The organism is Salinisphaera sp. C84B14, assembly GCF_040361435.1.
In the GTDB taxonomy this organism is placed as follows: Bacteria; Pseudomonadota; Gammaproteobacteria; order Nevskiales; family Salinisphaeraceae; genus Salinisphaera.
In genome coordinates this window covers 1-115,343 of the sequence record NZ_APNL01000003.1, presented here as the reverse complement: position 1 = coordinate 115,343, position 115,343 = coordinate 1, and the positions used below count along the sequence as shown (strand labels likewise).

Annotated in this window: 106 protein-coding genes and 3 tRNA genes (1 of these 109 running past the window's edge); 69 read left to right on the top strand and 40 right to left on the bottom strand. The window is 63.7% G+C overall.

All coding sequences use genetic code 11. The features are described 5' to 3' along the window. A protein-coding gene (gene epmA / locus C84B14_RS03425; protein ID WP_353221858.1) for an EF-P lysine aminoacylase EpmA crosses the window boundary here: on the top strand, positions 1–39 show its 3' portion. It extends 906 nt beyond the left edge of the window; 39 of the gene's 945 nt are visible here — the last part of the coding sequence; the start codon falls outside the window, past its left edge; the stop codon is at positions 37–39. Positions 40–201: 162 nt separating this feature from the next. Here epmA and asd read toward each other — a convergent pair whose 3' ends face one another. Further along, a complete protein-coding gene (gene asd, locus C84B14_RS03420; RefSeq protein ID WP_353221857.1) occupies positions 202–1,098 on the bottom strand; it encodes an archaetidylserine decarboxylase in 897 nt (298 codons plus the stop codon). A 380-nt stretch (positions 1,099–1,478) separates the two neighbouring features. On the opposite strand from asd, the gene prmB reads away from it, so the two are divergent. The 3 genes from prmB (at position 1,479) to C84B14_RS03405 (ending at position 5,083) form a co-directional block, all read left to right on the top strand. Beyond that, entirely contained in the window at positions 1,479–2,414 is a 936-nt protein-coding gene (gene prmB, locus C84B14_RS03415) for a 50S ribosomal protein L3 N(5)-glutamine methyltransferase (RefSeq protein ID WP_348767385.1), read from the top strand. A 21-nt stretch (positions 2,415–2,435) separates the two neighbouring features. After that, positions 2,436–3,536: a chorismate synthase gene (gene aroC / locus C84B14_RS03410; RefSeq protein WP_348767384.1), complete on the top strand. Its 1,101-nt coding sequence runs from the start codon at positions 2,436–2,438 to the stop codon at positions 3,534–3,536. Between the two features lie 80 nt (positions 3,537–3,616). Then, complete coding sequence (locus C84B14_RS03405) at positions 3,617–5,083, top strand: nuclear transport factor 2 family protein (RefSeq protein ID WP_353221856.1); 1,467 nt, start codon at positions 3,617–3,619, stop codon at positions 5,081–5,083. A gap of 288 nt (positions 5,084–5,371) precedes the next feature. Here C84B14_RS03405 and C84B14_RS03400 read toward each other — a convergent pair whose 3' ends face one another. Next, complete coding sequence (locus C84B14_RS03400; RefSeq protein ID WP_353221855.1) at positions 5,372–6,259, bottom strand: LysR family transcriptional regulator; 888 nt, start codon at positions 6,257–6,259, stop codon at positions 5,372–5,374. A gap of 106 nt (positions 6,260–6,365) precedes the next feature. Here C84B14_RS03400 and leuC point away from each other — a divergent pair, with 106 nt between their 5' ends. The 17 genes from leuC to C84B14_RS03315 all read left to right on the top strand — a co-directional run bounded on the left by leuC (position 6,366) and on the right by C84B14_RS03315 (position 25,566). Further along, positions 6,366–7,775 (top strand): 3-isopropylmalate dehydratase large subunit, encoded by a 1,410-nt coding sequence (gene leuC, locus C84B14_RS03395; protein WP_353221854.1) that lies wholly within the window; start codon positions 6,366–6,368, stop codon positions 7,773–7,775. Beyond that, positions 7,772–8,572: a class I SAM-dependent methyltransferase gene (locus C84B14_RS03390; protein ID WP_353221853.1), complete on the top strand. Its 801-nt coding sequence runs from the start codon at positions 7,772–7,774 to the stop codon at positions 8,570–8,572. Before leuC ends, C84B14_RS03390 begins: the two co-directional genes overlap by 4 nt. Positions 8,573–8,618: 46 nt before the next feature. Next, positions 8,619–9,263: a 3-isopropylmalate dehydratase small subunit gene (leuD, locus tag C84B14_RS03385; RefSeq protein WP_353221852.1), complete on the top strand. Its 645-nt coding sequence runs from the start codon at positions 8,619–8,621 to the stop codon at positions 9,261–9,263. 51 nt (positions 9,264–9,314) lie between these two features. Continuing rightward, positions 9,315–10,391 carry a 3-isopropylmalate dehydrogenase gene (gene leuB / locus C84B14_RS03380; protein WP_353221851.1) on the top strand — a complete coding sequence of 359 codons (1,077 nt, stop codon included), beginning with the start codon at positions 9,315–9,317 and terminating at the stop codon, positions 10,389–10,391. Positions 10,392–10,435: 44 nt separating this feature from the next. Continuing rightward, a complete protein-coding gene (locus C84B14_RS03375; RefSeq protein ID WP_353221850.1) occupies positions 10,436–11,461 on the top strand; it encodes an aspartate-semialdehyde dehydrogenase in 1,026 nt (341 codons plus the stop codon). Positions 11,462–11,561: 100 nt separating this feature from the next. After that, the gene (locus tag C84B14_RS03370) at positions 11,562–14,141 is read left to right on the top strand and encodes a motility hub landmark protein FimV (protein WP_502949884.1); all 2,580 of its coding nucleotides are present in this window, start codon (positions 11,562–11,564) and stop codon (positions 14,139–14,141) included. A 377-nt stretch (positions 14,142–14,518) separates the two neighbouring features. Then, entirely contained in the window at positions 14,519–15,298 is a 780-nt protein-coding gene (gene truA, locus C84B14_RS03365) for a tRNA pseudouridine(38-40) synthase TruA (RefSeq protein WP_353222052.1), read from the top strand. Between the two features lie 45 nt (positions 15,299–15,343). Next, on the top strand, positions 15,344–16,015 hold the full coding sequence (locus tag C84B14_RS03360) for a phosphoribosylanthranilate isomerase (RefSeq protein ID WP_348767324.1): 672 nt from the start codon (positions 15,344–15,346) through the stop codon (positions 16,013–16,015). Between the two features lie 67 nt (positions 16,016–16,082). Further along, positions 16,083–17,330 (top strand): tryptophan synthase subunit beta, encoded by a 1,248-nt coding sequence (gene trpB / locus C84B14_RS03355; RefSeq protein ID WP_491731474.1) that lies wholly within the window; start codon positions 16,083–16,085, stop codon positions 17,328–17,330. Then, on the top strand, positions 17,327–18,163 hold the full coding sequence (trpA, locus tag C84B14_RS03350) for a tryptophan synthase subunit alpha (RefSeq protein ID WP_348767325.1): 837 nt from the start codon (positions 17,327–17,329) through the stop codon (positions 18,161–18,163). The genes trpB and trpA overlap by 4 nt, the downstream gene beginning before the upstream one ends. Beyond that, positions 18,160–19,047, top strand: a complete 888-nt coding sequence (gene accD, locus C84B14_RS03345; RefSeq protein WP_348767326.1) for an acetyl-CoA carboxylase, carboxyltransferase subunit beta — start codon at positions 18,160–18,162, stop codon at positions 19,045–19,047. Before trpA ends, accD begins: the two co-directional genes overlap by 4 nt. Next, the gene (gene folC / locus C84B14_RS03340; protein WP_353221848.1) at positions 19,044–20,300 is read left to right on the top strand and encodes a bifunctional tetrahydrofolate synthase/dihydrofolate synthase; all 1,257 of its coding nucleotides are present in this window, start codon (positions 19,044–19,046) and stop codon (positions 20,298–20,300) included. Before accD ends, folC begins: the two co-directional genes overlap by 4 nt. Before the next feature lie 8 nt (positions 20,301–20,308). Beyond that, complete coding sequence (locus C84B14_RS03335; protein ID WP_353221847.1) at positions 20,309–20,983, top strand: SPOR domain-containing protein; 675 nt, start codon at positions 20,309–20,311, stop codon at positions 20,981–20,983. A 67-nt stretch (positions 20,984–21,050) separates the two neighbouring features. Continuing rightward, the gene (locus tag C84B14_RS03330) at positions 21,051–21,581 is read left to right on the top strand and encodes a CvpA family protein (protein ID WP_348767329.1); all 531 of its coding nucleotides are present in this window, start codon (positions 21,051–21,053) and stop codon (positions 21,579–21,581) included. A 12-nt stretch (positions 21,582–21,593) separates the two neighbouring features. Then, entirely contained in the window at positions 21,594–23,105 is a 1,512-nt protein-coding gene (gene purF / locus C84B14_RS03325) for an amidophosphoribosyltransferase (RefSeq protein WP_353221846.1), read from the top strand. Between the two features lie 482 nt (positions 23,106–23,587). Then, the gene (locus C84B14_RS03320) at positions 23,588–24,775 is read left to right on the top strand and encodes an O-succinylhomoserine sulfhydrylase (protein WP_353221845.1); all 1,188 of its coding nucleotides are present in this window, start codon (positions 23,588–23,590) and stop codon (positions 24,773–24,775) included. After that, the gene (locus tag C84B14_RS03315; RefSeq protein WP_353222050.1) at positions 24,772–25,566 is read left to right on the top strand and encodes a ferritin-like domain-containing protein; all 795 of its coding nucleotides are present in this window, start codon (positions 24,772–24,774) and stop codon (positions 25,564–25,566) included. The genes C84B14_RS03320 and C84B14_RS03315 overlap by 4 nt, the downstream gene beginning before the upstream one ends. A gap of 6 nt (positions 25,567–25,572) precedes the next feature. Here the strand turns inward: C84B14_RS03315 and C84B14_RS03310 are convergent, their stop codons facing one another. The 4 genes from C84B14_RS03310 to dusA all read right to left on the bottom strand — a co-directional run bounded on the left by C84B14_RS03310 (position 25,573) and on the right by dusA (position 28,740). Beyond that, a complete protein-coding gene (locus C84B14_RS03310; protein WP_353221844.1) occupies positions 25,573–26,334 on the bottom strand; it encodes an SDR family NAD(P)-dependent oxidoreductase in 762 nt (253 codons plus the stop codon). A gap of 70 nt (positions 26,335–26,404) precedes the next feature. Then, the gene (locus C84B14_RS03305) at positions 26,405–27,127 is read right to left on the bottom strand and encodes a UDP-2,3-diacylglucosamine diphosphatase (protein ID WP_353221843.1); all 723 of its coding nucleotides are present in this window, start codon (positions 27,125–27,127) and stop codon (positions 26,405–26,407) included. A 6-nt stretch (positions 27,128–27,133) separates the two neighbouring features. Then, the gene (locus C84B14_RS03300; protein ID WP_348767334.1) at positions 27,134–27,625 is read right to left on the bottom strand and encodes a peptidylprolyl isomerase; all 492 of its coding nucleotides are present in this window, start codon (positions 27,623–27,625) and stop codon (positions 27,134–27,136) included. Between the two features lie 86 nt (positions 27,626–27,711). Continuing rightward, entirely contained in the window at positions 27,712–28,740 is a 1,029-nt protein-coding gene (gene dusA / locus C84B14_RS03295; protein WP_353221842.1) for a tRNA dihydrouridine(20/20a) synthase DusA, read from the bottom strand. Between the two features lie 164 nt (positions 28,741–28,904). Between dusA and C84B14_RS03290 the strand changes: the two genes are divergently transcribed. Beyond that, the gene (locus tag C84B14_RS03290) at positions 28,905–29,987 is read left to right on the top strand and encodes a quinone-dependent dihydroorotate dehydrogenase (RefSeq protein ID WP_353221841.1); all 1,083 of its coding nucleotides are present in this window, start codon (positions 28,905–28,907) and stop codon (positions 29,985–29,987) included. On the opposite strand, the gene C84B14_RS03285 is transcribed toward C84B14_RS03290, so the two are convergent. Next, positions 29,950–30,465, bottom strand: a complete 516-nt coding sequence (locus C84B14_RS03285) for a YqiA/YcfP family alpha/beta fold hydrolase (RefSeq protein ID WP_353221840.1) — start codon at positions 30,463–30,465, stop codon at positions 29,950–29,952. The genes C84B14_RS03290 and C84B14_RS03285 overlap by 38 nt on opposite strands. A 137-nt stretch (positions 30,466–30,602) precedes the next feature. Here C84B14_RS03285 and C84B14_RS03280 point away from each other — a divergent pair, with 137 nt between their 5' ends. The 18 genes from C84B14_RS03280 to C84B14_RS03195 all read left to right on the top strand — a co-directional run bounded on the left by C84B14_RS03280 (position 30,603) and on the right by C84B14_RS03195 (position 53,671). Further along, positions 30,603–30,848: a hypothetical protein gene (locus C84B14_RS03280; RefSeq protein WP_353221839.1), complete on the top strand. Its 246-nt coding sequence runs from the start codon at positions 30,603–30,605 to the stop codon at positions 30,846–30,848. Positions 30,849–31,003: 155 nt separating this feature from the next. Then, complete coding sequence (locus C84B14_RS03275; protein WP_353221838.1) at positions 31,004–32,449, top strand: hypothetical protein; 1,446 nt, start codon at positions 31,004–31,006, stop codon at positions 32,447–32,449. A gap of 79 nt (positions 32,450–32,528) precedes the next feature. Beyond that, positions 32,529–33,650: a beta-ketoacyl-ACP synthase III gene (locus tag C84B14_RS03270; protein ID WP_348767967.1), complete on the top strand. Its 1,122-nt coding sequence runs from the start codon at positions 32,529–32,531 to the stop codon at positions 33,648–33,650. 63 nt (positions 33,651–33,713) lie between these two features. Further along, entirely contained in the window at positions 33,714–36,329 is a 2,616-nt protein-coding gene (pepN, locus tag C84B14_RS03265) for an aminopeptidase N (protein WP_353221837.1), read from the top strand. A gap of 87 nt (positions 36,330–36,416) precedes the next feature. Then, entirely contained in the window at positions 36,417–37,112 is a 696-nt protein-coding gene (gene phoB, locus C84B14_RS03260; RefSeq protein WP_348767944.1) for a phosphate regulon transcriptional regulator PhoB, read from the top strand. Between the two features lie 260 nt (positions 37,113–37,372). Then, positions 37,373–38,701, top strand: a complete 1,329-nt coding sequence (gene phoR / locus C84B14_RS03255; RefSeq protein ID WP_353221836.1) for a phosphate regulon sensor histidine kinase PhoR — start codon at positions 37,373–37,375, stop codon at positions 38,699–38,701. Positions 38,702–38,980: 279 nt separating this feature from the next. Then, the gene (locus C84B14_RS03250) at positions 38,981–40,246 is read left to right on the top strand and encodes a porin (RefSeq protein WP_348766870.1); all 1,266 of its coding nucleotides are present in this window, start codon (positions 38,981–38,983) and stop codon (positions 40,244–40,246) included. A 104-nt stretch (positions 40,247–40,350) separates the two neighbouring features. Then, positions 40,351–42,009: a choice-of-anchor I family protein gene (locus tag C84B14_RS03245; protein WP_353221835.1), complete on the top strand. Its 1,659-nt coding sequence runs from the start codon at positions 40,351–40,353 to the stop codon at positions 42,007–42,009. Positions 42,010–42,140: 131 nt separating this feature from the next. Further along, positions 42,141–43,166, top strand: a complete 1,026-nt coding sequence (locus C84B14_RS03240; protein ID WP_348766872.1) for a PstS family phosphate ABC transporter substrate-binding protein — start codon at positions 42,141–42,143, stop codon at positions 43,164–43,166. 107 nt (positions 43,167–43,273) lie between these two features. Next, positions 43,274–44,503: a phosphate ABC transporter permease subunit PstC gene (pstC, locus tag C84B14_RS03235; RefSeq protein WP_348766873.1), complete on the top strand. Its 1,230-nt coding sequence runs from the start codon at positions 43,274–43,276 to the stop codon at positions 44,501–44,503. A gap of 19 nt (positions 44,504–44,522) precedes the next feature. Next, a complete protein-coding gene (pstA, locus tag C84B14_RS03230) occupies positions 44,523–45,692 on the top strand; it encodes a phosphate ABC transporter permease PstA (RefSeq protein WP_353221834.1) in 1,170 nt (389 codons plus the stop codon). A 57-nt stretch (positions 45,693–45,749) separates the two neighbouring features. Beyond that, a complete protein-coding gene (gene pstB, locus C84B14_RS03225) occupies positions 45,750–46,583 on the top strand; it encodes a phosphate ABC transporter ATP-binding protein PstB (RefSeq protein WP_502949883.1) in 834 nt (277 codons plus the stop codon). A gap of 23 nt (positions 46,584–46,606) precedes the next feature. Further along, positions 46,607–47,344, top strand: coding sequence for a phosphate signaling complex protein PhoU (gene phoU / locus C84B14_RS03220; protein ID WP_353221833.1), 738 nt, complete (start codon positions 46,607–46,609; stop codon positions 47,342–47,344). A gap of 102 nt (positions 47,345–47,446) precedes the next feature. Further along, a complete protein-coding gene (gene mrcB, locus C84B14_RS03215; RefSeq protein WP_353221832.1) occupies positions 47,447–49,876 on the top strand; it encodes a penicillin-binding protein 1B in 2,430 nt (809 codons plus the stop codon). Positions 49,877–49,968: 92 nt separating this feature from the next. Continuing rightward, entirely contained in the window at positions 49,969–50,511 is a 543-nt protein-coding gene (locus tag C84B14_RS03210) for a tetratricopeptide repeat protein (protein ID WP_353221831.1), read from the top strand. Next, positions 50,508–52,415: a DNA repair helicase YoaA gene (yoaA, locus tag C84B14_RS03205; protein WP_353221830.1), complete on the top strand. Its 1,908-nt coding sequence runs from the start codon at positions 50,508–50,510 to the stop codon at positions 52,413–52,415. The genes C84B14_RS03210 and yoaA overlap by 4 nt, the downstream gene beginning before the upstream one ends. Then, positions 52,412–53,101: a tRNA (adenosine(37)-N6)-threonylcarbamoyltransferase complex dimerization subunit type 1 TsaB gene (tsaB, locus tag C84B14_RS03200; RefSeq protein ID WP_353221829.1), complete on the top strand. Its 690-nt coding sequence runs from the start codon at positions 52,412–52,414 to the stop codon at positions 53,099–53,101. Before yoaA ends, tsaB begins: the two co-directional genes overlap by 4 nt. A 45-nt stretch (positions 53,102–53,146) precedes the next feature. After that, complete coding sequence (locus tag C84B14_RS03195; protein WP_353221828.1) at positions 53,147–53,671, top strand: gamma carbonic anhydrase family protein; 525 nt, start codon at positions 53,147–53,149, stop codon at positions 53,669–53,671. Positions 53,672–53,686: 15 nt separating this feature from the next. On the opposite strand, the gene C84B14_RS03190 is transcribed toward C84B14_RS03195, so the two are convergent. Continuing rightward, the gene (locus C84B14_RS03190; protein WP_353221827.1) at positions 53,687–54,436 is read right to left on the bottom strand and encodes a class I SAM-dependent methyltransferase; all 750 of its coding nucleotides are present in this window, start codon (positions 54,434–54,436) and stop codon (positions 53,687–53,689) included. 98 nt (positions 54,437–54,534) lie between these two features. Here C84B14_RS03190 and C84B14_RS03185 point away from each other — a divergent pair, with 98 nt between their 5' ends. After that, positions 54,535–55,485 (top strand): transaldolase, encoded by a 951-nt coding sequence (locus C84B14_RS03185; protein ID WP_353221826.1) that lies wholly within the window; start codon positions 54,535–54,537, stop codon positions 55,483–55,485. 27 nt (positions 55,486–55,512) lie between these two features. Here C84B14_RS03185 and C84B14_RS03180 read toward each other — a convergent pair whose 3' ends face one another. Next, complete coding sequence (locus C84B14_RS03180; RefSeq protein WP_293623679.1) at positions 55,513–55,773, bottom strand: hypothetical protein; 261 nt, start codon at positions 55,771–55,773, stop codon at positions 55,513–55,515. A gap of 158 nt (positions 55,774–55,931) precedes the next feature. Here C84B14_RS03180 and C84B14_RS03175 point away from each other — a divergent pair, with 158 nt between their 5' ends. From C84B14_RS03175 to C84B14_RS03165, 3 genes are read left to right on the top strand one after another with little or no spacing between them, the layout of a single operon-like run. Beyond that, positions 55,932–56,291: a type 1 pili tip component gene (locus tag C84B14_RS03175; protein ID WP_348766883.1), complete on the top strand. Its 360-nt coding sequence runs from the start codon at positions 55,932–55,934 to the stop codon at positions 56,289–56,291. Between the two features lie 4 nt (positions 56,292–56,295). Next, the gene (locus C84B14_RS03170; protein WP_353221825.1) at positions 56,296–56,970 is read left to right on the top strand and encodes a CoA pyrophosphatase; all 675 of its coding nucleotides are present in this window, start codon (positions 56,296–56,298) and stop codon (positions 56,968–56,970) included. After that, positions 56,960–57,697 (top strand): polyphosphate kinase 2 family protein, encoded by a 738-nt coding sequence (locus tag C84B14_RS03165; protein ID WP_353221824.1) that lies wholly within the window; start codon positions 56,960–56,962, stop codon positions 57,695–57,697. The genes C84B14_RS03170 and C84B14_RS03165 overlap by 11 nt, the downstream gene beginning before the upstream one ends. Positions 57,698–57,713: 16 nt before the next feature. Here the strand turns inward: C84B14_RS03165 and C84B14_RS03160 are convergent, their stop codons facing one another. The 6 genes from C84B14_RS03160 to typA form a co-directional block, all read right to left on the bottom strand. Next, positions 57,714–58,484 (bottom strand): slipin family protein, encoded by a 771-nt coding sequence (locus C84B14_RS03160; protein WP_348766886.1) that lies wholly within the window; start codon positions 58,482–58,484, stop codon positions 57,714–57,716. A gap of 2 nt (positions 58,485–58,486) precedes the next feature. Then, positions 58,487–59,935, bottom strand: coding sequence for an NfeD family protein (locus C84B14_RS03155; RefSeq protein ID WP_353221823.1), 1,449 nt, complete (start codon positions 59,933–59,935; stop codon positions 58,487–58,489). Positions 59,936–59,993: 58 nt separating this feature from the next. Beyond that, positions 59,994–60,758: a ParA family protein gene (locus C84B14_RS03150; RefSeq protein ID WP_353221822.1), complete on the bottom strand. Its 765-nt coding sequence runs from the start codon at positions 60,756–60,758 to the stop codon at positions 59,994–59,996. A gap of 95 nt (positions 60,759–60,853) precedes the next feature. Continuing rightward, positions 60,854–61,618: an SIR2 family NAD-dependent protein deacylase gene (locus C84B14_RS03145; protein ID WP_353221821.1), complete on the bottom strand. Its 765-nt coding sequence runs from the start codon at positions 61,616–61,618 to the stop codon at positions 60,854–60,856. 344 nt (positions 61,619–61,962) lie between these two features. Further along, a complete protein-coding gene (locus C84B14_RS03140) occupies positions 61,963–63,546 on the bottom strand; it encodes a GNAT family N-acetyltransferase (RefSeq protein WP_353221820.1) in 1,584 nt (527 codons plus the stop codon). Positions 63,547–63,655: 109 nt separating this feature from the next. Then, positions 63,656–65,485, bottom strand: a complete 1,830-nt coding sequence (gene typA, locus C84B14_RS03135; protein WP_353221819.1) for a translational GTPase TypA — start codon at positions 65,483–65,485, stop codon at positions 63,656–63,658. Positions 65,486–65,812: 327 nt separating this feature from the next. Between typA and C84B14_RS03130 the strand changes: the two genes are divergently transcribed. Then, positions 65,813–67,036, top strand: coding sequence for an MFS transporter (locus tag C84B14_RS03130; protein ID WP_353221818.1), 1,224 nt, complete (start codon positions 65,813–65,815; stop codon positions 67,034–67,036). A gap of 326 nt (positions 67,037–67,362) precedes the next feature. Here the strand turns inward: C84B14_RS03130 and C84B14_RS03125 are convergent, their stop codons facing one another. Continuing rightward, positions 67,363–68,655, bottom strand: a complete 1,293-nt coding sequence (locus C84B14_RS03125; protein WP_353221817.1) for an Nramp family divalent metal transporter — start codon at positions 68,653–68,655, stop codon at positions 67,363–67,365. Between the two features lie 151 nt (positions 68,656–68,806). On the opposite strand from C84B14_RS03125, the gene C84B14_RS03120 reads away from it, so the two are divergent. Both C84B14_RS03120 and C84B14_RS03115 read left to right on the top strand, forming a co-directional pair. After that, positions 68,807–70,753, top strand: coding sequence for a metallophosphoesterase family protein (locus tag C84B14_RS03120; RefSeq protein ID WP_353221816.1), 1,947 nt, complete (start codon positions 68,807–68,809; stop codon positions 70,751–70,753). 65 nt (positions 70,754–70,818) lie between these two features. Further along, the gene (locus tag C84B14_RS03115) at positions 70,819–71,262 is read left to right on the top strand and encodes an EF-hand domain-containing protein (protein WP_353221815.1); all 444 of its coding nucleotides are present in this window, start codon (positions 70,819–70,821) and stop codon (positions 71,260–71,262) included. A 561-nt stretch (positions 71,263–71,823) separates the two neighbouring features. Here the strand turns inward: C84B14_RS03115 and C84B14_RS03110 are convergent. Next, positions 71,824–72,882: an alpha/beta hydrolase gene (locus C84B14_RS03110; RefSeq protein WP_353221814.1), complete on the bottom strand. Its 1,059-nt coding sequence runs from the start codon at positions 72,880–72,882 to the stop codon at positions 71,824–71,826. Positions 72,883–73,260: 378 nt separating this feature from the next. Here C84B14_RS03110 and C84B14_RS03105 point away from each other — a divergent pair, with 378 nt between their 5' ends. Beyond that, entirely contained in the window at positions 73,261–74,229 is a 969-nt protein-coding gene (locus C84B14_RS03105) for a diguanylate cyclase (protein ID WP_353221813.1), read from the top strand. Positions 74,230–74,520: 291 nt separating this feature from the next. On the opposite strand, the gene pip is transcribed toward C84B14_RS03105, so the two are convergent. The 8 genes from pip to C84B14_RS03065 all read right to left on the bottom strand — a co-directional run bounded on the left by pip (position 74,521) and on the right by C84B14_RS03065 (position 83,443). Continuing rightward, entirely contained in the window at positions 74,521–75,489 is a 969-nt protein-coding gene (gene pip / locus C84B14_RS03100; RefSeq protein WP_353221812.1) for a prolyl aminopeptidase, read from the bottom strand. A 46-nt stretch (positions 75,490–75,535) separates the two neighbouring features. Beyond that, on the bottom strand, positions 75,536–76,855 hold the full coding sequence (locus tag C84B14_RS03095) for a hypothetical protein (RefSeq protein ID WP_353221811.1): 1,320 nt from the start codon (positions 76,853–76,855) through the stop codon (positions 75,536–75,538). 55 nt (positions 76,856–76,910) lie between these two features. Beyond that, the gene (locus C84B14_RS03090) at positions 76,911–77,552 is read right to left on the bottom strand and encodes a 3-oxoacid CoA-transferase subunit B (RefSeq protein ID WP_353221810.1); all 642 of its coding nucleotides are present in this window, start codon (positions 77,550–77,552) and stop codon (positions 76,911–76,913) included. Continuing rightward, positions 77,549–78,220, bottom strand: coding sequence for a 3-oxoacid CoA-transferase subunit A (locus tag C84B14_RS03085; RefSeq protein WP_348767262.1), 672 nt, complete (start codon positions 78,218–78,220; stop codon positions 77,549–77,551). The genes C84B14_RS03090 and C84B14_RS03085 overlap by 4 nt, the downstream gene beginning before the upstream one ends. Before the next feature lie 13 nt (positions 78,221–78,233). Next, positions 78,234–80,237 carry a TRAP transporter permease gene (locus C84B14_RS03080; RefSeq protein WP_348767263.1) on the bottom strand — a complete coding sequence of 668 codons (2,004 nt, stop codon included), beginning with the start codon at positions 80,235–80,237 and terminating at the stop codon, positions 78,234–78,236. An 87-nt stretch (positions 80,238–80,324) separates the two neighbouring features. Continuing rightward, positions 80,325–81,482, bottom strand: a complete 1,158-nt coding sequence (locus C84B14_RS03075) for a TAXI family TRAP transporter solute-binding subunit (RefSeq protein WP_353221809.1) — start codon at positions 81,480–81,482, stop codon at positions 80,325–80,327. Between the two features lie 791 nt (positions 81,483–82,273). Then, positions 82,274–83,041, bottom strand: coding sequence for a 3-hydroxyacyl-CoA dehydrogenase (locus tag C84B14_RS03070; protein WP_353221808.1), 768 nt, complete (start codon positions 83,039–83,041; stop codon positions 82,274–82,276). A 66-nt stretch (positions 83,042–83,107) separates the two neighbouring features. Continuing rightward, complete coding sequence (locus tag C84B14_RS03065) at positions 83,108–83,443, bottom strand: MGMT family protein (RefSeq protein WP_348767266.1); 336 nt, start codon at positions 83,441–83,443, stop codon at positions 83,108–83,110. An 84-nt stretch (positions 83,444–83,527) separates the two neighbouring features. On the opposite strand from C84B14_RS03065, the gene C84B14_RS03060 reads away from it, so the two are divergent. The 5 genes from C84B14_RS03060 (at position 83,528) to nirK (ending at position 88,631) form a co-directional block, all read left to right on the top strand. Then, positions 83,528–84,706 (top strand): acetyl-CoA C-acetyltransferase, encoded by a 1,179-nt coding sequence (locus C84B14_RS03060; protein ID WP_353221807.1) that lies wholly within the window; start codon positions 83,528–83,530, stop codon positions 84,704–84,706. A 182-nt stretch (positions 84,707–84,888) separates the two neighbouring features. Then, positions 84,889–86,079 carry an NnrS family protein gene (locus tag C84B14_RS03055; protein WP_353221806.1) on the top strand — a complete coding sequence of 397 codons (1,191 nt, stop codon included), beginning with the start codon at positions 84,889–84,891 and terminating at the stop codon, positions 86,077–86,079. An 18-nt stretch (positions 86,080–86,097) separates the two neighbouring features. After that, the gene (locus C84B14_RS03050; RefSeq protein ID WP_353221805.1) at positions 86,098–86,487 is read left to right on the top strand and encodes a SirB2 family protein; all 390 of its coding nucleotides are present in this window, start codon (positions 86,098–86,100) and stop codon (positions 86,485–86,487) included. Between the two features lie 425 nt (positions 86,488–86,912). Further along, positions 86,913–87,188 (top strand): hypothetical protein, encoded by a 276-nt coding sequence (locus C84B14_RS03045; RefSeq protein ID WP_353221804.1) that lies wholly within the window; start codon positions 86,913–86,915, stop codon positions 87,186–87,188. Positions 87,189–87,257: 69 nt separating this feature from the next. Continuing rightward, the gene (nirK, locus tag C84B14_RS03040; RefSeq protein ID WP_353221803.1) at positions 87,258–88,631 is read left to right on the top strand and encodes a copper-containing nitrite reductase; all 1,374 of its coding nucleotides are present in this window, start codon (positions 87,258–87,260) and stop codon (positions 88,629–88,631) included. A gap of 67 nt (positions 88,632–88,698) precedes the next feature. Here nirK and C84B14_RS03035 read toward each other — a convergent pair whose 3' ends face one another. From C84B14_RS03035 to C84B14_RS02975, 13 genes are all read right to left on the bottom strand, one after another. Next, positions 88,699–89,160 (bottom strand): DUF3565 domain-containing protein, encoded by a 462-nt coding sequence (locus tag C84B14_RS03035; RefSeq protein ID WP_353221802.1) that lies wholly within the window; start codon positions 89,158–89,160, stop codon positions 88,699–88,701. 66 nt (positions 89,161–89,226) lie between these two features. Continuing rightward, positions 89,227–89,688 (bottom strand): azurin, encoded by a 462-nt coding sequence (gene azu, locus C84B14_RS03030; protein ID WP_353221801.1) that lies wholly within the window; start codon positions 89,686–89,688, stop codon positions 89,227–89,229. 63 nt (positions 89,689–89,751) lie between these two features. Then, a complete protein-coding gene (locus tag C84B14_RS03025; RefSeq protein WP_353221800.1) occupies positions 89,752–90,486 on the bottom strand; it encodes a sulfite exporter TauE/SafE family protein in 735 nt (244 codons plus the stop codon). Next, complete coding sequence (ccoS, locus tag C84B14_RS03020) at positions 90,483–90,734, bottom strand: cbb3-type cytochrome oxidase assembly protein CcoS (protein ID WP_353221799.1); 252 nt, start codon at positions 90,732–90,734, stop codon at positions 90,483–90,485. Before ccoS ends, C84B14_RS03025 begins: the two co-directional genes overlap by 4 nt. Next, positions 90,731–93,193: a heavy metal translocating P-type ATPase gene (locus tag C84B14_RS03015; RefSeq protein WP_353221798.1), complete on the bottom strand. Its 2,463-nt coding sequence runs from the start codon at positions 93,191–93,193 to the stop codon at positions 90,731–90,733. The genes ccoS and C84B14_RS03015 overlap by 4 nt, the downstream gene beginning before the upstream one ends. After that, a complete protein-coding gene (locus tag C84B14_RS03010) occupies positions 93,190–93,702 on the bottom strand; it encodes a FixH family protein (protein WP_353221797.1) in 513 nt (170 codons plus the stop codon). Before C84B14_RS03010 ends, C84B14_RS03015 begins: the two co-directional genes overlap by 4 nt. A gap of 5 nt (positions 93,703–93,707) precedes the next feature. Further along, the gene (gene ccoG / locus C84B14_RS03005; protein ID WP_353221796.1) at positions 93,708–95,138 is read right to left on the bottom strand and encodes a cytochrome c oxidase accessory protein CcoG; all 1,431 of its coding nucleotides are present in this window, start codon (positions 95,136–95,138) and stop codon (positions 93,708–93,710) included. After that, complete coding sequence (locus C84B14_RS03000; protein ID WP_353221795.1) at positions 95,135–95,434, bottom strand: hypothetical protein; 300 nt, start codon at positions 95,432–95,434, stop codon at positions 95,135–95,137. Before C84B14_RS03000 ends, ccoG begins: the two co-directional genes overlap by 4 nt. 7 nt (positions 95,435–95,441) lie before the next feature. Next, entirely contained in the window at positions 95,442–96,368 is a 927-nt protein-coding gene (ccoP, locus tag C84B14_RS02995; protein ID WP_353221794.1) for a cytochrome-c oxidase, cbb3-type subunit III, read from the bottom strand. Beyond that, positions 96,365–96,535 carry a cbb3-type cytochrome oxidase subunit 3 gene (locus C84B14_RS02990; RefSeq protein WP_353221793.1) on the bottom strand — a complete coding sequence of 57 codons (171 nt, stop codon included), beginning with the start codon at positions 96,533–96,535 and terminating at the stop codon, positions 96,365–96,367. Before C84B14_RS02990 ends, ccoP begins: the two co-directional genes overlap by 4 nt. Position 96,536: 1 nt before the next feature. Then, positions 96,537–97,154, bottom strand: coding sequence for a cytochrome-c oxidase, cbb3-type subunit II (gene ccoO, locus C84B14_RS02985; protein ID WP_353221792.1), 618 nt, complete (start codon positions 97,152–97,154; stop codon positions 96,537–96,539). A 17-nt stretch (positions 97,155–97,171) separates the two neighbouring features. Further along, positions 97,172–98,593, bottom strand: coding sequence for a cytochrome-c oxidase, cbb3-type subunit I (ccoN, locus tag C84B14_RS02980; protein ID WP_353221791.1), 1,422 nt, complete (start codon positions 98,591–98,593; stop codon positions 97,172–97,174). A 388-nt stretch (positions 98,594–98,981) separates the two neighbouring features. Further along, positions 98,982–99,057: transfer RNA gene (locus C84B14_RS02975), tRNA-Asn, on the bottom strand. A 225-nt stretch (positions 99,058–99,282) separates the two neighbouring features. On the opposite strand from C84B14_RS02975, the gene uvrB reads away from it, so the two are divergent. The 12 genes from uvrB to C84B14_RS02915 all read left to right on the top strand — a co-directional run bounded on the left by uvrB (position 99,283) and on the right by C84B14_RS02915 (position 110,358). Continuing rightward, complete coding sequence (gene uvrB, locus C84B14_RS02970; RefSeq protein ID WP_353221790.1) at positions 99,283–101,304, top strand: excinuclease ABC subunit UvrB; 2,022 nt, start codon at positions 99,283–99,285, stop codon at positions 101,302–101,304. Positions 101,305–101,343: 39 nt separating this feature from the next. After that, positions 101,344–101,862, top strand: a complete 519-nt coding sequence (locus C84B14_RS02965; RefSeq protein WP_353221789.1) for an AAA family ATPase — start codon at positions 101,344–101,346, stop codon at positions 101,860–101,862. 81 nt (positions 101,863–101,943) lie between these two features. Further along, positions 101,944–102,020 (top strand) — tRNA-Val (locus C84B14_RS02960). 649 nt (positions 102,021–102,669) lie between these two features. Further along, positions 102,670–104,577, top strand: coding sequence for a threonine--tRNA ligase (thrS, locus tag C84B14_RS02955; RefSeq protein WP_353221788.1), 1,908 nt, complete (start codon positions 102,670–102,672; stop codon positions 104,575–104,577). A gap of 110 nt (positions 104,578–104,687) precedes the next feature. Then, on the top strand, positions 104,688–105,227 hold the full coding sequence (gene infC / locus C84B14_RS02950) for a translation initiation factor IF-3 (protein WP_293623686.1): 540 nt from the start codon (positions 104,688–104,690) through the stop codon (positions 105,225–105,227). Between the two features lie 43 nt (positions 105,228–105,270). Further along, positions 105,271–105,468: a 50S ribosomal protein L35 gene (gene rpmI / locus C84B14_RS02945; RefSeq protein WP_293623633.1), complete on the top strand. Its 198-nt coding sequence runs from the start codon at positions 105,271–105,273 to the stop codon at positions 105,466–105,468. Positions 105,469–105,582: 114 nt separating this feature from the next. After that, on the top strand, positions 105,583–105,939 hold the full coding sequence (gene rplT, locus C84B14_RS02940) for a 50S ribosomal protein L20 (RefSeq protein ID WP_293623632.1): 357 nt from the start codon (positions 105,583–105,585) through the stop codon (positions 105,937–105,939). 179 nt (positions 105,940–106,118) lie between these two features. Next, complete coding sequence (pheS, locus tag C84B14_RS02935; protein WP_353221787.1) at positions 106,119–107,120, top strand: phenylalanine--tRNA ligase subunit alpha; 1,002 nt, start codon at positions 106,119–106,121, stop codon at positions 107,118–107,120. A 58-nt stretch (positions 107,121–107,178) separates the two neighbouring features. Further along, complete coding sequence (gene pheT / locus C84B14_RS02930; RefSeq protein WP_353221786.1) at positions 107,179–109,566, top strand: phenylalanine--tRNA ligase subunit beta; 2,388 nt, start codon at positions 107,179–107,181, stop codon at positions 109,564–109,566. Between the two features lie 2 nt (positions 109,567–109,568). After that, complete coding sequence (locus tag C84B14_RS02925; RefSeq protein WP_353221785.1) at positions 109,569–109,868, top strand: integration host factor subunit alpha; 300 nt, start codon at positions 109,569–109,571, stop codon at positions 109,866–109,868. Then, the gene (locus tag C84B14_RS02920) at positions 109,852–110,208 is read left to right on the top strand and encodes a MerR family transcriptional regulator (protein ID WP_353221784.1); all 357 of its coding nucleotides are present in this window, start codon (positions 109,852–109,854) and stop codon (positions 110,206–110,208) included. The genes C84B14_RS02925 and C84B14_RS02920 overlap by 17 nt, the downstream gene beginning before the upstream one ends. A 73-nt stretch (positions 110,209–110,281) precedes the next feature. Then, a tRNA-Pro gene (locus C84B14_RS02915) sits at positions 110,282–110,358 on the top strand. Between the two features lie 24 nt (positions 110,359–110,382). Here C84B14_RS02915 and C84B14_RS02910 read toward each other — a convergent pair. Both C84B14_RS02910 and C84B14_RS02905 read right to left on the bottom strand, forming a co-directional pair. Next, a complete protein-coding gene (locus C84B14_RS02910) occupies positions 110,383–110,958 on the bottom strand; it encodes a hypothetical protein (protein WP_209063782.1) in 576 nt (191 codons plus the stop codon). A 21-nt stretch (positions 110,959–110,979) separates the two neighbouring features. Continuing rightward, positions 110,980–112,059 (bottom strand): phage integrase Arm DNA-binding domain-containing protein, encoded by a 1,080-nt coding sequence (locus C84B14_RS02905; RefSeq protein ID WP_209063780.1) that lies wholly within the window; start codon positions 112,057–112,059, stop codon positions 110,980–110,982. A gap of 846 nt (positions 112,060–112,905) precedes the next feature. Here C84B14_RS02905 and C84B14_RS02900 point away from each other — a divergent pair. The 4 genes from C84B14_RS02900 (at position 112,906) to C84B14_RS02885 (ending at position 115,316) form a co-directional block, all read left to right on the top strand. Further along, positions 112,906–113,367: an Xre family toxin-antitoxin system antitoxin gene (locus C84B14_RS02900; protein WP_209063778.1), complete on the top strand. Its 462-nt coding sequence runs from the start codon at positions 112,906–112,908 to the stop codon at positions 113,365–113,367. Positions 113,368–113,465: 98 nt separating this feature from the next. Then, positions 113,466–113,711 (top strand): RES family NAD+ phosphorylase, encoded by a 246-nt coding sequence (locus tag C84B14_RS02895; protein WP_209063776.1) that lies wholly within the window; start codon positions 113,466–113,468, stop codon positions 113,709–113,711. Between the two features lie 1,067 nt (positions 113,712–114,778). Then, a complete protein-coding gene (locus tag C84B14_RS02890; protein ID WP_209065018.1) occupies positions 114,779–115,021 on the top strand; it encodes a type II toxin-antitoxin system ParD family antitoxin in 243 nt (80 codons plus the stop codon). Next, complete coding sequence (locus C84B14_RS02885) at positions 115,014–115,316, top strand: type II toxin-antitoxin system RelE/ParE family toxin (RefSeq protein WP_209065016.1); 303 nt, start codon at positions 115,014–115,016, stop codon at positions 115,314–115,316. The genes C84B14_RS02890 and C84B14_RS02885 overlap by 8 nt, the downstream gene beginning before the upstream one ends. The last annotated feature ends 27 nt before the right edge of the window (positions 115,317–115,343 follow it).

The following is a 115,343-nucleotide window of genomic DNA, read 5'->3' as shown; positions in this document are numbered from 1 at the left end:
ATCGGTGAGGCGCTGGCCTTCGACTGGCCGCGGCGATGACGCCGGCATGATCCGCCCCCGGATCGCTGACCCGGTCAGCTGCTTGTAGCGCCATCGGAGAAAACAAACGCCGACTGCTGTGCGGCGTTCAACAGGGGCGCGGGCCTGTTCGCATACGTGCGTTGTTCAGCCGAAAAACCATCGACTTTTAGAGCGTATGTTTCAGGCGCCGTTACCCAGGCGCGCGATGGAGTCGCCGAGCTTGACCGGCTGGCCGTTCGAGAGCGCGCTATCCCAGGCCAGTGCGCCGGGCCCGAACAGCAGGATCACGCTGGAACCGATCGAGAAGCGGCCCATTTCCTCGCCACGGGCGTAGTAGGCGTTTTCCAGGGTGGCATCGATAAAGCTTTCGTTGCGCGGGGTGCGCCGGTGCGGCGGGCATACCTGACCGGCCCAGCGGGTATGAATACCGCCCACGATGAAAGCGCCGACCATCACCAGCGCCATCGGCCCCACCGCGGTGTCGTAGAGCGTCACCAGCCGTTCGTTGCGCGCGAACAGCCGCGGGATGGCGCGCACGCAGCGCGGGTTGACCCCGAACAGCCGGCCCGGCACGTAGCGCATTTCGCGTACGCAGCCGTCCAGCGGCATATGCACGCGATGATAGTTCGAAGGGGCGAGATAGAAGGTCGCATAGTGGCCCCCCAGAAACGCCGCCGACCAGGCCTCGCTGCCACCAACGAGCGTGCGCAGGTCGTAAGCCATGCCCTTGGTCTGGCAGATCATGCCTGTGCGGGCCTCGCCGAAGGCGCCGAGCGTTCCGTCCACCGGCGATACGATGCGTTCGCGATCGTCGGGCATGGGCCGGGCATCGGGGGCCAGCGCGCGCGTGAAGAAAGCGTTGAAGCTGGAATAGGCCGTGGGGTCGGGCTGGGCCGCTTCCTGCATGTCGATGTCGGGATACAGGCGCATGAACGCGTTGATCAGCGCCTGTTTGAGCCAGGGCAGGCGTGCCCGCGCCAGGGCATGGGCGGCGCGCGATATCGCGCGGGTCGGCAATAGCCAGAGCAGGGCGGCAAAGAGCCGGTCACCGCTGCTTGCCGGGTTCGATGAAGCCATTCGAGATACCGTGAATCGGTGAATGCGCGCAGCGTAGCGTTCCAGGCGAGCTGTGCCTACTTGCATGGCGCTCGCCTTCGAAGATGCCGTGTGACCAGTGCTGCAGGCGGCGTGGTGATCGCACAGGCAACGCAGGCACGGCGCAGCGGCCGGTGTTTCGCCCGTCGGGCCATGCCTGCAGCCGCAACCGCGACCCGGCGCGTGAGCGCCGGCCTGTGGCGGGCGATCGCGACGAATTATGCAGGGCCTGCTGCGCCGCGCAAAGGGCGGATGTGGTTTATCCTTGCGCGGGCCGGCGCTTCGCGCCGCTATGATTGCGTACCTGCCCGTTGCCCGGTTGGCCCGGGTAAGGGATGTTCCGAGGCTACACACGAGACGGTATGACGGATCACGACAACACCGATATCGCCGCAACGCTCACGCGCGTGCTGGATTATATTCGCTGGGGCGCATCCCGCTTTGCTGCGGCAGAGCTGGCGTTCGGTCACGGCAGCGACAATGCGGTCGACGAGGCCGCCCATCTGGTGCTGGATACCCTGGGCCTGGATGCATCGCTGCCGGATGTCTATCTCGACAGCACGCTGACCCATGCCGAGCGCGATGCGGTCATCGAGATTATCGAGCGCCGTATCGCCAGCCGCCAGCCCGCAGCCTATATCACACATAAGGCCTGGTTCGCGGGCCTCGAGTTTTATGTCGACGAACGGGTGATCGTGCCGCGCTCGCCGATCGCCGAACTCATCGAAACGGAGTTCCAGCCCTGGCTGGGCCATCGCGAGCCGCTGTCCGTTCTCGACTTGTGTACCGGCAGCGGCGCTATTGCCATTGCCTGTGCGCTGGCCTTTCCCGAGGCCCGTGTCGTGGCCACCGATGCCAGCGAGGATGCGCTGGCCGTCGCACGTATCAATAGCGACAAGCACGATATCGGGCCGCAGGTGGAATACGTGAAGGCTGACCTGTTCGACGGCCTGCCCGAGCAGCGTTTTGACCTGATCGTAACCAACCCGCCCTACGTCAGCCGCGACGAATGGTCCGGTCTGGCACCGGAATACCGGCACGAGCCCGGCTTCGCCTTTCACGGCGACAGCGACGATCTGCTGCTGGTCAGCCGGCTTTTATTCGACGCACGCGACTATCTCAGCGAAGATGGGCTGCTGGTGCTGGAAGTGGGCTATAGCGCCTTTGCGCTGGAACAGACTTACCCGGACCTGCCGATAACGTGGATAGAGCTCGAGCGCGGCGGGTTGGGCGTCGGCGTGCTGGAAGCACAGGATCTGGATGCCTGGGTGGATGCCCAGCGCGAGATCGCACAATAGTTTTCGACGGGCTAGAGATATATGGCAGGCAATACCTGGGGCGAACGATTCACGGTGACGACCTTTGGCGAGAGCCACGGGCCCGCGATCGGCTGCATCGTCGACGGCTGCCCGCCGGGCATCGAAATCAGCGAAGAGGCGTTACAGGCTGATCTGGACCGGCGCAAGCCGGGCACGTCGCGCTATGTGACCCAGCGTCGCGAGGATGATCGCGCCCGTATCGTGTCGGGCGTGTTCGAAGGCAAGACCACCGGCACGCCGATCGGGCTGATCATCGAGAACACCGACCAGCGATCGCGCGACTATTCCAAGATCAAGGACGTATTCAGGCCCAATCACGCCGACTATGCCTACCTGCAGAAATACGGCATCCGCGACTATCGCGGTGGTGGCCGCTCGTCGGCGCGCGAAACCGCGACCCGCGTGGCCGCCGGCGCCATCGCCCGCAAGGTGCTCGCCGAGCGCTTCGGGGTGCGTATCCAGGGTTATCTGGCTGCAATGGGACCGTTGGAGCTGGCCTGCAACGATCTCGACGCCGCCAACCACAATCCGTTTTTCTGTGCCGAACCGGCGCGCCTCGAAGAACTGGAAAACTATATCAATGCGCTGCGCAAGGACGGCGACTCCATCGGCGCCCGCATCAATGTGGTGGCCACCGGCGTGCCGCCGGGCTGGGGCGAGCCGGTGTTCGACCGCCTGGATGCCGAGATCGCCAAGGCGCTGATGAGCATCAACGCGGTCAAGGGCGTAGAGATCGGCGACGGGTTTGCCGTGGTCAATCAGCGCGGCTCGCAGCACCGCGACGAAATGTCGCCCGAGGGCTTTGCCAGCAATCATTCCGGCGGCATTCAGGGCGGTATTTCAAGCGGCCAGACCATCCGCGCGAGCATGGCGCTCAAGCCGACCTCGAGCATCATCATTCCGGGCGATACCATCGACACGCAGGGCCAGGCCACGCAGATGCGTACCACCGGTCGCCACGACCCCTGCGTGGGCCTGCGGGCGACCCCGATCGCCGAGGCCATGCTGGCGCTGGTGCTGCTCGACCACGCTCTGCGCCATCGCGCCCAGAACGCCGATGTCGCCAGTGGTCTGGCGCCCATTGCCTCGGAGCGCGCTTGATTGATGCGTTGGTCTGGCAACGCGATCACTAAACGGCATAATACGAACGCAGTAGAACTCGCTTGGGGGATTTCGTTTCCATGACCATCAGATTCAAGACCTCGGCCGCCACGGCCCTTATCGTTGCCGCGCTGTCGGGCGGGGTGGCCCATGCGGACATGGACGCCGCACGCGATGCCTTGTCTCGCAACGACTATGCGAGCGCGGTAGAGCAGTTGAACGCGGTACTGGCGAAGTCGCCAAACAATGCCGAAGCAAGGTTTCTGAAGGGCCTGGCGTTGGCCCGCAGCGGCGATACGGCCGCTGCTCTGGATACTTTCAATGCGTTGGTGGCCGACAACCCGGAAATGGCCGAGGCCTGGAACAACCTGGGCGTGCTGCGCGCGCGCAACAACGACCTCGAAGGCGCTCAGACAGCGCTGGAAAAGGCGGTTGAAATCAATCCGCAGCACGGGCCGGCACAGGAGAACCTGGGCGATATCTATGTCGCCATGGCCCAGGGCGCCTATGCGCGTGCGGGCGAGTTGGAAAGCGACAACGCCATCGCGCGTGCCAAGAGCCAGCAGCTGGCCGAATTCATTGGCGGTGGCATGAGCGCGGGCTCGGCCTCGGCCTCGAAACCGACGCCGCCGGCCGTACCCAACGTCACCGCACGGCGCGATGCCCCGGTCGATATCGATACCAGCTCGCCGCAGTCCACGCTGCAAAGCTGGGCCGCCGTCTGGTCGGCCCAGGATGTCGACGGCTATCTTTCGATGTACAGCCCCGACTTTGTCCCCGCCGACGGCATGAGCCGCTCGGCCTGGGCCGCGCAGCGGCGCGATCGGGTGAGCTCGCCGGCGCGTATCGACGTGACCCTGAGCAATACCCAGATCGATCGGCGCGGCGAGCAGGCGCTGGTCAAGTTTAATCAGCGCTACAAGTCGGATACCTATCAGGACAGCGAGCGCAAGGCGCTGCTGATGCAGGAAACCGCCGACGGCTGGCAGATTCTGCGCGAAGGCGACCCCGACGCGATCGACTACACGGTCTCTGCCGATGCGCCCCAATCGGAAAGCGTCGACAGCCAGCGTGTGAGCGAAGCACCGCCGGTTGACGGGGCGCCGTCCGCCGACGATTCGAGCCCGGAGCCCTCATCGAATACGGCCGGCCAGAACGCCAACGCCGAGCCTGCCTCGGCGCCGGCCCAGATGCAGGCCGAAAGCCAGGCCCAGGCACGCCAGGCCGTCGAACAAGCGCTCAAGGACTGGGCGGATGCCTGGGCGGCCCAGGATGTGCGCCGCTATCTGAATGCATATAGCGACAACTATCAGCCCAAGAACGGCACGAGCCTGACCGCCTGGGCGAAATCGCGCGATCAGGCGGTCAAGGGACCGGCCTGGATTCGGGTCGATATCAGCGACATCCAGGTCAGCCTGCTCGGCGACGACCGGGCCCAGGCCAGCTTCAACCAGCACTACAAGTCCAACAGCTACGAAGACCGCGAACGCAAGCGCGTGACCCTGGTACGCGAGGACGGCGGCTGGCGAATCGTGCGCGAAAGCTAGGGACGCTCGGCACGACCTCTCGCCGTTCGCGTTCGAGTCTTTAGAGACGGGGCGGCAAGGCGTCCAAGCGCAGCGCGCCTGCCTTATCGGCAGGTCAAGCTTGGTAACGCGGGCGCAGCGTGTGTGAGGCCGAACCGCCGAGCGGCCGGCGCGTCGCTGGGATTGCGCCCAGGATCCTGCCTACGGCGTTGCGCTGCTTGGCCCTGGAATAGCCAGGCCAGCGCCACGCGCGTCGTCCGGCACGATTTTGCGCCGCAACGCGGCGGTTGGCATGCGTGTTGACAGGCCCTAGACGTTCACGCCCGCTTCGCGCTGCGCGTCGAGCATCGCCAGCAGGGCGCGCGCGGCGTTGGACAGGCTCCGGCGGGGGTGGCGAATGGCCCCCAGTCGGCGCTCCATATTCAGGCCCGGCAGTTCGAGCCGGGTCAGTTCCGGATGCTGCATCGATGTGGGCAACACGGTCCAGCCGATGCCCACACCCGCGAGCATGCGCAGCGTTTCCAGATAATGACTGGTCATGCGCGGCGCCAGCGTGAGGCCGTATGGGCCGAAAGCGGCGACGATGATGGCGTACGTATAACTGTCTACCGGTGGCAACACGGCAGGATAGGCCGCCAGGTCTGCGATCTCGACCTGCCTGGCGTTGGCCAGGGCATGGTCGTGGCCGACGAATACGCTCATGGGATCATCCCATATGCAGTCCTCCACCAGCCCCGGGTGGGACGGGGTGGGCAGGGTGATCACGGCCAGCTCGCAGTCGCCCTTGACCACGCTGCGACAGGCGGCTTCGGAGTCCTGGAAAACGATTTCCGGGGTCACGTTCGGATGGTGGGCGACATAGGCGCGCAGCACCTCCGGCATGCGATGCAGCCCAACATGGTGTGACAGGGCCAGGCGCAGGGGGCCCGCCGTTTCCGCGTGCAGGTTGTCGAGCGCGCGGCGTCCGTCCTGCACGACCGCAAGCAGTTCGCGGGCGTGCGGAAGATAGGCCCGGCCGGCCTCGGTCAATGCGACGCCGCGGCCCACGCGGTCGAACAGTTCGTGGCCCAGCCGTGATTCCAGCGACGCCAGACGTTTGCTGATGGTGGGTTGGCTCAGATGAAGCGTGTCGGCCGCAGCCTGGAACGAACCCTGATCACAGACCGTGACAAACGCACGGATCGCTTCGGTTTGCATGAGAATCAGACCTGCCTAAAGGTAATCGATTATATCCAAAAGATTCATTTGAGTAATTTATCGGCGGCGCTTACGCTGTGCGCCATCCACCGATACGGAGCGAGTCATGGCACAGACGCTTTACGAAAAACTGTTCAACGAACATCTCGTTCGCGAAGAAGACGGCAACGGCTTGCTGTATATCGATCGTCACATGGTGCACGAAGTCACGTCGCCCCAGGCGTTCGAGGGGCTGGCGCTGGCCGATCGGCCGGTGTGGCGCGTGAATGCCAACCTCGCCGTGCCCGATCACAACGTGCCGACCGTCAATCGCGACGGCGGCATCGCGGATACCATTTCCCGTGCCCAGGTAGATGCACTGCTCAAGAACTGCAACGAGCACGGCATTCGTCTGTTCGGGCTGGGCGATCCGCGCCAGGGCATCGTGCATATCATCGGCCCCGAGCAGGGCGCGACGCAGCCGGGCATGACCATCGTCTGCGGCGATTCGCATACCGCCACCCACGGCGCATTCGGCGCGTTGGCCTTCGGTATTGGTACTTCGGAGGTGGAGCATGTGCTGGCCACCCAGACGCTGCCCCAGGCGCGCTCGAAAACCATGCTGGTTCGCGTGGATGGTCAGGTTGCGCCCGGTATTTCCGCCAAGGACATCATGCTCGCGATCATCGGCAAGATCGGCACGGCCGGCGGCACCGGCTACGTGATCGAATACGGCGGCGAGGCGGTGCGTGCGCTGTCGATGGAAGGTCGTATGACCATCTGCAACATGTCCATCGAAGCCGGTGCACGTGCCGGCATGGTGGCGGTGGACGACACCACCATCGAGTACATGCGCGGCCGTACCTACGCGCCCAAAGAAGAAGAGTGGGAACAGGCCGAGCAATACTGGCGCACGCTGGTATCCGATGAAGGCGCCGAATACGACCAGGTCGTGGTGCTGGACGCCGCCGATATCGCACCGCAGGTCACCTGGGGTACATCCCCGGAAATGGTGGGCCCGGTCACCGATCGAGTGCCGTCGCCCGATAATGCCGCCAACGAAACCCAGGCCGAGAGCTGGCGGGCGGCGTTGCAGTACATGGATCTCACCCCCGGTGTGCCGATCACCGAGATCATGGTCGACAAGATATTTCTGGGTTCCTGCACGAACGCGCGTATCGAAGACCTGCGCGTGGCCGCCGAATATCTCAAGGGCCGCACGATCGCCCCGAATATCGAGCTGGCGATGGTGGTGCCGGGTTCCGGGCTGGTCAAACAGCAGGCCGAGAAGGAAGGTCTGGACGTGATCTTCAAATCGGCCGGGTTCGAATGGCGCGATGCCGGCTGCTCGATGTGTCTGGGCATGAACGACGACAACCTGCTGCCCGGCGAACGCTGTGCGTCCACCTCCAACCGCAACTTCGAAGGCCGCCAGGGCAAGGGTGGGCGCACTCATCTGGTAAGCCCGGCGATGGCCGCGGCCGCTGCGGTGTACGGGCATTTCGTCGATATCCGCGAGCTGGGCGTCGCGCAGTGAGCAGCGCCGCGAGTCGACGGGGCGAAGCCGGCGATGGCTGGAACGCGCACGCCTATGCGCGCGATGCGCGCTTCGTCGCCGAGCTGGCCATGCCGGTGGTCGAGCTGCTCGATGCACGCCCCGGCGAGCGGATTCTGGACCTGGGCTGTGGCGACGGTGTATTGAGCCAGGCCATCGCAGCACGGGGTGCAGATGTACTCGGCGTCGACGCCAGTGCCGAACTGGCCGCCGCAGCGCGAGCGCGGGGCATCGAGACGATCGTGCTCGACGGTCATGAACTGGCGGACAGTTCGCAAATTCGTGGCCGCTTCGATGCGGTGTTCTCGAACGCGGCGCTGCACTGGATGAAGCGGGATCCGCAGGCGGTGGTCGACGCCGTCTACCAGCGGCTGTTGCCGGGTGGCCGTTTCGTCGGCGAGTTCGGCGCGGCGGGCAATGTCGCACCGATTCACGATGCGCTTCGACGGGAAGCGCAGGCGCGGGGTCTGGATGCGGATACGATCGATCCATGGTACTTCCCGACCGAGGCGCAATACCGCGAGCGCCTCGAACAGGCCGGGTTCGTCGTCGAGGCATTGTTCAGTTTCGAGCGACCGACGGTGCTGCCAAGCGATATAGGCCGATGGGTGACCACCCTCGCCGGGCCGTTTGTCGGCGCCTTCGCGCCCGGCGCGGCCCGGGACGACTACGTCGCCGCGGTGCGGGACCGTCTGATCGATACCCTAAGGGATGCGCAGGGGCGCTGGACGGCGCCCTATGTGCGGCTGCGTTTCGATGCACGCCGGGCGGCGGCCTGATCCGGGTCGACACTTCAACCGATTTCTAAGTAGCGAAGATATCATCATGCAAGAATTCACGATTCACGAAGGGCTGGTGGCGCCGCTGGACCGCGCCAATGTCGATACCGACGCGATTATCCCGAAGCAGTTCCTGAAATCGATTCGGCGGACGGGGTTCGGCCCGCATCTGTTCGACGACTGGCGCTATCTAGACCAGGGTGGCCTGGAAACCGATATCGCCACCCGGCGCGAAAACCCGGACTTCATCCTCAACAAGGAGCCGTATCGTCAGGCGAGTATTTTGCTTGCCAGAGAGAACTTTGGCTGTGGTTCTTCACGTGAACACGCGGTGTGGGCGCTGGACGATTTCGGTATCCGCTGCGTGATCGCGCCGAGTTTTGCCGATATTTTCTACAACAACTGCTTCAAGAATGGGGTGTTACCTATTGCATTGAAAGCAGAAATTGTCGATGCGCTATTTGCTGAGGCCGAGGCGAACTCGGGCATGACCGCCAAGGTCGACCTGCACCAACAGCAGGTCGTGACCGCTGGTGGCCACGCATACGACTTCGATATCGATGCCTATCGGCGCAAGAACATGCTCGCCGGCCTGGACGATATCGGCCTGACGTTGCAGCATGCCGACGAGATCCGTGCCTTCGAGGCGCAGCGTGCCAAGGAAAAGCCTTGGTTATTCCGCGACCTGTAGGCGCATGGCATATCGTATGCCCCGGTATTCGGTAAAAGGACAGATCATTCCATGACAGCAAGAATTCTCGTGATGCCCGGCGACGGTGTCGGCCCGGAGATATGCCGGGAGGCGGTACGCGTGCTCGACACGCTGGCCAGCGACCACGGCCTGGATATCGAGCTCGACGAGGCGCTGGTGGGCGGCGCGGCGATCGATGCCGAGGGCGAACCCCTGCCGGAATCATCGCTCGCTGCGGCACGCGAGGCCGATGCGATTCTGTTCGGTGCCATTGGCGGGCCGAAATGGGATGATCAGCCGCGCGATAACCGTCCCGAATCCGGCCTGCTGCGGCTGCGCAGCGAGCTGGGGCTGTTCGCGAATCTGCGCCCGGCGATCCTGTATCCGCAGCTGGCGCACGTCTCGGCGCTCAAGCGCGATATCGTCTCGGGCCTGGATATCATGATCGTGCGCGAGCTCACCGGCGGTATCTACTTCGGTAAGCCCGCCGGCCGGCACAAGAACGCAAACGGCAAGCGCGAAGCGTTCAATACGATGCGCTACGACGAGGACGAAATCCTTCGGATCGGGCGGACCGCCTTCGATATCGCCCGCGCGCGCGGTGGCCGGCTGTGCAGTGTCGACAAGGCCAATGTGCTCGATGTCTCTCAGCTGTGGCGGGACGTGATGAACGAGCTGCATGCCGAATATCCGGACGTCGAGCTCACTCATATGTACGTCGACAACGCCGCGATGCAGCTCGTGCGTGCGCCCAAGCAATTCGACACGCTCGTGACCGGCAATCTGTTCGGCGACGTGCTTTCGGATGCGGCTGCGATGCTCACCGGTTCGATCGGCATGCTGCCTTCGGCGTCGATGGATATTAACGGCAAGGGCCTCTACGAGCCGGTCCATGGCAGTGCGCCAGATATCGCCGGCCAGGACGTCGCCAATCCGCTGGCGACCATTCTGTCCGTGGCCATGATGCTGCGTTATTCGCTCAACCGCGGTGATCTGGCCGACAAGGTAGAGAACGCGGTGGGCTATGCGCTGGATCGCGGTCTGCGCACCCGCGACATCATGGACGACGAAACGCAGATGGCGAGTACCCAGGAGATCGGCGGCGCCATCGTCGATATGCTGCGCTAAACAGCGCGTGCAGCCAGAACAGGCGCTGATTGAGCGGGGGCGCGATGACCAAGACATATGACGTGGCCGTGGTCGGTGCCACCGGTACGGTCGGCGAGGCCATGCTCGAAATACTCGAGCAGCGCGAGTTTCCGGTCGGCCGTATTTTCGCGCTTGCCAGCGAACGTTCGGCCGGCAAGCGGGTGCGTTTTCGCGACAAGAGCGTCTCGGTCGCGGATGTGGCCGATTTCGACTTCTCGCGGGTGCAGCTCGCGCTGTTCGCGGTGGGTGACGACGTCTCGCAGCGATTCGCGCCGAAGGCCGCCGCGCACGGCTGTATTGTCATCGACAACAGCGCGTATTTCCGTACCGACGAAGACGTGCCCTTGATCGTGCCGGAGGTGAACCCGCAGGCGCTCGCGGGCTATCGCAATCGTGGCATCGTAGCCAGTCCCGGCGCTGTAACTATCCAGATGGCCGTAGCGCTCAAGCCGATTCACGACGCCGCCCAGGTGCGGCGCGTCAACGTGGCCACCTATCAGGCGGTATCCGGTTCCGGGGCGACGGGCCTGCGCGAACTCGCCGATCAGAGCGCACGCCTGCTCAATGCCCAGGCAATCAAGACGCCGGCGGTGTATGACAAGCAGATTGCCTTCAACGTCCTGGCCCAGATCGATACGATCGAGGACAACGGCTATACGCGCGAGGAGATGGCGCTGGTCCGGGAGACGCGACGGCTTCTGGATGCGCCCGGCATGCAGATCAACCCGACCGCGGTGAGGGTGCCGGTTTTCTTCGGCCATTCGGAAGCGGTGCACGTCGAAACGTGCGACAAGCTCTCGGCGGCGCAGGCGCGCCGTCTGTTGCACGCTGCGGCGGGGATAGAGCTCGTGGATATGCCGCAATCGCACGGCTATGCGAGCGCGGTAACCGACGCTGCGAATCAGGATGCTGTGTTCGTCTCGCGTATTCGTGAAGACATTTCATGTGAGAATGGTCTAAATTTCTGGGTGGTGGCCGATAACGTACGCAAGGGTGCTGCACTCAACGCCGTGCAGATCGCCGAGAAGCTGATCGAAGAACATATATAGACATCTACGATGCGCCGGGCCGACAGGTCAGAGGGCGCGTCGGCCCTTGTCGTTCGAAGGTAAGGACGAAGGGTTGGATCCAGGGGGATACACAGGCGCCGTGGTCGATTCAAAATCGTGTTTGAGGCGCGGGCTGCAGACTGCAGCCGTGGCTGCCTTGCTAGGGAACGCGGGCGTCGCTTCGGCGCTCGGGTTTGGAACCATTCGGGTGCATTCGGCCCTCAATGAGCCGCTGAACGCGACCATCAACCTCGTGGCGCTCACGCCGGAGGAAAGAACGGCGTTGCAGGTGGATATGGCCAGCGCCGACATGTTCCGGCGCTTCGGTATCCAGCGTACCGGCCTGGCGGATCGTATCCGTATCGTGGCAAGCCCCGGCAGCGAAGACAGCCAGGTTCTGTTGCGCCTGACCACCGATGCGCCGGTGCAGGAACCGTTCCTGCGCTTTCTTATCGAGGCCGATACCGGTAGCGGCCGGGCATTGCGCGAATATACGGTGCTGCTCGATCCGCCGGGCCAGGTAGCGGCAACCCAGGCGGCAACGCCAGCCCCGCGTACGCCGACAACAGCGCAGTCTGCGCCGGCGCCCCAGTCGACGAATGCCGTTCCGGCTGCGGCTGCGGCCACCGGCGCTGGCGCGGCATCGGCCGACCCCGTGCCCAATCGTTACGGCCCGGTAGCGGGCGGCGAAACGCTGTCGCGCATCGCGGCCGATCTTCGCCGGCCCGGAACCACGCTGGATCAGATGCAGGTGGCGATTTATCGCAACAACCCGCAGGCGTTCAGCGACAACATGAATATCCTGCTGCGCGGCGCGATGCTGGCTATCCCGCCGGTCGAACGCATTCGTGCCATCGGCCGCGACGAAGCACAGGCGGTGGTACGTCGCCAGCAGGCCGAAGCCCTCGAACGCCTGGCGCGCGCCGATGCCAGCACGGCTGTCGACAGCGCGACGTCATCGGCCGCGGGCGCGTCGGCAACGACCGATGCCCGTTTGCGCCTGGAGCCATCTCGTATCGAAGGCCGCGGCACGGGGGGCGAGGTCGGCACCGCCGGCTTCGGCCGTCTGGCCATGCCGGATTTCGATAGCGCGAACGACCAGGCGGGCGCGACAACGCCGGCAACCTCGCCGGCCGACCAGACCGGTGCCGCTGAGGCTGATCCCGTGGTCGCGGAGGGCGGGGCTGCGCCCGAGCGCGCCGATTCTTCGGGTGCGTCGGCTGAAGCAGTCGATACGACAACGAGCGCGGGCATGCCCGTCGATGAGGCGAACCGCGATCCGGCGAGCGCCGACGACGACGCCGGTGCGCCGACCCCGGACGCGGTCGATGCAACCGCCGACACGGCCACGGTGGCCGCCGAGTCGCCCGATACGCAAATCGATAACGGCGCGCAACCGGCGATGACGACGGACAGCGCAACCGATGCCGGCGAGCCTTCTTCGCAGCCGCAGGCAGATGCAGACCCGGGAGACACGATCGAGCAACCCAGCGACGGCGACTACCGGCCGCTGCCGTCGGCCGACGCGGATGTAGTCGGGGCGTCCGACGGTAATAGTTTGCTGCGCCCGCGTAACCTGCTGCTGATCGCGACCGGGCTGGGGCTGGTCGGTTTGCTTCTGGCCTGGCGCCGGCGTCGTCAGTACAAGCCGGTACCGCTGCACTTCGAGGCTGAAGGCGGACATGCCGCAGAACCGACCGTCGGCGAGCCCGTACCGGGCGCGGGCGAACCGCGCGAAGCGCATATCGCTCCGGCACCGGATACGAGCCGGCCGTCGCAGCGCATCGAACGCGCCGAGGCTCAGATAAAGGCCGGCGAGTTCGATCAGGCACGTGAAACCCTCGAAACCGGGCTCGACGAACACCCCAGCGACAGTGGTTTGCAGGACAAGCGCCTGGAACTGGACTATCTCACCGGTGACGATCAGGCCTTCATGGCCAATATCGACCGTTTCGGTGCCGCGCTCAGCGACAACGGCGTGCGCTGGGCGGGCGTAGCCGCCATGGGCCGGGTGCTGCGCCCGCAGGATCCGCGTTTCGCGCTCGGGCTTCAGCCCGATAGTGGCGCTGCGACGCCCGCCGAGACAAGCGCGCCGACGCAGCCGGACGCCGAATCGGCCCAGGCTCTTTACGAAAGTTTCGTGTCCAGCAGCGATAGCGGCCTCGACGACGAGCTGCCGCCGGTGCCGGAGCGAGACGATACGGAGTCCGAGCGTTTCTTTACCATCGACGAGTCGACTGAGGATGCGGAGCCGGCGCCAACGGCGCCTGCGCGTGAGTCGAATGCGGACAAGCGCAGCAGCAGCCAGGACGCGGCCTCGGAAATGGATGGCTTCGAGTGGGAAGATCAGGCGATCGAGCACGGCGGCGAACGCGTGCACGATCAGGGTGACGACCCGGGGCTGGCGTTCGATCTGGATAGTCCGCGCGAGGCCGCGCCCAAACCCGAGCCCAAATCGGTGCAGACCATCGATACCGCGGGCTTCGACCTCGATGACGGCAGCGATAGCGAAACCGATGGGGATGAGCAGACCGATCCGGTCGAAATCCGGCTCGATCTCGCGCGCATGTATATCGAGATGGAAGACAACACGGCGGCACGCGAACTGCTCGAAGACGTCCAGAAAGAGGGCGATGAGACGCAGCGCGCCACCGCCACCGATTTGTTGAACAAGCTCTAGGGCGTGTCGTCATAGACCAAGCCGCGGCAATCCGGAGTTATGGTTCATGGGTTGGCTCGCTTGCGTGGAACAACCACGCGCCGGTCGCGATGCCTTGTCTTGCCGCGGCTTGGCCGCCGATGCGCCGCCTTATCTTATGACGACACGCCCTCGGGGCTTGTTCATACTGGCGCGCCTCGTCGCCATGGTGGCGATGGCGTGATCCTTTTTTTCGCTGAATACAGCCGCATAAACGCAGGGCCCATGCGCTTGGCAGACCGCTCGATATCGTTGCCCGCAACACCTGGAAGGCCGGGCAGGCGCAGAGGCTTATTCGGCGTACGTTGTTCGACCGGCGCGGTTCGCCCCGCCCGGGGTGTCGGCGAGGCCCGGTGCTGATGCGCTGGGCTGCCTGTGTCGAATACGACGGCTCGGCCTACCACGGCTGGCAGAGCCAGCCGCACGCGGCCAGCGTTCAGGACACGCTCGAAGCCGCCTTGTCGCGCCTCGCCGCGGCGCCGATTCGTACCGTCTGCAGCGGGCGCACGGATACGGGCGTCCATGCCCAGGGCCAGATCGTGCATTTCGATACCGATGTCGAACGTAGCCAGCGCGCGTGGCTGCTCGGTACCAATCGCTATCTGCCCGACGATGTCGCGCTGCAGTGGGTCATTCCGGTATCGACCGATTTTCATGCGCGTTTCGGCGCGATCGCGCGCGAATATCGCTACTGGATTCTCGATCGCACCGCGCCCAGTGCGCTGTGGCGCAACCGTGCCTATCATTCCCACCACCGACTCGACGAAGCCGTCATGCACAAGGCGGCCCAGCATCTGCTGGGCTATCACGATTTCAGCGCGTTTCGTGCCGCTGCCTGTCAGGCCAAGACGCCCTGGCGCGAACTCACCCGTTGCGATGTCGTACGCCGCGGCGACTGGGTACGCCTGGACGTGCATGCGAACGCCTTCTTGCATCATATGGTGCGCAATATCGTGGGCAGCCTGTTGCCGATCGGGCGCGGCCAGTACCCGGCCGACTGGATCGCCCAGTTGCTGGTCGAGGGCGACCGATGCCGTGCCGGCATGACCGCACCGGCGCAGGGGCTTTCGCTACGTCGCGTTCATTATCCGCCGGAATTCGATCTGCCGGCCCCGGCGCTGGATGACGACGGCTGGTAAACTGTCGTATTGGCAAGACACGGCCCATTCGCCATGGCGACGGCTATGAAACGAGTACGCATCAAGATTTGTGGCATCACGCGTCTGGAAGATGCGCTGGTCAGCGTGGATGCGGGCGCGGATGCGATCGGGTTCGTCTTTCACGAAGCCAGCGCGCGGGCGATCGACGTTGAGCAGGCCTGTGCCATCAGCCGCCAGCTGCCGCCGTTCGTGGCGCGGGTCGCACTGTTTCTCGAGCCGGCGCCGGCCGCGGTACAGACCGTGCTTGACCAGCTGCGCCCGGATGCGCTGCAGTTTCACGGCCGCGAAACTGCCGAGTTCTGTCGTCGTTATGCCTGGCCGTTTCTCAAGAGCGTGCCGATGGGCGAGGAAAACGTCGAGCCGCGCGCCTGGGCCGATTATTATCACGATGCGCAAGGGCTGCTGCTCGACGCCAACCGCGCTGGCGCTGCCGGCGGCAGTGGCAAGACCTTCGACTGGCAGCGCGAGGCTGTCATGCCCGATATGCCGATTATCATCGCCGGCGGGCTGCATGCCGACAACGTGGGTGAAGCCATTCGCCGTTTTCAGCCGTATGCGGTGGATGTGAGCAGCGGCGTGGAAAGCGCACCCGGCGTCAAGGACGCCGAAAAGGTGCGTGCCTTCTGTGCTGCCGTGAGCCGCGCCCGGCCGGGCGGGATCGAGCGCCGCCAAGGCGAGCATGCCGGCCCGGCTTGAAGCGACGAACAAAGATTGACGAGCGACGCCCGCCAGGGCTTTTCGATCGAACAGAGGCTTGAAGAGTATGAATACACCTGAACCCCAGCAGCTCGACCCAGGTACACCGCTGGTCCACGCCTGGCGCAATATGCCCGATGCGCGCGGCCACTTTGGTCCCTATGGCGGTCGCTTCGTGGCCGAAACGCTGATGGCGCCTCTCGATGAGCTGTCCGCAGCCTATGAAGCCGCGCGCAACGATCCGGCCTTCATGGCCGCGCTCGATAAAGACCTGGCCGACTACGTGGGCCGGCCGACGCCGCTCTACCACGCGGAGCGGCTGTCGAAGAAGGCCGGCGGTGCCCAGATCTGGTTCAAGCGCGAAGACCTGAACCACACCGGCGCCCACAAGATCAACAACACCATCGGTCAGGCGTTGCTGGCTGCCCGCATGGGCAAGAAGCGCATCATCGCCGAAACCGGTGCCGGCCAGCACGGCGTGGCAACGGCGACCGTGGCCGCGCGGCTGGGGCTTGAGTGCGTGGTGTTCATGGGCAGCGAAGACATGCGGCGCCAGGCCACCAACGTCTATCGCATGCGCCTTCTGGGCGCCGAGGTGCGCCCGGTTGAGTCCGGCTCCAAGACGCTCAAGGACGCCATGAACGAAGCGCTGCGCGACTGGGTGGCGCACGTCGACGATACCTTCTACATCATCGGTACGGTCGCCGGCCCGCACCCGTATCCGGCCATGGTGCGCGATTTTCAGGCCGTGATCGGGCGCGAATCCCGACGCCAGATGCTCGAACGCCTCGGCCGCCTGCCGGATGCGCTGGTCGCCTGCGTGGGCGGCGGTTCGAATGCGATCGGCATCTTCTATCCGTTTCTCGACGACGAAGAGGTCGAGATCTACGGCGTCGAAGCCGGCGGCGACGGGGTGGCCACCGGCCGCCATGCGGCACCGCTGTCGGCCGGGCGTTCGGGCGTGTTGCACGGTAACCGCACCTATCTCATGCAGGACGACAACGGCCAGATCAGCGGCACGCACTCGGTATCCGCCGGGCTGGATTACCCAGGCGTGGGTCCAGAACACTCCTGGCTCAAGGACATCGGACGCGCGCACTATGTGGACATCACCGATACCGAAGCGCTGAACGCATTCCATGAATGCACCCGTATCGAGGGCATCATGCCGGCGCTCGAGTCCGCACATGCCGTGGCCTATGCACAGAAGCTGGCGGCCACGATGAAGCCGGACCAGGTGGTGCTGGTGAATATGTCCGGCCGCGGCGACAAGGATATGGCGAGCGTCGCCGAGGCCGCAGGAGAAACGCTATGAGCCGCCTGGCAGGCCGTCTGGGTACGCTGCGCGAGCAGGGGCGCAGCGCGCTGATCCCTTATCTCACCGCCGGCGATCCGGCACCGGACGCGACCGCCGGCTTCATGCACGCCCTGGTCGAGGCCGGCGCCGACGTGCTGGAAGTCGGGGTACCGTTTACCGACCCCATGGCGGACGGGCCGGTCATCCAGGGCGCCTGTGAACGCGCCCTGGCGGCCGGCATGAGCCTGTCCGGCGTGCTGGACGTGGTGGCCGAATTCCGCCAGCGCGATAATGAAACGCCGATCGTGCTGATGGGCTATCTCAATCCCATCGATCGCATGGGCCTGGACACGTTCGCCGAGCGTGCGCACAAGGCCGGCGTGGACGGCGTACTTATCGTCGACATGACCGCCGAGGAGGCGCCGGATATCGTGCCCACGCTGGAAAGCGCCGGGCTCGACGCCGTCTGCCTGATCGCGCCGACCACCGGCGAAGCGCGTATCGAAAAGATCTGCGCCAACGCGGGCGGTTTCGTCTACTACGTGTCGTTCAAGGGCGTGACCGGCTCGGCGAGCCTGGACGTATCCTCGCTGGCTGCGAGCATTGAACGTATTCGCGCCAAAACCGAGCTGCCGGTGGCGGTAGGTTTCGGGGTCAGCACGCCGGAAAACGCCGCCGATGTATCGCGGGTGGCCGATGCCGTGGTGGTCGGGAGTGCGCTCGTGCGCCAGATCGCCGAACACGGCGCGGACCGCGACGCCACCCGGGCCGCGTTACGCGATACCCTGTCGGCCATGCGTCGCGCGATCGACGAACAGGACAATATGCAAGAGGAGGCACGCCGCGCATGAGCTGGCTCGAAAAACTCATGCCGTCGCAGATGCGCAACGACTCGGCGGCAAAGAAAAGCACGGTCCCGGAAGGCCTTTGGACCAAGTGCAGCAACTGCGGTGCGGTGCTCTACAGCGCCGAGATGGAGCGCTCGCTGGAGGTCTGCCCGAAGTGCAACGCGCACCAGCGTCTGCGCGCGCGCAAGCGCCTCGATCTGTTTCTCGACCCCGACAATCGTGAAGAGCTGGCCCTGGGCATCGAGCCGCGCGACCCGCTCAAGTTTCGCGACAGCCGTAAATATCGCGAGCGCCTGAGCCAGGCGCAGAAGGACTCCGGCGAACGCGAAGCGGCGCTGGTCATGGCCGGCACGCTCAAGCAGATGCCGGTGGTGGCCGGGGCCCTCGACTTCGGCTTCATGGGCGGCTCCATGGGCAGCGTAGTCGGTGAAGCCTTCGTGCGCGGCGTGCACGGGGCCATCGAGCGCAACTGTCCGTTCATATTCTTTTCCGCCAGCGGCGGGGCACGCATGCAGGAAGGCCTGTTTTCGCTCCTGCAGATGGGCAAGACGAGCACCGCGCTCACACGTCTGGCCGATCGTGGCCTGCCGTTCGTGTCGGTGCTCACCCATCCGACCATGGGCGGCGTGGCGGCAAGCTATGCCATGCTGGGCGATATCAACGTCGCGGAGCCGGAAGCCCTCATCGGCTTTGCCGGGCCGCGCGTCATCGAGCAGACGGTCAAGCAGACGCTGCCGGAAGGCTTCCAGCGTAGCGAATTCCTGCTCGAGCACGGCGCGGTCGACATGATCGTCGAGCGCCGGCACCTGCGTGACCGCATCCACAAGGTGGTTTCCGTCTTCATGCACTACGATGCCGCGCCGGAACAGGCCGCCGATGTAACGTGAACGAACCTGCGCCGCTCGACGGCAGCGTCGACGACTGGCTGGCCTGGCAGCTCACGCTGCACGCCAGCGAGATGGAGCTGGGCCTGGCGCGGGTATCCGAAGTGGCCCATCGCCTGGGCGTGCCCACCGGCCGGGCCCGGCGCGTAATCGTGGCCGGCACCAACGGCAAGGGCAGCTGTGTCGCGCTTATCGAGCAGCTGCTCAGCGATGGCGCGCGTGTGGGAACCTATACCTCGCCACATCTGTGGCGCTACAACGAACGTTTTCGTATCGACGGCGCGCCGGTGTCGGATGTCGCGCTGCTGCGCGCGTTCAAGGCAGTGGAGGCCGCGCGTGGCGATACGTCGCTGACGTTTTTCGAGTACGGCACCCTGGCCGCGCTGTGGCTGTTCGACGCCGAGCGCGTGGACTATGCCGTGCTCGAGGTCGGCCTGGGTGGACGCCTGGACGCGGTCAATATCGTCGATGCCGACGTCGCGCTGATTACCAACATCGGGCTCGATCACCTCGACTGGCTGGGCAACGATCGCGAAAGCATCGGCTATGAGAAGGCGGGCGTCATGCGTCCGGATCGCCCGGCCATCTGCTGCGATCGCAAGCCGCCGGCGTCGCTGGCGCGCCATGCAGACAACATCGGCGCACGCCTGGAAGGCATCGGCGAAGCCTTCGATATCGAATACGTGGGCGGGGGCTGGTCCTTTCATCGTGGCGGCCACAGGCGCGAACTGTCGCGGGTGCCCGGCGTGCTGGCGGATAATCTGGCGGGCGCGCTGGCCGTGGTCGATGCGCTCACCGATACGCTGCCGGGCGCGGCTGCGATCGATAGCGCCTGTCGTGCACAGGCGCGGCTGGTCGGGCGGCGCGAACGCGTCGACGCCGCGGTACCGATCATCTACGATGTCGCCCACAACGCCGAGGCGGTCGCCGTGCTCGCTGGGGAACTGGCGGCCCAGCAGATATCGGGCCGCACCCATGTAGTACTCGGTATGCTTGCGGATAAACCGGTCGAAACGGTGGCGGCACACCTTGAAAAGGTGGCCGAGCGATTCTATTTCGCAGGCCTGGATACGTTGGGCGCGCGCGGTCTTCGCGCATCGGAACTCGCCCGTCGTGCCGGTATCGAAGGTGGGCTTTACGAGTCGCCGGCGGCTGCGTTGAGTGCGGCGCAATCGGCGAGTGAGCCCGGTGATCGCCTGGTCGTGTGTGGTTCCTTTCTTACCGTGGCGCACGCCCGGAGGCCAATGCCGTCATGAAGGATGTAATGAAAAAACGAGTTGTCGGAGCCGTGGTTCTGGTCGTTCTGGGCATTGCGCTGCCGTTGTTGCTGGCGCGCTGCATGCAGGGCGACGACGGCGATACGCAGGCCATGCGCGTTTACGAAGTCGCCCCGGATGGCGAGGCGCGCCCGGCCAGCGCGGGCGACGATGACGCCCCGGTGCGCGACGACGTGGACGGAGCCAGCGGCGTCGCCGCAGGCGAACGTCGTGAAGCCGAGCAAGCGCCGGACGAGGTCGAGACGCCGGACCTGCCCGAGGCCGTGTCGCCGGCCAGCGTGGCTGAGCGCACCCCGGTTCGTAGCGAGCCGGCGCGACGTGCCGAGCCCGAACCTGAGCCCGCAGCCGAAGCGCCCTCCGAGCCGGCCGGCGCGACCGCCGAAGCGTCGGCGTCGAACAGTGGCGGCTCTCTGCGCCAAAATGCCTCGTTCTCGGGTGGCTATGTAGTGCAGGTGGCGAGTTTTCGTGACGAGGCAAGCGCCGAAAAAGTCGCGCGTGAGCTCAACGGCGAATTCAAGGCGTTTTATCGCGCAGGCGACGTCAACGGCACCACCTACTATCGCGTGCGCGTGGGGCCGTTCGAAAATGAGGCGGCGGCCAATTCGGCGGCGGCGCAGCTGCGGCGAGCGGGGCGCGCGACGCTGGTTCGCCGCGCCGAGTGATCATGCGCGGTCGGCCCGGGTATGTGTTTGCTAGACTACCTGGGTCCGGCCGGTTTGAACGGGTGCCATGATCTGGGTCGATATCGCCATTCTGGCCGTGGTCGCGCTGTCTGCGACCATCGGTTTCTTCCGCGGCTTTCTGCGCGAAGCCATCGGGCTTGCAACCTGGCTCCTGGCTTTCTATCTAGCGTTCTCCTTCGCCGATACGGGTGCAGCATTGCTGCAGGGCTGGATATCCGTGGGCTCGGCCCGTCTGGCGGTGGCGTTCGGCCTGATCTTCATTCTGGTTCTGCTGCTGGGAGCGGTCTTGAACTACGTCATCGGCCGATTGGTGAACCAGACCGGTTTCGCCGGTACCGACCGCGCGATCGGCGGCCTGTTTGGCGTGCTGCGTGGCGTGGCGGTACTGATCGTGCTGGTGCTGCTTGCAGGCGTGACGCCGGTACCGCGCGATGCGTGGTGGCAGCAGTCGATATTCATCGCCCATCTACAGGACGGCGCGCTCTGGGTGCGCGATTTCCTGCCGCCGGATCTGGCCGGCGCGATCACCTATCCTGAGCCGGCGGCGCCGGCTGAAGATTCTTCATCCTCTATCTGAACTGGTCTCGCTATGTGCGGCATTGTAGGCATCGTTTCTCATACCCCCGTCAACCAGGAGCTGTATGACGCCCTGACGGTGCTGCAGCACCGCGGCCAGGATGCGGCCGGCATCGTCACCACCAGCGGTGGCCGGCTGTTCCTGCGCAAGGACAACGGGCTGGTGCGCGACGTGTTTCGTACCGACCACATGCTGCGCCTGCAGGGCAACGCCGGGGTGGGGCATGTGCGCTACCCCACCGCGGGGGTGGATACCAGCGCCGAGGCGCAGCCGTTCTACGTGAACACGCCGTACGGCATCTGCCTGTCGCACAACGGCAATCTCACCAACGCCGATCAGCTCAAGGAAGAGCTTTACCGTTCGGATCGGCGTCATCTGAATACCGATTCCGATTCCGAGATTCTGCTCAACGTATTCGCGCACGAGCTGATGCGCAGCGAACGCTTGCAGCTGGCACCCTCGGACATTTTCGAGGCGGTCACGGCCGTGCACCGGCGCTGCCGCGGCGGCTATGCGGCCACCGCGCTGATTACCGGCTACGCCCTGGTCGGGTTTCGCGATCCCCACGGTATCCGGCCCGTGGTCTACGGCAAGCGCGAAACCGAGGCCGGTACCGATTACATGATCGCCTCCGAGTCGGTGGCGCTCGATGCGCTGGGTTACGAACTCATCGACGATATCAATCCGGGCGAGTGCGTGGTCATCACCCTCGACGGCGAGATTCACGTACAGCAATGCGCCGACAACCCCAGCTATGCGCCGTGCATCTTCGAGTATGTCTATCTGTCACGTCCGGATTCGGTGATCGACGACGTCTATGTCTACAAGGCGCGTCTGCGCATGGGCACGTATCTGGCGGAAAAGATCCAGCGCGAATGGCCGGATCACGACATCGACGTGGTCATTCCCATTCCTTCCACCAGCCGCACCGCGGCCGTGGAGCTCGCCAGCCAGCTTGACGTGAAGTACCGGGAAGGTTTCATCAAGAACCGCTATATCGGGCGGACCTTCATCATGCCGGGCCAGCAGCAGCGGGCGAAATCGGTTCGCCAGAAGCTCAACCCCATCGATCTCGAATTCGCCGACAAGAACGTGCTGCTCGTCGACGATTCCATCGTGCGCGGCACGACTTCGCGTCAGATCATCGAAATGGCGCGCGACGCCGGCGCCCGCAAGGTCTATTTCGCCTCGGCCGCGCCGCCTGTTCGCTACCCGAACGTCTACGGCATCGATATGCCGAGTGCGACCGAGCTGGTCGCCCATGGTCATAGCGAAGAAGAGATTGCCGAAATCATTGGCGCAGACAAGCTGATCTATCAGGACATGGAAGATCTGGTGCGCTCGGTCAACGTGGGCAACGCCGATCTGGAGCGTTTCGACGACTCCGTGTTCACCGGCGAGTACGTGACCGCGGATATCAGCGCCTCCTATCTCGAGCAGCTGGAGCTGTTCCGCGCCGACGCCGCCCGCGAAGACCGGCGTGCCAAGGACAACGCGGTTCTTGAACTACATAACGACGGCTAGGGAATGCAGAGCGTCCCCAGGCGCGCCGACATGAATGGGCGCCGCGTGCCCATGGTTGATCGCGGCGCCCGGTGGTTTCATAATGCACCGGCGCCGATTTGTAACAGCTTGCGGGCGCCCTAAGGCCGGCAAACAGTTAATCGCATCGCCGCGTTGCTGCGCAAAATTCGGTCAAGCAAGGCAAGAGGAGCGAAATTGGGTTTCACCCAATGAGCGACGACTAACGCCGCTTGGCGGGATTTTGAGCGCAACCCTGCGGGCCGCTGGCGATTTTCAGCATTCCAGCGTTGCAGCTCGCTCATGTAGCACGCTACACGACGCGCACTGCGCCTTGGCCTGCAGAAAATCGCCGGCGGCGCGGCGGATGCGCGTAACTGTTGGCCGGCCTGAAATTCCGCTAAACGGTCAAGGGACGGCAAGCCTGCATCGCATAGCGACTGCGGGTTTTTTTATGCCCGAGACCGCCTGCCTGGAGATAGTCTATGAGCGAAGAATTCGACGAAAGCTGGGGGACGGCCACACGCGGCGTGCGTGCCGGCACCCATCGCACGCCCGAAAGCGAGCACAGCAACGCCATCTACATGACGTCGAGCTTCGTGTTCGATTCGGCCGAAGAATGTGCGGAACGTTTTGCCGGCAACACGCCGGGCAATATCTATTCGCGTTTCACCAATCCCACGGTCGACGCTTTCTGTAAGCGGCTGGCGGCCATGGAAGGCGGCGAGTGCTGCGTGGCCACGGCCTCGGGTATGTCCGCGATCCTGGCCACCTGTCTGGCCACGCTGGAAGCCGGCGACCATATCGTGGCGGCCCATACGCTGTTCGGCTCCACCATCGGCCTGTTCAACAACTATCTGGCCAAGCTCGGCATCACCACCAGCTATGTATCGCCGGAAGACATCGACGCCTGGAAGGCCGCGATCACGCCGGCTACGCGCATGTTGTTCGTGGAGACCCCCTCCAATCCGCTTACCGAAATCGTCGATATGGCCGCGCTGGCCGAGATCGCGAACGATAACGATGCGCTGCTGGTGGTCGACAACTGTTTCTGTACGCCGGCCCTGCAGCGGCCGCTGGATTTCGGCGCCCATGTGGTCACGCATTCGGCGACCAAGTTTCTGGATGGCCAGGGCAGGGCGCTCGGCGGTGCCGTCGTAGGCGATGCCGACATCGTCGGCGACAAGGTATTTCGTTTTCTGCGCACCTGCGGGCCCACCATGAGCCCGTTCAACGCCTGGCTGTTCTACAAGGCGCTGGAAACGCTGGAAGTTCGCATGCAGGCGCACTGCCGTTCGGCCCAGCAGGTAGCGGAATGGCTGGTCGCACAGCCGGGCGTCGAACACGTCTATTACCCGGGGCTGGCCTCGCATGCCCAGCACGAACTGGCCGCGCGCCAGCAGCCGGGCGGCTTCGGCAGCGTGCTGTCGCTGCGGGTGGCCGGCGGTCGTGAAGCCGCGTTCAAGCTGATCAACGCCACGCGCATGCTCTCGATCACCGCGAATCTGGGCGATACGCGAACCACGATCGTGCACCCGGCGAGTACCACCCATGCCCGCATCTCGGCCGAGGATCGAGCCCGGGCCGGCATCACCGAGGGCGTGATTCGTATCTCGGTGGGGCTGGAGAACGTCGAAGACATCATCGCCGATCTGGCCCGCGGTCTGGACTGAGCGTGCATATCGACGATGTCCATGCCGCGCTGATGATGCGCGACCCCGCGCAGAAATGCGCGGCGACGCGGGCGCTGCACGCGGCGGATAGCTCGGCGCTGGCGGATGCCGGCGGCACGCCGGAGCCCGTGGTCGTACCGGGGCGCCCGGACGCGCCGGCGCTGGTGCATCCGGCCCGGCTGGCCAAGCGGGGTCTGGGAAAACCGGCCGGGCGGGCGGCGTTGATCCATGCAATCGCCCATATCGAGTTCAACGCCATCAATCTCGGATTGGACGCGGCCTATCGGTTTCGTGGCATGCCGGCGGCCTTCTATGCCGACTGGCTGAGCATGGCGGCCGACGAGTCGCGCCATTTCGAAATGCTCAACAATCGACTGGCCGACTACGGTTTCACCTACGGCGATTTCGATGCCCACAACGGGCTGTGGGAAATGGCGGTCAAAACTGCCCACGATGTGATGATTCGCATGGCGCTGGTGCCACGCGTGCTCGAAGCTCGCGGCCTGGACGTTACCCCGGGCATGATCGAGAAGCTGCGCCAGGCCGGGGACGATGAAACCGTCGCCATCCTGGAAGTCATTCTCGAAGAAGAAGTGCCGCATGTGGAAATCGGCACTCGCTGGTTTCGCTATTGCGCCGAGCCGCGCGGGCTCGAGCCGGACAGCACCTTTACCCAGCTGCTCGACGAATACATGAACGGAGGCCCGCCGGGCCCGTACAACTTTCCCGCCCGGCGGCAAGCCCGGTTTTCGGAAAACGAACTGGACTGGCTCGCCAAGCGCCATTCATAGGCGCGGTCAGCGATTGATGCGATAGGCCACGCGTCGCAGCAGCGCACGAGGCGTGACCTTGCCGCTCCAGACCATCATCTTGTTGCGCACGCCCGGTATCACGATCGTGCGGTTCTGATTCTTGACGCCGATTTCGGCGACCTGCTGGCTGGTCATCGTGCCCATCTTGAACAACTTGGCCTTGCTGGCCTCCGCGCGTTCGGCGAACTCGGAATCGGTCGGGCCCGGGCAGAGCGCACTTACCGAGACACGCCCGCGCAGCTCTTCGGCCAGGCTTTCCGAAAACGACAGCACGAACGCCTTGCTGGCGTAGTAGACCGCCATGTTGGGGCCGGCCTGGAAGGCGGCCACCGAGGCCACGTTGAGGATGAAGGGTGCCTGGGCCCGTTGAAGCTGGGGTAATAGCCGATGGGTGAGATCCACCAGCGCGGTGACGTTGACCTGAATCATGGCCAGCTGTTTTTCGCGCGGGCGCTTGGCGAAGGGTCCGCTATCGCCAAAGCCGGCGTTGTTGACCAGTCCCTGCAGGCCCCAGTCGCGAGCGATCACCGTATCGGCCAGCTCGGCCACTCCGCTGGGGTCGCCCAGATCCGCGCTGACCACTTCGACGCTGCGGCCGTGCCGCTCGCGCAGCTCTGCGGCAAGCTTTTCCAGACGGTCGGTCCGACGGGCGGTCAGAATCAGGTCGTGGCCGCTTTCGGCATACTCACGGGCGAGGCTTTCGCCGATCCCGGAACTGGCGCCCGTGATCAAGGTGTACTGGCTCATGCTGCGGTTTGGTTTTGAAATGCGAGGATTTCACGTTACCACGGCCGATCGCGCTCACGCAGAGCGGCTGCTACGCCACATCCAGGCGTTCGATGCTGTGGCCGTTTGCGACGAGCACCTCGGCCCGCTCCGGGCGCCAGTCTGCAAGTACGATGCGTTCGCAGACCTGGCCATCGATATCGAAACGATGGCTATCGGGGCGATGGGTATGCCCGTGAATGAGCCGCGACACGCCATGCGTCTGCAGGCCCTGGCGTACGGCACCGGCGTTGACGTCCATGATGTGGGCCGGCTTGCTCGCCTTGCCGCGCATGCTGCGCTTGCGTGCGCGCCGCGCGATGCGCCGCCGCAGCCATAGCGGGATCTTGAGCATGCGCGCCCGCCAGCGCGGATCGGTATAGCGCGCACGAAAGGCCTGATGGGCCGTGTCGTCGGTACAGAAGATATCGCCGTGCGACAGCAGCGTCGGCGTGCCTTGCAGATCGACCACCAGCGGGTCGTCGAGGATCTGCATATGGCTGGCGGCCACGAACGCTTCCCCGACCGCGAAATCGCGGTTGCCGCGCATGAAATACAGCGCGACGCCGGTCCGGGCCAGGGCCGCGAAACGGTCGATCACGCGGGCATGAACGGGCAGGGAACCATCGTCGCCCACCCATACATCGAACAGATCGCCCAGCACGTAGACGGCCTCGGCCGCGCGGGCCGGGCCGTCCAGATAACGAATCAGGCGTTCGGTGTTCGGGTCGTCGTCGCCGGTCAGATGGACATCGGCGAGTAGATGAACCGCCACCCTCGACTAGTCTTCGACGACCTCGGCGGTCTCGATCACGACCTGGTTCTGGGGCGCGTCCTGACGGAACGGGCCGGCCGAACCGGTCGGGCCGGCGGCGATCTTGTCGACCACGTCCATGCCGTCGGTGACCTTGCCGAACACTGCATAGCCGGCATTGCCGCGGCTCGGGTTGAGCGGCGCGTTGTCGGTGAGGTTGACGAAGAACTGCGAAGTGGCCGAGTTGGGATCGCTGGTGCGGGCCATCGACAGGGTGCCGCGATCGTTCTTCAGGCCGTTGTCGGCCTCGTTGACGATCGGGTCACGCGTTTTCTTCTGTTGATAGTCTTCGGTGAAGCCGCCGCCCTGAATCACGAAGCCCGGAATCACACGATGGAAGATGGTGCCGTCGTAAAAGCCGTCGCGCACGTACTGCAGAAAATTCGCGGCCGACTTGGGCGCATCGTCTTCGAAGACCTCGATCGTGATATCACCGAGATTGGTATGCATAACAACCATGGAATCATCCTTGCTGGCGTCGCCGGCGGCGAACGCGAGGGGCGCGCAGAGCGCGATGGAAACGAAAACAGTAGCGAGCAACTTCATCAGGCAACGGCCTCGGTTGGTTCGACGCGCGCAAGTGCCGCATCGAGAACGTTCAGGTCGGCATCCTTTCGATGACCCTGCTCGGAGAGCACGCGTCGCCAGGCCCGACCGCCCGGCTGGCCATGATACAGACCCAGCATATGGCGGGTAACGTCCTTGAGCGCGCCGCCTGCTGCCAGATGATCGGCAATGAAGCCGCGCGTGGCTTCGACGATCGCGCGTCGGTTTGGTACCGCCGCGTTGGCGTTGAAGAATCGCCGGTCGACATCCGCCATCACGTACGGATTCTTGTAGGCTTCGCGGCCGATCATCACGCCGTCGACGTGGGCGAGCTGGGCAGCGGCGCTATCCAGATCCACGAAGCCGCCATTGATGCTCATGGGCAGGGCCGGGAAGTCGCGCTTGAGCGCATGCACGCGCGCATAGTCCAGCGGCGGGATCTCGCGATTTTCCTTGGGGCTGAGCCCGGATAGCCAGGCCTTGCGCGCATGCACGATCAGCGCGTCGGCGCCGGCCGCGGCAACGGCGCTGGCGAACGCGTACAGGAATTCGTAGCTGTCCTGATGATCGATGCCGATACGGGTCTTGACCGTCACCGGGATCGAAACCCGGGCCTTCATCGCTGCCACGCAGTCGGCCACGCGTTTCGGCTCGCCCATTAAACAGGCGCCGAAGGTGCCATTCTGAACCCGATCCGACGGGCAGCCGACGTTGATGTTGACCTCGTCGTAGCCGTGGTCCTCGGCCATGGCGGCGCAGTCGCCCATAGCCGAGGGATCGCTGCCGCCAAGCTGCAGGGCGACGGGGTGTTCGTCGGCGTGATAGGCCAGAAATCGCTCGCGATCGCCGTGAATCAACGCGCCGGTGGTCACCATCTCGGTGTAGAGCAGGGCCGAGCGGGTAATCTGGCGCATGAAGTAACGCTGTTCGCGCGTGGTCCAGGCCATCATGGGGGCGACGCTTATGCGCGTGCCCGGAGTCGGGCCGGCACTGGCCGGAATCGACGTTTGCGTGTCTGTTGCCGTCATCGCGCCATATTTTACGCGCTTTTGCAGGCCGGGTGGCCCGGATGGCGAGACGGGTCGGCGAGGGCGGGCCGGCTGACGTCGCGCTGCGAACTCGCACGGGCCGTGAATCGCCGTCACAATAGGCGTTCGGATAGATTTCATTGTTTCGATCTGCAGGAGCGGTTATGTACGCGTTCGCCCGGCGTGCGTTGTTTGCGCTGGACCCGGAGACGGCACACGACCTGACCCTGGGCACGCTGTCGCGCAGCACCGCTCTGGTGCAGCGAATCTATGCCGACAAGATGCCGCACGTGCCGGTCGATCTCATGGGTATGCAGCTGCCCAACCCGATCGGGCTGGCCGCCGGCCTCGACAAGGACGGCCGTTGTATCGACGGCCTGTCGGCCCTGGGTTTCGGTTTTGTCGAAGTGGGCACGGTCACGCCCGAGCCCCAGCCGGGCAACGCCCGGCCGCGCCTGTTCCGTCTGCCCGAACAGCGCGCCTTGATCAACCGTATGGGGTTCAACAACGACGGCGTCGCGGCGCTGGTGGAACGCGCGAAGCGTCGGCAGGGCAAGACCGCGTTGGGCATCAATATCGGCAAGAATGCGATCACGCCGCCGGAACAGGCGGTGGCCGATTATCTGGCCGCGCTTAAGTCGGTTTACGCCATTGCCGACTACGTGACGATCAATATTTCTTCGCCCAACACCAAGGGTCTGCGCGATATGCAGGGGCGGGAAAGCCTCGATGAGCTGCTGGGCGCGCTGTGCGAAGAGCGCGACCGCCTGGCCGAGGCCGAGTCGCGCTACGTCCCGCTGGCGGTCAAGATCGCACCGGATCTGACCGAATCACAGCTGGATGCGATTGCCGATCGCCTGCTTCACCACCGTATCGACGGCGTGATTGCCACGAATACCACCATCGCCCGCGACGGGGTGCCGTTACGCTGGACTCGCGAGGCCGGCGGCTTGAGCGGGGTGCCGGTACGCGCGCAGGCCACGCGGGTGATTGCCGCGTTGCATGCGCGCCTGGGCGCAACGCTGCCGATCATCGGCGTGGGCGGTATCCAGAGCGCGCGCGATGCGACTGACAAGCTCGAAGCCGGGGCTACTGCGCTGCAGATGTATACGGGGCTGATCTATCAGGGGCCACGTCTGATCGCCGACTGCGCGCGGGCAGCACAGCGGGTATATGCCGGCCAGCGTGCCAAGGCGCTCAAGAGCGTGGTCAACCGCGATCGAGCGCGCGCTGCAGCTGGGCGCTGAACAGGTCACCGATCAGCTCGATCGAGTCGGCGAGGCGGTGGCCATCGGCGACGACATGCAGGGCCGCGCGCCTCGCACTGGCGAAGGCATAGCTGCCCTCGAGCGGCACGATATCGTCGTCCCAGCCGTGGACGACCACGGTATCGTCGGGACAGTGGGACGGATCGCCGGGATAGCCCTCGAGGTAGAGCGCGGGCGCCATCAGCAGCAGTGCATCGGGGGCGAGCGTCTGGCAGGCCATCGCTGCAACATAGCCGCCCATGCTGGAACCGACCAGCACCAGTGGCGCGCCGGTGGGCGCATGCGCCAGCAGGCGTTCGACCCGGGCCGTTGCGTCCATCAGATCACTGTAATCGAGGCTCTCGACGGCAAAGCCATGGGCGCGCGCAATGTCTGCCAGATGCTGGATCTTGCTGCCCCAGGGACCGCTTTCCTTGCCGTGGGCGAAAACAACACGGGGTTCGGATATCTCGGACATCGAATGGACGTTGATTGGCAGGGCGTCGTACTATGCCACGGTGCACGGTCTCATCGTGCGCTGTTCGATCCGTAGCACGGGGACCGACGCTGAAACTTCTGTCTTTTCTCAACTGGGCTGCCCTGGGCATCGGCGCGGTGACGACGCTGCTCTATGCGGTGGTCTGTCTGATGATGTGGCCCTACCCGCAGCTGGTAGCCGATGCCGGCGGCGATTTCGACCATGTCGTACAGATCGCGCTGGTGACGGCTGGCTTCACTGGGGCGGCCGCTCTGTCGACCTGGCTGGTGCAAAAGCGTCACCCCGCGCTGTGGCTGGGGCAGGGCGTGTTGCTGGTCGCGCTGATCGGCGTGGTCATCTTTGCCGTGGCGCAGCGTTATTGACCGCTTGATCGCCGACCGGTGGCCCGGCGGGTGCATGCGTGCATCGGCCCATAGCGAAGCGAACGTGCAACGGCGAGCCGTGCCGGCCTTCACCTTCGATTTGATGGACGTCGCCGCGCACCGTATTCCAGACCGTTCAATGCCAGGTTGATCATATGAGCGAACAGCAAGCCATGCGCGACCAACCCCGCTGGCAGCTCGCCGCGTTGATACCGTTGGCGGTGGGGTTGTTCTGGTTGGCCAGTGGCTGGGGCCACGCGTGGGCGGTGGCGATCCCGGCCGCGTTCGCCGGCGTGCCGATTCTTGGCTGCGGTACCGCCATCGCGCTATGGCCCGGCGATCGCCAGATCACCCAGTATCTGGCCCTTGGCGCCTTGGTCAGCGCACCGATTGCGGTACTGCTATCACCCTGGTTGGGTTGGTCGGCGCTGGTATTACTCGTCGGCGCGGTCGCCTGTTTTCTCGTGGCCGGCTGGGTTGCGACGCTGGAGTCGGTACGGCCCGCGGCGGTGCCGCAGCCGCCGTTGTCGCTGGGCGTTTGCCGCAAGGTCGCGACCGATGAAGCCCTGTTGGGGCTGTTCGTCGCCGGCGCGCGTATTCCGCGGGGCGCGGTGGTCAAGCGCGACTATAACGAGCTGCTAGCCCTGCAGGCGGTGGCAGAGAACGGCTATTGGGCGAACGGTGCCCAGCACTGGCACCGAACGCCGCACGCGCCGGCGGACTTTCGGCTGCTGCCGACCCGATCGCGCGGCTGCGAGTTCGAGTGGCTGTATTTCGACAGCGAGTTCGAAGCCGATCCGGCCCTGCCGGGCGCAGCGCGCTGGGAAGGCCATCGGCCCAACCAGAATATGGCCGCGCGTATCTTTCGCCATGCGGGCGCACCGCGGCCGTGGTTGATCTGCATTCACGGCTATCGCATGGGCATCGATGGCCTCGACCTGTCGCTGTTTCGCGCCAAACGCCTGCATCTGAAGTTCGGGATGAACGTCGCCATGCCGATTCTGCCGCTGCATGGCAGCCGTAGTATCGCCCGGGTGACCGGCGGTGAATTCCTGGATGGGCCGATGGCCGATCTTATCCATGCCCAGGCCCAGGGCCTGTGGGATCTGCGCCGTCTCAAGGCCTGGATCCAGGCCGATCAACCGGACCAGCCGGTCGGCGCTCTCGGTTACAGTCTGGGCGGCTATCACGCTGCGCTGCTGGCGGCTTTCGAAGCCGACTTGGCCTGCGTGATAGCCGGTATTCCGCTCACCGATATTCCGGCTGCGCTATGGGCGCATATGCCTACGCTACACCTTCGGTTTCTGGAAGCGCAGGGGTTGTCGCAAGGCGCGCTGAGCGAGCTGATGGCGCCGGTTTCGCCCCTGCATCTGGATCCGTTGGTGCCAAAAGAGCGGCGCTATATATTCGCGGCGACCGCCGATCAGCTGGTAGCGCCCGATCAGCCCCTGCGGCTGTGGCGCCACTGGGACGAACCGGCCATGCACTGGTATCACGGCTCGCATCTGTCGGTACGCCGCGAGGCCGAACTGCTGCCGTTCGTGGAAAACGCGCTTGCGCGCCACGGCCTGATCCACGACGACAAGCGCCCGGCCGAATAAGACACGGTTGTGACACAGCCGCTCGCGCGCGAGAATGCCGCGCAACGCTGTCTTTGTCGGTCATGGAAGGGGAATACAGGTGAACAACGTCGTTATCTCGGCCTCCGGGCTCTATACACCGCCGGAGTCGGTTTCCAACGAAGAACTGGTCACCGCCTTCAACGCCTACGTCGAGAACTACAATCGCGACAACGCGGCTGCTATCGAGCGTGGTGAGCTTGAGGCGCTTTCGCCTTCGAACGCCGATTTCATCTACAAGGCGTCCGGTATCAAGAGCCGCTATGTGGTCGAAAAGAGCGGCATCCTCGATCCTGAGGTCATGCACCCATGGATTCGTACCCGGGGCAACGACGAGCCGTCGCTACAGTGCGAAATGGCCATGGCCGCCATCGAGCCCTGTCTGGAAAAGGCCGGCAAGCGACCGGAGGATATCGACGCGGTGCTGGTGGCCTGTTCGAACCTGCCGCGCCCCTATCCGGCGCTCGCGGTCGAGATACAGAAGTATCTGGGTGCGGGCCAGTTCGGGTTCGACATCAATGTGGCCTGTGCGTCGGCCGCGTTCGGCATTCAGACCGCGGCCGACATGATCAAGTCCGGCAGCGCCCGGACCGTGCTCATGGTCAATCCGGAAATCTGCTCGGCGCACCTGAACTTCCGCGATCGCGATAGCCATTTCATCTTTGGCGATGTCTGCACGGCCGCACTTATCGAACATGGCGACGATGTCGACGCGGGGCTTGGCTTCGACGTGCTCGGCACCAAGCTCAAGACCGAGTTCTCGAACAATATCCGCAACAATTTCGGTTTCCTCAATCGTGCCGAAATCGAGCCGCGCGCGGATGCGGACCGGCTGTTCGTGCAGAACGGACGTCGCGTGTTCAAGGACGTCGCGCCGATGGTGGCCCAGATGATCGTCGAGCACGCGGACGAGCTCGAGCTGGGGGCGGCCGATATCAAGCGCCTGTGGCTGCACCAGGCCAACATCAACATGAACACGCTTATCTGCAAGCGCGTGCTCGGTCGCGAGGCCAGCGAGGCGGAAATGCCGTCGGTGCTGGCGGAATACGGCAACACCAGCTCGGCCTCGCCGGTCATCGTCTTCCACAAGTTTTCCGACGATATGGTCGCCGGCGATGTGGGCGTGCTGTGCGGCTTCGGGGCCGGTTATTCGGCGGGCAGCGTGGTCACACGCAAGCGATAGCGCGGCACGCGTGGTGCGGAGCGCGCCGCCGACCATTTTGACAATCTCAGCAGGCAGCTTGTTATGACGGGCGAAACGCAGCGCAAGTACCGTGCGGACTACCAGCCGCCGGCCTATCTCGTGGATACGGTTGAGCTGGATTTCGATATCGCCAGCGATCACACCCGGGTGCGTGCGACGTATTCGGTACGCCGCAACCCCGATGCGCCAGACGCCTCGCAATGGCGGCTGGACGGTCGCGATATGAGCTTCGTCTCGGCAGCGATCGACGGCCGGGCGTTGGCGGCCGACGAATACCGCCTGCACGACGATGCGTTGATCATCGCCAATCCGCCGTCGGCGTTCACGCTCACCGTCGAGAATACGATCGACCCGGAACACAACCTGTCGCTGGAAGGCTTCTATCGGTCCGGCGATATCCTGTGTACCCAGTGCGAGGCCAACGGCTTTTCCCGAATCACCTATTTCCCGGATCGGCCCGACGTGATGGCCCGCTATACCACCCGTATCAGCGCCGATGCGGGCGAATACCCGGTACTGCTGGCCAACGGCAACTGCGTTCAGCAGGGCGGCCTGGATGACGGGCGCCACTACGCCGTGTTCGAAGACCCCTACGCCAAGCCCTGTTATCTGTTCGCCATGGTGGCAGGCGATCTGGGCATGATCCGCGACAGCTATACGACCACCTCCGGGCGCGTGGTGGATCTGCGGCTGTATACCGAGCACGGCAACGAGGATCAGTGCCATCACGCCATGGCTTCGCTCAAGCAGGCGATGGCCTGGGATGAAGATACCTACGGACTGGAATACGACCTGGACAGCTATGTCACCGTGGCCGTGGGCAGCTTCAACATGGGTGCCATGGAGAACAAGGGCCTGAACGTGTTCAACACGGCCTGCATATTCGCCCGTGCCGATACCGCCACCGACAGCGATTTCGCGCTCGTGCGCGATGTCGTGGCCCACGAATATTTCCATAACTACACCGGCAACCGCGTGACCTGCCGCGACTGGTTCCAGCTGTCGTTGAAGGAGGGCCTCACGGTCTATCGCGAGCATCAGTTCGCCATCGATCAGGGCTCGCCGGGGGTGACCCGAATCCGCCAGGTGCGCGCCATGCGCGAGATCCAGTTTCCCGAGGACGGCGGCCCGCGTGCGCACCCGGTACGCCCGGACTCCTATGTGGAAATGAACAACTTCTACACCATCACCGTCTATGAAAAGGGCGGCGAGGTGATCCGCATGATCGCGCAGATGGCGGGGCGCGAGGCGTTCATTGCCGCGGTATGCCATTATCTGGACAAGCACGATGGCCAGGCCGTGACCATCGAGGATTTCGTGGTGGCCATGGAAGAATCCACCGGCCTCGACCTGGCCCAGTTTCGGCACTGGTACGCCCAGGCGGGCACGCCGCGCGTACGCGTGACCACGTCTTTCGACCAGGGTCGGCTACAGCTGACGTTGGCACAGCATACGCCGGCCACGCCCGGCCAAGCCGACAAGCCGCTGTTCGATATCCCGGTTGAAGTCGCCCTGTTCGACAGCGCCGGCGCAGCCGTGCGCGAACCCGAGGTGCTGCGCCTGAACGACGCCGAAAAAACCTGGACGTTCGACGGTTTTGCCGACGAGCCCACGGTATCGGCGCTGCGCGGCTTCACTGCGCCGGTACGCCTGGAATACGACCAGCACGAGCAGGCGCTGGCACGGCTGATGGCCCACGACAGCGACCCGGTCTGCCGCTGGGATGCAGCCCAGGCGCTGTATCTGAAAACGCTGGTCGCCGATGTCGAGTCGCGCCGTGAGGGCGGGGCGGCGGTGACCGCCCCGGAGCTGCTGTTCGAAGCGATCGAGACGCTGCTCGACCATCCGCCGGCCGATCTCGAGCTGCTTGCCGAAATGCTAACCCTGCCCAGCGAGGCGATGCTGGGTGAACAGTTCGATACGATGGACATATTCGCTATCGACGCGGCGCGTCGCGATCTCAAACAGGCGATCGCCACGCGCTTCGCGGCCCGCTTCGAAGCACTCGCCGATACGCATGCCGCCGAGCAGGCCTATGCCTTCGATGTGGCCGAGGCCGGGCGTCGGCGCGTGTTGGCGCTGGCGCTCGATTATCTGGCGGCCATCGAGGCCCCGGGGATCGCGGCCCGCGCGGCCCGGCTGTATGAGAGCGCCGACAACATGACCGATCGCATGGCCGCGCTGGAGACGCTGCGCGATCTGCAATCGCCCGAGCGCGACCGTGTGCTGACGGATTTCGCCGGACAGTGGGCCGAGTACCCGCTGGTCATGGATAAATGGCTGCGGCTACAGGCCACCACGCGCCGCGACGACAGCGTTGAGCATGTGCGTGGGCTGTTGGCCGACAGCCGCTTCGATTTCACCAATCCGAATCGTATCCGGGCGCTGCTGGGCGGTTTCGTACGCGGCAATCGGGTCGGTTTCCATCGCGCCGATGGCGCCGGATATGCGCTGATCGCCGATGAAATACTGCGTCTGGACGGGCTCAATCCCCAGCTGGCCGCCGCGCTGGCGGGCATGCTGACGAACTGGGCCCGTCATGTGCCGGCTCAAGCCGAGGGCATGCGCGCCGCGCTCGCGCGTATCGCTGCGGCCGACTTGTCACACAACAGCCGCGAGATCGTGGCGACCGGGCTCGAATACGCCGAAGCGGGCTGAGGTGCCGGGCGTGCGGTCCGCGCCGTCATATTGCTGTAATATTGAGTGCCTAGCGTTACGGCGTCGTAATCCATGAGACCCAACGTAATGCAGCACAAGCATGTTCTGATCGTCGAGGACGAAGCGCCGATCCGCGACATGATTCGCTTCGCTCTGGAGCGGGCCGATTTCGCCGTCAGTGAAGCAGAAGATGCGCAGGCAGCACGACTTGCCATGGCCGAGCGGCGGCCGGACCTCGTTTTGCTCGACTGGATGCTGCCCGGTGTCTCGGGGGCGGAGTTCGCCCGCGAACTGCGGCGCGACGAGCTGACCGCCCAGCTGCCGGTGATCATGGTCACCGCGCGTGTCGATGCCGACGACCGAGTACGCGGGCTCAACCTCGGCGCCGACGACTACATTACCAAGCCGTTCTCCTCTTCCGAACTGGTCGCCCGCGTGCGCGCAGTCCTGCGCCGCAGCCTGCCCGGCGGCGAAGATGAAACGCTGGAACTGGACGGGCTGATTCTGGACGCGGCCAGCCAGCGCGTGGCCGCCGGTGATTCGCCGGTCAAGCTCGGTCCCACGGAATACCGGCTGCTGCGCTTCTTCATGAGCAACCCCGAGCGCGTATATACGCGAGAGCAGATGCTCGACCGGGTGTGGGGCCAGAACGTGTTTGTCGAAGAACGCACCGTGGATGTGCATATCCGACGGCTGCGCAAGGCGTTGGCGCCCTTCGGTTTCGACCACTTCATCCAGACCGTGCGAGGCAGCGGTTATCGATTCTCGAGCAAGGCCATCTAGAGCCTGTTAACCCTCATGCCGATCGCCGCGCTGCTGCTAAAAATCGTGCCAGACAAGTCGGGCAACGCCGCATTGCAGGATTTTGGGCGCAACTCGACGGGACGCGCTCCATATTTTGGCAATCTGGCGTTGCAGCGCGCTCGTGACGCTTCGCTACACAACGCGTACTGCGCCTTGTCTTGCAAAAAAATAGAGCGCGGCGCGACGATTTCCTTCGCCTTAACAGGCGCTAGACTCGTGTTTACGCCGCGAGCCCGTCTATGAGCATGCCGTCGGCAGGCACCGCGCGAACATGGCGTCGCGAGCTGGTTGTGGTCGCGCTGTGGCTCGCGCTGTGTACGCTGACCGGTCTTATGGTCGGTTATGCAGTGTTGGCCCTGCTGTTCGGCGTGAGCGCCTATCTCGCCGTGCATCTGACCTATGCCTATCAGCTGCATCGGTGGCTGACCTCGGATCGCATCGAGCCGTCCGAGGGCATGGGCGTCTGGCAGGAAATCTATACCGAGCTCTATCGGCTCAAGCAGCGTAACCGCAAACGCAAAAAGCGCCTCAAAAGCATCGTTCACGAGTTTCAGGCGTCGACCGCGGCGTTGCCGGACGGCGCTGTGGTGTTGGACTCGCAGGGACGTATCGTCTGGTTCAATGAGTCGGCCGGCGCGCTCATGGCACTGCGCAGCCCACAGGATCTGGGCCAGCGCCTGGCCAATCTACTGCGCCACCCACGGGTGTCGAGTCATCTGATCAAGGCCGAGCACATCGGCGAACTCGAGGTGCCGTCGCCGGTCAATGAAGCGGATACCCTGCTGCTGCGCCTAATTCCCTATGGCAACAACCAGCGCCTGCTGATCGCACGTGATATCAGCGAGCAGAAACGCCTCGAACATACCCGCCGTGACTTCGTTGCCAATGCCTCCCATGAACTGCGTACGCCTTTGACCGTGCTGCGTGGTTATCTGGAAATGATGGAAGAAGAGACGTCCAACGACGGCGCGCTGGCCGGCTGGCAGGCGCCGATCCGGGAGATGGGCGAGCAGTCGCGGCGCATGAACCGGATCATCGAAAGCCTGCTCAAACTCGCGCGGCTGGAAAGCGAGGGCCTCCAGCAGCGCCAGGAGCGCATCGACATACCGAAGATGATTCATTCGCTTGTAGACGATATCCGGCGCGCGAACAGCACCACGCACGAGATCGCACTCGATATCGAACCCGGTCTCGATCTCTATGGCCGGCCAGGCGAACTGGAGAGCGTGTTCTCCAATCTTTTGTCGAACGCGGTGCGCTACACCACCGGCGATGCCGGCACGATTCACGTGCGCTGGTGGCGCGATGAGGATGCCGCCTGTTTCTCGGTTACCGATAACGGCCCCGGTATCGAGGCGAGTCACCTGCCAAGGCTGACCGAGCGCTTCTATCGCGTCGACCCTGGCCGCCAGGCCAGCAGTGGAGGCACCGGACTGGGCCTTGCGATCGTCAAGCACTGTCTCGAGCATCACGAAGCCGAGCTCCATATCGACAGCGAGCCCGGCGTGGGGTCGACCTTTACCTGCCGATTCCCGGTACAGCGCGTGCTCGAGCGAAAAGCGGCCTGAAAGACACGCCTGCCCGTGGCTTTGAACGCATGCGCCTAAGCGGTTCTGCAACTGCTGCGAGAACCGCTCGTCAGAGCCGCCGGCGACGCTAAAGGCAACCCCTGCGCATCCGACGACCTCGCGCTGTAACCGGGCCGAGCGATCGTTTCGAAACGCGCCTGTGGCAATGATCGATGGCTGTCATATTTTTGTCACAACGCCGTTATCTGGCTGTCACAAGCGTTCGGTAGCTTCTCCCGCGGCTGCACAAGCCGAGACACAATCCAGGGAGACCTACTGATGAACCGTTTTCAACTGCGCGCCATGGGCGTGCTCGCCGGCGCGGCCGTGACCGCCATGCCCATGCTCGCTTCGGCCGGCATTACCTTGTATGAGGAAGGCGACAAGTCGCTGGAAATCGGCGGCCGTCTGCAACCGCAGTACCGTCTGGTGGACGCCGACAGCGAAGGCCAGGGCAGCGACTCGGGCGACGACTTCTTTCTGCGTCGCATGCGCTTCTATATCGAAGGCACACTGACCAAGGACATTTACGGTATCTGGCAGGTCGACTTCGGCGGCGTGTCGGACGATCCGGAAGTCAAGGACGCCTTCATCAACTATTCCGGGCTGCCGGCCGGCGAGATCCAGATCGGTAACATGAACGTGCCGTACTCGCGGGAACTGCTCACATCTTCCAAGCGCCAGCAGTTCGTCGAGCGCACGGTGGTGGGTGACCACAACTTCGGTGTGCCGGATCGTCAGATCGGTATCCTCTACACCGCCGCGCCGAGCGACGTATTTCAGGTGGCTGCGGGCGTGTTCAACGCCGGCCTGGAAAGCGACCTCGACAAGGTCGATTTCGAATCCCGCGTGAGCAGCGATCCCGATTACTTCGGCAAGTTGTTCGCCGGCCGTATCGACTTCACGCCGATGGGCAGCTTCAAGCTTGCGCAGGGCGCCTTCGGCGAAGAAACCAAGTTCGGCATGGGCCTGAACGCCTTCTACTGGGAAAACGACGACGACGTCGCGTTTAGCGATTTCGACGCCGGCGACAGCCCGGAAGGCGAGTACGACAGCGTCACCGGCCTGGGTCTTGATGCGGCGTTCCGTAGCGGTTACTTCTCGGCCGACGCGGCGGTGCAGTACACCAATGGCGAAGTCACCAACGAAACGCGAGATTTCGTCGCGGGTGCCGCCGGTAGCACCGACTTCAACGGCATCGGCTTCGTCAACAACGACGGCGACGCCAAGTTCATGACCTATATGGTCAAGGCCGGTTACATGATCGTGCCCAGCAAGCTCGAGTTCACCGCCGGCTTCTCGGCTCTGGATCTCGACGATGGCTATCGCGACAGCGCCGGCAACATCATCTCCGACGATATGGACAAGCGTTACTCGGCGGGCTTGAACTACTTCTTCAACAAGCACGACGCCAAGATCCAGCTGACCTACGAAATCGGTCGGGACGTGCTCTACGCCAACGATGCCAACGGTCAGGTCATCAATGCCGCCGATATCGGCGAGGACCAGAACACGCTGTTCCTGCAGTTCCAACAGGTCCTGTAATAAAGCTCCCCAGAGAATAAAAAGCGGATTGCTCCCTTTGATCATGACCCCGGCTAGACCGGGGTCTTTTTTTTTAACCATTTAACTTTCGTGGGGATCGGGAAATGAAGTATTCAGTGGTATGCCTTTCAATCGCCGCGGCTGTGGTCGGGCTGAGTGGTTGCAGTGATGACGATGGGTCTGTCGACAAAGTGGACAGCAACCCGGCGCGTACGCTCACCGTGAACCAGGTCGGGCGTTACCAGGTGCAGCCGGCAACCGGCGAGTCGTTCCTGGATGACGTATTCGATGAGGGCGCGGCCGAGATCGTGACCTACGATGAGACGACACAGCGTCTGTACGTGGTCAATTCGAATGCGAAAACGGTCGACGTGCTCGCGATCGACAGCAGCGGCAGCCTCATGCGCATGGGCCAGATCGATGCCACCGCAGAAGGCGATTCGGCCAACAGCGTGGCCGTCTACCAGGGCACGGTCGCCGTGGCCATCGAAGCCGAAGATGCCCAGGCGCCGGGCAAGGTCGTGTTCTATTCGGGCACCGGTCTGGAAAAACTCGGCGAGGCGCAGGTCGGCGCGCTGCCGGATATGGTCACGTTCACGCCTGACGGCACGCGTGTACTCGTGGCCAACGAAGGCGAGCCTAACGACGATTACGACAACGACCCGGAAGGCTCGATCAGCGTCATCGACGTTAGCGCCGGCTTCACCGCGCCGACGGTGGATACGCTGGGCTTTACCGCCTTCAACGACCAGGCGGATGCGCTGCGCGCCGCCGGCGTGCGTATTTTCGGGCCCGGTGCCACGGCGGCGCAGGATTTCGAGCCCGAGTACATCGCGGTCGCGCCCGATGGTGAACACGCCTATGCCAGCCTTCAGGAAAACAACGCGATCGCGGTGATCGACCTGCAGGCCATGGAAATTACCGACGTGCTGCCGCTGGGCTATAAGGACCACAGCGTCGTCGGTCAGGGTATTGATCCGAGCAACGAGGACGGTCTGAATATCCGAACCGTACCGGTGTTGGGCATGTATCAGCCGGATACGATCGCGGCTTTCAGCGAGGGTGGCACCACCTATCTGTTGACCGCCAACGAGGGCGATGCGCGCGACTATGACGGCTTCAGCGAAGAAGCCGACGTGAAGGACCTGGTGCTTGATCCGGACGCGTTCCCGAACGCCGCCGCGTTACAGGATGATGCCCAGCTGGGCGATCTGAAGGTGACGACGACCCTGGGCCGAAGCGGGGAAAGCGATGCCAACGGCGATCCGGTTTATGACGCGCTCTATGCCTATGGCGCTCGTTCGTTCTCGATCCGGCGTGCCGATAGTGCCGAGCTGGTCTACGACTCCGGTGACGATTTCGAGCGTATTACCGGTGAGCGCTACGGCGACGAGTTCAACAACGACAACAGCGAGAACGACGGCGATTCGCGGTCGGACAACAAGGGCCCCGAACCGGAAGCCATAGCCTATGGCGTGATAGACGGCCGGCGCTATGCGTTCATCGGCCTGGAGCGCATGGGCGGCTTCGTTGTCTACGACATCACCGACGTCGATGCGCCGGTCTATGTCAGCTATACCAACGCCCGCGACGTGACCGTCGATATGGATACGAACAGCGGTGCCCTGGCAGCGGGCGATCTGGGGCCTGAAAGCATCGTGTTCATTGCCGCAGACAGCAGCCCGCTGGCGGGCGTGCCGTTGCTGGCCGTGGGCAACGAGGTAAGCGGATCGACCACGCTCTACCGTCTGGACCTCGAATAAGCGTCGTGATGGGAGCTACAGGGTGTTGTCATAAATCTGTCATGGATCGGCAATACCCTGTTCAAAGTTTGCTCCCACACTCACCGCAGGTCAGAACCGCTGGCCTGAAATATTTCATCCGGGAGACATTGATGAAACTTCGTTTTCAAAACACGCTGGGCGCAGCGGGTATCGCTGCGGGCCTGCTCGCCGCGGCCGGCGCCGCCCAGGCCGCCGATCAGATTCGTATCGTGGGTTCGTCCACGGTCTATCCGTTCTCGTCCTACGTGGCCGAAGAGCTCGGCGCGACCACCGACATCCGTACGCCGGTCGTCGAGTCCACGGGTTCGGGCGGCGGCATGAAGCTGTTCTGTGGTGGTGTGGGCGCCGATACGCCGGACATCACCAACGCATCGCGTCGCATGAAGCCGTCCGAGTTCGAGATGTGCCAGAAGAACGGCGTCAAGGACATCACCGAGAACGTGGTGGGCTTCGACGGTATCGTGTTCGCACAGAGCAAGGCCGACGACGCGATCGACCTGACCCGCGAGCAGATCACCCTGGCGGTCGCTGCCAAAGTGCCGAAGAACGGCAAGCTGGTCGACAATCCGTACAACAAGTGGAGCGATATCGATTCGTCGCTGCCGGATCGCGAAATCCTCATCTACGGCCCGCCGACCTCCTCGGGCACGCGTGATGCCTTCGAAGAGCTGGTCATGGAGCACGGCTCCGAGAACATCGACGGCTACGACGAGGCCTACACGACCATCCGCCAGGACGGCAAGTACGTACCCTCCGGCGAGAACGACAACCTGATCGTGCAGAAGCTGGCCCAGAACAAGGACGCCTTCGGCATCTTCGGTTTCTCCTACCTGGAAGAAAACCGCGACAAGATCCAGGGCGCCAAGATCGACGGCGTCGAACCCGAGCGCGACCTGATCTCCTCGGGCGAGTACCCGGTTTCGCGTTCGCTGTTCTTCTACACCAAGAACGCGCACGTCGACCAGGTCAAGGGCATGGAACAGTACGTCGACATGTTCCTGTCCGATCAGATGGCCAGCGATCGCGGTTATCTGAAGAATCTCGGCCTCATCCCGCTGCCCGAGAAGCGTCTGAAATCCGAGCGTAGCGAATGGGAATCCCGTGCCAAGCTGAAGGCATCGGACCTCGAAAGCTAAACGTTCGATTATAAGCGGCGCCGGTTCATGTCGCTCTGCGGCGTGCCGGCGCCATCTCGATTAACATGGCGGCCCGCCGCACTCGCTTTCAAGCCTAGGAACGCGTTTTGGAAACCAGCCAAGTACTGCTCGTCTTCTTCGGTGGTCTCGTGCCCATGGCCGCCGTAGCGTTTGCCCTGGGGCGCCGCAAGGCGCTGATGTCGGATGCCTCCGGCAGTCGCATGCATTCGCTGCCATCCCAGTACGGCGTGTATGTCGCCACCTGGATGGCACTGCCCGCGCTGGCGATCGGCGTCGTGGCAGCCGCAGCGGCCCTGTTCGGGCTGCAGGTCCCGTCGGCGCCTTTCGTTCTCTCGTTCGCCTTGTTCGGCGCGGCGGTGGGGCTGATGCTGGCGATGCGCAAGGTCGAACCGACGCTGCGCGCGCGCAACGCCATCGAGAAGTTCGTCTACTGGACCCTTTTTTCCGCCTCGCTGGTGTCGATTCTCACCACGTTCGGCATCATCATTTCGATTCTTTTCGAGGCGCTGAAGTTTTTCAGCCAGGTCAGCGTCTGGGAATTTGTGACCGGCACCAACTGGTCGCCCGTGGCGACGTTCCGCCCCGGGCAGGAAACGGCCGACTCCCAGTTCGGCTCCGTGCCGCTGTTTGCCGGCACCTTCATGATCACCCTGGTAGCCATGTCGGTGGCGATCCCGGTCGGGCTGCTGTCGGCCATCTACATGTCCGAATACGCCAGCTATCGGGTTCGCACCTTGGCCAAGCCGGTGCTGGAAATCCTGGCCGGCATCCCGACGGTGGTTTACGGCTTCTTCGCCGCGATTACGGTCAGCCCGCTGGTGGTTGAAGTAGCCGATTTCTTCGGTCTGCACGCGTCGTATACCAACGCGCTCGCGCCCGGGATGGTCATGGGCATCATGATCATTCCCTTTATTTCCTCGCTGTCGGACGATGTGATCAATTCCATCCCCAACAGTCTGCGCGAAGGCGCCTATGCGCTCGGCTCCACCAAGTCTGAGACGATCAAGCAGATCATTCTGCCGGCGGCGTTCCCCGGCATCATGGCCGCGTCGCTGCTGGGTATATCCCGCGCGCTCGGCGAAACCATGATCGTGGTCATGGCAGCCGGGCTGCGCCCGAACCTGACCTGGAACCCGCTCGAAGATATGACCACGGTGACGGTGCGTATCGTCGATGCGCTCACCGGCGATCAGGCCTTCGACAGCCCCGAAACCCTGGCCGCGTTCGCGCTGGGCCTGGTGCTGTTCGTGGTCACTCTGACGCTGAACCTGGTCTCCATCATCATCATTCGCAAGTTCCGCCAGTCCTACGAATAGCGCTAAAGGGCATTCGATTATGAGTCAAGGCATCACGCTGGCGCCTTCCCGCCAGCTCAAGAAACGCTACCGTGCGGAAAAACGCTTCAAGGCCTATTGCATCGCCGCGCTGCTGCTGGCCCTGGCGTTTCTCGTGGTGTTTTTCTCCGACATGATCCGACAGGGGTATTCGGCGTTCGTGCAGACCGAAATCAAGGTCGACGTCACGTACAACGAAGATACGGTCAAGTTCACCAACGAATCGGTACCGGAAGAAGTCTCGCCGCTGATTTCGCGGGCCTTCTATCGCACCATTCCGCGTCAGGTCGAGGCCAATCCCGACCTGATGAATACCACCCAGACGCGCTGGCTGACGGCGACCGCGCACGTGGATCAGTACCGTAAGGGATATAGCGATCGGCTCGATCCCGAGCTCAAGGCCACGCTCGATCGACTCGAGTCGGAAGGGCGGGTCAGCTATGGCTTCAACAGCGGCCTGTTCTTTTCCGGCGATTCGAAGATCCCGTCCAATGCGGGTCTGTGGTCGGCGTTCGTCGGATCGTTCTATGTGATGATCGTGGTGCTGGTGGTGAGTTTCCCGATCGGGGTGGCGACCGCGATATATCTGGAGGAGTTCGCGCCGGACAACCGCTTCACGCAGGGCATCGAGATCAATATCAACAATCTCGCCGCCGTGCCGTCCATTCTGTTCGGTCTGCTCGGCCTTGCCATATTCATCAACTTCTTTGGCGTGCCGCGTTCCTCGGCGCTGGCGGGTGGCCTGACGCTGTCGTTGATGACGCTGCCCGTAATCATCATCAGCACCCGTGCGGCGCTCAAGGCGGTGCCCCAGAATATTCGCCAGGGCGCGCAGGCAGTTGGCGCGTCCCGCTGGCAGGCGATTCGGGACCACGTGTTGCCGCTGTCGCTGCCCGGCATTCTCACCGGCACCATCATCGGTATAGCCCAGGCCATCGGAGAGACGGCGCCGCTGCTGCTGATCGGCATGATTGCCTATATTCCGGATGCGCCGACCAGCATGACAGAGGCGGCCACGGTGCTGCCTGCTCAGATCTATACCTGGTCGGGTATGCCGGAAGGCGCCTACGTGAGCCTGACCGCGGCCGGCATTCTGGTGCTGCTGACTCTTTTGATCACCCTCAATGCCACGGCGGTTATTCTGCGCAACCGTTTTGAGCGTCGCTGGTAGGCATGAGCGGTACTAACAAATTGAAATATTTTCCCTTTTCCCGGGCGGAGATTTAGGATGCGTACACGAGATTTGACCGGCGACAACACCCAGGTGGTGAACGTGCCGACCACGGAGCGCCCGCGCGTGAATCAGAACATGAAGATGGAGGTGCACGACCTCGAGGTCTGGTACGGCGAGAAACAGGCGCTGCACGGTGTTTCCATGGACGTGGTCGAGAACGAGGTCACGGCACTGATCGGGCCGTCCGGCTGCGGCAAGTCGACGTTCCTGCGCTGTCTCAACCGGATGAACGACCTGATTCCGGACGTGCGCATCAAGGGCGAGGTGGAGTTCGAGAACCAGAACATCTATGCCCCCGAGGTCGACGTTGTCGAACTGCGCTCGCATATCGGCATGGTTTTCCAGAAGCCCAATCCGTTTCCGAAGAGCATCTACGACAATATTGCCTATGCGCCCAAGATCCTGGGCCAGGTGCGCAAGCGCACGGATATGGAAGACCTGGTGGAGCATTCGCTCAAGCGCGCGGGCCTGTGGGAAGAGGTCAAGGATCGTCTGCAGATGCCGGGCCTGTCGTTGTCGGGTGGTCAGCAGCAGCGTCTATGTATTGCCCGCGCAATCGCGGTGAGCCCGTCCGTGTTGCTCATGGACGAGCCGTGTTCCGCGCTCGATCCGGTGGCGACCGCGACGGTCGAGCAGCTCATTGACGAGCTCAAAGAGAACTACACCATCGTAATCGTCACCCACAACCTGCAGCAGGCCGCTCGAGTGGCCGGCTATACGGCGTTTTTCCATTTGGGCAATATTGTCGAATATTCGGATACGGACTCACTGTTCACGCATCCGCGCGAAAAGAAGACCGAAGACTACATTACCGGCCGATACGGCTGATCGGCCGCTGGGAGGAGAGTGCCATGGATAAAGTCGGGCTGGAAAAACATACGTCCAAGCAGTTCGATGCCGACCTGGAGGATGTGCGTGAACTCGTTCTTTCGATGGGCGGCCTGGTCGAGCAGCAAATAGCTGACGCCGTACGCGCGCTGATTACCGGCGAAGGCACGCTTGGTGAAGACGTCGTGCAGGGCGACTCGCAGGTCAACCGCATGGAAGTCGAGATCGACGAGGAATGTACCCGCATTCTGGCCCGACGCGCCCCCCAGGCCGGGGATCTGCGTCTGATCATCGGGGTGGCCAAGACCATCACGGACCTCGAGCGCATCGGCGACGAAGCCGAGAAGATCGGACGCATGGCAACCCATTTGGCCAGTTACGACCGGCCAAAAAGCGCGTTCCGCCAGATCGAGACGCTCGGTCGGCATGTGCGCGAGATGCTGCGCGATGCCCTGGACGCCTTTGCCCGTCTCGATTCGGAGGCGGCGCTGCGTGTGGCCCAGCAGGACGCCGAAGTCGACCGCGAGTACGAAGGCATCGTGCGCCAGTGCATTACCTACATGATGGAAGACCCGCGCACCATCCGCCATATGCTGGACGTGCTGTGGGCAGTCAAGGCGCTGGAGCGTATCGGGGATCATTCCACCAATATTGGCGAATACGTCGTGTACTTCGTGGAAGGCAAGGACGTACGCCATATCGGCCTCGAAGCGATGGAAAAAGAGATCATCGAGGGCGCGGCACGCCGACGCGGCGGCTGAGCGCGCTACGCGCGCTGGTTTGGCCAGTACCGGGGTGCGGCGCACAAAACTCGCGTCGCGCTTTGGTACTATCAGCGTCCCTGACTGGCGCGGATAGCGGAATTGGCCCAGAAAAAACGACCCACTCGATCAACACCGAAGCGCAAGGCGCGTACCCCGTCGCGGGCTAAAGCCAAGCGCGGCTTCTTTCGGCGTCTGCTGCCCTATGTGTTCCTGCTGGGCTGCATCGGCGCTGCGCTGCTGGCGGGGTATATGGTGTATCTGGACGGCGCGGTGCGCGCGCAGTTCGAGGGCACGCGCTGGACGTTGCCGGCCAAGGTCTACGCCAGCCCGCTCGAACTCTATAGCGGCCTGGATCTTACCCGCAGCGAAATCGTGTCTCGGCTCGACCGCCAGGGCTATCGGGCCAGTTCGAGCCTGTCCCGTTCGGGTACGTATCGCAGCAGTGCGGGCCAGCTCGATATCCATACCCGTGCCTTCCATTTCTGGGATGGCAAGCAGGCAGCCCGAGAGATCCGGCTGAGCTTCAACAGTAGTGGGGTCAGTTCCCTGAGCGCGCTGGACAAATCCGGCGACCCGGCCTTGATTCGGCTCGACCCGCTGATGATCGGCAGCATCTATCCGAAGCAGGGCGAAGACCGGATTCTGGTCAAGCTCGGCGAGGTGCCGCCAATGCTGCCGGCCGGTCTGATCACGGTCGAAGACCGCGATTTCATGAATCACTGGGGCGTGTCCCCGAAATCGATCCTACGCGCCGCGGTTGCCAACATGCGCGCCGGCGGGGTGGTTCAGGGTGGGTCCACGATTACCCAGCAGCTGGTCAAGAACTTCTATCTGAACAATCAGCAGACGCTCGTGCGCAAGGCCAAGGAAGCGCTGATGGCCATCCTGCTGGATGCGCACTATTCCAAGCCGGAGATTCTCGAGGCCTATCTCAACGAGGTATATCTCGGCCAGGATGGCGGGCGCGCGATCCACGGCTTTGGCCTGGCCAGCTACTTTTATTTCCAGAAGCCGCTGGAAGAGTTGCAGCCACAGGAAATCGCGCTGCTCGTGGCGATGGTCAAGGGCCCGAGCTACTACGACCCGCGCCGCAACCCCGAGCGTGCGCTGCGCCGCCGCAACCTGGTGTTGGACATGTTCCACAGCGCGGGTTTCCTGGAAGAGGAGAGCTGGCGCGAAGCCAAGAAAGCGGATCTGGGCGTGACCGCGCGTACGGTACGCAGTACCAGCCAGTACCCGGCCTTCATTGATCTAGTGCGCCGTCAGCTGTTGGGCCAGTACAAGGACGCCGACCTGACCGAAGAAGGGCTGCGTATTTTCACCACGCTCGATCCGGCGGTTCAGGCGGCTGCCGAGCAGCGCGTCTCGGACGGGCTGGACAAGGTCGAGGCCGCACGCGGTATTGCGCGCGACAGCCTGCAGGCCTCGGCGGTGGTCACCAGCGTCGAAGGCGGGCGTGTACTCGCACTCGTCGGCGGCCGCGACGCCGGCTTTGCCGGCTTCAACCGGGCACTCGACGCGCGCCGGCCGATCGGTTCGCTGATGAAGCCGGTGGTCTATCTCACCGCGCTGGCCGAGCCCTCGAAATACAACGTGCTTACACCGCTGGACGACGGCCCGCTCGCGGTCAAGCTGGCCAACGGTGATACCTGGCGGCCGAACAACTATTCGATGCGTTCGCACGGCAGCGAAGTGCCGCTGCACTATGCGCTCACGCACAGCTATAACCTGTCGACGGCGCGCCTGGCCCTCGATGTGGGCATTCCCAACGTCATCGATACGCTCAAGAAGCTCGGCTACAACGGCGATCCGCTGTCGGTGCCGTCGCTGGCCCTCGGTGCCGTGGACATGGCGCCCATGCAGGTCGCCCAGATCTACAACACGCTCGCCGCCGGTGGCTACTACACGCCGCTGCTGGCCATTCGTGATGTCACGACCCGAGAGGGCGAGCCGCTGTCGCGTTATCCGCTCAAGATCCGGCGTGCCGTGGATGAATCGCCGGTCTATATCACCAACTGGATTCTGCAACGCGTGGCGCGCTACGGCACCGGCGCTTCGATGTACAAAACGCTCGACCGCTCGATTAACGTGGCCGGCAAGACCGGTACCACCGACGATCTGCGCGACAGCTGGTTCGCGGGTTTCTCGGCCAACCGGTTGGCTGTGGTCTGGGTCGGTCGCGACGACAACAAGCCGGCCCAGCTCACCGGGGCGACCGGCGCCCTCCAGCTGTGGGCCGGTATCATGGCCGATATCGACCCGCGCGGTCTGATGAACGTGCCGCCCGAGGACGTGGTGGAAATCCCGCTGCGTATGCGCTTCGATCCCAATGGCACGGCGGGCAACGACTACGGCGGCTGTAGCAACACCACGCCAGTGCCTTTCGTGCGCGGCGAGGTGCCGGACGGGCTTTCCGACTGTGATAGCGATATCATGCGCGAAAACCGCTATCGCCGCGAACAGCCGCGTCAGCAGGAACAACAGCAGGAACAGGACGAAGGCAACTGGCTGCAGCGCTTGTTCGGTTGATCGAAGCGAGCGATCGGGCCATGGGGTTCGATGCCGCTGTCGACCGTGCGCTCGCGCAAGCCGCGCGGCCACGCAACGAGAGGTTTGGGAGCATGCAACGAATCGCAGTAGTGGCGCTGACCATCGCGCTGGCCGGCTGTGCCACCACCCAGCGCACCAGCTTTCCGCCGCCGGAAGGCCCGGCTTCGCCCACGGTGCCGTCGCCACAGCCTGGTGAGGAACAGCCGCGCCCGCCGCAGCGGCCGAGCAAGCCCGAGGTGATGCCGCCGCGCAGCGCCCAGGAGGCCAGCAGTCCGGCCGTGCTGTCGCTACTGGGACGGGCCGATACGCTGGCCCGCAACGGCAATATGGATATGGCCGCCGCCACGCTGGAACGCGCGCTCGATCTCGAACCGCGCAACGCGTTCGTTTATCAGCGTCTGGCGGCGGTCAAACTCGCGCAGGGGCAGGGCGGTCAGGCCGAAGCCATGGCACGCAAATCCAACAGCGTGGCGGGCGATAATCCGTTCGTACGCGCCGACAACTGGCGCCTGATCGCCGAAGCGCGCCGCGCCGACGGCGATCGCAGCGGTGCCGACGAGGCCATGCAGCGCGCCAGCAGCTATCGCAGCGCCAGCCAGCAGTTCATGCGATGAGTGCGGCGGCAGGCGCCGCGCTATTCTCTGACGACGACGCGCTCTCGCGGGCGCTGCCCGGCTATGCGGCCCGTGCCGGTCAGGCCGAGATGGCCAGCGCGGTGGCCCGTGCCATCGACGCCGGCGAACGGCTGGTGGTGGAAGCCGGCACCGGCACCGGCAAGACCCTGGCCTATCTGCTGCCCGCGCTCGCCTCGCAGCGAAAGATCATCGTCTCGACCGCCACGCGTTACCTGCAAAGCCAGCTCGACGACAAGGACGTGCCGCTGGCGCAGACGGTGCTCGGGCGTTCGGTACATGCCACCGTGCTAAAGGGCCGGGCCAACTATCTTTGCCTGCACCGGCTCAATCTCACCGAGGCCAGCGGGGATCTCTATCTCGCGCCCAAGATTCGTGCGGTACGCGACTGGGCAGCCCGGACCACCACCGGCGATCTGGGCGAGTTCGGGGACCTGGGCGACGGCGATGCCCTCTGGCCGCGTATCACCTCGACCACCGACAACTGCCTGGGCCAGGAATGCCCCTTGTTCGATCAGTGCTGGGTGGTGCATGCGCGCCGCGAGGCCCAGGCGGCGGATCTGGTCATCGTCAATCACTATCTGCTGTTTGCCGATCTGACGCTGCGAGAATCCGGCTTTGGCGAGGTGCTGCCCGGTGCCGACGCGATCGTGCTGGACGAGGCCCACCGGCTGCCCGATATCGCCGGACGCTTTTTCGGCCAGGCGCTTTCCGCGCGCCAGCTGAAGGATCTGGTGCGCGATGGTCTGGCCGAGCTGGATACGCTCGGCGGCGACATGCCCGCCCTGAAAGCCAAGCTCAAGGACGTCGGCAACGCCGAACGCCGTTTTGCCGATGCGTTGGGCGATGCGCCGGGCAATCGCAGCTGGGAGGAGCTGGAAACCGGCGTACGCCGCGGCGCACGCGATGAGCTGGCCGCGGCGCTGCTCGCGCTCAAGACCGGCCTGGAGCCGGTGGCCAGCCGCAGCGACCGCATGAAGGCGCTGTCGCGGCGCTGTGGTGAGCTCGAAGCCGCCTTGACCACCGTAAGCGCGAGCGACGCCGACCGGATCAGCTGGCTGGAAAAACGCGGCACGGCCTGGATCTGGCACAGCACGCCGTTGGATGTGGCCACGCCGTTCTCGCGCGCCATCGAAGCCTATCCCGGCGCCTGGATATTCACCTCGGCCACCCTGGCGGTCAAGAACGACCTGGACTACTTCTGTCGCCGACTCGGGCTCACCGACGTTACCCAGCAGGTGCTGCCCAGCCCGTTCGACTATGAACGCAACGCCATGCTGTATGCGCCGCAGGCCATGCCGGCGCCGAACACGCCGGACTTCGACGACGCGCTGGTATCCCAGGCGCTGGCGCTTATCGAAGCGTCCGGCGGCGGTACCTTCCTGCTGTGTACCAGCTACCGGGCGGTGGCCCGCTACGGCGAGGCCTTGGCCGCGGCCGGCATCGATGTGCTCATGCAGGGCAGTGCGCCGCGGGCCACGCTATTGGCGGAGTTTCGCAACGACGACGGGGCGGTACTGGTCGCGACCAGCAGTTTCTGGGAAGGCGTGGACGTACGCGGTCAGGCCCTACGGCTGGTGATCATCGACCGCCTGCCGTTTGCCTCGCCGGCCGACCCGGTGCTCGCGGCACGCTTTACCGCGATGAAGGAGGCCGGAGAGAACCCGTTTATGGACTACCAACTGCCCCAGGCCATCATCACCCTCAAGCAGGGCGTGGGCCGCCTGATTCGCGACGCCGCCGACCGCGGCGTACTGGCCATCTGCGACCCGCGGCTGTTCACGGCGCGCTACGGCGGCGCGATTCGAGCCAGCCTGCCGCCCATGCCCATCACCCGCGATCAGGCAGTGGCCTGCGAATTTCTCGATTCTCTGGCACCGACATGAAGATACTCGCTCTGGATGCCTCGACCGAGGCGTTGTCGGTTGCCGTCGTGGACGTCGAGCGCGACTACGAGCTCGAACACTTCGAGATCGCCCCGCAGGCGCATGCACGCCGTCTGTTGCCGCTGGCGCGGGAGCTGCTGGAGCGCGCCGAGCTCGAGCTGGCCGATCTCGACGGCCTGGCGTTCGGACGTGGGCCGGGTGCGTTTACCGGCCTGCGGATCGCCGCCGGGCTCATTCAGGGTCTGGCCGCGGGCATTGGTCGGCCGGTGGTGCCGGTGTCTACCCTCGCGGCGCTGGCCGCGCGTTGCCTGCACCAAGACGCGCGTGTTGAACGCATCCGCGTGGTTCAGGATGCCCGCATGGGCGAAATCTATAGCGCCGACTACCAGCGCGGGCAGGGCGCCGCCCCGGAACCGCTGGGTATCGAACGGGTCATGCGCCCGGAACAGCTCGACGCCGACACGGCCAACGAATACACCCGGGCCGGCAACGGCTGGCACGTCGTCGCCGGCGAGCGCGGCGTCGCGCCCGAGACACTGGAACCCGTTGAACAGTGGCCGCATGCGCTCGACATCGCACGCCTGGCGATACCGACGTTGCGCGCTGGTGAAGGTCTGCCCGCCGCGCAGGCGCTGCCGGTCTACGTGCGCGACGACGTCGCCCGCAAGCCCGGCGGGCTGCGCTGAGCGCGGTCGACAATTAACGACGACAAAAAGCAACCGGAGGACGACATGCTTTACCGCCTGGACGACATCACCCCACAAACGCCGGACGCCGGACAGTTCTTCGTGGCCGAGAACGCCACCGTGCTCGGCAACGTGAAGCTCGAAGTCGATGCCAGTATCTGGTTCAACGCCGTGCTGCGCGGCGACCAGGAGCTGATCACGATCGGGCGCGGCAGCAATATTCAGGACGGCTGCGTGCTGCATACCGACCCCGGCTTTCCTTTGACCGTGGGCGCGGACTGTACCGTGGGCCATCAGGCGATGCTGCACGGCTGCACGATCGGCGACAACAGCCTGATCGGTATCAAGGCCACGGTGCTCAACGGCGCTAAGATCGGGCGCAACTGCCTGATCGGCGCAGGCGCATTGGTCCCCGAGGGCAAGGAAATTCCCGACAACAGCATGGTCATCGGCGTGCCGGGCCGGGTGAAACGCGAACTGACCGACGAAGACGCGCAAAAACTCAAGCGCGGTGCCGCGCACTATGTCGAGAACTACAAGCGTTTTCTGGCGGGCTTGGCTGCGGTCTAGCGCGCCGCGCGGTTCTCAGCTTAGGTAGATATCGAAACGAATCGCCTTGCCTTCGACCTGGCGGTCGGGCGGGGCGATCGGCGTCGCCCGGGCATGCTGTTTGACGACCACCTGGCGCATGGCTGCCGCACGGGCGCGTTCCAGCAGCAGTGCCACGTCGGTATCGGTGCCCACGAGTTCGTGCATCCAGGCCAGTGCCTTTTGCGGGCGGGCCTTGCGTCGGGGCGCATCGAACATCGGGTCGATATAGACGATATCGAATTCTTCGTCGGGCGTATCCGCCAGCCACCGAGTTGCATCGGCATGGATTAGGCGTGGCCAGGCGGCAAGCCAGCTCGGGGGCGCGCTCTGTGCACGCGCGCGTGCATCCTCGAGCAGGGCGAACAGCACCGCATGGCGTTCGATCGAGACGACGCTGCAACCGAGCGCGGCGAGCGTGGCGCTGTCGCGGCCCAGCCCGCAGGTGGTATCAAGCACCCGCGGTCGCGGGTGGCGGCGCAGGCCCAGTGCGCGGGCGAGCGGCGACTGGCGACCGCCCGCGGCGCGACGTTCGACGCTGCCGTCGAGCAGATCGATACGCAGGCCGCGATCGCGGGCAGGCGCATCGGCATGATGCAGGACGAGCCCGTCGGCGCACGCGCGCAGATAGAAGCCTTGCTCGGGCGGATGCACGACGGTGGCGAACCCGGCCGGGCCTGCCCAGCGCTGCGCCGCAAAGCCGGCATCCACGACCAGCGGGGGCAATTCAGTCGGCGAGATTGTCATGGCGATAAACCGCTTGCCAGCTGGTCCGGACGCAACGCCTTGGCGGGTAATCGCGGGACTGTTCTATAGTGAGGCCTGTATTCGCCACGAGTCACGAGATGTCCGAATCCCTTGCGTCCAACACCCCACAGAACGCGCTTGAAGCGCTGCGTGCCCGCACTACCGTGGTTGCGGACAGCGGCGATTTCGAAACCATTCGCGCCTATCGGCCCACCGATGCAACGACCAACCCGAGCCTGGTGCTGCAGGCGGCGGGTGATACGCGCTACCGGCATCTCGTCGACGAGGCGCTGGCGGCAATGCCCGCCCATGGGCTGAGCCGGGTCGAGCGGCTGATGACGCTGTTCGGACGCGAACTCACCCAGGTCGTGCCGCGCTATGTATCCACCGAGGTCGACGCTCGACTGTCCTTCGATACCGACGCCACGATTCGCAAGGCGCGGGCGCTGATCGCCGATTACGGCGAACTCGGGGTCGCGCACGATCGTATCCTCATCAAGATCGCCAGCACTTGGGCCGGCATTCGCGCGGCCAGCGTGCTCGAGGCCGAAGGCATTGCCTGCAACATGACGTTGATCTTTTCGCTGGCCCAGGCACAGGCCTGTTTCGAGGCGGGTGTGACGCTGATTTCGCCGTTCGTTGGACGGATCACCGACTGGTACAAGAAAGCCGATGGCGTCGACCATTACGCGCCGCAAGACGATCCGGGCGTGGCCAGCGTGCGCCGTATCAATGCCTATGCAAAGACCCATGGTTATCCGACCCAGGTGATGGCAGCGAGCTTTCGCAACCGCGACCAGATTCTCGCGCTGGCCGGGGCCGATTTGATGACTATTTCGCCAGCGCTGCTCGAAGAGCTGGCGGGTCTGGACGAAAGCGACACGCCAGGCATTACCACGACCGAGTCCGATGTGCCGCGGCTGATGCTCGATCGGCGTGCCTTCGATTGGGCCATGAATGCCGATGCCATGGCCACGGAGAAACTCGCCGAAGGCATTCGTCGCTTTGCCGACGATCAGCGCGCGCTCGACACACAGCTGGGCGGTTGAGCGCGCCTGCGCCGCCCGGGCACTGCGTTAGCCGTCGAGGTAGTCGAGTACTGCGCTGTAGCCGCCTTCGGTGAGCAGGATGGCGTTGACGGTGCTTTCGTAGATGCGCCCGGCGCTGCGCAGCTGCTCGATTTCGCGCGCATCCTGGCTCGCGCTCAGGTAATAGTAGTCGCGGCCCTCGTCGAAACTATCCTTGAGCTGCTTGAATGCCAGGAACGCAGTACCTTTCTTGTCACCGCGCTGCTGGTCGATTTCCTTGAGGCTCCAGGTCTTTTCGGTCTTGGCCATGCGTTACTCTCGGGTTGAGTTGGCGCCAAGCTAGCAGGCGCTTAGAAGCGGGTCAACGCGACTTTAAAAGGGCCGCGCAACATTGTTGAAATACGTGCGACTCTCGTAATCTATGCGGGTCGCAACGCGCATCGAATACTCAAACTGCAGGTACCCGGATGAAAGTCAACGAACTGGTCGCTCAATGGAAAGCCAACGCCGGCGAAACCCGGACTGACGAAACCTACGAGATTCGTCTGCCGCTCTACGATGCGGCCAAGGTTGCCGCCCTGTGCGATCTGTTCCCGGGCCTGACCCAGGAACGCATTCTCACCGATCTGTTGGCAGCCGCTCTGGACGAACTGGCATCGTCCTTCTCCTACGAGCCGGGTAACGAAATCGCGGCCTACGATGAAGAGGGCGATCCGATGTATGCGGATGCGGGCCTTACGCCGCGCTTCCAGGCGCTGGCCAAGGAATATGCCGAGAAACTCAAGGCCGGCGAGCGTATCGACCAGTCCACGCCATCGAACGGTTGATGCATTGACGGATCGGGACCCGGCCGAGACGTGGCGCCGACGTCTGCAGCAGGCGCTGGCGGTCAAAATGCCGCCGGGTCATTCAGGGCCGGGCGACAACCGGCCGATTGAGGCCTACGGGGTGGCCGCCCGGCGTGCGGGCGTGCTCATTCCGGTGGTCGCCGCGCCCGAGCCCTACGTCTACTTCACCCAGCGAAGCGCGGCCCTGCGCCATCATCCGGGCCAGATCAGCTTTCCCGGCGGCAGCATGGAAGCACAGGATCGCAATGCCGAACGGGCGGCCCTGCGCGAGGCTGAAGAAGAGATCGAACTGCAGTCGCACCACGTCGAAGTACTCGGCGAGCTGCCCGAGTACCCGACCGTCACGGGCTTCGTGATCAGCCCGTTCGTGGGCTGGGTCGATCCACGCGCCGAGGTGTATCCCGACGACGCGGAAGTCGCGCGTCTGTTCGCCGTGCCGCTCGCGCATCTGCTGGAGCTGGACAACTATCGCGAGTACCCCTACGAGCGTAACGGCCAGACGTATCACGTCTACGGCATCGACTATCGCGACGATCATATCTGGGGGGCGACTGCCGGCATTCTGCTGGGGCTGGTCCAGCGGCTTGCCCATGCCGAAGACCGCCCGCTGGCCCTGCCTCGCCGCGCCGACGAGCCGGAGAGATCCCGTGGCCGATAAAAAAGCGCTGCATGACGAACTCGAAGCCCTGCAGGCTGAGCTGGTTGCCATCCAGCATGCCTATGCGCAGGAACGGCGTAGCGCGGTGATCGTGCTCGAAGGCTGGGATGCGGCCGGCAAGGGTGGATTGATCCGGCGTATTGCCTGGGTGCTCGATCCACGCCATCTCACCGTCTGGCCGATCAAGGCCCCGAATGCGGTCGAACGTGACGAACTCTGGCTACAGCGGTTCTGGCGGCGTATTCCCGGGGCCGGCGAAATCGCGATTTTCGATCGCAGCTGGTACGGACGGGTACTCGTCGAGCCGATCGAAGGGTTCATATCGGCACAGGCGTGCGAGCGCGCCTACGACGAGATCAATGCCTTCGAACGCACGCTGGTCGACAACGACGTACGTCTGGTCAAGCTGTTTCTGGATATCGATGCCGATACCCAGCTCGAGCGGTTTCGTTCGCGCTATGCGAACCCGGCCAAGCGCTGGAAGATCACGGCCGACGATATTCGCAACCGGGCGCGATGGCAGGACTATGAACAGGCCTATGCGCGCATGTTCGAACGCTGCTCCACGGCGGCCACGCCGTGGACGCGGATTGACGCGAACCACAAGAAAAAAGCGCGCGTCGCCGCGATGCGCCATACCGTGGCGGCGCTGGGCGAGGGCATCGACCTGACGGCGACGCCGGCGGTCGATCCGGTGGTCGAGCGTTTCATGGCCGCCAGCGACTAGCCGTCGACCGCGGGTTCTAGTTCTTGTGCTCGCCCATTTTCTTGGCGGCATCAAGCAGCGGTTCGATGAGGTCCATCGGCAGCGGGAACACGATGGTGGAATTGTTCTCGCCGGCGATATCCACCAACGTCTGCAGATAGCGCAGCTGCAGGGCCTGCGGCTCGCGCGCGAGCTGTTCAGCGGCCCCGCGCAGGTTTTCGGCCGCCTGCATTTCGCCTTCGGCGTTGATGACCTTGGCTCGGCGTGCGCGTTCGGCTTCGGCCTGACGGGCAATCGCACGGGTCATGCTCTCGTCGAGGTCGACCTGCTTGATCTCCACGTTGGCGACTTTCAGGCCCCAGGCATCGGTATGACGGTCGAGGATTTCCTGGATATCGGCATTGAGCTTGTCGCGCTCGGCCAGCATTTCGTCGAGCTCGTGCTTGCCCAGCACGCTGCGTAGCGTGGTCTGGGCAAGCTGGCTGACCGCGTCGTAGAAATGTTCGACTTCCACGATCGCCCGGTCGGCGTCGATCACCCGGAAGTACACCACGGCGTTGACGCGCACGGATACGTTGTCGCGCGAGATCACGTCCTGGGGCGGCACGTCCAGTACCACCACGCGCATATCCACCTTGATCATCTTCTGGATGACCGGGATCACCAGAAACAGACCGGGGCCTTTCACGCCGGTCATGCGCCCGAGCGTGAACATCACGCCGCGTTCGTATTCGGGCAGGATCTTGATCGAGGCAAAGATCACCAGCGCGAGCAGGATGATCACGGCAAAACCGAAATTGATGAGCATGGCTATCTCCGCGGTATGGGCCCACGCGCTGGCGCGTTGCCCGTAGCAATGGTGGTATCCGCCGGTCCGGCGGGGCGCACGAATACCTTGAGGCCTTCGGCCGCGGTGACCACGAGTGGTTCATCGCGCACGACCGGCGTGTGGCTGACCGCCAGCCAGGACTCGCCGTGCAGCAGGACGCGGCCTTCGCGTTCGAAATCCGTGAGGGCTACGCAACGGCTGCCAATGAGCCCGGCATGGCCGGTGTGTATGCGTTCGCGTCGCGAGCGCAGGAACATGTACAGAATCCCGAACAACAGCAGGGCGCTGGCCACCGCGATACCGCCGATCAGGCCGAAAGGAATATCGAAGCCGGGCACGTCGGTATCCATGAGCATGATCGAGCCGAACACGAAAGCGGCAACACCGCCCAGGCCCAGAATACCGAAACTGGGCGCGAACATCTCGGCCACCATCAGCCCGGCACCGAGCGCGATCAGCGCCAGCCCGGCATAGTTGACCGGCAGCACCTGAAAGGCGAACAGCGCGCACAGCAGGCTGATGGCGCCGACCACGCCCGGCACGCCGGTGCCCGGGTTCAGGCCTTCCAGAATCAGCCCGTAGATACCGATCATGAACAACAGATAGGCCACGGTCGGATTAGTGATGACCGACAGCAGTTCGGTCTGCCAGCCGGGCGCGCGCTGCTCGACGCGCGCACCGGCAACGTTCAGCTGCTGCATGCCGGCCGCGGTTTCCACGTTTTGTCCGTCGAGGCGATCCAGCAGCTGCGTGGTGTTGGCGGCGATCAGGTCGATGACGTTGGCATCGAGTGCCGCCTGTGCCGACAGGCTCGTTCCTTCGCGCACGGCCTGTTCGGCCCAGTCCGCGTTGCGGCCGCGCCGCTCGGCCAGGCTGCGGATATAGGCCACGGCGTCGTTTACCGCCTTGCGACGCTTGGCGGTGGCGTCGTCGCTGGGTTGTCCGCCTTTGTTGTCGCCGTCGGTGTTCGAGGCATCCGCTGGCTCGGGCTGCGTATCGGCCGGGGCCGAACCTCCGCCGCCTATCGATACCGGCGTGGCCGCGCCGAGATTGGTGGCCGGCGCCATGGCCGCGATATGGCTGGCATAGAGGATATAGGTGCCGGCACTGGCCGCGCGTGCGCCGCCGGGCGAAACATAACCGACTACCGGCACCGGGGAGGCTAGAATCGCCTTTATCATATCGCGCATCGCGCCGTCCAGCCCGCCGGGCGTATCCAGGCGCAGGATGATCAGCGGCGTGTTCGCCGCAGCGGCCTGCTCGAGTCCGCGAGCGACGAAGGCGCTGGTGGCCGGGCCGATCGGCCCGTCGATGGGTATTTCGCGTATCGGCGGCGCGGCGTTCGTGGACGGCTGGGCGACGAGCCCGGTCGCGCTCGCCAGCAGGGCGACGAACGAGAATAGAAACAGCAGGGTTCGCCGTATAGCCATATCCTGATAGTACGCGATAGGCGCGCTCTACGTTGCGCCAGGGGCCGCGAGAGGATGGCTAGTCTAGTTGCTCGTAAAGAGCGACCAGCTGCTGGGTCACCTTATGATTCGGCGCGTAGTGAATCAGGGGAATGGACGCGTCGTGCGATTCTCGTACCTTGATCGACGAGGTGATCCGGGTTTCGATCAGCGGATGGCCTTCGGCCTTGAGTTCGGCGAGCATGCGTTCGGGCAGCTTGGCCCGAGCCTGGAACTGATTGACCACGATGCCATCGATGACCAGGTCGGGATTATGGTCGTCCTGAATTTCGTGGATGTTGTCGAACAAGGAATACAGGGCCTGGCGGGCGAAATCGTCGCAGTCGAAAGGCACCAGGCAGCGATCGGCGGCGATCAGCGCCGATTGCGAATAGAAATTCAGTGCCGGCGGGGTGTCGATGAAGATCGCGTCATAGCCGTCAAGGCGTGCCAGCGACTGCTTGAGCTTGTAGATCTTGTGCTTGGCCTCGAGCTTGACGCGCAGCTCTTCCAGATCCGGATGGGCGGCCATGACCGAGAGGTTTTCGAACGGCGAGGGGGTGACGTAATCGGCGAGGCTGTCGCCGGTGCGCGCCCGCGAGAGCGTGGCTTCGAAGAAATCCGCGCTGCCGGCCTCGGCCTGGCGGTTGTCCGACGAAAGCAGGTACTGGCTGGCGTTGCACTGGGCATCCAGATCGATCACCAGCGTGCGCTTGCCACGCGCCGCGGCGATCGCGGCCAGGTTGCACAGCAGCGTCGTCTTGCCGACCCCGCCTTTCTGATTGAACACCACGCGACGCGTCATTCGTTACTCCCCTGTTTTGCCAGTCCGGCGTTTGCAATCGTTCGCTATGACGCCGCGCGGGCGGTCGTGAAAACCGATGTTCATGAGTACTGAGCTTAGCGGGCTGCCCCCAGGCCGTCGAGCCTGTCGACAAGCGCGGGCAGCGCCTTGCTTGCGGTTTCGGCGATATGTGCGTCCACGGCCGCGGATACCGACGTGGCCTGCGGATTGACCTCGATGACCGTTGCCGGGCCGGCCACGGCCATCTCCACCAGCGCCGCGGCGGGATAAACCTGGTTGGAGGTGCCGACCACCAGCACGCAGTCGCAGCGCTCGAGCTCGGCCTGCGCGCGTTCAAGCGCGTTTACGGGCAGCATCTCGCCGAACCAGACCACGCCCGGGCGCATGCGCGCCCCGCACGCATCGCAATAAGGCAGCTCGGCGTCGTCGTCGGCTTCGGCGACCGGCTGCCGGTGCTCGGCGTCACAGGCGCTGCAGCGATCGATCCAGATATTGCCGTGCAGCTCGGACACATCGTGGCTGCCGGCCGCGCTTTGCAGGCCGTCGACGTTCTGGGTAGCAATCACCACGTCGAGATGGCGTTCCAGTGCCGCGATCGCGCGGTGTCCGGGATTAACGCCGCCGCGGGCGATCAGGCTGCGCCGCCAGCGATACCAGGCCCACACCCGTTCCGGGTTGGCGGCGAAGGCTTCCGGCGTGGCCAGATCCTGCGGCGAGAATTTCGCCCACAGCCCGGTCTGGGCTTCGCGAAAAGTCGGGATGCCGGATTCGGCCGATAGCCCGGCGCCGGAGAGCACGAGCAAACGCCGGCTGTCGGCGAGCGCGCGGCCGGCCGCCTCTATCATCGAAGTCGCTGTCATGGGGCAGCGTCGGCCCGGCGGGCCGACCATGGGAAAATGCTGCCCGACACTCTAACGGCTGTCGCCGTCACCCGTCATGCCGAGGCCACTGAAGCGCTGCATAGCCGCTGGCGGCAAGCGTTCGCATGCTCGAATGCGTTACTACAACGCGTAAGAGCGCAGCGCCTGCCTCGTTGGCAGCTCAAGCTCGGCAACGCAGTCGTAGCACTTTCGAAGCCCGACCCCTATGGCCGGGCCTTTTCGCACGCCTGTTCGGCGTTCAGTCAGGCGCACCGTGCAAGGCGCACGCTACAGCCCTGCGCAAGGCGCGCCGGCGCGACCGCGACAGATCATGCAGAGGTTGCTTAGCGGCGGTTGCGCGGCGCCTTGACCGCGCGCCGGCGCGGCATCCACTGCACGTGGTAGAGGTCGTGGCGGCGATCGAGCATGTTCTGCACCGAGCCGGTGGTACGCGCGTCCTGGAGCACGTCCAGACGCACATCGGCGATGGCGACCATTTCGACGTTGGGCGTGGTATCCGCGGCCACGCCGTCGCGGGCGAAGGCGAAATCGCAGGGGGTGATGATCGCGCTCTGGCCGTAGTGCAGGTCCATGGCGTGAATACGCGGCAGGTTGCCGACGTTGCCGGCGGTGGCGACATAGATCTGGTTTTCCACCGCGCGTGCATGGGCCGAGTAGCGCACGCGCAGATGCCCGTTGCGATCTTCGGTGGAATAGGGCACGAACAGCATGTTGATGCCCTGGTCGGCCAGGTGTCGGCACAGTTCCGGGAACTCGCTGTCGTAGCACACCAGCACGCCGATCGGGCCACAGTCGGTTTCGATGGCATTGAGCGAATCGCCGCCGACGATATTCCAGTAGTGGCGCTCGCCCGGGGTGGGGTGGATCTTGGGCTGCTGGTATTCGGACCCGTCGCGCAGATAGATATAGCCGATGTTCTGCAGGTCGTCGCCGACGCGGGTGGGGTGGGAACCGGCGATGATGTTGATGTTGAACTTGACCGCCAGCGAAGCCATGAGCTCGCGGAATTCGTCGACGAAGTCGGCCAGGCGCTGGATTGCCGCGCGATGACGCAGTTCCTCGTTCTTGATCGACAGCAGCTGAACCGTGAACAGCTCTGGAAACACCACGAAGTCGGCCTTGGCGTCGGCCGTTTCCTGGACGAAGTAGGTCACGATCTGGGCGAACTCGTCGAAGGAGTTGATCGCACGCTGGCCGTACTGGATGGTGGCGATACGTACCGTGGCCGGGCGCTGCAGATGCACGTGCGAATCACCGACGACGTCTTCGCGGTACTTGTATTCCGGGTTGCGCCAGAGCAGGTGTGCGCCGTAGCCCATCGAGGCTTCGTCCGGCGGCAGATAGTTGGGCATGACGCCGAGCAGTTCATAGCCCTGGTTGAGCTGGAAGCTCAACACCGAATCGCGGATTTCCTTGTTCTGCACCGCCTCGACATAGGCCTCGGCACTGCCGTACTTCTTGTAGCGGCGCTTGAGCCCGGGCAGGCGGCCGGAGAAGACGATGCCCTTGAGGCCCAGCTTCACGCACAGGGCTTCACGCTCGCGATACAGGCGCTGGCCAATACGCAGCCCGCGTGCTTCCGGGTCCACGCAGATTTCGTAGCCGTAGAGATAGTCGCCGTCGATATCGTGGGTCGAGCCGTAGCCGTTACCGGTGATCCGGGCCCAGGTATGCGGGCGCATGACCTGATCCTCGGGCAGGCACAGCGTTGCACAGTAGCCGACTACCACGTCCTCGTAGACCGCGACCAGCTGGCCTTCGGGGAAGTTGTTGATCTGGCCGCGCAGCTCGTCGAAGGTGTAGTCGTCGAGGTTGGGATAGGTGCGCTGTACCACCCGGTTGATCGCCGGGATATCGGACAGATTGGCGGTACGAACGATCAGGCGTGAACGGCTTTGACTGGGCATGAACGATCCCTCGGTAACCTCGATGACTAGAGCGACTTAATGGTCACGATAACGCAGGCACCCCGTCTGCGGCAGTGAGCGCGCAGACGCGGTGCCGGCGCTGCCCGCATCAGCCGCGACTGGCCTTCTTGCGTTCGTGTTCCTTGAGCCAGCGTTTGCGTACGCGAACGCTGGACGGCGTGATTTCGACGAGTTCGTCGTCGTTGATGAATTCCAGCGCCTGTTCCAGCGTCATGCGAATCGGCGGGGTGAGCACGATGTTTTCATCCGAGCCGGCCGCGCGCACGTTGGTGAGCTGCTTGGCCTTGAGCACGTTCACGGTGAGATCGTTCTCGCGCGAATGGATGCCCACGACCATGCCTTCGTATACCTCGTCGCCGGGCGAGACCATCATCTTGCCGCGATCCTGCAGGTTGAACAGGGCAAACCCGACCGCCTTGCCGGCCGCGTTGGAAATCAGCACGCCGGAATGGCGCTGGCCGATGGCATCGCCACCGCGCGGGCCGTAGTGGTCGAACACATGGGTGACGATACCGGTGCCCGAGGTCAGGCTCATGAACTCGGTCTGGAAGCCGATCAGGCCACGGGCCGGAATCATGAACTCCAGGCGCGTGCGGCCGTTGCCGTCGGGCTGCATGTTCTGCAGCTGGCCGCGGCGCTGGTTGAGATTGTCGATGACCGAGCCCTGATGGTCGTCCTCGATATCGCAGATCAGCAGCTCATACGGCTCGTGAATCTCGCCGTCGACTTCGCGGGTGACGACCTCAGGACGGGATACCGACAGCTCATAGCCTTCGCGGCGCATGGTCTCGAGCAGCACCGACAGATGCAGCAGACCGCGCCCGGACACCTTGAAACGGTCCGGATCGTTGCCGGTTTCCACGCGCATGGCGACGTTCGACTTGAGTTCGCGGAACAGGCGCTCGCGAATCTGGCGCGAGGTCAGATAGTCGCCGTCCTTGCCGGCCAGCGGCGATTTGTTGACCTCGAAGGTCATGCTCATGGTCGGCTCGTCGACGGTCAGCGGGGTCAGCGCTTCCGGCGCGCTCGGATCGCACAGCGTGTCGGAAATATCGAGGCCGTCCATGCCGGTCAGAGCGACGATATCGCCGGCCTGAGCCTGATCGACCTCGACCCGGTTGAGGCCGAGAAAACCGAATACGCCCGCGATCTTGGCGTTGCGCTTGTTGCCTTCGCGATCGACGATGGTGATCTGGGTGGCGGGCTTGACCGCACCGCGCGCGATACGCCCGATGCCGATCTGGCCGACGAAGCTGTTGTAATCCAGCGTGGTGATCTGCATCTGGAACGGGCCGTCGGTCTTGACCGGCGGTGAGGGCACGCGCTCGGTGATGGTACGGAACAGCGGCTTCATGTCGCCGTCGCGCACGGTATCTTCGAGGCCGGCATAGCCGCCCAGCGCCGAAGTGTAGACGGTGGGGAAGTCCAGTTGTTCGTCGGTGGCGCCAAGCGAATCGAACAGATCGAAGGTCTGGGTGAGTACCCAGTCCGGGCGGGCGCCGTCGCGATCGATCTTGTTGATGACCACGATGGGCTTAAGGCCCAGCTCGAAGGCCTTTTCGGTAACAAAGCGGGTCTGTGGCATGGGGCCGTCGACGGCATCGACGAGCAGCAGCACCGAGTCCACCATCGACAGCACGCGCTCGACCTCGCCGCCGAAGTCGGCATGGCCCGGTGTATCCACGATATTGATGCGATAGGCTTCGTTGCTGTCCGGGTCACGCCATTCGATGGCGGTGTTCTTGGACGTGATCGTGATGCCACGCTCTTTTTCCAGATCATTGGAGTCCATGATCCGGTCGGCGACTTCCTCGCGCGCCTCGAAGGTGCCGGACTGGCGCAGCAGGCAGTCCACGAGCGTGGTCTTGCCATGGTCCACGTGGGCGATAATCGCGATATTGCGCAGGTTGTCGATCATAAGGGCCGTGGCCGGTAGAAATTAAAGCGCGCCATTATCCGTGAAGGGAGCGCTCCCCGGCTAGGGCCGGGATTTGCTGGCCGCGCGTTTTTTGCCAGTCCGGCGCCGCGATACCAGCAGATACCGGCCTTCCCGTGGATTTGCCCGGTGAGGAACGATCGGGCGGCCGAGGCGGCGCGGCGTGGACGAATGGCATAAAGATCGAGAAATTGCGCAATTGCCCGCGGCCGCCGGCGATTGCGGGCGCAGTTTTACCGCCGCCGGTCGCGCAGGCGAGCCGGGCCGACTACAGCGGCGCGAACGATGCCTGCATGAGACAATAACTGCATGAACGAAGCCGATCACACGTCACCCAAGCGCTACCTGCAACGCGGCACGCGAACCTATTGGCGTGCCAACCTCGCCCTGTTCGCCTCCGGATTCGCGACCTTTTCTTCGATGTACGCCGTTCAGCCGCTCATGCCGGCGTTCTCGAAGGAATTCGACGTCAGCGCGGCCGCGAGCAGCCTGTCGTTGTCGGTGACCACCGGCGTGCTCGCGTTTACGCTCTTCGTGGCCGGGCTGATGTCCGACGCGATCGAACGCAAGCCGGTGATGATCGCATCGCTGATCGGCTCGGCCCTGTTGTCCATTGGCGCGGCGCTGGCACCTGGCTGGGGCACGCTCCTGGCCGCCAGGGCGCTGGAAGGTATCGCCCTCGGCGGGGTGCCGGCTCTGGCCATCGCCTATCTTTCGGAAGAGATCGCGCCGGAGGATCTGGGCACGGCGACGGGGCTGTATATCGGCGGTACCGCCACCGGCGGCATGGGCGGGCGCGTGATCACGGGCTTCATTTCGGAGTTCGCGGACTGGCGGGTGGCGATCGCGACCATCGGCGTAATCGGCCTTGTTGCCACCGTGCTGTTCTTCTGGCTGCTGCCGCGGTCGCAGAACTTCACCCCGCGCCGCGGCATGTCCCTGGCCCAGCACGCCGGCCCGGTCGGTGAGCACCTGCGCCACAAGGCCCTGCCGTGGGTCTTCGTCTGCGGCTTTCTGTTCATGGGCGCGTTCGTATCGGTCTACAACTACATCGGCTTTCGCTTGAGCGAAGCGCCGTTTTCGCTCGGGCAGGGGGCCATCGGCGCCGTGTTCGTAATCTATATCCTCGGCATCGTGACCTCACCCATCGCCGGGCGTATTGCCGACAGCGCCGGCCGGCCGCCGGTGCTGCTGTTCGCCATCGTGTGCATGGCGGTAGGGCTTGCCATGATGTGGCCTGCCAACCTGGTCGCCGTGGTCGCCGGCATGGCCCTGATCACGATCGGCTTCTTTGCCGGGCATTCCACGGCGAGCGGGTTCGTGGGACTGCTTGCCGAACGCGGCAAGGGCCATGCCGCAGGCCTTTATCTGCTCGGCTACTACCTGGGCTCAAGCGTGGTGGGCTCGCTGGGCGGGCTGTTCTGGAGCGCGGCCGGCTGGCCGGGCGTGACCCTGATGGTGGGTGTGGTGCTGCTGGCCGGTATCGCGGTCACGCTCTGGCTGATGCGCTGGCGTCGGCGGGTGCCGGCCTAGCGGGCGTCGCCGAACGACGAACGCCGTTTTCGGGGCAGCGAACCCGCGCTAGGGAAGCTCTGCATAACCTGTCACGGTCGCGCCGGCGTGCTTTGCGCGCGATTGACAAGGAAGTGAGAGCGTAGCGTGCTTGCTGCACGGTAGCGAACACTGACGCTGTTCAAGCGCGCGCAAAGCCCCGGCCCGCAAGGGGTTCGGCCTCACAGACGCCGCGGCCGCGTTGCCAGGCTTGACCTGCCAATAAGGCAGGCGCTGCGCCTGGACGCCTTGCCGCACCGTCTGTGAGGACTCGAACGCGATCCATGAGAGGTTTATGCAGAGCTTCCCTAGAACTGGCCGAAAAAAGTTTCGTAAAGCAGGAAGACGTTGAGCGCGATCACCACGCAGGCGATCGCCCACGCCGCGACGGTGGTGGCCCGCCGGTTGACCAGCTCGCCCATGATCTCGCGGTTCGAGCAGAACAGCAGCAGCGGGATCAGGGCAAACGGGATACCAAAGGACAGCACTACTTGGCTCATGACCAACGCGGTGGTGGCGTCGACGCCCATGGCCAGAATCAAAAGCGGCGGGGTCATGGTGATCAGGCGTCGTGCGAACAGCGGAATACGCCGGGCGATGAACCCCTGCATGACCACCTGACCGCTCATCGTACCTACCGACGAACTGGAAAACCCGCTTGCCAGAAGGCCGACCCCGAACAGGGTCGCGGCGAGCGGGCCGGCATAGTCGCGCAGCTGGGCGAATGCGCCTTCCAGGGTGGTGATCGGCGTGGCCGCGCCAAAGAACAGGCCGGCCGCCATCACCAGCATGGCGGCATTGATCAGCCCGGCCACGCCCATGGCGATCAGGATATCGACGAATTCGAACCGGAAGATGCGTCGGCGCTCGTCGGCGCTGCGCCCGACCACGCGCCGCTGGGTGAGCGCCGAATGCAGATAGATCACGTGCGGCATGACGGTGGCGCCCAGAATACCCGCGGCCAGCATCACGCTGTGACTGCCCTGGAAACCGGGTATCAGCCCCAGGCCCAGATCGCCCATGTCCGGGTCGGCGACGTACACCTCGTAGGCAAAGGACACGACCACCACGCCCACGAGCGCGGTGATACCCGCTTCCAGCGGACGAAAACCGCGCCGCTGCAACTCGAGCAGGGCAAAGGAGAACACCCCGGTAATCACCGCCGCCGGGAACAGTGGAATCCCGAACAGCAGGTACAGTCCCAGCGCGCCGCCGATGAATTCGGCCAGGTCCGTGGCAATGGCGATGATCTCGGCCTGTATCCATAAAGCGATGGTCACCGGTCGGGAAAACCGCTCGCGACAGACTTCGGGCACGTTCTTGCCGGTGGCGATACCGAGCTTGGCCGACATGCTCTGTATGAGGATCGCCATCAGGTTGGCGACCACGACCACCCACAGCAGCAGATAACCAAAGGTCGAGCCGGCCTGGATATTGGTCGCGAAATTGCCGGGGTCGATATAGGCCACGGCGGCGATGAAGGCCGGGCCGAGAAACGGCCACAGCCCACGCAGACCGCGGTGCCGGCCATCGAGGGCGGCCTGTGCGGCGCGCATGGTGGCGTTTTCGCCCGGCAGCATGTCGCTTTGAGAGCGACTCATGACCTGCTCGGGCGGGCGACATCGAACCGCAACCGAGGGCCGGCGTAACGGCGGACTGCAAAACTTAGCATCGGCTGAAATTAGCGCCCATCATCCGGGCGGTCAATACGCGTTGGCGCACGCGCCGGCGCGCGCGCCGTACAATCGGCGCATGCAAGACACCGCTTCATTTGCCGACCCCGTTGCCAACGGCGTGCTCGCCGGTCCGATTCTGCGCCAGGCCCGGCCGGGCCGTCTGGTGCTCTGGCTGGTGGCCGCCAGCAACCTGCCGCTGACGCTGGCCCTGTATCGCGACGATGACGGCCGCCGCCAGGTCGCCGACGACACGATCGTGCTCGATAGCCGCCATCGTCGCGATCTGCGTATTGGTGAGCACGCGTGGATGATATTCATCGACGTGGATCTCGGCGCGGCCGGGGTGGAGCCGCTGCCCGAAGGCAGGGCGATTGGCTATGACCTGCTTGTGGGCGACGATCGCGTCTCGCTGGCCGCAGCCGAGCCGGCGCTGTGCTACGAAGGCGAATCGCGCCCGCGGTTCGTGATCAAGACGCGGCTCGACAGCCTGCTGCACGGCTCCTGTCGGCGCCCGCATCATCCGTCCGGCGACGGCATGGCGCGTGCGGACCGATGGCTTGGGGCACGGCGCGCGGATAGCGACGACTGGCCGGCGGCCATGCTGCTCACCGGCGATCAGATCTATGCCGATGATGTGGCAGGGCCGCTGCTACGGGCCATCCATGCGCTTATCGCGCGGCTCGGCCTGTGGCCGGAAACCCTGGAAGGCGCGTTGCTCGACGACAGCGATGCACTCTATGCCTGTAGCGCCTGCTACTACCGGCGCGACGAGCTGCTGCCCAAGGAAAAGGTCAATCGGGATCTGCGCGACCGCTTTTTTGGCGGCACGCGCAAGCCGGTGTTCACGTCGGCTTCGTCGGGCAATCACCTGATCACGCTCGCTGAAGTGCTGGCGATGTATCTGCTGTGCTGGTCCGATGTCGCCTGGCGAGGGCTCGAGTACACCCGCCCCGAGCTGGACGAAGAAGAAAGCCGTCGCTACGACGAAGAAGCACGGGCCATCGACGCCTTCGTTGCCGAGCTGCCGGCGGTCCGGCGCGTGATGGCCAACACCGTCACCGCCATGATCTTCGACGATCACGACATTACCGACGACTGGAACCTCACGGGTGAATGGATGGATACCGCCTACGGGCATCCTTTCTCCCGACGCATCATCGGCAATGCGCTGATCGCCTATCTGCTGTGCCAGGGCTGGGGCAACCGGCCGGAGGCTTTTGAAGAGACGGTCTGGCCGTGCGTGGTGCGCTATATCGATACGCGCGACAACGCCGCCCACGATGCCCTGATCGACCATCTGCTCGAATTTCGCGGCTGGGGTTTCATGCTCGAGACGGACCCGGGCGTGCTCGTGCTCGATACCCGCACCCGGCGCTGGCGACGCGGGCGGGCACCGTCCAAGCCGTCCGGGTTGATGGACTGGGAGGCTCTGAGCGAGATGCAAGGCCAGCTCATGAACCGCGAAAGCGTGGTGATGGTCTCCGCCGCGCCGATTTTCGGCGTCAAGCTCATCGAGAACATCCAGCGTGTTTTCACCTGGTTCGGCAAACCGCTGATGGTGGATGCCGAAAACTGGATGGCCCATCCCGGCGCGGCCCATACGCTGCTCAACATCTTTCGTCACGGCAAGACGCCGAAGAATTTCACCATTCTGTCGGGCGACGTGCATTACTCGTTCGCCTATGACGTCACCCTGCGCTTTTCGGCAGCGCGCCAGCGGATCTGGCAGATCACCAGCTCCGGCGTGAAGAACGAATTTCCACGTCGGCTGCTGGACTGGTTCGATCGACTCAATCGGTGGCTGTATGCGCCGTACTCGCCGCTGAACTGGTTCACCAAGCGCCGGCGTATGCGTATCGAACCGCGTCGTCCGAGCCCGGCCGATCACGGCGAGCGCCTGGTCAACGGCGCCGGCATGGGTTATGTGCGCTTCAACGCCGAGGGCCAGCCCAGCGAAATTCGTGAGCTGTGCGCCGACGACGCCGACGTGGTGTTTGAACAGGACGACGACGCACACGATTGAAGACTGAACCTCGGGTTGCCGGCGTTGCCCAATACCGCTACATGCCTGACCGAGGACGACAGCAAATGAGTCGATCGCTATTGCCGCTAAGCGCGGTGTTCGTGTTGGCCGCCGCCATGCCGGCCGGCGCCTGGGCCCAGAATGCGCTATCTGCGCTGGACGCCAACGACGACGGTGCGATCAGTCGTCAGGAGGCGATCGACGGTCAGCGCAAGACGTTCGAGCGGCTCGATGGCAACGGCGACGGCCTGCTCGACACCGACGAGTTCGCGGCCGGTCAGCCCGGGCGCGACAGCGAAGAGCTGCCTGCCGACGTGCGTCGGGCGCGCCGCGCGTCCATCGAGCGCCAGTTCGCCATCCTCGACCGCGACGACGACGGCGCTATTTCGCTGGCCGAGTATCAGGCCGCGATGACGCCATATTTCGATGCCCTGGATACCAATTCCGACGGCGTGCTCGACGGTGCGGAACTGCGCCAGGCCATCGAGGACGATAGCCCGCGCGACTAGCGCCTGTTAGCACGACTGCGCCTTGGCTTGCGAAAAAATAGAGCGCGGCGCGACGATTTAAGGAAGCTCTGCACAACCTGTCGCGGTCGCGCCGGGTGCTTTGCGCGCGATTGACAAGGAAGTGAGAGCGTAGCGTGCTTGCTGCACGGTAGCGAACACTGACGCCGATCAAGCTCGCGCAAAGCCCCGGCCCGCAAGGGGTTCGGCCTCACAGACGCCGCGACTGCGTTGCCGAGCTTGACCTGCCAATGAGGCAGGCGCTGCGCTCGGACGCCTTGCCGCACCGTCTGTGAGGACTCGAACGCGACCCGCGAGAGGTTGTGCAGAGCTTCCTTAATTAGCGCTAAGCGTCGTATCCATCGCATCGGCCCGGGCGCCTATCGCCCGGCTCGTGTCTGTGATGGCTTGTGGACCACGAAGGGATGGTGGTTTCGTATACCGCTACGCCGGGGTGCCGGCACCACGGGCGTCTCCGCGCGTCGTACCGGCGATTGATCGGGTCGCGTACGCGAATACCCTGCGAGGTGAAACCTGTGCGGCTTTCGTGTCCGTTCGTGCCTCTTAGCTGCCCAGCGCGTCGCGCAGTGCATGCGCGCCGTCCGTCAACGCCGCGTCGGCGCCTGCCACTGCGCCGGCAAAGTTCAGAAAGCCGTGGATCATGGATGGATAACGTACGACGTTCGCCTGGCCGCCCGCGGCTTTCAGCGCTTCGGCATAGGCTTCGCCCTCATCGCGCAGCGGATCGAACCCGCCGGTAATCACCAGTGCGGGGGGCAGGCCCTGAAGATCCCCGTGCATCGGTGAAACGCGCGTATCACCCGGCTCCAGGCCGCCCGACAGATAGTGTCCACGGAACCAGTCCATCGACGTCTTTTCGAGCAGGAACCCTTTGGCGAAGGTCCGCACGGACTCGCGTTCGTCGACGAAATCGACCGCCGGGTAGAACAGCAGCTGGAAACAGGGCGAATGGGCATCGTTGCGCGTCGTCTGGCAAACGACCGCCGACAGATTGCCGCCGGCGCTATCGCCACTCACGGCCACTCGATCAGGATCGATTTCGAATTCGGCGGCCCGACCGACGATATCGCGGAACGCAGCCACCCCGTCTTCCACGCCGGCCGGGGCGGGGTGCTCGGGCGCGAGTCGGTAGTCGATGGCGATGACAACGCACTGGGCGCGGTCCGCGATGGCTCGGCATACGCCATCGTGCGTATCCAAAGAGCCGATCACGAAGCCGCCGCCGTGGTAGAAGACCAGGGCGCCGCCGTCAGATTTGACGCCCTCGGGACGATACACCCGGGCCGGACAAGGCCCATCGCCGCCCGCGACCTGAATGTCGCGGGTCGAGACCCGCCGAGAGGCCCTGGGTTCGAGCAGCTGGGCCTGTGCATCCATAAGCGCACGTTCGCGCGCGACCGAGCGTCCGCCCAGCGCCGCATTGCCTCGAACCGTTTGCAAGCGCAGCAGCATTTGCGTCTGTACATCCAGGGTCTGGCTGTCGCGGACCACCGGCCGGCCGGCCAGCGTGCGCAACAGGCCGGCCGGCAGATTAAGAATGCCTCGCGCCAGCGCGCTTTCGATACGCGCGGCCACGCGCGTGGTCTGCTTTTGCTTGTCCATCGTCATTGTTGTCGACTCGATTCGGGCCGGACTATGTTCGTAGCGCAGAACTGACCGGCGGCGTTGTCAGAATTGCCGATTCTAGCGCATCGCCGCACCGATCAGAGGCATCGATAGCAGTGGCCGGCCTTGAGTGGGCGTGCGGTATTGCGCGGTCGCAAGGGCCGTTGTGTGGGCAGGCCGCGGATACGCAGGCTACGCATTCCATGATAATTTTGGGACACTTAGCCCATTGGTGCCGCAGTATCCGTCGTGCGACTGCCTGCTCATGCCGCAAGGCCGGGGCACGCTCGTAGCGCGCATCCGTAGTTTCCGTTATTCAATTGTGGCGTAAATATTGCTCTCCTATTCTATTGCCCCGTGGAAAGAAAACGGCTGATGATCGACCTTGAGCTTCTACAGCATGCCGTGCTGGATTCGCGCGACGGCATCACCATCGCCGATGCCCAGGCCGAAGATCTGCCCCTGATCTTTGTCAATCCGGCGTTCGAGCGCATGACCGGGTACAGCCATGATGAAGTGGTCGGCCGCAACTGCCGGTTTCTGCAGCGCGGACGTACCGAGGACGCGCTGGGTGCGCAAATGCGTGATGCCCTGGACCAGGGCCAGGGGTTTTCGCACGTCATCATGAATTACCGCAAGGACGATACGCCGTTCTGGAACGAGCTGAGCGTATCGCCCATACACAACGAGCACGGCACCGTCACGCACTTCATCGGTTTTCAGAAGGACGTCACCCAGCGCATGCTGCTCGACGAGCAATTGCGGGCCCGTAATCGCGATCTGGAATCGGCCAAGAAAGCGCTGGAGGAACTGGTCACGCTCGATGCGCTGACGGGCGTTTATAACCGTCGCCATTTCGACGACCGTATGCAGTCGCTCTGGAAGATCTCCGCCCGGACGGGCGAATCGCTGGCGGTCTTCTTTATCGATATCGACCACTTCAAAGCCTTCAACGATCGCTTTGGCCACCAGGCCGGCGACGACGCGCTGATCCAGGTGGCCCAGACGCTGGCGGAAAGTTTCCAGCGCGGCTCGGATTTTCTCGCCCGTTACGGTGGCGAGGAGTTCGTGGTCGTGGCCTGTGGCATGGAGCGCGAGCCGGCCCAGCACTTTGCCGAACGTCTGTGCCAGCGGGTACGCGAGCTCGATCTGGATAATCCGAATACCAAGCTCGGCACGCTGACCATCAGCGTGGGCTTCAGCGTGGTCATGCCCCGCGATGTGCCGAATGCAGAAGCGATTGTCGCGCAAGCCGACGAGGCGTTGTATGCGGCAAAGCGAGCGGGTCGCGATCGCGCCTGTGAAGCGCCGGGTGCGCCCGGTTTTCAGTCCGCGTCGGGGTAGGGCAAGGGCCTGTCGGCGCGAGATAGGCCACCGCATCGGCGACCAGGCCGCGGCAAGACAAGGCATCGCGAGTGCCGCGTGGTTATGCCTCGTTAGCGAGCCAACCCATGAACCACAACGACGGATTGCCGCGGCTTGGCCGCCGACCGATCGTTATTCGTTGGGGGGCGTTCCGGACGCGCCATGCTGCGTTGCGGACCTTGACCGTGGGCCCGCCACGCTCGGCGGCCCGCGCCTTGCCTGACACGCCCGGCACGGGCAATGCGATGGTATATCCCGTGACGACAGGCCCTAGCGAAAGCCGTCGGTGGCTTCGAGCAGGGCATGCCGGTTGCCGGGTTCAAAGGCGGAGTGGCCGGCGTCGGGGGTGATGCGCAGATCGGCCTCGGGCCAGGCCCGGTGTAGATCCCAGGCATTGGCCAGCGGACAGACCACGTCATAGCGGCCGTGCACGATCACGCAGGGGATATCGCGAATCCGATCGATGTTTTCGAGTAGCTGGTCGTCGCGCTCGAAAAAGCCCCCGTGTACGAAGTAGTGACATTCGATACGCGCAAAGGCCAGGGCAAAGCGGCTTGCCGCGTTCGTGTTCTGGGCCTCGATGCTGGGTTTGAGATAGCTTGCCGCGCCTTCCCAGACGGACCAGCGCCGTGCGGCCTCCAGCCGGGTTTGCTCGTCATCGCTGGTCAGGCGGCGGTAGTAGGCACTGATCAGATCGCCTTGCTCGCCGGCCGGAATATGGTCTCGGTAGGGCTCGAAGGCATCCGGAAACAGTGCGTTCGCGCCCCGCTGATAGAACCAGAGCATCTCCGCCCGGCGCAGCATGAAGATACCGCGCAGCACGAGTTCGCTGACCCGTTCCGGGTGGGCCTGGGCATAGGTGAGCGCGAGAGTCGAGCCCCAGGAGCCGCCGAAGACCTGCCAACGCTCGATATGCAGATGTTCGCGCAGGCGTTCGATATCGGCGACCAGATGCCAGGTGGTGTTGTCGACCAGGTCGGCATGCGGAGTCGAGCGGCCGCAGCCGCGTTGATCGAACAGCACGATGCGATAGTGGGCGGGGTCGAAGAATCGGCGGCTGCTCGGCCCGGCCCCGCCGCCCGGCCCCCCGTGCAGGAACACCACCGGCTTGCCGTCGGGGTTGCCGCACTGCTCGTAATAAAGGGTGTGCCGTGAATCCACGGCGAGCTGGCCGCTATCGTAGGGCTCGATATGCGGATAGAGCGGGCGATAGTCGACTGCGGTACTTGTATCGGTCATGGCGGGGGCGGCCTGAATAACGCCCACAGGCTATCATTGCCCCGGGTCAGCGCATGAGCACCAGCGTGGTGGTCGCCGCCAAGCTCGACGCCACGGCCAGGGCGAGCAACGACAGCTTGAGGCTCCAGCCGACGGTGGCCCGCCAGTTGTCGTAGCCGGTCAGACGCTGCACGAGCAGCGCGTTGGCCGAGTAGGGTGTGCCGGCGATGGTCAGTCCCCAGCCCGATACCATCGCGATAGCCAGGCCCAGGCCTGCCGCTTCCGGCCACAGCCGGCTCGACAGCCCTCCCGCGAGGGTGACCAGAATGAGTGGATTCATGCCGATCAGCCCGCCGGCGAACAGCACCCAGGGCAGCCCGAACGCGATCCCGGGAAAGGCCCAGGCCGGCAGCGCGAAGTCGGTATCCAGCCCGGCGGCAACGAAGGCGCTCAGGGTCGCACCCAGAAACGCCGAGCCGCAGATGATGGCCAGTTCGTTGGCGATGCCGTCCATACGCGGCAGACGTCTTTCGCCAGGGCTGGCGATCAAGCCGATCGCCACGACCAGCAGGCAGCTGCAGGTGACCGCCTGTGCATAGGCCAGACCGAACGCGGCCCGCGATACGAAGGTGCAGACACAGATCAGCCCGATACAGCCACCGAAGAACAGCCACGAGGGCAATACCTGCGGTGGCCGGCTGCGCGCCTCATCTGTAAGCGGTGCGTGTTCCGGCTCGCGGAAGAGCGTGCCCGTAAGCAGATAGCCCGCGGCCAGCGGAAAGGTCAGGCTCAACAGCTGCCAGCCGTGCAGGCCGGGCACCAGCGTGAGCGTGAGCACCACGGCGATCGACAGCGGCGAACAGACCGAGGCCGAGCCGAAGCCTCGGAGCACGGCCCGCGCGGCATTGCGCGCACCGCTGGAATCGCCGTGGCCGTCGATTTCGCGGCCGATCAGGGTCGATACCACGCTCACCGAACCGAAGTTCAGCGGCATGGCCAGAAACAGCGTGCCGAAGGTGATGCTCAGGTAGCGGGTCAGGGCACGGCCGGCGAACAGATGTTCCGAAATCACCGACAGATGACGCGAACGCCCCAGCGCATGCGACAACAGCATGACCGCCACGACGAGCGCGGCCAGCCGCGTGATCGTCATCAACCCATCGCTGAGCAGTGCCGGATCGACGGCCAGTGCGACGGCAACCGCAAGCAAGACCGCGGATACGATCACCCGCGGTATGCGATTGAGCCCCGGCCAGGCCAGTACGATCGCGACGATCAGCGCCGGTGCGCCGATGACCCACGCCAGCCATGGCAGGCCCAGCACGCCCGCGACCAGGGTCAGGTAGACCAGGCCACTGCGGGCGTTATCGACGGTGGAGTGCGTCATGTTCGATGCCGTAACGAGCGCGCCGTGTGCGCCTGCCGAAGCCGGTCGGCCGCGTTCACGCGGGCGGTAGTAGACGCGTCCCGGTGACCGCCTGAACGTCTTCGAAACTGTTGTCGCCGAACAGCTCCACGACGCGCGGACCGTTATCGGTAATTTCGAGCACGGCCAGGTCGGTATAGATTCGACTCACCACACCGGTACCTGTCAGCGGGTAGGTGCAGGCATCGAGGATCTTGGGCTCGCCGGCCTTGGTGGTATGACGCATGAGCACATAGACGGTCTTTGCGCCCACCGACAGATCCATCGCGCCGCCCACGGCGGGCGGATATTTTTCGTTGTCGGTCGCCCAGTTGGCCAGATTGCCGTCCGCGGATACCTGAAAGCCGCCGAGCACGGCGATATCCAGATGGCCGCCGCGCATCATGGCGAAGGAGTCGGCGGTATCGAAATAGCAGCCGCCCTTGATCAGGGTGACGTACTGCTTGGCCGCGTTGATCAGGTCCGGATCTTCGGTACCGGGTTCGGGCGTGGGGCCGACGCCGAGGATGCCGTTCTCGCTGTGATAGATCACTTCGCGGCCGTCGGGCACATAGTTGGCCACCATGACCGGCATGCCGATGCCGAGATTCACATAGCTGCCGTCGGGGATGTCCTGGGCGAGGCGCTCGGCCATCTGTGCGGGTTCGAGACGTGTCATACGATGCCCTCCTGTGCGACGACGCGATCGACGAAGATGCCGGGCGTCGCCACGCTCTCCGGATCCAGTTCGCCGAGTTCGACGATATGTTCGACTTCGGCGATGGTCATGTCCGCGGCCATCGCCATGACCGGATTGAAGTTGCGTCCCGCGGTGTTGTACGCGAGGTTGCCCCATTTATCGCCCTTGTGGGCCTTGATCAGCGCCACGTCGGCCTTGAGCGGTGGCTCGAGCACATAGCCCACGCCGTCGATCTCGCGTGTTTCCTTGCCTTCCGCAAGCTTGGTGCCGTAGCCGGTGGGGGTGAAGAAACCGCCCAGGCCGGCGCCGGCGGCGCGCATGCGTTCGGCAAACGTGCCCTGGGGCATCAGTTCGAGTTCGATCGCGCCTTCTTCGTAGAGCTTTTCGAACCACACCGACCCCTGGGAACGAGGGTAGGTGCATACCACCTTGCGGACCAGACGATCGCGCAGCAGCGTGGCGATACCGATTTCATGCGAACCCGCGTTATTGGAGATCACCGTGAGATCGTCTGCGCCGTGCTGGCGCAGCGCTTCGATCAGTTCGAAGGGAATGCCGGAACTGCCGAAGCCGCCGATCATCACGGCCGCGCCGCTCTTGATGCCGGCGATCGCTTCGCGCAGGGACGCGACTCGCTTGTCTATCATGATTTTCTACCTTTTAAGAAGAAGCTCGGGCCTGCTGCTCGGCCTGTTCTGCCTGCTTGGCACGGGCCAGGCGCTGGGCGTCCTTCGAACCCAGCCGCCCGCCGAGCAGCGCGTCCGCGATATAGATGGCGACCACGATCGCGACGCCGATCGCGTCCGACAGCCGTTCCGGATAGATCAGGGCGGCCCCGGCCACCAGCACGATCAGGCGCATGACCAGGTTGATAGCGCCCACGCGGTAGAGATAGCCCTCGAGCGCGGCGGCCACCAGCCAGATCGCGGCGACCGCGGTTACCGTCGACAGCAGAATGTGGGCCAGATCGCCCTGCAGGATCAGCGCCGGGTTGGTCACGAACAGGAACGGCAGCACGAACAGAATGCTGCCGAGGCGCATGGCATAGACGCCGGTACGCCCGGCGTTCGAGCCGGCCACGCCGGAGGCGGTGATCGCGGCCAGCGCCACCGGCGGCGTGATGTAGGACAGCATGCCCCAGTAGAGGATGAACAGATGGCTGGCCAACGGGTTCAGCCCGGCATCCACGAGCGCGGGCGCGAGCAGGATCGACAGGAAGATATAGCAGGCGCTCACGGTCATGCCCATGCCGAGCACGAAGCTGGTGATTGCCCCCGCGCCGAGCATCAGCGGGATACTGCCGTCGGCATAGAGCAGCAGTTCGCGCGAGAAGGCGCCGGCCACGCCGGTATACGACAGGCCGCCCACGACCAGTCCGATGCCGGCAAGAATGGCGACCAGGCTGGCCACGCTGCTGGTGAGCGTGAGTATCAGATACTGCAGGCGCGACCAGTTGAGCCGGTAGCTGGGCTTGAACAGGGCGATGGCCAGCAGGATCAGCGTCGCATAATAGGGCGCATAGGCGTCCAGGCGCATGACCAGCAGCATGTAGATGAGCATGCCGAGGCTGAAAAGATACGGCCAGCCCTGCTTGAGGGTATCGGCCACGCGCGGGATTTCGGATTCAGGCATGCCGATCAGGCCACGCCGGGCCGCATAGGCGTCCACCTGAAACAGCAGCGCCAGATAGAACAGCAGCGCCGGCAGGAAGGCAGCGACCATGACCTCGGCATAGGGCACGTTCAAAAACGAGGCCATGATGAAGGCCACTGCGCCCATCACCGGCGGCATGAGCGTGCCGCCGGTCGAGGCACAGGCTTCGATGGCGCCGGCGTAGTGGGCCGGGTAGCCCGACTTCTTCATGGTCGGGATGGTGATCGGGCCGGTGGTCAGGATATTCGAGATCACGCTGCCCGACAGGCTACCCATGATGCCGCTCGACAGCACCGCGACCTTGGCCGGGCCGCCGCGGCTGCGGCCCATCAGGGCCATGGCGAAATTCATGAAGAAATCGCCGCCGCCGGTCACGGTCAGTGCCGCGCCGAAGACCACGAAGCCGATGATCAGATTGGCGACCACCTGCATCGGTATGCCGATGACCGACTCAACGCCCAAGACGTGAGCGCGCAGCGTTTCGCCGAAGCCGTACTGGGTGCCCCAGAGAAAGCCCGGCATATGATCGGCGAACAACGGGTAGCAGCCGAACAACAGTGCGACCAGAACCAGAATCAGCCCGCCGCAACGACGTGTGCCCTCCAGAATGAGGGCGAGCATGACGCCGGACGCGACCGTGGCCTCGACAGGCGCGCTGAAATCCCAGCCCTGCTGGATGATCTCGAGCCCGTGGTAGCCGAGATAGACCGCCGGCACAAGAGCGACGGCAGCCAGTATCCAGTCGTAGAACGGGACATGCTCCTTGGCCCCGGACCAGGCCGGGAAATAGAGAAAGGTCGCCGCCAGGAACAGGCCGATCAGGTAATAAAGAAACGAATTGCCCAGTGGCTGAAAGCCGAACAGACCGAGGGTAAAGGTCTGGTTGATGGTCAGTAGCAGACCGAGGGTGCCCAGCGCCATGACGGTCCAGTAGGAGGCACCGCCCAGGCGGCTGGCTTCCTGTTCCGTTTCCAGGCTGTTCTCGGTGGCCGAAGGCGTGTTTGTGGCCATGACGACCTCTTCGAGTGTCGGTGAACGTGAAACAAAAAACCGGCCGGCATCTCGGCGCCGGCCGGTTTTGCTAAAACCCGTTTAGGTTTACAGCGACTCGATCGCCTGCTGGCGATGCTTGGCCCAGATGTCGGCGAAGGCGTCGTCGCTCTTGCCCTTGCCTTCGGCGATGGCGTCCTTCCAGGCGGCCTGCAGGGCTTTCAGGCGGGCCAGACGCTTGTCGTTCCAGGCCTGCATTTCGTCCGTCCAGATGCCTTTTTCCTTCAGATACTTGATCGCACCCGGGTGGAACGGCACATCGACCGGCGGCGTGCCCGCGTTTTCCAGCTTCCAGCGACCCATGACCGCGGTGCCGTCCTTGTACATCGGATAGGTTTCGTCGAAGGCCTTGAGGTAGTTGTAGACGAAGTCCTCATCCTGATCGGCCTTCACGGTCAGCACCGGGTAGCGATAGGCGAAGATGTTGACCGGATTGTCTTCGCTCAGGCCTGCGCCGACGGTTTCCCGATAGGGCTGCAGGAAGGGCGCGATCTTGCGCAGGCGTGCCCAGGCCTTCTCGTCGTCCGGGTCCACTTCCAGCCAGCGAATGCCGCGCGGCGATTCGGCGAGTTCATAGAGCTGGCTGGGCGTGGTCGTGGTGCAGGACGCATCCGCCTTGCCCTGGGCCAGCGAGCTCATGGTGGCGTTGTAGGTGGGGAACATGCGTGCATCGACGTCGTCGCGGGTCAGCCCGGCGGCGCCCAGCAGGGCATCGCACTTGAGGTTGATCGACGGATTGCCGGCCACATAGGCAAAACGCTTGCCCTTGAGCTCCTTCATCGAGGTGATGTTGGCATCCTTCGCGGTGAAGATACCGAACGACGACGGACGCCCGCCCAGCGTACGCAGATCCTGCGGGCCCCAGCGGCGATCACCGAAATCGGCCACGCCTTCGGAAGCAAAGAAGGCTTCGGTGGCGAGGTAGGCGACTTCCGCGCGGTCGCGCAGCAGCGGCTGCAGGCGGCCGATCGCCGAACCCGAGGGCTGAATACGAATACGGGTGCCGTACTTGCGGCCAAACGCATCGGCAATGGCCGAGGCTTCGGCATAGCCGGCCGAGCCCACGTCGTAGGCGGCCCAGGTCATCGAGCGGGGCAGATCGGGCTCGCTGTCGTCGGCCGCGAACGCGCCGGTCGCATGGGTCACGCCCAGGGCCGCGGTGAGTAGCAGGGGCGAGAACACGCGGAGCGTGGATTTCAGGCGCATGGAATGTCTCCACAGTTTTATTGTGTCGGTCGGGCGAGACTCGGCCGGAGCCAAAATCGCTAGTGCTCGATGCGACTGCATAGCGAACATCTGGTCGCAAAGCGTATGCGTGCGCCGGGGTGCGGTCAACGCGTTGGCCATCGCACGGTCTGGGCAGCGAGGCAAAAGAAATTGGAAACCAGGACGCTCCGGGCGGCGATGGCCCATTCGCGCTTTCTGCGCGAATCGACGTGTGCCGAAACGCCATCGCACATGCATGCGCATGCGACCCCTAGCCAGAGACAAGCGGTCTTCGCTGTCCGATTTTGGTTAGGCAGATATTATCCGTGCTATAGGCGAAGGCTATATCGCCTCGCGTGGGTCGCATTATCGAAATGAAGGACTGGGCCGTCGACCGAAGTCGTTGTACGAACGGACGTTCAGGCGCGAAAGGCAGTCTTCGCGTTGCGCTCGGATATGAACTTATGGCCTGCGCCCGCGCGATGGATTAGACCTTGGTATGAAAGAGATGGCGTATGCGTCCAACAGGTTAAACGCGCTAAACACGGTTGCGGGTACAACAGGCATCGCTACAGGCGTGTGCAACCGCCAAAGCGAAGGCTGCATGACGCCTCGCCGCGCCATACCAAGATGGCTCGGGTGGAGAGAATCTAGCGCGACAGGCGTTGTATGCCCGCCCTCGAATAAGGGAGCGCCGGGCAGGCGATCGGCCCGCGCTCAGCCCTTGGCAGGGTCGGGCAGCTGGCCCTGGCACACCCGGGCCGGACCCGCGCCGGCGATTGCGGCCGCGCTTATTTCGGCTGCATGCGAATCGCCCCGTCCAAGCGAATGGTGCTGCCGTTGAGCATGGTGTTCTCGATGATGTCGCGGGCCAGGCGCGCGAATTCCTCCGGCTGGCCCAGGCGCGAGGGGAAAGGCACCATCTTGCCGAGCGAGTCGCGGACTTCCTCGGGCAGTTCCGCCATCATCGGCGTATCGAAAATCCCGGGGGCAATGGTCATCACGCGAATGCCGTGCCGGGCCAGCTCGCGTGCGATCGGCAGGGTCATGCTTACGATGCCGCCCTTGGAGGCAGAATAGGAGGCCTGGCCGATCTGGCCTTCGAAGGCGGCGACCGACGCCGTGTTGATGATGACGCCGCGTTCGTCGTCGGCCTGGGCATCGGTCGCCGCCATCGCCTCGGACGCCAGCCGAATCATGTTGAAACTGCCGATCAGGTTGATCTGGATCACCTTGGAAAAGGTCGCCAGGTCGTGCGGGCCGTTCTTGCCAAGAACCTTCGAGGGGATGCCGATACCGGCACAGTTGAGCAGGCCGTGCAGCGCGCCCCCGTGCTGGCGTGCAGCACTGACCGCGGCCTTGCCGTCTTCTTCACGGGTCACGTCGCAGTTGACGAAGCGCGCTGCCTCGCCCAAGGCCGCGGCCGTCTGCTGGCCGGCCTCGGCGTTGACGTCGGCGAGCACTACGCGGGCCCCGGCATCGACCAGCATACGGGCGCTGGCTGCCCCCAGGCCCGAGCCGCCGCCGGTAATCAGAAAGCATCGATCGGTGATCTGCATGGCTGTCTCCTCGATTGTTGTATTGGATGACGCGGCCAGACTACCACCGGGGTTCGGCGGCAGCCGTCAGTCGGCGTCGGGCCAGCCGAAGCGATCGAGATCCACGCGGCCGCCGATGAGTACAACCCCTTCTTCCTCCAGGCGTCGTCTTTGCGACAGGCCGGCGGTGCTGTCGGCGGGCAGCGAAATCCGGCCCTGGGCGTTGATCACCCGATGCCAGGGCAGGCCCGGTGGGCAGCGATGCATCGCATAGCCGACCACACGCGCCGCACGAGGGCGGCCGATCAGACGCGCGATGTCCCCATAGGTGCTCACTCGCCCATAGGGAATACGGCGCACGGCATCGAAAACATCGCTATACGTGTTCTGCGAGCTGGAATTGATATCGCCGCGGTGGGACATGGTCTTGCTGGCTATGCTTTACAGGGTGCCGGCAGGGTGGCACAAAGACAGTCCCCGATGTCTGGATAACTGCGAGCCCTGCTTATGACCGACGCCTATATCGTATCCGCCCTGCGCACGGCAGGGGGCCGCCGTGGTGGTCGTCTGGCCGGCTGGCATCCGGTCGATTTGGCGGCCACGCTGATCGATGGGCTGGTCGAACGTAGCCAGGCCTCGCCGGATACGATCGACGACGTGATTCTGGGCTGTGTGGGTCAGGTGGGCGAACAGGCGGCCAACGTAGCCCGGAACGCGGTGCTGGCCTCTAGCCTGCCCGAGTCGGTACCCGGTACCAGCGTGGATCGCCAGTGCGGCTCCTCCCAGCAGGCCCTGCATTTCGCCGCCCAGGCGGTGATGTCCGGTTCGATGGATATCGTCATCGCCGGCGGTGTGGAAAGCATGACGCGCGTTCCGATGGGCGCACCGCTCACTCTGGCCCGCAAAGCCGAGATGGGCATCTATATGAGTCCCGGAATTCGCGATCGGTATCCCGGGACCGAGCTGTTCAGCCAGTTCGAGGGTGCTGAAATGGTGGCCGCCAAGTACGGCATTGAACGGGCGGCGCTGGACGCGTTTGCGTTGGAGAGCCACCAGCGCGCGATACGTGCGACCGAAACCGGCGCGTTCGACGAAGAGATTCTGCCGGTGACGGTTCTCGATCCGGATTCGGGCGAAGAGGTCGAGCACAGGGTCGACGAAGGTATTCGGTTCGATGCCACGCTTGATTCCATCGCCGGGGTGAAGCTGCTGGCAGACAATGGCCGTATCTCCGCGGCCACGGCCAGCCAGATATGCGACGGCGCAAGCGGGGTAATGGTGGTCAACGAAGCGGGCTTGAAGCGGCTCGGCGTCGAACCGCTCGCGCGTATCCACCACATGAGCGTGCTGGGGCACGACCCGGTGATCATGCTCGAAGCACCGTTGCCGGCCACGCAGCGCGCGCTCGATCGGGCCGGCATGACGATCGACGATATCGATCTGTTCGAGGTCAACGAGGCATTCGCGCCCATTCCGTTGGCCTGGCTGCAGTACACCGGGGCGGACGCCGACAAGATGAACGTCCACGGCGGCGCTATCGCGCTCGGCCATCCGCTGGGCGCTTCGGGCACCAAGCTCATGACGACGCTGGTGCACGCGCTCCGGGCGCGAGGCGGGCGCTATGGCTTGCAGACGATGTGCGAAGGCGGCGGCATGGCCAATGTGACCATCATCGAAAGACTCTGATCGAAAGACTCTTAACCAGATCACTCGAGACCCCACGACGCGCCCAGCGGGCTGATGACCTTCGCCGGAGGTATTGATTTCCATCAATGTGGGCCTTTCCGGTCGGCGGCATAGTACGCACCATCTGATCGAGGGTGGAGCGGAGCGTAATGCCGGGTTCGGTATTCGAGGCAGGGCGGTGCTTGATACAGGCGCCGCATCGGCTGTTTTTCATGGGCGGGCTGGGCGCGCTGATGGTCGGCATGCTCTGGTGGGCGCCGGTTCTGGTTATGCGCTGGGCGGGTATGGCGTCTGCGCATCCGGTGCCCGCGATCTGGCTGCATGCCTGGCTGATGACGGTGGGCGTTTTTCCTTTCTTTGTTTTCGGCTTCCTGCTGACGGCACTGCCGCGCTGGGTGGCGGCGCCGCCGGTGAGCCCGCTGATCTATCGGAGCATGGCGGCGGTGCTCTATGCCGGCTATGCGCTCACCGTGGTGGGAACGCTGGCCGGGATCGATTTTCTGATGGCCGGTATAGCGCTGACCGCGCTCGCCTGGGCTCTGGGGCTTGGCGTGCTCATGCGCTGCGTGTTGGTTGCGCGCGCACCCTCGCTGATGCATGCGCGCTGGTCGATCATCGTGACTGCGGTGGGCTGTATCGGCGCGCTTGCCGGCCTGGGCGCGCTCGGCCAGGCCCGACAGTCGCTGTTCGCCGCCATGCCAACACTGGCGCTCTGGGGGTTTGTTGGCCCGATCGTGTTCGTGGTAGCCCATCGCATGCTGCCCTTCTTTTCCGAACCGATGATCGCCGACTATCGCCGCTACCAGCCGGCCTGGAGCCCGCCACTGGTCGTCGCGCTCTCACTCGGCCACGGCGTTCTTGCGTTCAACGGGCATCACGCCTGGCTGTTCACGGTGGACCTGCCGCTGGCGTTGATTACCGGCTGGCACGCGCTTCGCTGGCGTGGCTGGGCAGCCTCGCATGTGCCGCTGCTCTGGTCGCTGCATATGGCGTTTGCCTGGTTGCCAATCGCAGCGCTGCTATCGGCCGTGCAGAGCCTCGCGCTTTTCTCCGGCTATGGCGCGGTGCTGGGCCTTGCACCGACCCATGCCCTGGGCATGGGGCTGGCCACGAGCATGGTGTTCGCCATGGTCACCCGCGTGAGCCTTGGTCATTCCGGCCGGCGGCTGGAAATGGATAATCTCAGCGTGCTGTGTTTTCTCATCCTTCAGCTGGCGGTAGTCGCACGGCTGCTGGCAGAGGTAACGGCCGGCCACCTGCGCTGGCTGTTCCTGTTCGTGGCTATCGGCGCGTGGTTCGAAGCGATACTGCCCTGGGCGATTCGCTATGGGCGCATTTATTGCCGTCCGCGCCTCGATGGCCAGCCGGGCTAGGCGAGCCGACCGGTGTCCATGGCAACGCTCTATGTGGTTTTGAAGACGCTGCATGTCGGCAGCGTGGTCGCGACGTTGACTCTTTTTATAGTGCGTGCGGGCTGGATGGTGTTCGCGCCGGCGCGATTGGCCCGACGCTGGGTGCGGGTGCTCCCGCACTGTGTCGACACGGTGCTGCTGGGCAGTGCGGTGGGCCTGGCTGTGTTGCTCGGCCAGTACCCCGGTGCGCAACCCTGGCTGACCGCGAAGGTGCTCGCGCTTGTGCTTTATATCGCGCTGGGTACGATCGGGCTCAAGCGCGGGCCGACGAAAACGATTCGTATCGTCGCCTGCGGGGCAGCGCTGATGGTTTTCGCCTACATCGTCAGCGTCGCGCTCAGCCACAACCCGTATGGGCTTTTCGCCTGAGGGGCGGATCGCGTATACGCAAGCTGCGTGCCGTTTGGAATACCGGCTGTGGCGGGTAGGTATGCGCCACAGGCTAACGACAGCGCCTAGACACGGCGCGATGTGTGCGCAGTCCGGTAATCGATCATGTGACGGCTACTTTCTTCAAGAGCAAACGCAGATTTCGCAGATTACGAAGACGAGCAAAAGCGCCTGGGGCATGCGCCAGGCGAAAGCGAAAGATCACGATCTCCTGTGTTTGATCTGTGCGATCTGCGTCGATCTGTGGAGGTTTCTTACCGCAAGTGCCAACCAAGCCAACGTGTAAACGCAGTCGATCGCCAAACGTGGCTGAATCAATACATCGGCGTAATCGGCGGATCAAAGATTTCTTGCTTATGTAGGCAACGCAGCAGGCGGTTCTCAAGCAAGCAGGTTGTCTACCAATGAACGCGAAGAAACGCGAACAAGACAAAACACCGATCGCGCGAAGGCTGGATGAGCTTGTGTTCAAGCCGCATGCTCAACTCTGCACAGAATCGAGAAATCTCTTGATCCAGGTTAATCCGCCGAACGGACGCGGCGCATTTTATAAATTTTCTGTAACGCCGTCGGCCGCCACGCGTGCGATTGCATTGCCGTACGCCTGTTGCACCGCGCGTTCGGACAATCTTTTCCACCAGTCACGAGGATTACCCAAAAAAACCTCTCATTTTGACTGATATCAAAGCCCGGTGGCTCGCACCTGCCTATGCTCCAACGATCGATTACAGGTAGCAGGGAGAGCTTCCATGAAAACGAGGCGTTGGATCAGTCTGTTAGGCGTGCTGTTGTTGGGCACGGCCTTGTCGGCCGCGCATGCGTCGCAAACGAATATCGCCGAAGGGGTGAGTTCGAGACCGGATGTCTCGATCACATTGAAAACGGGCATCGGCGAAGAGGGAATGTATTTTAAGGGCGTCGGCGGCACCATCGACGGCCAGATCAATCCGAAAATAAAGATTCCGCAAGATGCGGTCGTGCAGCTGACGCTCATCAACGGCGACGGCGCCTTGCACGACGTGGCGATTCCCGCGTTTTCGGCAAAGTCGGATGAGGTCGTCGGTCGGGATTCGAGCTCTGTTTTCGTATTCCGGGCGAGCGAATCCGGCCAGTTCGCCTATTTCTGCAGCATCCCGGGCCACCGCGCCGCCGGCATGGAAGGCAAGCTGATCGTCGGTGAAAGCGACGCCGATGCGCAGGCGGATTCGCTGGCCGATATCAGCCGTGACCCGGCTGATCTGCCGGCGCCGATCGGCGATCGCGAGCCCAAGACGATCCGCGTGGATATGGAGACGGTGGAAAAACAGGCACGCCTTGCCGACGGCACGAGCTATCGCTACTGGACGTTCGATGGTCAGGTGCCCGGGCCGATGCTGCGCGTGCGAGAAGGCGATACGGTGGATCTGACCCTGCGCAATGCCGAAGACAGCACCATGATCCACTCGGTGGATTTTCATGCCGTGACCGGTCCGGGCGGCGGCGCGAGCGTGCTACAGGTACCGCCGGGCGGGCAGAAGAGCCTGTCGTTCAAGGCCATCAAGCCGGGGCTGTATGTCTATCACTGTGCCACGCCGATGGTCGCCCACCATATCGCCAACGGCATGTACGGCATGATTCTGGTCGAGCCGGAAGGCGGTCTGCCGCCGGTGGATCATGAGTTCTATGTGATGCAGGGCGAGATCTACACCACCCAGGCCTACGGTCAGCACGGCGAGCAGTCCTTCGACGTGCGCAAGCTGCTGGATGAAAAGCCCGAGTACTATGTCTTCAATGGTGCGGTCGGGGCGTTGACCGAGCAGCACCCGCTCAAGGCCAAGGTGGGTGAGCGCGTACGTATCTTCTTCGGCGTGGGTGGCCCGAACGCAACATCGTCGTTCCACGTGATTGGCGAGATGTTCGACAAGGCTTATGCCTGGGGCGGCACCACCAGCGCGCCGGCCGAACATATCCAGACCATCAGCGTGCCGCCGGGCGGTGCCACGATCGTGGATTTCGAGCTGGAAGTGCCGGGCAAGTACGTGCTCGTGGACCATGCGCTCAGCCGCATGGAACGCGGGCTTGCCGGATTCCTGCAGGTGGAGGGCGAGGACGTGCCCGAAATCTATGCGCCGGGCGACGACTAGCTGAACGCTTTGGCAAACCATCGCCGGCGTCCTTCGGGCGCCGGCTTTTTTGTGCCCGGCCCGAGAGTCAGATCAGGCGATAGGTCCGAAGGCATGCCTGTGCCGTGCTCGCTGCGTACAGGCGAAACGCCACGTTGGGCGGGATCGCGACCGCTTCGCCCGGCGTAATCGGCCGCTCGACATGCAGCGCATCGATGCACAGCGTGGCATGACCTTGACTGAGTTCGAGCGTTCGCCAGTTGCCGGAGGCGGCGCCGGGGTCGTCGAATCGATCCGTGCGGGCAAAGCCCAGTCCGATACAGCGATCCGGTGGACGATGCTGCAGGATGCGACTCGGCCACTCCAGACGATCGCAGCGCAGGCAGTCGAAGGAGCGCCCCAGCCATGAGGCACGGCCCGCAGCGTGTACAACCCAGGGCCGGTTGATGAACGGCGGGCGATGGCGCACATGGCGATTATGGCCGCAGGCCAGCCGCGCGACCCAGTCGCCTTCGTCGTCGCGGCCAAAGCCGAGAATGATGCGCTGCATTCGAATGCCACAAAAAAGGCCACGCGACAAACGCCGCGTGGCCCGAATGCGATGATCGCAGCTCGCTTACTTGACGATCAGCTTGCCGTGCATCATCGAGCTGTGGCCCGGGAAGGTGCAGTAGTAGCTGTAGTCACCACCGGCTTTGAGATCCGCGGTGCTGAACGTAACGCTCGACGATTCGCCGCCGCCGATCAGATCGGTATGGGCGATGATCTTGTCATCGTCGGGCAGGTACTCGTTGTCCAGACCGGCCTGCATGCCTTCGGACGTGATCGCCTGCTTGTCGGCTTCCTTTGAGAGCACCCAGTTGTGACCCATCTGGGCCACCGGCATCTTGCCGGTATGCTCGAGGGTGAGCGTGACTTCGTCGCAGTCGGCGGGGACCACGAGTTCGGATTTGTTGAACTGCATCTGGTCGTTACCGCTGATCGACAGCTCGCAGCTGTCGGCCGCGGCCGCCGGGCCGGCCATGAATACGGCACCGACCGCGGTCAGCGCGCTCGCAGCCAGAAGTTTCTTCATCATTGTCGTTTCCTTTTTACAGGTGGGTGAAAACATCAGCGTGGGCACAACAAAGCGAACCCAGCCTCACAAAAGCGTTTCGCCCGGCCCGCACAGGCCGAGCATGTTGAGATAACCGCCGGGCGGAGCGTGGTGCATCAGCCAGGGCATGAGCGCGGTCAGCAGCCCCAGCACCACCACGAACGCCCCGCCGGCACGACGGAACGCGGGCCGGCGGGTGAATCGTTGCAGCCGCGATGCGGCGGTCCCGGTGGCAATCAGTGCCGGTGCGGTGCCCAGCCCGAAGGCGAGCATGAGCCCGGCGCCTTGCAGACTCCCGCCGCTGAATGTCGCCGCCACGAGAATGGAATAGACCAGGCCACAGGGCAGCCAGCCCCATAGGCCGCCGAGTAACAGGGCCGGCAGCGCGCCGCGTCGGCCGATCAGCGATCGCGCGGCCGGCGAGACGCGCTGCCACAGGCGAAAGCCGAGATTCTCGATGGGCCGCAGCAGACGCCAGTTCAGTGCGATCTGCAGGCCGATGGCGACCAGCATCGCGCCCGCAAGCGCGCGCAGCACGACGATCAGCAGCTGTGGGTCGAGCAGCTGACCCAGGCCGACGCCCAGGCCCCCGGCCAGCGCGCCGGCGATGGCATAGCTGGTGATGCGGCCGCTGTTGTAGAGCAGGGCGGAAACGATCGGCCGACGCCGGCTCTGCGCGCCGAAGGCCAGGGCGATGCCGCCGCACATGGCAATACAGTGGGAGCTGCCGACCAGACCGGCGACCAGGGCCGCAGCGAAGGTGAGCCCGTCCGCGTTCATCGCCGGCGCTCCGGCGGCTGGACGCCATCGTCGGCGTCGGCATGCTCTTCGGCTTGCGTATCGCCGCCACCGTCGGCGGGCTGGTCCTGGTCTGCGCCGGTCGACCAGTCGTCGTCATCCAGCAGAATCCGGTAGGCCGGACTGTCCATATCGTCGAACTGGCCGTCGCCGACGGCCCAGAAGAAGGCCCACACGGCGATGCCGACCAGCAGCAGCGTCAAGGGCAGCAGCACGAGTACGATGGTCATGTCGACACCGCCGGCACGGCTGCCGGGCGCAGCCGCTCGCTGGCCACGACGGGGGTTTGCTGGTCGGCACGGGCAAGGCGGGCAGCGTTGGCGACCACCAGCAGCGAACTGGCCGACATGCCCAGTGCGGCCATCCACGGCGCCACCATACCCGCGGCTGCCAGGGGCAGGGCGACCAGGTTGTAGCAGGCCGCCCAGGCCAGGTTCTGACGCACGACGCGCATGGTGCGACGTGCCATGCGGATGCCGCTGGCCAGATCGCCGAGTTCGGCGCGGGTGAGCAGCATGTCGGCCTGGGCCTGGGCCAGCACCGAGCCGCTGCCCATGGCTACCGACACATCGGCACCACCGAGCACGGGCGCATCGTTGATGCCGTCGCCGACCATGACCACCCGCTTGCCTTCGGCCTGCAGGCTGCGAAGACGTGCGAGCTTGTCTTCAGGCGTCATGCGGGCGTGCCAGCTGTCCACGCCCATGCGCCGGGCGATGGCCGCGACCGCGCCGGGGCTGTCGCCGCTGGCGATTTCCAGGCTCAGGCCGAATTCGCGCAGGGCGGCCAGCGCCTCTTGCGCCTGCGGGCGCGGCGTGTCGTGCAGGATGAAGCGCGCCGTGGGGTGCGAATCGATTTCCAGCACGATCGGCGTGCCGCTGTCGTCGGCCTGTTCAGGCAGGCCCAGCCAGGCCGGTTGCCCCAGCCGCAGGCGATGTCCGTCCACGGTGCCTTCGATGCCGTGGCCGGGGTGTTCCTGAACGTCCTCGGCGAGCAGCGAATCGTGGCTGTCCTGTTCGAAGGCCCGGGCGATCGGGTGGGTCGAGTGGGCCTGCAGCGCGGCGGCAAGACGGCGACAGTAGGCATCGTCGTAGTCGCTGCCCAGGCATTCGACGTGTTCGATGCCGAGGCGGGCCTCGGTGAGCGTGCCGGTCTTGTCGAGAATGAGATGGTCGGCATTGGCCAGCGTCTGCAGCGCGCCAGCGCGGGCTACGAGCAGGCCGCGGCGTGCCAGCGATGCCGTACCCGCCACCAGCGCCGTGGGCGTGGCCAGAGACAGCGCACAGGGGCAGGTTACGACCAGCACCGACAGCACGATGGGCAGGACCTGGTCGGGTGCTGTTTGCCACCAGTAGAGCCCGGTGGCGCTGGCCAGCAACAACACGGCCGAAACGAATACGCCGGCGATACGGTCGGCGAGCAGGGCCAGCCGCGGGCGCTCGCTCTGGGCGCGTTCGAGCAGGCGCACGATACCGGCGACCAGCGTGTTCTGACCGATGCGCTCCAGCTCGATATCGACGCTCGAACCGAGATTGAGGCTGCCGGCGATGGCGGTCTCGTCGGCGCCGTGACGTGCCGGCATGAACTCGCCGGACAACAGTGATTCGTCGAAGGTGCTTTCGCCGGCGAGGATGCGCCCATCCCCGGGTACGACCGCGCCGGCCGGCACGCGTACATGATCGCCGGCGCGCAGTTCGGCCAGGGCCACGGTTTCGGTGTCGCCCTGGGCGCTGATTCGGCGCGCGGTGGCGGGCAGGGCACGGGCACTGTCGCCGGTGGCCTGGGCGGCGCGATGGCGCGCACTCATTTCCAGGAAGCGGGCGGTGGTGAGAAAGAACACGAACATCGTCACCGAGTCGAAATAGATCTCGCCGCCGGTGAAGAAATGATAGACGCTGGCGACATAGGCGCCGCCAATCGCCAGGCTCACGGGCACGTCCATGCCCGGCCGGCGTGCGCGCAGGTCGCGCCACGCGCCGCGCAAAAACGGCATGCCCGAATACAGCAGCACCGGCGTGGCCACGATGAGGCTCACTCCGCGCAGAAACAGCGCGATATCGGCGTCCATGTCGTGGTAGATGGCCCCCGCATAGAGCGCGACGGCATACATCATCACCTGCATCATGCCCAGGCCGGCGACGATCAGGCGCTTGAGTGCAGCCCGGCGTTCGCGGGTGAACAGCGGTACCGCCTGGTCGGCGCTGAGCAGATGCGGGCGATAGCCCAGCTGGGCAATACGCCGCAACAGCGTCGACAGGGCAGCGCTCTGGCTCTGCCAGCGCAGAATCGAGCGGCCGGTGGCAGGATTGACCTGAATGCGTTCGACGCCGGGCTCATCGGCGAGCACGCGCTCGATCAGCCAGCTACAGGCAGCGCAGGTGATGTTTTCCAGCAGCAGCACGGCTTCGCACAGGCCGTCGTCGAGCGTGCGCACATAGTTCTCGCGCACGCTCTCGCGGTCGTACGCGTTCCATTCGTCGTCCTGTGCCAGTTGGCTGTCGGGGGTGGGCGCGTATTCGCTGCGAAAGCGATAGAACTCGCCCAGGCCGCCTTCGTCGATCAGCCGTGCGACCGCCTCGCAGCCGGCGCAGCACATGGGCTGTTCGACGCCGGCGATCGCAACACGACGCACCGGCCCTTTCGGCAAGGCCTCGCCACAGTGATAGCAATGGCCGGCGGCGTCGCTCACGCGCTATCGGCTCCACCGTGTGGGGCCAGCCGCACGCTGGCATGGTCGGCATCGAGCTGGCCGGTCACGATCCAGGCGCCGTTGGCCGGCGCCAGGCGCAGCTCGCGATCGCCCACGATGGCCGCAGCCGTGCTGCCGTGGTAGATGCCCGCGCTGTTGCGCTCGAGCTCGATGGTCTGATCGCCACTGGCACGGGTGGCATGCACCAGCGCTAGACGCAGGGTCGCAGGCGCGTCCTCGAAGCCGTCCACGCGCAGGCTCACGCGGCCGGTATCGCGATCGACCTGGGCGTTGGCGCTGATCTGCAGGCGTTCTGCGGTTTCACGCGCGCTTGCGTCTTCGGTGTAGGCCAGGCCGACCTTGGCATAGTCTTCCACCACCAGATCGGGCGGCCCGGCCATGGTGGTGATGATGACCACCCAGAAGACCACCGAGGCCGCCGGCGGCGCCATCAGCGCCCACGGCCATACGTGGCGGTACCAGGGGCGCGTGGTTTGGGTCATGGACATGCTATTCACCGGTTGACGGGTACGTGGAAACGCGTGGTTTCGCTGACCGATACCTGGCCATCGACGCTATACGCGCGCAACACGATGTCGTGGCCACCCCCCTGCACATCACCGCGGTCGACCACCACACGAGCGGGCAGATTGCGCACCTCGCCCGGCGCAACCCGTACCCGTTCGGGGTCGGTATCGACCGAGTAGGCGTTGTTGCCTTCGACCTCGACACGGTAAAGCCGCGGCTCCTGGCTCATGTTCATGAGTTTGATGGTGTAGACGTTCTCGATATGGGTGTCGTCGACCACGCGATACAGTGCGTTGCGGTCGGGCAGGATGTCCATGCGCAGCGGATTGCGCAGCCCGATCCCCAGCACGAAGGCCGCCGCCAGCAGGACGAGCAGCGCGGCATACACGATCACCCGCGGGCGCAGCAGCGACGCGCGCTTGCCTTCGAGGGCGTTTTCGCTGGTATAGCGAATCAGCCCGCGCGGGTAGTTCATGCGATCCATCACGGTATCGCAGGCGTCGGCACAGGCACCGCAGTTGATGCATTCGTACTGCAGGCCTTCGCGAATGTCGATACCCGTCGGGCAGACCTGGACGCACATGGTGCAATCGATACAGTCGCCCAGCCCCACGCTGCGCGGATCCGTGCTGCGCTTGCGCGGACCGCGGGGTTCGCCGCGGTTCGGATCGTAGGACACGGTATAGGTATCGCGATCGAACATCGCGCTCTGAAACCGTGCATAGGGGCACATGTACAGGCAGACGTTCTCGCGCAGGAAACCGGCATTGCCCCAGGTCGCGAACCCGTAGAACAGCGTCCAGAACAGTTCCCAGCCGCCGACGTCGAGGGTGAGAAAACGCGCGCCGAGATCGGTGATCGGGGTGAAAAAGCCCACGAAGGTAAAGCCGGTCCACAGCCCAAGCAGCACCCAGATCGTGTGCTTGGCGGTCTTGCGCCAGATCTTGTCAGCGTTCCAGGGGCCGCGGTCAAGCTTGATGCGGCGCATGCGATCGCCTTCGATCTTGCTTTCGACCCAGAGGAACACTTCGGTCCAGACGGTCTGCGGACAGGCATAACCGCACCACACCCGGCCGACCACGGCGGTTACGAAGAACAGGCCCAGCGCGCAGATCACCAGCAGCAGGGTCAGATAGATGAAATCCTGGGGCCAGAACGTCAGGCCCAGAATATGAAACTGGCGGGCGGGCAGATCGAACAGAACCGCCTGGCGACCGTTCCAGGGCACCCAGGGCAACAGATAGAACAGGCCCAGAAGCACGAACACCATGATCGTACGCAGGCGCTGATAGAAGCCCTTGATTTCGCGCGGGTAGGTCTTGGCCCGCGACTGGTACATGCTGATCGGCTGTACCGGTGCGGCCTCGGCGGACGCGCCCTTGCGATTATTGCGATGCGTCTGCTGGCGGGTCGTCATTTCGTATCACGTGGCGTGGGGTCGGGGCGTGGGGTTCTGGGCCGACGCATCAGAACAACGGTCAACGCGCTCGAGGCCGCGCCGATTGCCCAGAACATGAGAAATCCGATCGCGTAGCCGGCTTCTCTACTGAGTTGAATGTCCGGCAACGTCTGCATGCGCAGCGTTGCCGGATCGATATTGGCGAAGAACACGATCGAGCCCACGCCGGCGACAAGAAACGCCGGCCAGAGTGTCGCCCCCCAGACATGGATGCGACGGCGGGTATCACGCTTGTAGTAGGTCGTGTTCTTCATGGCATGCCTATTCGCTATCGCTGGGCGTGGCGGCCGCGCCGTCCGGGTGCGACAGGCTGTAGACATAGGCCGCCAGCACATGCACGCGATCCTCGCCAAGCAGGTCGCCGTGGGCGGGCATCTGGTTCGTGCGGCCGTTGGCGACGATGTCGCGAATCTGCTCGATCGAACCGCCGTGCAGCCAGACATCGTCGGTGAGGTTGGGTGCGCCGATGGCCTGGTTGCCGGTACCGTCCATCCCGTGGCAGCCCACACAGGTCGCCGCGAAACGCTGCTTGCCGGCTTCAACGAGTTCCGGGTTGGGCGAGGTGCGGCCGTTGAGCTGGTACACATAGGCCGCGACTTCCTTGACGCCGTCCTCGCCCAGCACCGGCTTCCAGCCCGGCATCATGCCGCTGCGCCCGTTGATGATCGTCTGCGTGATCGTCTCGGGGGCGCCCCCATACAGCCAGTCGTTGTCGGTCAGGTTCGGGTAGCCGGTCGCACCGCGGGCGTCCGAGCCGTGACAGACCGCACAGTTGTTGGCGAACAGGCGCCGACCGGTATCCATGGCGTCGCTGTTCTCGGCGAGCGCGGGGATCGGCGTGGCGGCATATTCGGCAAACAGCGGCGCGACGCGTTGCTCGACTTCGGCGACCTGCTCTTCGTAGGCGTCGTACTGGCTCCACCCCAACAGCCCTTCGAACTTGCCCAGTCCCGGATAGAGCAGCAGATAGCCCAGCGCGAAGATGATGGTCAGATAGAACAGCCACAGCCACCAGCGCGGCATCGGCTTGTTGTACTCCATCAGGTCGCCGTCCCAGACGTGACCCGTGGTCTGGTCGGCCGATGCCTCGCCGGGACGCGGCTTGGCGGTCCAGCGGATCAGCAGAAAGCAGCCGACGATGTTCGCCAGCGCCAGAATGGTGATGAACAGACTCCAGAAATTACTCATGACCGACGCTCCCCATGCTGGCGGTCATCGCCATTGTCGTTAAGAGGCAGACGCGAGGCTTCATCGAAGTCCGCACGGCGGCGGCTGCTGTAGGCCCACACGACGATTCCAAGGAACATCACCAAGAACACCAGGGTGATGACTCCCATCAATGTGCCGACGGTCATGCTATTTCTCCTGCGCCGAGAAATTGGTGCCCAGGTGCTGCAGATAGGCGATGACGGCCTGCATTTCGGTCTTGCCCTCCAGCTTCGCCTGGGCCTCGTCTACCTGGGCGTCGGTGTAGGGCACGTTCAGCCAGTCCTTCTGAACGCGCATGCGCGTGACCACCTGCTCGGCGTCGACTTCGTTGTCGGCAAGCCAGGGAAAGCCCGGCATGTTCGACTGCGGCACCACGTCGCGCGGGTTGACCAGATGGGCGCGGTGCCATTCGTCGGTATAGCGGCCGCCGATACGAGCCAGATCCGGCCCGGTGCGCTTGGAGCCCCACTGGAACGGACGGTCGTAGACGAACTCGCCGGCCACCGAGTAATGGCCGTAGCGCTCGGTTTCGGCGCGGAACGGCCGGATCATCTGCGAATGGCAGTTGTAGCAGCCTTCGCGTACATAGATATCGCGGCCGGCCAGCTCCAGCGGGCCGTAGGGCTCGATGCCCTCGGCCGGCTGGGTCGTGGATGCAGAGAAGAACAGCGGCACGATTTCCACCAAACCGCCGATGCTCACCACGAGCACGACCAGGATGGCCATGAGCCCGATGTTCTTTTCGACTACTTCATGCGATGCCATGAATGGATCTCCCTGGATTAAGCCGTGGCCGGCGCGGTCTGCGCGACGCGGTGCGGGCCGGAAATGGTGCGCCAGGTGTTCCAGGCCATGATGAACATGCCGGCAAGGAACAACAGGCCGCCCAGCAGGCGTACTGCGTAGTAGGGGTAGGTCGCCTGCAACGCCTGGATGAAGCTGTAGGTCAGCGTTCCATCCGGGTTGCTGGCGCCCCACATCAGGCCCTGCATCACGCCCGAGATCCACATCGCGGCGATATAGAGCACCACGCCGATCGTGGCCACCCAGAAGTGCAGGCTGATCGCCTTGACGCTGTGCATCTGCGTCTTGCCATAGAGGCGCGGAATCAGGGCATACAGCGAGCCGATGGTGATGAAGGCCACCCAGCCCAGTGCGCCGGCGTGGACATGACCGATGGTCCAGTCGGTGTAGTGCGAAAGCGCGTTCACCGTCTTGATCGACATCATCGGGCCTTCGAAGGTGGCCATGCCGTAGAACGACAGCGACACGATCAGAAAGCGGATGATCGGATCGTCGCGCAGCTTATGCCAGGCGCCCGAGAGGGTCATGATGCCGTTGATCATGCCGCCCCAGGACGGCGCCAGCAGGATCAGCGAGAACGCCATGCCCAGCGACTGTGCCCATTCCGGCAGCGACGTGTAGTGCAGGTGATGCGGCCCGGCCCACATATAGACCGAGATCAGCGCCCAGAAGTGCACCACCGACAGCCGGTAGGAATAGATCGGGCGGCCCGCCTGCTTGGGCACGAAGTAATACATCATGCCCAGGAAGCCCGCGGTCAGGAAAAAGCCCACCGCGTTATGGCCGTACCACCACTGCACCATGGCATCGACCGCGCCGGAATAGACCGGGTAGGAGTGCGTCCACGAGGTGGGAATCTGGATGCTGTTGACGATATGCAGCAGCGCGACGGCGAGCACGTAGCCGCCAAAGAACCAGTTGGCCACGTAGATGTGCTTGGTCTTGCGCTTGACGATGGTGCCGAAGAACACGATCGCGTAGACCACCCAGACCACTGCGATCAGGATATCGATCGGCCAGATCAGCTCGGCGTATTCCTTGCCCTGTGTCAGGCCCAGCGGCAACGAGATCACCGCGCCGACGATGGCTGCCTGCCAGCCCCAGAAGGTGAAGGCGGCAAGCTTGAAGCGATCACCGAACAGGCCGGCGTGGCAGGTGCGTTGCACCACGTAGTAAGAAGTGGCGAACAGGCCCGAGCCGCCGAACGCGAAGATCACCGCATTCGTATGCAGCGGTCGCAGGCGGCTGTAGGTCAGCCACGGGATATCAAAATTGAGGGAAGGGAAGAGCAGCTGGGCGGCGATCAACACCCCCACGGCCATCCCGATAATCCCCCAGAACACGGTGACCAGTGCAAACTGGCGCACCACCTTTTCGTTATAGCGCGGGGTTGCGTCCATCGATCGTTCCAGCGGTTGCAAGACCAGACAACCCCCGGTTTTCGCTGCGATTTCGTATTGTTCTCAGCGAGCCGGGGTACGGCGACGCGCAGATGCTAGACCCCGGGCAGGGTGAGCGAATTGATCTAAATCAAATATGACGCCCAGCGCGTAGCGACATCCCGTACGACGGGTGCTGCGGCCGATCGTCGGCCATGAAATTCCGGGTGCGCGGGGCATGAACAGCCTCGGTGCGCGCGCGTGGGGCATGGATCGCAAGAGCGTAGAACGCGCTGAATTTCGCGGTGGCCGTGGGGTTGGCCGGGGCGCTCGAAGGCGCGGCAGGAATACGGCGGACACAAAAAAGCCGGCATCTGCCGGCCTGCATGGATTATCCGAAAACTGGGGATGGCTCCCCGGGACGGGCTCGAACCGCCGACCTAGTGATTAACAGTCACCCGCTCTACCAACTGAGCTACCGGGGAATCGGATATCCGCTTGTGTTCGCTCTGTAGCGAAGGCCGCGTATCCTAGGGGACTGCCATGCGTTTGGCAAGCACGAATCGCAAATTTTTATGGTTCGTAGCACGAGTCATTCCGTGGTGGGCCGCGCCTCCGGCACGGGTGTTTCGACGTAGGCCCCGGGCAGGTGATCGAACCGTCTCGCACGACGCTTGTTTTCGGGTTAATCGTGCCAATCGTGGATGTTCATGAGCGAAAGCAGTTTCAAACTCAAGGCAGACTGGGCACCAGCCGGCGATCAGCCCGCGGCGATCGAAGGTCTGGTGGAAGGCCTGGAGGACGGGCTGGCCCACCAGGTGCTGCTCGGCGTCACCGGCTCGGGCAAGACGTTCACCATGGCGAACGTGGCCATGCAGTCGGGCCGGCCGATGCTTGTCATGGCGCCGAACAAGACGCTGGCAGCCCAGCTTTACGGGGAAATGCGCGAGTTTTTCCCCGACAACGCGGTCGAGTACTTCGTGTCGTACTACGACTATTACCAGCCGGAAGCCTATGTCCCGGCCTCGGACACCTTCATCGAGAAGGATTCGTCGGTCAACGAGCATATCGAGCAGATGCGCCTGTCGGCGACCAAGGCGCTCATGGAGCGTCGCGACACGATCATCGTGGCCTCGGTATCGGCGATCTACGGCCTGGGTGATCCGAAAGCGTATTTCTCGATGGTGCTGCATCTGGATCAGGGCGATCGCATCGGCCAGCGCGATATCGTCAAGCGCCTCACCGAATTACAGTACAAGCGCAACGATGTGGCGCTCGAACGCGGCTGCTATCGGGTACGCGGCGAGATCATCGACGTATTTCCGGCCGAGGCCGACGACGAGGCCGTGCGTATCGAGCTGTTCGATGACGAGGTCGAGCGGCTGTCGTATTTCGACCCGCTGACAGGCACGGTCAACCGCAAGGTGCCGCGCCTGACGATCTATCCCAAGACCCATTACGTGACCCCGCGCGAGCGCATGGTCGGCGCCATGGATTCGATCAAGGCGGAGATGAAGGAGCGGGTCAAACAGTTCGAATCCCAGGGCAAGCTGCTCGAAGCCCAGCGTATAGAGCAGCGCACGCTCTTCGATCTGGAAATGATCAACGAAATCGGCTTCTGTTCGGGTATCGAGAACTACTCGCGGTATCTGTCCGGCCGCGCGCCGGGCGAGCCGCCGCCCTGTCTGCTCGATTATCTGCCGGACGACGCCATCATGGTGCTCGACGAGTCGCATGTGACCGTTCCGCAGATCGGCGGCATGTACAAGGGCGACCGGGCCCGCAAGGAAACGCTCGTGGAGTACGGCTTTCGGCTGCCCTCGGCGCTGGATAACCGGCCGCTGAAGTTCGAGGAATTCGAGCGCGTCGCGCCGCAGATGATCTACGTATCGGCTACGCCGGGCACCTACGAGACCGAGCATGCGGATAACACCGTGGAGCAGGTGGTGCGCCCGACCGGCCTGGTGGACCCCGAGGTGGAAATCCGCCCGGCCGGCAACCAGGTCGACGATCTGCTGTCCGAGATCAAGGAAGTCAGTGCAAAGAATCAGCGCGTACTGGTCACCACGCTGACCAAACGCATGGCGGAGGACCTGACCGAATACCTGCACGAGGCGGGTGTCGCCGTGCGCTATCTGCACTCGGATATCGATACAGTGGAACGCAGCGAGATCATCCGCGACCTGCGTCTCGGCGAGTTCGATGTGCTGGTGGGCATCAACCTGTTGCGCGAGGGCCTGGATATTCCCGAAGTCGCCCTGGTGGGCATTCTGGATGCCGACAAGGAAGGGTTCCTGCGCGCCGAGCGATCGCTCATTCAGACCATCGGCCGAGCCGCGCGCAACGTGGACGGGCGCGCCATTCTGTATGCGGACCAGATCACCGGCTCCATGCGCCGGGCGCTGGATGAGACCGAGCGACGTCGCGCCAAGCAGATCGCCTTCAACGAAGAGCACGGCATTACGCCGAAAACCATCCAGAAGGCGGTGGCCGACGTCATGCGCCACGGCTACGAGGAATACAGCGAGGTCAAGGAGCGCAAGAAGGTGGCCGAGGTCGGCGCCGACTATGCACGCATGACCCCGAGCCAGCTGGCCAAGGAAATCGAGAAGCTCGAGAAACAGATGTTCAAGCACGCCGAGAACCTCGAATTCGAGCAGGCCGGCGAGATCCGCGACCGGATCGGCAAGCTGCGCGAGCACGCTTTCGAGCTGCCGGCGAAAGCGGGTTGAACGTCGCGCTTATTTCTTGGCTGAGGCAGGCGTGCGCAGATGATGCATGTACTGGTTACCGGCGGGCCGGGTTCGGGCACGAGCACGCTTGCTGAAGTACTCGCAAATCGCCTGAGCGCGGCATGGATCGAAGCGGATGATTACTACTGGAAACCCAGCAATCCGCCGTTCCGGTACAAATACGATGCGCCAGAGCGCGCCGATCGTCTGCTTCAGGCGTTGGGCAAGACTCAGCAGGCCGTAGTGGCCGGCTCGGTCATGGGGTGGGGTGATGCGATCGAAGCCGCCTTCGACCGCATCATTTTCCTTTACACCGATACGGCGACCCGTATGGTGCGTCTGCGAGCGCGCGAACAAAGTCGCTACGGCGGGGCGAGGCCGGGTTTCCTTGAATGGGCGGCCGGATACGATGCGGGCGAGCGTCCGGGGCGTTCGCTGGCGCGGCACCAGGCCTGGCTCGCGCAACGCGCGGTACCGGTGCTTCGCCTCGATAGCGCCTCCGAACTCGGTGAACTGACCGCGCAGGCGCTATCGTTCTGTGATCCCCGTACGAAGTAAGCAAACGTAGGTGAACGCAAAAATGTTTCGGCAAAAGGGTTGCCTCGGCCCGCCCGCGCCGGTATCGTTTCGCACCTCGACAGGCGCGTAGCTCAGTTGGTTAGAGCGCTACCTTGACATGGTAGAGGTCGGTGGTTCGAATCCACTCGCGCCTACCAGTTTGTTTATATCTGGCTGTCGTGCCGTGGTTTCGATATCGCGGCGATCGACGGGATTCTCACCACCGACCCTGCGGGTCGGGGTTGTCGGCTTCTCGGCGAAGCCGATCCTGCGGACTCCCTTTGGTCGCGTTACCTCGCTTCGCGAGGTTATCGAATCCACTCGCGCCTACCAGTTTATTTATATCTGGCTGTCGTGCCGTGGTTTCGATATCGCGGCGATCGACGGGATTCTCACCACCGACCCTGCGGGTCGGGGTTGTCGGCTTCTCGGCGAAGCCGATCCTGCGGACTCCCTTTGGTCGCGTTACCTCGCTTCGCGAGGTTATCGAATCCACTCGCGCCTACCAGTTTATTTATATCTGGCTGTCGTGCCGTGGTTTCGATATCGCGGCGATCGACGGGATTCTCACCACCGACCCTGCGGGTCGGGGTTGCCGGCTTCTGGCGAAGCCGATACTGCGGACTCCCTTCGGTCGCGTTACCTCGCTTTGCGAGGTTATCGAATCCACTCGCGCCTACCAGAACGATCGAGAAAGCCGCAGCCGGGTTGTCCCGCCCGCGGCTTTTTTGTTCAAGGCATTCGCCAAGCGGCGAACGACATGCACGCGGCCTTTGGTATGGGCCGCCACTGACGAAAAGGAATGCCATGCCCGCCATTACCCTTCCCGACGGTTCCGTCAAGCAGTTCGAGCAGCCGGTGACCGGCATGCAGGTGGCCGAGTCGATTGGCGCGGGGCTGGCAAAAGCCACGCTCGCGGCCCGTATCGATGGGCGCCTTGCCGATGCCTGTGTCGAGATCGATCACGATGCCCAGGTCGCGTTGATTACCGCGCGCGACCCCGAAGGCCTGGATATCATCCGCCACTCCTGTGCCCATCTGCTCGGTCAGGCGCTCAAGACGATCTATCCGAACGTGCAGATGGCCATCGGGCCGGTCATCGACGACGGCTTTTATTACGATATCGCCATCGATCGCACGCTGACCCCCGAAGATCTGGACAATATCGAGGCGCGCATGCACGAGCTGGCCGAGCGCGATCACGAGGTGATCCGAGAGGTGGTCACCCGTGAAAAGGCGCTCGCCACCTTTGAGGCGCGTAACGAGCCTTACAAACAGGAAATCGTGCGGGGGATTCCCGAGGGCGAGACGATCGCCCTGTATCACCATGAGGACTACACCGACATGTGTATCGGTCCTCACGTGCCAAACTCGCGCCACCTGCGTGCCTTCAAGCTGACCAGCCTGGCCGGCGCCTACTGGCGCGGCGATGCCGATAACGAGATGCTAACCCGTATCTACGGCACCGCGTGGGCGAACCAGAAGGACCTGAAGGCCTATCTGGCGCATATCGAAGAGGCCAAGAAACGCGATCATCGTCTGATCGGTCGCCGCCAGGATCTTTTCCATATTCAGGAAGAAGCGCCGGGCATGGTGTTCTGGCACGATCGCGGCTGGCAGATTTATCTGCAGATCACCGACTATATCCGCGCGCGTCTCAAGCGTCAGGGTTATCGCGAGGTGCATACGCCGTCGCTGATCGACCTGTCGCTGTGGGAAAAGTCGGGCCACGCCGACAAGTTCATGGACAACATGTTCATCACCGGCTCCGAAGAACGCCAGTTCGCGGTCAAGCCGATGAACTGCCCGGCCCATGTGCAGATCTACAACCGCGGGCTGAAAAGCTATCGCGACCTGCCGCTGCGTTTGGCGGAGTTCGGCTCCTGCCATCGCAACGAAGCCTCGGGCACGCTGCATGGTTTGATGCGGGTGCGTGGCTTTACCCAGGACGATGCGCACATCTTCTGTACGGAGGCGCAGGTCGGTGAGGAGGTCGGTGCGTTCATCGACTTGTTGTATACGGTGTATCGCGACTTCGGCTTCGACGACGTGCTCATCAAACTCTCCACCCGCCCGGAAAAACGCGTGGGCTCCGATGATGTCTGGGACAAGTCCGAGGCGGCGTTGCAGCAGTGTCTTGAAGACAAGGGTCTGGGCTTCGAGCTGCAGCCGGGCGAGGGCGCCTTCTACGGGCCCAAGATCGAGTTCTCCCTGCGCGATTGTTTGAATCGGGTGTGGCAGCTGGGCACCGTGCAGCTAGATTTTTCGATGCCCGACCGTTTGGGCGCCGAATACGTCGACGAAAACGGCGACCGCCAGGTGCCGGTGATGATTCATCGCGCGATCCTCGGTTCGCTCGAGCGCTTCATCGGTATTCTGATCGAGCACTATGCCGGGTCGATGCCGCTGTGGCTGTCGCCCTCACAGGCGGTTCTGCTCAACATCACCGATGCTCAGTCCGAATTCGTCAACGCGACCGCTGAGTCGCTGCGCGATGCCGGGCTACGGATCGATACCGACTTGCGCAACGAAAAAATCGGCTACAAAATTCGCGAACATACGATGCAGCGCGTGCCGTATCTGCTGGTAGTCGGCGATCGCGAGGTCGAGTCGAACGCGGTGGCCGTGCGCACACGGGAAGGCGAGGATCTCGGCACGATGAGCGTCGAAGCGTTCGTCGCGCTGGCGCACGAGCGCATCGAGGCAAGAAATTAGCTGCTGGAGGCTGGTTTGCGCGCGATCATCTGATATACTCGCGCGCTTCGCGCAATTCGTGCACGCATCAAGCTGTACGAATATGCCGGTAATGCAAGGAGGACGCTGAAATCGCTTCTGGACAAAAGGATCGTCGCAACGATGCGATAACCGCGCGGGAAGTCCGCGTGATCGACCCCGACGGGGAACAAGTCGGCATCATGCGAATCGAGGATGCGCTTGAAAAAGCAGGCGAGTACTCGCTCGACCTGGTCGAAGTCTCGCCGAACGCCAATCCGCCGGTCACGCGGATCATGGACTACGGCAAGCACATCTTCGAGAAGAAGAAGACGCAGCAGGCCGGTAAACAGAAACAGAAGCAAACGCAGCTCAAGGAAGTGAAGTTTCGCCCGGGTACGGACAAGGGCGACTACAACATCAAGCTGCGTAAGCTCAAGGAGTTTCTGGAGGACGGCGACAAGATCAAGATCACGCTGCGGTTCCGCGGTCGCGAAATGGCGCACCAGGAACTCGGCATGGAGTTGATGAACCGTGTTCGCGATGATCTTGAGGAAATGGCCGGCGTTGAGCAGCATCCGGAAATGCAGGGTCGTCTCATGACCATGGTCATGGCGCCTCTCAAGGGCGTGCCCAAGAACAGCAAGAAGTAACCCGCCCCCGTGTCGCGGGGACATGTCGATTTAGAGAGAAGTTATGCCCAAGCTAAAGACGAACCGCGGTGCCGCAAAGCGTTTCAAGCGTACCGGCAGCGGCAAGCTCCGTCGCCGTCGCGCTTTCGACAACCATATCCTGACCAAGAAGGCGCCCAAGCGTAAGCGCCGTTTGGCGCAGGGTGCGCTGGTGGCGCATTGTGATCAGCCTGCGATGGATCGCCTGATCCCCTACAAGTAGCGGTGGCGCGCGGCCCGTGGTTGCCGCGCTATTGCACAACAGTTCGGCTCGTCGTCATTCAAGTTCGTATGGCGGCGTATTGTTTTCAAACAGTTATAAACAGGAAACGCGAAAATGGCACGAGTCAGTCGCGGCGTGACGGCCAAGGCCCGTCACAAAAAAGTGCTCAAGCAGGCCAAGGGTTATTACGGTGCGCGCAGTCGCACGTATCGCGTTGCCCGCCAGGCCGTGTTCAAGGCCGGTCAGTATGCTTATCGCGACCGTCGCAACCGCAAGCGTGATTTTCGTGCGCTGTGGATCACGCGCATCAGCGCGGGTGCGAAGGAGTTGGGTATCTCCTACAGCAAGCTCATGAACGGCTTGAAGAAATCCGGCGTTGAGCTGGATCGCAAGATCCTGGCTGATCTCGCCGTACGCGACAAGGCCACGTTCGCGGCGCTCGTCGAGCAGGCGAAGTCCGCCCAGGCCTGACCCGTGTCGCCCGATTTAATTAATCGGGCGTTTCGACCGGCCGGTATCGTAGGCGATGCCGGTGAGCGCGCGAGCATTCTTCGAAAGGGAAAGGCGACTGCCTTTCCCTTTCGTGTTTGTGAGCGGTTATTTCATCGGCCGGCGGTCTACGAAGACGCCTGCCCGAGGAGTTGCGGCGCATGACTAGCGAACTCGATCGCCTGCGCGAGCAGGCTGTGGCTGACGTCGAGGCGGCCGAAAGCCTTCAAGCCCTGGACGCACACCGGGTGGCGTTACTCGGCAAGAAGGGCCGTGTGACCGCCCAGCTCAAGAAGCTGGGGGCTTTGGCGCCGGAACAGCGCCGGGAAGAGGGCGCGCGCATCAATCGGGTCAAGGATGAGCTGGCCGAGGCTATCGCCGCCCGCCGCCACACGCTCGAAACCGAGGCGCTGGAGCGCCGCATGGCCGAGGAAAGCGTGGATGTCACCATGCCCGGCCGTGGGCGTACGCCGGGCGCCACCCACCCGATCACGCTAACCCGTCAACGCATCGAGCGCCTGTTCGTGCACAACGGCTTCGAGGTTGTGCACGGGCCGGAGATCGAGGACGACTATCACAACTTCGAAGCTCTGAATGTGCCGCCGGACCATCCGGCGCGGGCGATGCAGGACACCTTCTATGTCGACGGCGCCCGGCTGTTGCTGCGAACCCATACGTCGCCGGTGCAGGTGCGCACCATGGAATCGCGCCAGCCGCCCATTCGCATCATCGCGCCGGGGCGGGTCTATCGCTGCGATTCCGATCGCACCCATAGCCCCATGTTTCACCAGGTAGAAGCCCTTTACGTGGCGCAGAACGTCAGCTTTGCCCAGCTGCGATCCGAGCTGCAGGCGTTTCTGGAGGCGTTTTTTGCAACGCCCCTTAAGCTGCGGTTCCGGCCGTCGTATTTCCCGTTTACCGAGCCCTCGGCGGAGGTGGATATCGACGGCCGTAGCCTGGGTACCGGTTCGGGCTGGATGGAAGTGCTGGGTTGCGGAATGGTGCACCCGCGTGTACTCGAAGCCGCCGGTATCGACAGCACGCGCTATACCGGCTATGCGATAGGTATGGGCGTGGAGCGCCTGGCCATGTTGCGCTATGGCGTGACCGATCTGCGCCAGTTCTACGACAACGATCTGCGTTTTCTCGGGCAGTTTGCCTAGCTCACGCACCTGCTGTGCACGTGGCTTGGGCGACCGTTCTTTCGATATTGGCTGATGTATGAAGATTAGCGAACAATGGCTGCGCGAATGGGTCGCTACGAGCGCTTCGATCGATGCGCTGGCCCAACAACTGACCATGGCGGGCCTAGAAGTCGATGACCTGCTTGATGGCGGCCCGGCGCTGGACGGCGTGGTGGTGGGCCGTATTGTCGACTGTGAACCGCATCCGGAGGCCGACCGGCTCAAGCTGTGCCGCGTCGATGTGGGCGAGCAGAGCCCGCTATCCATCGTCTGCGGAGCGCCAAACGCCAGCGCCGGTCTCGTAGTGCCGGTCGCTCGCGTAGGCGCGACCTTGCCGAACGGTCTGACCATCGAAGCCGCGGAAATTCGCGGCCAGGCCTCGGCCGGCATGCTCTGTAGCGCGAGCGAACTCGGCTTGAGCGCGGACGCGAGCGGCTTGTGGCCGCTGAGCGCGGACGCCCGCCCGGGCATGGCATTGAGCGATTACCTCGGCCTTCCGGATCGCATCCTCGATATCGATCTGACGCCCAACCGGGGCGATTGTCTGAGCGTACGCGGCGTAGCGCGCGAAGTCGCCGTGGCCCAGGGCGTGGCCATGCAGGAACCGACGGTTACCCCCGTATCGGCGACGGTTGAAACCCAGCCGGTGGTGTATATCGATGCGCCCGAGCGCTGTGCGGCGTATGCGGCACGCGCGATCGAAGGCACGTCGGCCGCTGCGCCCACCCCGGTCTGGATGGCCGAGCGACTGCGCCGTTGCGGCATACGCCGGATCAGCCTGCCTGTGGATATCGGCAACTACGTAATGCTCGAGTTCGGGCAGCCGATGCATGCCTTCGACGCCGACAAACTTGACGGCGCGATCCGGGTGCGGCTCGCCGTGGACGGCGAGCGGATCGTAACGCTCGACGGCGAAGAGGTGGCCTTGGCCGCCGGAACGCTCGTGATCGCGGACGACGCCGGCCCGGTGGCGATCGCCGGCATGATCGGCGGTGAGCGCACCGCGGTCGATGACGACACCCGTAATGTCGTGTTCGAGTCCGCCTGCTTCACGCCCGCCGCGGTCGCAGGGCAGGGACGTCGTTATAAGATTCATACGGATTCGCTGCACCGCTTCGAACGTGGCGTCGATCCGGAGCTGCATCCGGTCGCGCTGGAGCGTGCCACCGAACTGCTGACTACCCACGGCGGTGGTCGTGCCGGGCCGGTCAGCGTTGCCGACGGCGCGCCGGTATGGCCGCAGCAACGACACATCGCGCTTGACGGCGCGCACGTCGAACGGCTGCTCGGTCAGCCGATTGCCCCGGAGTGGATCGAGAAATCGCTGACGGCGCTCGGCATCGACGTAGAAACAGCGGGCGCCAAACGCTGGATGGCCAGGCCGCCGAGCTGGCGCTATGACCTCGAAATCGAAGCCGATCTGATCGAGGAAGTCGCGCGTGTCTATGGCTACGATCAGCTCCAGAGCAGCGACCCCGGCGTGGCACTGCCGCCGGTGCCCGCCGACGGCGGCTACGACCCGGCCGGCCATGTCGCGCCCGCGTTGCAGGCCCGGGGCTACAGCGAAGCGATTACCTACAGCTTTGTCGAACCCGGGCTGCATGCCGATCTTACCGGCGGCGAGCCGGCGGTTTTGCTGGACAACCCGATCTCCGATCAGCTTGCGCAAATGCGGCGCACGCTCTGGGCGAGCCTGCTGCCGAGCTGGCACCACAACGCGCGTCGCCAGCAGAGCAGTATCCGCTTGTACGAGCGGGGCCTGCGGTTCATTCCGGACGAAGATGCCGAGAACGGCATCGCTCAGCACGATACGTTGGCGGGCCTGGCCAGCGGGCTTGCTGAAGACACGCACTGGGATCGCCCGGCGCGCGCCATCGACTTCTTCGATGTGAAAGGGGACGTCGAGGCGCTATTTGCAGGGAGTGCGGGGCGCCTAGGCTTTGAAGCCGCCCGCCATCCAGCGTTGCACCCCGGCCGCAGTGCGCGAATCCTGCTCGACGGCGTTGCCGTAGGCTGGCTTGGCCAGCTGTCGCCGTCCATGGCAAAGCGGTACAAGAACATAGGCTTACCCTATGTTTTTGAGGTCGATTATGAAGCTCTGGCGAAGGCGTCAAGCATCCGCTTCGAGTCGCTTTCCGAGCAGCCGACGGTGCGCCGGGATCTCGCGCTGGTGGTGGCCGATGGGGTGCCGGTGGCGGCCCTCGTCGATGCCATCGAAAGCGTCGACTCGCCCGAGCTCCGATCGATCCAGGTGTTCGACATGTTTCGCGGCGAAGGCCTTGAGACTGGTTTCAAGAGCGTAGCTTTAGGCTTGATTTTCCAAGATAAAGCGAGCACGCTTACTGACGATCGGGTGGAAAAAATAATAGATCGTGTTCTGGCTGTTCTTCGTGAACGCTGCGACGCGCGAATCAGGGGTGAATAAGCGTGGCACTGACCAAAGCGGATCTGACCGAGAGTCTATTCGAACAGCTCGGTTTCAATAAGCGCGAGTCCAAGGAGTTCGTCGACTGCTTCTTCGAAGAGGTACGTCAGACCCTAGAAGACGGCGAGTACGTCAAGTTGTCTGGGTTCGGCAACTTCGAGCTGCGGGACAAGAATCAACGCCCGGGACGCAATCCGAAGACCGGTGAAGAGATTCCCATCTCTGCCCGTCGCGTGGTGAGCTTCAAGCCGGGGCAGAAGATGCGCGCACGGGTCGAGTCGAGCATTGACGCAAACAGCTGAAGAACTGCCGCGAATTCCCGACAAGCGCTACTTCACCATCGGTGAAGTCAGCGAGCTGTGTCGGGTTAAGCCGCATGTACTGCGTTACTGGGAACAGGAGTTCACGCAGCTCAAGCCGGTGAAGCGGCGCGGTAACCGTCGTTATTATCAGCAGCATGATGTGATTATCGCGCGCGATATCCGGATGTTGCTATATGAGCAGGGTTTCACGATCCAGGGGGCACGCCTTCAGCTACGCGATAAAGGGCGTGTTCTTGCGTCGCTGCCGGTCGCCAGTGCGGCCGATTCGCTGGCCTCGATTCGCCAGGAACTCGAGGCAATCGCGCAGCGTCTGGAATAAGTAAATCGATGTGTCCGTGTTTGACGATTATTGCTCGACGTACGGCATATCTCTGTTAACATACGCAACTTCTCGGGGTATGGCGCAGCTTGGTAGCGCGTCTGCATGGGGTGCAGAAGGTCGTAGGTTCAAATCCTGCTACCCCGACCATCTTTCTTTTCTGGTATCAGCGGGTTAGGGCTTTCGCCAGAAGGCCCATTTCTTCCCATACCGCTTCCATACCGAAACTACACCGAAACTACTGCCGCTCAGTTCCGCTCGTAGCGCTTGAGCGCGAATTTTTAGTAGGTCGACGAATTCGTATACCACCGTGTGCATATCGCATGCGAGCTCTACGAGCTTTCGCGCACCTGGGTCGTATCGGTGGTGGTTGTCTAACGCGAGTTGTACGAACGGATCTTGTCGTTGATTGTCGTATAGCGATAGTACGTGTGAGATCTTTCCAAGCTGAGCCCGTTCGGGTTGATCGAAATATAGTTCGACCAGCATCTCGACAGCAGCAAACTCGTCGTCGCGAGTAATTCGGGAAGGCTCTTCGGCCCCGGGTAGCTGCTGGAGTGTGCGTTTCAATGCACGATGCTCGGCTTTAAACACTCCATGAAAAATCAGCAATGAGTCGGCAAGTTTCTCGATTTGCTCGCGCTGAACCAACAGGTGGGCACGTCGGTCCCCGCTACTTTCCTTCCAAGCGTCCCGAAGCCAACCGCCGAGGAAGCCGAGTGCTATAGGCGCTATAAGTTCTACGAGCATTGCTTCATCCGTGAGAGGGGCTTAGAACGACGCGGCAGCGACTCGCACATGACTACGTTTATGATCGGATAGATAAACGCGGGTCTGTTCGACATCCTGATGGCCGAGTAGTAGCTGAATAACAGTTTCATCGTGTCCCGCTTCGCGCATGAGGTGAGCTCCTAAACTGCGAATTTCGTGGAATGTCGGCGGATTCGCCACCCCGTCGTAAAACCCGCTTGCGCGCCGCACCTTAGCGAACTCGCGGATCAGCTGATCTTTGAGCACCTGCGTGTGATGGGTGCGTTTCTTCGCCCGCATGTGGCGCGGGCGGGCTTTCTCCGGTAAGCGGTGAACAACTAGCGGACTCACAACATCGTCCCGGCTTCGTTCGATCGCGCGCGCCAGACCGCCTTCGATAGTGATCTCAAGCGGCGTGCCGGTTTTCTCTTGTTCGAACCGCCAAACGCCATCGCGCGGATATTCGAACGACAGCACATCGCCTTCACGCTGTAGCGAATACAGCGCGATCCCCATGGCCACGCGTAGCCAGGGCGGGGCAGCGCGATAGACGGCGACGAAACCCGCCCAGGTGAAACGGGCGCGCTGTCTTGTGGTCTTGGCGATTCGCAGCGCATCCGCTGGGTTGTCCTCGCGCCAGCCTTCGGCTCGCGCGTATTGGAACAGCTCGATCAGCAGGCTGCGGTATTGATTGCGCATCCGGCCTCCGCTGGTGAGTTCGTCGACCCCCGAGGCGAGATCACGAACAGTCAGCTCGGTTACGTCGCGCTGCCCGAACTGCTCGTCGAGACGGCGCAACGCGTGGTTGTAGATGGTCTGCGTTTTCTCGGCGAGGTTCCGGTGCGCGAGCTCGTTCTCTTTATATAGAGCGATCAGCTTGTCGAATAAGAGGCTCGGCGCTACGACGCGCGACACAAGATCGTTCGAAGGCAGAAGCATCGCATTGAGCTTCTTCGCGGCCGCAATGCATTCCGCGCGATCGCGCGATAGGTAGTGGTACTTTCCCGTGACAGGATGCTTGTACCGATAGAGACCTGAAGGCGCGTGTAGATGAAGATTCTGCGGAAGCCCTCGGTTGGCGGCGGTTCTTGGTCTAGCCATGCCTTTTTATTTATGAACCTGGTCTCATATCGTCGCCGCCTAGCACACGCGCGACAAGTGGATCGTTCCCAGATTCAAAAAGATGCAGATCGACAAACCACTGGCCGCCAACTTTTCGCCCAGGAATATCGCCGCGTTCAATGCCTCTACGCACGGTCCGCGCGCAAGGCTCCGAGCCCGGCTCGAAGTACTGCTTCAGGAATCTCGGTATCGAGGTTAGGCGCATGGCGATGCCCCGTAGGCTCGAGAGCTCAATGCGATTTTAAGAGCCAGCGCCGTCGGCCAACGCGCCATGCCAGGTGGCTTTAGCTCTGAGAAAACAAAGGTGCCCACGTCGTATCGGCTGAGCTCTTGACAGCGGTCGGGCAGGAGTGCGTGTCGTACGTGGCGCCGAACGTTTACAGGGCGGCGCGACTTGGCCGAACAGATTATAAATAGCTCGCTCAAGCCATAAAGTGGCGCCCGGATACGATTGAGCGCTATCAATACGATCTCATTCTTCGAAGTCGGGAGGGTTGAGCGCATGCTATTAATAGGTAAGATCCTCAAAGCTCTCAAACTCACAGTAAGGGTAGTGACGTTCGTGAAATTTACTGTGGCCAAGCTCACCGCGCTGCGAGCATAATTACTAAAATCGTGCTTTTTCGCGATTTTCGGCTGTCTTACACGAGTAGGACTGCTCCCATCGCCCTATGGAGCGGCCCCCGGCCACCGCATACGAGATTGGGTTGAACACCGAGGTGAATCCGCAACGGTCTCAGCGGACATAAGCGGGTCGCGTATACATTTCGCCCAGTCATAGACGAACGCGGGCGCGATCGATTTGGCGATACCGAGGTGTTTGCTATGAAAGTAAAGGCTGACATTGGCACGAGCGAACGTGTTGTTGCCCTTTTAGGGAGTGCTGAAGTCCTTAACATCGCCGCTACTGATTTCCGAGAGCCAGCGACAGCTACAAAGGCTGTACGGAATGGTCTACCGGGCACTTGCGCGCGCTATCTTCGCGAGAACAGTGGTGTTCCTAAGCGCCTGTTCGATCAGGTTGTGCCCCGCACGACGTTGATTTCAGCAGGCAAGAGCAAATCGAAACGCCTTTCGAAGCACGCTTCGGAGGCTGTGCTGCGCGTTGCCCGGATCATCGCGTTCGCTGAAGAAACCTTTGGAGATCAGGATCGCGCGATGAATTGGCTTAACAATCCGAATCACGTATTCGAGGGCCAGGCCCCGATTACCTTGGCCGATACCGAAAGCGGTACCGAGTGGGTCGAACAGGTGCTCGGCCGAATGATGTACGGCATTGATGCTTGATGCGGCGTTATCGCGCTGCACAGTAACTCTATGCCTAGGATCTAAGCTGCAAGGGCGCTGAAACTCTAAAGCCGACGGTGGACGCCTGTAGGTATCCGGTGATCTACACGGCGGAACATCCCGCGCTCGCGGTTTTCGAAAAGCTCGCTCACGCCGGCATGTGTCTGGCGAATGCGTCGCTCACGCATCGGCTGGTCGTGCTCGATGTGTGGGAGGGCGAACTCGAGCTTGTCGCGCGTGTGCCGAACGATCCCATCGATGGCGGACAGGGGTGGCTCGAGGCCGGCGACAAGCCGTTTCTCCAGGTGCCGTCGTGTTCATGCCGTACGCCTCGAACTATCTGATCAACGTTTTTCGTCCCGCGATGGCGGATTTGTCGTTCATTCACGACGTCGTGTTCGTTTTCGCTGTGGGCTTGCTGGCTGTCATCCAGCGACTCTTTGACCCACGGCCTCGGCGCGTTGTTGTAGGTATTCAACCTGGTCGTCGAGCAGCTGATTGGTTCTAGCGCCTGCTCAAGATCGAGTTTGAGTGTTTTTTTACGCTCGTGCATGGTGGCATGCCGTCGCTCGAGTTCGGCGCTGGCTTAGCCGCGGGCTTCCTAATTGAAACGGTGTGCGGCATTGGCGACGACTCGGGGCAGGCGCTCGGGAAATCCGCTACTTATCTGATCAGGCAGTCGCTGCCGGATGGACTTAAATATGCCGGGGTATTGTCTGCTGTGAATCCGTGGTGCGCAGTTCGACACGCACCTTGGCCATCGAAGGATATTCGCCACGCGCCATGATCGCGGGCAGGGCGTCGTGGCACGACTCTCAGTTCGGTAGTCGTGGCCATCAACGGGTCACCCGGTCGTAGCCGGGGCGGATACAGCCCGGCAGCGCGAGCGCGCCGATCGCTAGTTCTTCGATCTCTGCGCGAATGGGAAAGAAGCCTGTGAATGCCCAACTGCCGCGCCCAAACCCATCATATCAACCCGCGGTATTGCGATAGATGATCGGACGGCTTCGAAATCCGCCCAGCTAAAATGCGATTCAAGCGACGACGGGCCGCGGCGTCAGGGGGACGCTTCGGCCGCGGGATCGAATTCTGTTACGACAACACTCTCGAACTGATCGACTTGTACGGCGCGCCATGTAAACGACGACGAGAGGTGAACGGTTCGCGTAGCCGCGATCTTGGGCACATAAAACTGACTAAATCGTGCTGATACGCGATATGTAATACGTACTAAATCGTACGGTAATTAGCTCGATACAACACAACTGTACTTATGTTGTGTAGCGCGCTGAATCAGCGGTAAGCAAGCATGTAGCAGCTACAGGGAGTTTGAGCCGGCCAGGTTAGAAGGTAAGGGCAGGTAGGCACTTGCTGGTATAGTTGTGTGAATAGATCACACAACAGGTGCTGTATGGGTAGAACAACCAGTATCACTATTGGCCCGCAAATGGATGATTTTGTGGGCGAATTGGTGGCGTCCGGCCGTTATGGTTCGACCAGCGAGGTCGTACGCTCCGCCTTGCGGTTGCTAGAGCGACAGGAGCAGGCGACCGCGGCGCTAAGGGCAGCCGTTGCGGCAGGTGAGCAAAGCGGGGAAAGCGAAGAATCGATTCACGATATCGCCTGTCGGGTGAAGCAACATCACGATGTATAGGCTCTCGAACCTGGCGGCGAGAGACTTCGAGACGATTTACGAATATACGCTCTTGAACTTCGGCACCGGGCAGGCCGACGTGTACACAGAGCAGCTAGATCAAGTCATGCGGCTATTGTGTGGATCGCCGCACGTCGGCCGCGAATGCTCCAGCATCGGCGACGGGGTTCTTCGCCACGATCATCGGCACCACGTTATTTTTTATCGGGTTCGCGCGGAAGACATCTTCATCATTCGGATTCTCCACAGTCGAATGGAGCCGTTGCGCCATCTCGGTGAAACTAATGGCGACTGAAGTGGCAGGCTCTCATGGTTTGCCCGG

Coding starts and splice junctions, on each gene's coding strand:
- C84B14_RS03185 (WP_353221826.1), top strand. CDS start 54,535: ATGTCCGAATCCCTTGCGTCCAACACCCCACAGAACGCGCTTGAAGCG.
- aroC (WP_348767384.1), top strand. CDS start 2,436: ATGGCAGGCAATACCTGGGGCGAACGATTCACGGTGACGACCTTTGGC.
- C84B14_RS03275 (WP_353221838.1), top strand. CDS start 31,004: ATGAGCGAACAGCAAGCCATGCGCGACCAACCCCGCTGGCAGCTCGCC.
- rplT (WP_293623632.1), top strand. CDS start 105,583: ATGGCACGAGTCAGTCGCGGCGTGACGGCCAAGGCCCGTCACAAAAAA.
- ccoN (WP_353221791.1), bottom strand. CDS start 98,593: ATGGACGCAACCCCGCGCTATAACGAAAAGGTGGTGCGCCAGTTTGCA.
- pstB (WP_502949883.1), top strand. CDS start 45,750: ATGCGTACACGAGATTTGACCGGCGACAACACCCAGGTGGTGAACGTG.
- C84B14_RS03155 (WP_353221823.1), bottom strand. CDS start 59,935: ATGGCTATACGGCGAACCCTGCTGTTTCTATTCTCGTTCGTCGCCCTG.
- C84B14_RS03190 (WP_353221827.1), bottom strand. CDS start 54,436: ATGACAATCTCGCCGACTGAATTGCCCCCGCTGGTCGTGGATGCCGGC.
- C84B14_RS03160 (WP_348766886.1), bottom strand. CDS start 58,484: ATGCTCATCAATTTCGGTTTTGCCGTGATCATCCTGCTCGCGCTGGTG.
- rpmI (WP_293623633.1), top strand. CDS start 105,271: ATGCCCAAGCTAAAGACGAACCGCGGTGCCGCAAAGCGTTTCAAGCGT.
- C84B14_RS03290 (WP_353221841.1), top strand. CDS start 28,905: ATGTACGCGTTCGCCCGGCGTGCGTTGTTTGCGCTGGACCCGGAGACG.
- C84B14_RS03335 (WP_353221847.1), top strand. CDS start 20,309: ATGAAAAAACGAGTTGTCGGAGCCGTGGTTCTGGTCGTTCTGGGCATT.
- C84B14_RS03060 (WP_353221807.1), top strand. CDS start 83,528: ATGACCGACGCCTATATCGTATCCGCCCTGCGCACGGCAGGGGGCCGC.
- ccoO (WP_353221792.1), bottom strand. CDS start 97,154: ATGGCATCGCATGAAGTAGTCGAAAAGAACATCGGGCTCATGGCCATC.
- trpA (WP_348767325.1), top strand. CDS start 17,327: ATGAGCCGCCTGGCAGGCCGTCTGGGTACGCTGCGCGAGCAGGGGCGC.
- tsaB (WP_353221829.1), top strand. CDS start 52,412: ATGAAGATACTCGCTCTGGATGCCTCGACCGAGGCGTTGTCGGTTGCC.
- azu (WP_353221801.1), bottom strand. CDS start 89,688: ATGATGAAGAAACTTCTGGCTGCGAGCGCGCTGACCGCGGTCGGTGCC.
- C84B14_RS03180 (WP_293623679.1), bottom strand. CDS start 55,773: ATGGCCAAGACCGAAAAGACCTGGAGCCTCAAGGAAATCGACCAGCAG.
- C84B14_RS03250 (WP_348766870.1), top strand. CDS start 38,981: ATGAACCGTTTTCAACTGCGCGCCATGGGCGTGCTCGCCGGCGCGGCC.
- accD (WP_348767326.1), top strand. CDS start 18,160: ATGAGCTGGCTCGAAAAACTCATGCCGTCGCAGATGCGCAACGACTCG.
- C84B14_RS03140 (WP_353221820.1), bottom strand. CDS start 63,546: ATGCCCAGTCAAAGCCGTTCACGCCTGATCGTTCGTACCGCCAATCTG.
- C84B14_RS03035 (WP_353221802.1), bottom strand. CDS start 89,160: ATGCAGCGCATCATTCTCGGCTTTGGCCGCGACGACGAAGGCGACTGG.
- C84B14_RS03010 (WP_353221797.1), bottom strand. CDS start 93,702: ATGTCCATGACCCAAACCACGCGCCCCTGGTACCGCCACGTATGGCCG.
- ccoP (WP_353221794.1), bottom strand. CDS start 96,368: ATGAGTAATTTCTGGAGTCTGTTCATCACCATTCTGGCGCTGGCGAAC.
- C84B14_RS03070 (WP_353221808.1), bottom strand. CDS start 83,041: ATGCAGATCACCGATCGATGCTTTCTGATTACCGGCGGCGGCTCGGGC.
- C84B14_RS03175 (WP_348766883.1), top strand. CDS start 55,932: ATGAAAGTCAACGAACTGGTCGCTCAATGGAAAGCCAACGCCGGCGAA.
- C84B14_RS03000 (WP_353221795.1), bottom strand. CDS start 95,434: ATGAAGAACACGACCTACTACAAGCGTGATACCCGCCGTCGCATCCAT.
- C84B14_RS03285 (WP_353221840.1), bottom strand. CDS start 30,465: ATGTCCGAGATATCCGAACCCCGTGTTGTTTTCGCCCACGGCAAGGAA.
- ccoS (WP_353221799.1), bottom strand. CDS start 90,734: ATGACCATCGTACTCGTGCTGCTGCCCTTGACGCTGCTGCTGGTCGGC.
- C84B14_RS02990 (WP_353221793.1), bottom strand. CDS start 96,535: ATGACCGTCGGCACATTGATGGGAGTCATCACCCTGGTGTTCTTGGTG.
- C84B14_RS03085 (WP_348767262.1), bottom strand. CDS start 78,220: ATGATAGACAAGCGAGTCGCGTCCCTGCGCGAAGCGATCGCCGGCATC.
- pheT (WP_353221786.1), top strand. CDS start 107,179: ATGAAGATTAGCGAACAATGGCTGCGCGAATGGGTCGCTACGAGCGCT.
- C84B14_RS02890 (WP_209065018.1), top strand. CDS start 114,779: ATGGGTAGAACAACCAGTATCACTATTGGCCCGCAAATGGATGATTTT.
- C84B14_RS02900 (WP_209063778.1), top strand. CDS start 112,906: ATGAAAGTAAAGGCTGACATTGGCACGAGCGAACGTGTTGTTGCCCTT.
- prmB (WP_348767385.1), top strand. CDS start 1,479: ATGACGGATCACGACAACACCGATATCGCCGCAACGCTCACGCGCGTG.
- C84B14_RS03400 (WP_353221855.1), bottom strand. CDS start 6,259: ATGCAAACCGAAGCGATCCGTGCGTTTGTCACGGTCTGTGATCAGGGT.
- phoR (WP_353221836.1), top strand. CDS start 37,373: ATGAGCATGCCGTCGGCAGGCACCGCGCGAACATGGCGTCGCGAGCTG.
- ccoG (WP_353221796.1), bottom strand. CDS start 95,138: ATGACGACCCGCCAGCAGACGCATCGCAATAATCGCAAGGGCGCGTCC.
- uvrB (WP_353221790.1), top strand. CDS start 99,283: ATGAGCGAAAGCAGTTTCAAACTCAAGGCAGACTGGGCACCAGCCGGC.
- dusA (WP_353221842.1), bottom strand. CDS start 28,740: ATGACGGCAACAGACACGCAAACGTCGATTCCGGCCAGTGCCGGCCCG.
- C84B14_RS03125 (WP_353221817.1), bottom strand. CDS start 68,655: ATGAGTCGCTCTCAAAGCGACATGCTGCCGGGCGAAAACGCCACCATG.
- C84B14_RS02910 (WP_209063782.1), bottom strand. CDS start 110,958: ATGCTCGTAGAACTTATAGCGCCTATAGCACTCGGCTTCCTCGGCGGT.
- C84B14_RS03110 (WP_353221814.1), bottom strand. CDS start 72,882: ATGGACAAGCAAAAGCAGACCACGCGCGTGGCCGCGCGTATCGAAAGC.
- C84B14_RS03130 (WP_353221818.1), top strand. CDS start 65,813: ATGAACGAAGCCGATCACACGTCACCCAAGCGCTACCTGCAACGCGGC.
- C84B14_RS03090 (WP_353221810.1), bottom strand. CDS start 77,552: ATGACACGTCTCGAACCCGCACAGATGGCCGAGCGCCTCGCCCAGGAC.
- phoB (WP_348767944.1), top strand. CDS start 36,417: ATGCAGCACAAGCATGTTCTGATCGTCGAGGACGAAGCGCCGATCCGC.
- C84B14_RS02965 (WP_353221789.1), top strand. CDS start 101,344: ATGATGCATGTACTGGTTACCGGCGGGCCGGGTTCGGGCACGAGCACG.
- pstA (WP_353221834.1), top strand. CDS start 44,523: ATGAGTCAAGGCATCACGCTGGCGCCTTCCCGCCAGCTCAAGAAACGC.
- pepN (WP_353221837.1), top strand. CDS start 33,714: ATGACGGGCGAAACGCAGCGCAAGTACCGTGCGGACTACCAGCCGCCG.
- phoU (WP_353221833.1), top strand. CDS start 46,607: ATGGATAAAGTCGGGCTGGAAAAACATACGTCCAAGCAGTTCGATGCC.
- C84B14_RS03320 (WP_353221845.1), top strand. CDS start 23,588: ATGAGCGAAGAATTCGACGAAAGCTGGGGGACGGCCACACGCGGCGTG.
- nirK (WP_353221803.1), top strand. CDS start 87,258: ATGAAAACGAGGCGTTGGATCAGTCTGTTAGGCGTGCTGTTGTTGGGC.
- C84B14_RS03095 (WP_353221811.1), bottom strand. CDS start 76,855: ATGACGCACTCCACCGTCGATAACGCCCGCAGTGGCCTGGTCTACCTG.
- C84B14_RS03375 (WP_353221850.1), top strand. CDS start 10,436: ATGACCAAGACATATGACGTGGCCGTGGTCGGTGCCACCGGTACGGTC.
- C84B14_RS03025 (WP_353221800.1), bottom strand. CDS start 90,486: ATGAACGCGGACGGGCTCACCTTCGCTGCGGCCCTGGTCGCCGGTCTG.
- C84B14_RS03300 (WP_348767334.1), bottom strand. CDS start 27,625: ATGGTTGTTATGCATACCAATCTCGGTGATATCACGATCGAGGTCTTC.
- C84B14_RS03240 (WP_348766872.1), top strand. CDS start 42,141: ATGAAACTTCGTTTTCAAAACACGCTGGGCGCAGCGGGTATCGCTGCG.
- C84B14_RS03045 (WP_353221804.1), top strand. CDS start 86,913: ATGAACGCGAAGAAACGCGAACAAGACAAAACACCGATCGCGCGAAGG.
- typA (WP_353221819.1), bottom strand. CDS start 65,485: ATGATCGACAACCTGCGCAATATCGCGATTATCGCCCACGTGGACCAT.
- C84B14_RS03075 (WP_353221809.1), bottom strand. CDS start 81,482: ATGCGCCTGAAATCCACGCTCCGCGTGTTCTCGCCCCTGCTACTCACC.
- thrS (WP_353221788.1), top strand. CDS start 102,670: ATGCCCGCCATTACCCTTCCCGACGGTTCCGTCAAGCAGTTCGAGCAG.
- leuB (WP_353221851.1), top strand. CDS start 9,315: ATGACAGCAAGAATTCTCGTGATGCCCGGCGACGGTGTCGGCCCGGAG.
- leuC (WP_353221854.1), top strand. CDS start 6,366: ATGGCACAGACGCTTTACGAAAAACTGTTCAACGAACATCTCGTTCGC.
- C84B14_RS03310 (WP_353221844.1), bottom strand. CDS start 26,334: ATGAGCCAGTACACCTTGATCACGGGCGCCAGTTCCGGGATCGGCGAA.
- pheS (WP_353221787.1), top strand. CDS start 106,119: ATGACTAGCGAACTCGATCGCCTGCGCGAGCAGGCTGTGGCTGACGTC.
- purF (WP_353221846.1), top strand. CDS start 21,594: ATGTGCGGCATTGTAGGCATCGTTTCTCATACCCCCGTCAACCAGGAG.
- pip (WP_353221812.1), bottom strand. CDS start 75,489: ATGACCGATACAAGTACCGCAGTCGACTATCGCCCGCTCTATCCGCAT.
- C84B14_RS02905 (WP_209063780.1), bottom strand. CDS start 112,059: ATGGCTAGACCAAGAACCGCCGCCAACCGAGGGCTTCCGCAGAATCTT.
- asd (WP_353221857.1), bottom strand. CDS start 1,098: ATGGCTTCATCGAACCCGGCAAGCAGCGGTGACCGGCTCTTTGCCGCC.
- C84B14_RS03050 (WP_353221805.1), top strand. CDS start 86,098: ATGGCAACGCTCTATGTGGTTTTGAAGACGCTGCATGTCGGCAGCGTG.
- C84B14_RS03210 (WP_353221831.1), top strand. CDS start 49,969: ATGCAACGAATCGCAGTAGTGGCGCTGACCATCGCGCTGGCCGGCTGT.
- yoaA (WP_353221830.1), top strand. CDS start 50,508: ATGAGTGCGGCGGCAGGCGCCGCGCTATTCTCTGACGACGACGCGCTC.
- C84B14_RS03360 (WP_348767324.1), top strand. CDS start 15,344: ATGAAACGAGTACGCATCAAGATTTGTGGCATCACGCGTCTGGAAGAT.
- C84B14_RS03405 (WP_353221856.1), top strand. CDS start 3,617: ATGACCATCAGATTCAAGACCTCGGCCGCCACGGCCCTTATCGTTGCC.
- C84B14_RS03080 (WP_348767263.1), bottom strand. CDS start 80,237: ATGGCCACAAACACGCCTTCGGCCACCGAGAACAGCCTGGAAACGGAA.
- C84B14_RS03195 (WP_353221828.1), top strand. CDS start 53,147: ATGCTTTACCGCCTGGACGACATCACCCCACAAACGCCGGACGCCGGA.
- C84B14_RS03105 (WP_353221813.1), top strand. CDS start 73,261: ATGATCGACCTTGAGCTTCTACAGCATGCCGTGCTGGATTCGCGCGAC.
- trpB (WP_491731474.1), top strand. CDS start 16,083: ATGAATACACCTGAACCCCAGCAGCTCGACCCAGGTACACCGCTGGTC.
- C84B14_RS02885 (WP_209065016.1), top strand. CDS start 115,014: ATGTATAGGCTCTCGAACCTGGCGGCGAGAGACTTCGAGACGATTTAC.
- C84B14_RS03150 (WP_353221822.1), bottom strand. CDS start 60,758: ATGACGCGTCGCGTGGTGTTCAATCAGAAAGGCGGGGTCGGCAAGACG.
- C84B14_RS03245 (WP_353221835.1), top strand. CDS start 40,351: ATGAAGTATTCAGTGGTATGCCTTTCAATCGCCGCGGCTGTGGTCGGG.
- C84B14_RS03120 (WP_353221816.1), top strand. CDS start 68,807: ATGCAAGACACCGCTTCATTTGCCGACCCCGTTGCCAACGGCGTGCTC.
- C84B14_RS03115 (WP_353221815.1), top strand. CDS start 70,819: ATGAGTCGATCGCTATTGCCGCTAAGCGCGGTGTTCGTGTTGGCCGCC.
- leuD (WP_353221852.1), top strand. CDS start 8,619: ATGCAAGAATTCACGATTCACGAAGGGCTGGTGGCGCCGCTGGACCGC.
- C84B14_RS03065 (WP_348767266.1), bottom strand. CDS start 83,443: ATGTCCCACCGCGGCGATATCAATTCCAGCTCGCAGAACACGTATAGC.
- truA (WP_353222052.1), top strand. CDS start 14,519: ATGCGCTGGGCTGCCTGTGTCGAATACGACGGCTCGGCCTACCACGGC.
- C84B14_RS03330 (WP_348767329.1), top strand. CDS start 21,051: ATGATCTGGGTCGATATCGCCATTCTGGCCGTGGTCGCGCTGTCTGCG.
- C84B14_RS03145 (WP_353221821.1), bottom strand. CDS start 61,618: ATGACAGCGACTTCGATGATAGAGGCGGCCGGCCGCGCGCTCGCCGAC.